The 95,974-nt window shown below is 46.4% G+C and carries 84 protein-coding genes (1 of these 84 cut by a window edge); 32 read left to right on the top strand and 52 right to left on the bottom strand.

The annotated features are described in order from the left end of the window. Positions 1-61: 61 nt before the first annotated feature. Positions 62-250, bottom strand: coding sequence for a hypothetical protein (locus WBG78_RS09880; protein WP_337326245.1), 189 nt, complete (start codon positions 248-250; stop codon positions 62-64). 685 nt (positions 251-935) lie between these two features. Between WBG78_RS09880 and WBG78_RS09875 the strand changes: the two genes are divergently transcribed. Further along, positions 936-1,328: a nuclear transport factor 2 family protein gene (locus WBG78_RS09875; protein WP_337326244.1), complete on the top strand. Its 393-nt coding sequence runs from the start codon at positions 936-938 to the stop codon at positions 1,326-1,328. A 260-nt stretch (positions 1,329-1,588) separates the two neighbouring features. Here the strand turns inward: WBG78_RS09875 and WBG78_RS09870 are convergent, their stop codons facing one another. The 5 genes from WBG78_RS09870 to WBG78_RS09850 all read right to left on the bottom strand — a co-directional run bounded on the left by WBG78_RS09870 (position 1,589) and on the right by WBG78_RS09850 (position 7,823). Continuing rightward, positions 1,589-2,020: a hypothetical protein gene (locus WBG78_RS09870; RefSeq protein WP_337326243.1), complete on the bottom strand. Its 432-nt coding sequence runs from the start codon at positions 2,018-2,020 to the stop codon at positions 1,589-1,591. 32 nt (positions 2,021-2,052) lie between these two features. Next, positions 2,053-2,310: a hypothetical protein gene (locus tag WBG78_RS09865; protein ID WP_337326242.1), complete on the bottom strand. Its 258-nt coding sequence runs from the start codon at positions 2,308-2,310 to the stop codon at positions 2,053-2,055. Beyond that, positions 2,303-3,391 (bottom strand): ABC transporter permease, encoded by a 1,089-nt coding sequence (locus WBG78_RS09860; protein ID WP_337326241.1) that lies wholly within the window; start codon positions 3,389-3,391, stop codon positions 2,303-2,305. The genes WBG78_RS09865 and WBG78_RS09860 overlap by 8 nt, the downstream gene beginning before the upstream one ends. Further along, positions 3,349-4,794: an ABC transporter permease gene (locus WBG78_RS09855; protein ID WP_337326240.1), complete on the bottom strand. Its 1,446-nt coding sequence runs from the start codon at positions 4,792-4,794 to the stop codon at positions 3,349-3,351. Before WBG78_RS09855 ends, WBG78_RS09860 begins: the two co-directional genes overlap by 43 nt. Positions 4,795-5,018: 224 nt before the next feature. Further along, entirely contained in the window at positions 5,019-7,823 is a 2,805-nt protein-coding gene (locus WBG78_RS09850; RefSeq protein ID WP_337326239.1) for a hypothetical protein, read from the bottom strand. Between the two features lie 1,232 nt (positions 7,824-9,055). Here WBG78_RS09850 and WBG78_RS09845 point away from each other — a divergent pair. Next, positions 9,056-9,739 (top strand): SDR family NAD(P)-dependent oxidoreductase, encoded by a 684-nt coding sequence (locus WBG78_RS09845; RefSeq protein ID WP_337326238.1) that lies wholly within the window; start codon positions 9,056-9,058, stop codon positions 9,737-9,739. A 35-nt stretch (positions 9,740-9,774) separates the two neighbouring features. On the opposite strand, the gene WBG78_RS09840 is transcribed toward WBG78_RS09845, so the two are convergent. The 4 genes from WBG78_RS09840 to WBG78_RS09825 form a co-directional block, all read right to left on the bottom strand. After that, complete coding sequence (locus tag WBG78_RS09840) at positions 9,775-9,969, bottom strand: hypothetical protein (RefSeq protein WP_337326237.1); 195 nt, start codon at positions 9,967-9,969, stop codon at positions 9,775-9,777. 123 nt (positions 9,970-10,092) lie between these two features. Beyond that, positions 10,093-10,344, bottom strand: coding sequence for an RNA recognition motif domain-containing protein (locus tag WBG78_RS09835; RefSeq protein ID WP_337326236.1), 252 nt, complete (start codon positions 10,342-10,344; stop codon positions 10,093-10,095). A 38-nt stretch (positions 10,345-10,382) separates the two neighbouring features. Continuing rightward, positions 10,383-10,703, bottom strand: a complete 321-nt coding sequence (locus WBG78_RS09830) for an RNA recognition motif domain-containing protein (protein ID WP_337326235.1) — start codon at positions 10,701-10,703, stop codon at positions 10,383-10,385. A 60-nt stretch (positions 10,704-10,763) separates the two neighbouring features. Continuing rightward, positions 10,764-11,876 (bottom strand): DEAD/DEAH box helicase, encoded by a 1,113-nt coding sequence (locus WBG78_RS09825; protein WP_337326234.1) that lies wholly within the window; start codon positions 11,874-11,876, stop codon positions 10,764-10,766. A gap of 290 nt (positions 11,877-12,166) precedes the next feature. Here WBG78_RS09825 and WBG78_RS09820 point away from each other — a divergent pair, with 290 nt between their 5' ends. Continuing rightward, the gene (locus WBG78_RS09820) at positions 12,167-12,994 is read left to right on the top strand and encodes a putative quinol monooxygenase (protein WP_337326233.1); all 828 of its coding nucleotides are present in this window, start codon (positions 12,167-12,169) and stop codon (positions 12,992-12,994) included. A gap of 159 nt (positions 12,995-13,153) precedes the next feature. Here the strand turns inward: WBG78_RS09820 and WBG78_RS09815 are convergent, their stop codons facing one another. The 3 genes from WBG78_RS09815 to WBG78_RS09805 all read right to left on the bottom strand — a co-directional run bounded on the left by WBG78_RS09815 (position 13,154) and on the right by WBG78_RS09805 (position 15,587). Further along, a complete protein-coding gene (locus tag WBG78_RS09815) occupies positions 13,154-14,146 on the bottom strand; it encodes a DUF6515 family protein (protein WP_337326232.1) in 993 nt (330 codons plus the stop codon). Positions 14,147-14,164: 18 nt separating this feature from the next. Beyond that, positions 14,165-14,896: a DUF2092 domain-containing protein gene (locus WBG78_RS09810; RefSeq protein WP_337326231.1), complete on the bottom strand. Its 732-nt coding sequence runs from the start codon at positions 14,894-14,896 to the stop codon at positions 14,165-14,167. Between the two features lie 148 nt (positions 14,897-15,044). Beyond that, positions 15,045-15,587, bottom strand: coding sequence for a hypothetical protein (locus tag WBG78_RS09805; protein ID WP_337326230.1), 543 nt, complete (start codon positions 15,585-15,587; stop codon positions 15,045-15,047). 376 nt (positions 15,588-15,963) lie between these two features. Between WBG78_RS09805 and WBG78_RS09800 the strand changes: the two genes are divergently transcribed. From WBG78_RS09800 to WBG78_RS09790, 3 genes are all read left to right on the top strand, one after another. After that, positions 15,964-16,569, top strand: coding sequence for a DUF4136 domain-containing protein (locus WBG78_RS09800; protein WP_337326229.1), 606 nt, complete (start codon positions 15,964-15,966; stop codon positions 16,567-16,569). 13 nt (positions 16,570-16,582) lie between these two features. Further along, positions 16,583-17,173: an outer membrane beta-barrel protein gene (locus WBG78_RS09795; RefSeq protein WP_337326228.1), complete on the top strand. Its 591-nt coding sequence runs from the start codon at positions 16,583-16,585 to the stop codon at positions 17,171-17,173. Between the two features lie 157 nt (positions 17,174-17,330). Continuing rightward, positions 17,331-17,651, top strand: coding sequence for a DUF4136 domain-containing protein (locus WBG78_RS09790; RefSeq protein WP_337326227.1), 321 nt, complete (start codon positions 17,331-17,333; stop codon positions 17,649-17,651). A gap of 109 nt (positions 17,652-17,760) precedes the next feature. Here WBG78_RS09790 and WBG78_RS09785 read toward each other — a convergent pair whose 3' ends face one another. Both WBG78_RS09785 and WBG78_RS09780 read right to left on the bottom strand, forming a co-directional pair. Continuing rightward, on the bottom strand, positions 17,761-18,597 hold the full coding sequence (locus WBG78_RS09785) for a hypothetical protein (protein WP_337326226.1): 837 nt from the start codon (positions 18,595-18,597) through the stop codon (positions 17,761-17,763). A 25-nt stretch (positions 18,598-18,622) separates the two neighbouring features. Beyond that, on the bottom strand, positions 18,623-21,049 hold the full coding sequence (locus WBG78_RS09780) for an arylsulfatase (RefSeq protein ID WP_337326225.1): 2,427 nt from the start codon (positions 21,047-21,049) through the stop codon (positions 18,623-18,625). A 396-nt stretch (positions 21,050-21,445) separates the two neighbouring features. Between WBG78_RS09780 and WBG78_RS09775 the strand changes: the two genes are divergently transcribed. Both WBG78_RS09775 and WBG78_RS09770 read left to right on the top strand, forming a co-directional pair. Beyond that, positions 21,446-21,994, top strand: a complete 549-nt coding sequence (locus tag WBG78_RS09775; protein ID WP_337326224.1) for a hypothetical protein — start codon at positions 21,446-21,448, stop codon at positions 21,992-21,994. 53 nt (positions 21,995-22,047) lie between these two features. Continuing rightward, a complete protein-coding gene (locus WBG78_RS09770; RefSeq protein ID WP_337326223.1) occupies positions 22,048-22,809 on the top strand; it encodes a DUF2490 domain-containing protein in 762 nt (253 codons plus the stop codon). Positions 22,810-23,077: 268 nt separating this feature from the next. On the opposite strand, the gene WBG78_RS09765 is transcribed toward WBG78_RS09770, so the two are convergent. Then, the gene (locus WBG78_RS09765) at positions 23,078-23,680 is read right to left on the bottom strand and encodes a dihydrofolate reductase family protein (protein WP_337326222.1); all 603 of its coding nucleotides are present in this window, start codon (positions 23,678-23,680) and stop codon (positions 23,078-23,080) included. 208 nt (positions 23,681-23,888) lie between these two features. Here WBG78_RS09765 and WBG78_RS09760 point away from each other — a divergent pair, with 208 nt between their 5' ends. From WBG78_RS09760 to WBG78_RS09750, 3 genes are all read left to right on the top strand, one after another. Beyond that, positions 23,889-24,044: a hypothetical protein gene (locus WBG78_RS09760; protein WP_337326221.1), complete on the top strand. Its 156-nt coding sequence runs from the start codon at positions 23,889-23,891 to the stop codon at positions 24,042-24,044. A 498-nt stretch (positions 24,045-24,542) separates the two neighbouring features. Further along, the gene (locus WBG78_RS09755; protein WP_337326220.1) at positions 24,543-25,565 is read left to right on the top strand and encodes an alpha/beta hydrolase family protein; all 1,023 of its coding nucleotides are present in this window, start codon (positions 24,543-24,545) and stop codon (positions 25,563-25,565) included. Between the two features lie 148 nt (positions 25,566-25,713). Then, entirely contained in the window at positions 25,714-25,926 is a 213-nt protein-coding gene (locus WBG78_RS09750) for an RNA-binding S4 domain-containing protein (RefSeq protein ID WP_337326219.1), read from the top strand. A gap of 272 nt (positions 25,927-26,198) precedes the next feature. On the opposite strand, the gene WBG78_RS09745 is transcribed toward WBG78_RS09750, so the two are convergent. The 4 genes from WBG78_RS09745 to WBG78_RS09730 all read right to left on the bottom strand — a co-directional run bounded on the left by WBG78_RS09745 (position 26,199) and on the right by WBG78_RS09730 (position 34,439). Then, positions 26,199-29,312, bottom strand: coding sequence for a C1 family peptidase (locus tag WBG78_RS09745; RefSeq protein ID WP_337326218.1), 3,114 nt, complete (start codon positions 29,310-29,312; stop codon positions 26,199-26,201). 330 nt (positions 29,313-29,642) lie between these two features. Next, a complete protein-coding gene (locus WBG78_RS09740) occupies positions 29,643-30,224 on the bottom strand; it encodes a hypothetical protein (RefSeq protein WP_337326217.1) in 582 nt (193 codons plus the stop codon). A gap of 414 nt (positions 30,225-30,638) precedes the next feature. Beyond that, positions 30,639-33,104 (bottom strand): ABC transporter permease, encoded by a 2,466-nt coding sequence (locus WBG78_RS09735; protein ID WP_337326216.1) that lies wholly within the window; start codon positions 33,102-33,104, stop codon positions 30,639-30,641. A gap of 201 nt (positions 33,105-33,305) precedes the next feature. Then, a complete protein-coding gene (locus WBG78_RS09730; protein WP_337326215.1) occupies positions 33,306-34,439 on the bottom strand; it encodes a BamA/TamA family outer membrane protein in 1,134 nt (377 codons plus the stop codon). A gap of 382 nt (positions 34,440-34,821) precedes the next feature. On the opposite strand from WBG78_RS09730, the gene WBG78_RS09725 reads away from it, so the two are divergent. Then, on the top strand, positions 34,822-35,613 hold the full coding sequence (locus WBG78_RS09725; RefSeq protein WP_337326214.1) for a lytic transglycosylase domain-containing protein: 792 nt from the start codon (positions 34,822-34,824) through the stop codon (positions 35,611-35,613). A 207-nt stretch (positions 35,614-35,820) separates the two neighbouring features. Here WBG78_RS09725 and WBG78_RS09720 read toward each other — a convergent pair whose 3' ends face one another. The 3 genes from WBG78_RS09720 to WBG78_RS09710 all read right to left on the bottom strand — a co-directional run bounded on the left by WBG78_RS09720 (position 35,821) and on the right by WBG78_RS09710 (position 41,281). Then, on the bottom strand, positions 35,821-36,891 hold the full coding sequence (locus WBG78_RS09720; RefSeq protein ID WP_337326213.1) for a ScyD/ScyE family protein: 1,071 nt from the start codon (positions 36,889-36,891) through the stop codon (positions 35,821-35,823). Positions 36,892-37,103: 212 nt separating this feature from the next. Continuing rightward, positions 37,104-37,751 carry a response regulator transcription factor gene (locus WBG78_RS09715; protein WP_337326212.1) on the bottom strand — a complete coding sequence of 216 codons (648 nt, stop codon included), beginning with the start codon at positions 37,749-37,751 and terminating at the stop codon, positions 37,104-37,106. A 77-nt stretch (positions 37,752-37,828) separates the two neighbouring features. Next, entirely contained in the window at positions 37,829-41,281 is a 3,453-nt protein-coding gene (locus WBG78_RS09710) for a two-component regulator propeller domain-containing protein (protein WP_337326211.1), read from the bottom strand. A gap of 297 nt (positions 41,282-41,578) precedes the next feature. Here WBG78_RS09710 and WBG78_RS09705 point away from each other — a divergent pair, with 297 nt between their 5' ends. After that, a complete protein-coding gene (locus tag WBG78_RS09705) occupies positions 41,579-42,202 on the top strand; it encodes a hypothetical protein (RefSeq protein ID WP_337326210.1) in 624 nt (207 codons plus the stop codon). Positions 42,203-42,811: 609 nt separating this feature from the next. On the opposite strand, the gene WBG78_RS09700 is transcribed toward WBG78_RS09705, so the two are convergent. After that, a complete protein-coding gene (locus WBG78_RS09700) occupies positions 42,812-43,474 on the bottom strand; it encodes a hypothetical protein (protein ID WP_337326209.1) in 663 nt (220 codons plus the stop codon). Between the two features lie 113 nt (positions 43,475-43,587). Here WBG78_RS09700 and WBG78_RS09695 point away from each other — a divergent pair, with 113 nt between their 5' ends. Further along, on the top strand, positions 43,588-44,490 hold the full coding sequence (locus tag WBG78_RS09695; RefSeq protein ID WP_337326208.1) for a Gfo/Idh/MocA family protein: 903 nt from the start codon (positions 43,588-43,590) through the stop codon (positions 44,488-44,490). Between the two features lie 44 nt (positions 44,491-44,534). Here the strand turns inward: WBG78_RS09695 and WBG78_RS09690 are convergent, their stop codons facing one another. The 5 genes from WBG78_RS09690 to WBG78_RS09670 all read right to left on the bottom strand — a co-directional run bounded on the left by WBG78_RS09690 (position 44,535) and on the right by WBG78_RS09670 (position 51,906). After that, the gene (locus WBG78_RS09690; protein WP_337326207.1) at positions 44,535-46,934 is read right to left on the bottom strand and encodes an ABC transporter permease; all 2,400 of its coding nucleotides are present in this window, start codon (positions 46,932-46,934) and stop codon (positions 44,535-44,537) included. 19 nt (positions 46,935-46,953) lie between these two features. Beyond that, complete coding sequence (locus WBG78_RS09685) at positions 46,954-48,054, bottom strand: amidohydrolase family protein (protein ID WP_337326206.1); 1,101 nt, start codon at positions 48,052-48,054, stop codon at positions 46,954-46,956. 104 nt (positions 48,055-48,158) lie between these two features. Next, positions 48,159-49,253: an FAD:protein FMN transferase gene (locus WBG78_RS09680; RefSeq protein WP_337326205.1), complete on the bottom strand. Its 1,095-nt coding sequence runs from the start codon at positions 49,251-49,253 to the stop codon at positions 48,159-48,161. Then, positions 49,238-50,524 carry a twin-arginine translocation signal domain-containing protein gene (locus WBG78_RS09675; RefSeq protein WP_337326204.1) on the bottom strand — a complete coding sequence of 429 codons (1,287 nt, stop codon included), beginning with the start codon at positions 50,522-50,524 and terminating at the stop codon, positions 49,238-49,240. The genes WBG78_RS09680 and WBG78_RS09675 overlap by 16 nt, the downstream gene beginning before the upstream one ends. 170 nt (positions 50,525-50,694) lie before the next feature. Then, a complete protein-coding gene (locus WBG78_RS09670) occupies positions 50,695-51,906 on the bottom strand; it encodes a Gfo/Idh/MocA family protein (RefSeq protein ID WP_337326203.1) in 1,212 nt (403 codons plus the stop codon). A gap of 244 nt (positions 51,907-52,150) precedes the next feature. Between WBG78_RS09670 and WBG78_RS09665 the strand changes: the two genes are divergently transcribed. Beyond that, positions 52,151-53,506, top strand: a complete 1,356-nt coding sequence (locus tag WBG78_RS09665; protein ID WP_337326202.1) for a hypothetical protein — start codon at positions 52,151-52,153, stop codon at positions 53,504-53,506. A gap of 69 nt (positions 53,507-53,575) precedes the next feature. Next, the gene (locus tag WBG78_RS09660; protein ID WP_337326201.1) at positions 53,576-54,844 is read left to right on the top strand and encodes a dipeptidase; all 1,269 of its coding nucleotides are present in this window, start codon (positions 53,576-53,578) and stop codon (positions 54,842-54,844) included. 4 nt (positions 54,845-54,848) lie between these two features. On the opposite strand, the gene WBG78_RS09655 is transcribed toward WBG78_RS09660, so the two are convergent. Further along, on the bottom strand, positions 54,849-56,243 hold the full coding sequence (locus WBG78_RS09655) for a carbohydrate porin (RefSeq protein WP_337326200.1): 1,395 nt from the start codon (positions 56,241-56,243) through the stop codon (positions 54,849-54,851). A 208-nt stretch (positions 56,244-56,451) separates the two neighbouring features. Between WBG78_RS09655 and WBG78_RS09650 the strand changes: the two genes are divergently transcribed. The 3 genes from WBG78_RS09650 to WBG78_RS09640 all read left to right on the top strand — a co-directional run bounded on the left by WBG78_RS09650 (position 56,452) and on the right by WBG78_RS09640 (position 58,029). Beyond that, on the top strand, positions 56,452-57,291 hold the full coding sequence (locus WBG78_RS09650) for a sigma-70 family RNA polymerase sigma factor (protein ID WP_337326199.1): 840 nt from the start codon (positions 56,452-56,454) through the stop codon (positions 57,289-57,291). A 61-nt stretch (positions 57,292-57,352) separates the two neighbouring features. Next, positions 57,353-57,565 carry a hypothetical protein gene (locus tag WBG78_RS09645; RefSeq protein ID WP_337326198.1) on the top strand — a complete coding sequence of 71 codons (213 nt, stop codon included), beginning with the start codon at positions 57,353-57,355 and terminating at the stop codon, positions 57,563-57,565. Positions 57,566-57,645: 80 nt separating this feature from the next. Further along, positions 57,646-58,029 carry a nuclear transport factor 2 family protein gene (locus WBG78_RS09640; RefSeq protein WP_337326197.1) on the top strand — a complete coding sequence of 128 codons (384 nt, stop codon included), beginning with the start codon at positions 57,646-57,648 and terminating at the stop codon, positions 58,027-58,029. A 234-nt stretch (positions 58,030-58,263) separates the two neighbouring features. Here WBG78_RS09640 and WBG78_RS09635 read toward each other — a convergent pair whose 3' ends face one another. From WBG78_RS09635 to WBG78_RS09595, 9 genes are all read right to left on the bottom strand, one after another. After that, positions 58,264-58,767, bottom strand: a complete 504-nt coding sequence (locus tag WBG78_RS09635) for an SRPBCC family protein (RefSeq protein ID WP_337326196.1) — start codon at positions 58,765-58,767, stop codon at positions 58,264-58,266. Continuing rightward, positions 58,764-59,090 (bottom strand): ArsR/SmtB family transcription factor, encoded by a 327-nt coding sequence (locus WBG78_RS09630; protein ID WP_337326195.1) that lies wholly within the window; start codon positions 59,088-59,090, stop codon positions 58,764-58,766. Before WBG78_RS09630 ends, WBG78_RS09635 begins: the two co-directional genes overlap by 4 nt. Positions 59,091-59,327: 237 nt before the next feature. After that, the gene (locus WBG78_RS09625) at positions 59,328-60,671 is read right to left on the bottom strand and encodes a monooxygenase (RefSeq protein ID WP_337326194.1); all 1,344 of its coding nucleotides are present in this window, start codon (positions 60,669-60,671) and stop codon (positions 59,328-59,330) included. Positions 60,672-60,767: 96 nt separating this feature from the next. After that, positions 60,768-63,305 (bottom strand): TonB-dependent receptor domain-containing protein, encoded by a 2,538-nt coding sequence (locus tag WBG78_RS09620; protein ID WP_337326193.1) that lies wholly within the window; start codon positions 63,303-63,305, stop codon positions 60,768-60,770. Positions 63,306-63,366: 61 nt separating this feature from the next. Continuing rightward, on the bottom strand, positions 63,367-64,314 hold the full coding sequence (locus tag WBG78_RS09615; protein ID WP_337326192.1) for a FecR family protein: 948 nt from the start codon (positions 64,312-64,314) through the stop codon (positions 63,367-63,369). Positions 64,315-64,358: 44 nt separating this feature from the next. Continuing rightward, complete coding sequence (locus tag WBG78_RS09610) at positions 64,359-64,904, bottom strand: RNA polymerase sigma factor (RefSeq protein WP_337326191.1); 546 nt, start codon at positions 64,902-64,904, stop codon at positions 64,359-64,361. 44 nt (positions 64,905-64,948) lie between these two features. Continuing rightward, complete coding sequence (locus tag WBG78_RS09605) at positions 64,949-66,604, bottom strand: glutamine--tRNA ligase/YqeY domain fusion protein (protein WP_337326190.1); 1,656 nt, start codon at positions 66,602-66,604, stop codon at positions 64,949-64,951. Positions 66,605-66,795: 191 nt separating this feature from the next. Then, positions 66,796-67,602 (bottom strand): alpha/beta fold hydrolase, encoded by an 807-nt coding sequence (locus WBG78_RS09600; RefSeq protein WP_337326189.1) that lies wholly within the window; start codon positions 67,600-67,602, stop codon positions 66,796-66,798. Positions 67,603-67,799: 197 nt separating this feature from the next. Further along, a complete protein-coding gene (locus tag WBG78_RS09595) occupies positions 67,800-68,153 on the bottom strand; it encodes a winged helix-turn-helix transcriptional regulator (protein WP_337326188.1) in 354 nt (117 codons plus the stop codon). Between the two features lie 127 nt (positions 68,154-68,280). On the opposite strand from WBG78_RS09595, the gene WBG78_RS09590 reads away from it, so the two are divergent. The 3 genes from WBG78_RS09590 (at position 68,281) to WBG78_RS09580 (ending at position 71,101) form a co-directional block, all read left to right on the top strand. Further along, positions 68,281-69,159 carry an NAD(P)H-binding protein gene (locus tag WBG78_RS09590; RefSeq protein WP_337326187.1) on the top strand — a complete coding sequence of 293 codons (879 nt, stop codon included), beginning with the start codon at positions 68,281-68,283 and terminating at the stop codon, positions 69,157-69,159. Positions 69,160-69,482: 323 nt separating this feature from the next. Continuing rightward, positions 69,483-69,839: a zinc ribbon domain-containing protein YjdM gene (locus WBG78_RS09585; protein ID WP_337326186.1), complete on the top strand. Its 357-nt coding sequence runs from the start codon at positions 69,483-69,485 to the stop codon at positions 69,837-69,839. A gap of 8 nt (positions 69,840-69,847) precedes the next feature. Beyond that, positions 69,848-71,101, top strand: coding sequence for an Hsp70 family protein (locus WBG78_RS09580; RefSeq protein ID WP_337326185.1), 1,254 nt, complete (start codon positions 69,848-69,850; stop codon positions 71,099-71,101). A gap of 80 nt (positions 71,102-71,181) precedes the next feature. Here WBG78_RS09580 and WBG78_RS09575 read toward each other — a convergent pair whose 3' ends face one another. The 8 genes from WBG78_RS09575 to WBG78_RS09540 form a co-directional block, all read right to left on the bottom strand. Next, entirely contained in the window at positions 71,182-73,254 is a 2,073-nt protein-coding gene (locus tag WBG78_RS09575) for a hypothetical protein (RefSeq protein ID WP_337326184.1), read from the bottom strand. 258 nt (positions 73,255-73,512) lie between these two features. Further along, a complete protein-coding gene (locus WBG78_RS09570; RefSeq protein ID WP_337326183.1) occupies positions 73,513-73,941 on the bottom strand; it encodes a cupin domain-containing protein in 429 nt (142 codons plus the stop codon). Between the two features lie 126 nt (positions 73,942-74,067). Beyond that, positions 74,068-74,883 (bottom strand): type 1 glutamine amidotransferase domain-containing protein, encoded by an 816-nt coding sequence (locus tag WBG78_RS09565; RefSeq protein WP_337326182.1) that lies wholly within the window; start codon positions 74,881-74,883, stop codon positions 74,068-74,070. Positions 74,884-74,989: 106 nt separating this feature from the next. Next, a complete protein-coding gene (locus WBG78_RS09560) occupies positions 74,990-75,763 on the bottom strand; it encodes an antibiotic biosynthesis monooxygenase family protein (protein ID WP_337326181.1) in 774 nt (257 codons plus the stop codon). 4 nt (positions 75,764-75,767) lie between these two features. Continuing rightward, positions 75,768-76,598: an alpha/beta fold hydrolase gene (locus WBG78_RS09555; RefSeq protein WP_337326180.1), complete on the bottom strand. Its 831-nt coding sequence runs from the start codon at positions 76,596-76,598 to the stop codon at positions 75,768-75,770. Positions 76,599-76,696: 98 nt separating this feature from the next. Then, positions 76,697-77,263 (bottom strand): carboxymuconolactone decarboxylase family protein, encoded by a 567-nt coding sequence (locus WBG78_RS09550; protein ID WP_337326179.1) that lies wholly within the window; start codon positions 77,261-77,263, stop codon positions 76,697-76,699. A 133-nt stretch (positions 77,264-77,396) separates the two neighbouring features. Next, complete coding sequence (locus WBG78_RS09545) at positions 77,397-77,963, bottom strand: cupin domain-containing protein (protein WP_337326178.1); 567 nt, start codon at positions 77,961-77,963, stop codon at positions 77,397-77,399. Between the two features lie 15 nt (positions 77,964-77,978). Next, the gene (locus WBG78_RS09540) at positions 77,979-78,161 is read right to left on the bottom strand and encodes a 2TM domain-containing protein (RefSeq protein ID WP_337326177.1); all 183 of its coding nucleotides are present in this window, start codon (positions 78,159-78,161) and stop codon (positions 77,979-77,981) included. Between the two features lie 192 nt (positions 78,162-78,353). On the opposite strand from WBG78_RS09540, the gene WBG78_RS09535 reads away from it, so the two are divergent. Then, a complete protein-coding gene (locus WBG78_RS09535; RefSeq protein WP_337326176.1) occupies positions 78,354-80,339 on the top strand; it encodes an amidohydrolase family protein in 1,986 nt (661 codons plus the stop codon). Positions 80,340-80,379: 40 nt separating this feature from the next. Here WBG78_RS09535 and WBG78_RS09530 read toward each other — a convergent pair whose 3' ends face one another. From WBG78_RS09530 to WBG78_RS09515, 4 genes are all read right to left on the bottom strand, one after another. Further along, positions 80,380-81,336 carry a sugar phosphate isomerase/epimerase family protein gene (locus WBG78_RS09530; protein WP_337326175.1) on the bottom strand — a complete coding sequence of 319 codons (957 nt, stop codon included), beginning with the start codon at positions 81,334-81,336 and terminating at the stop codon, positions 80,380-80,382. Positions 81,337-81,444: 108 nt separating this feature from the next. After that, positions 81,445-83,703, bottom strand: a complete 2,259-nt coding sequence (locus tag WBG78_RS09525; RefSeq protein ID WP_337326174.1) for a beta-galactosidase — start codon at positions 83,701-83,703, stop codon at positions 81,445-81,447. 221 nt (positions 83,704-83,924) lie between these two features. Then, positions 83,925-84,479 (bottom strand): dihydrofolate reductase family protein, encoded by a 555-nt coding sequence (locus WBG78_RS09520; protein ID WP_337326173.1) that lies wholly within the window; start codon positions 84,477-84,479, stop codon positions 83,925-83,927. Between the two features lie 156 nt (positions 84,480-84,635). Further along, positions 84,636-85,463, bottom strand: coding sequence for a helix-turn-helix domain-containing protein (locus WBG78_RS09515; protein ID WP_337326172.1), 828 nt, complete (start codon positions 85,461-85,463; stop codon positions 84,636-84,638). A 143-nt stretch (positions 85,464-85,606) separates the two neighbouring features. Between WBG78_RS09515 and WBG78_RS09510 the strand changes: the two genes are divergently transcribed. The 9 genes from WBG78_RS09510 (at position 85,607) to WBG78_RS09470 (ending at position 95,095) form a co-directional block, all read left to right on the top strand. Beyond that, positions 85,607-86,143 carry a cupin domain-containing protein gene (locus WBG78_RS09510; protein ID WP_337326171.1) on the top strand — a complete coding sequence of 179 codons (537 nt, stop codon included), beginning with the start codon at positions 85,607-85,609 and terminating at the stop codon, positions 86,141-86,143. A 136-nt stretch (positions 86,144-86,279) separates the two neighbouring features. After that, the gene (locus WBG78_RS09505; protein ID WP_337326170.1) at positions 86,280-87,557 is read left to right on the top strand and encodes an amidohydrolase family protein; all 1,278 of its coding nucleotides are present in this window, start codon (positions 86,280-86,282) and stop codon (positions 87,555-87,557) included. Between the two features lie 73 nt (positions 87,558-87,630). Then, on the top strand, positions 87,631-88,518 hold the full coding sequence (locus tag WBG78_RS09500) for a bestrophin family protein (protein WP_337326169.1): 888 nt from the start codon (positions 87,631-87,633) through the stop codon (positions 88,516-88,518). Between the two features lie 248 nt (positions 88,519-88,766). Beyond that, positions 88,767-89,498 (top strand): YoaK family protein, encoded by a 732-nt coding sequence (locus WBG78_RS09495; protein ID WP_337326168.1) that lies wholly within the window; start codon positions 88,767-88,769, stop codon positions 89,496-89,498. Between the two features lie 180 nt (positions 89,499-89,678). Further along, on the top strand, positions 89,679-90,692 hold the full coding sequence (locus WBG78_RS09490; RefSeq protein WP_337326167.1) for an NAD-dependent epimerase/dehydratase family protein: 1,014 nt from the start codon (positions 89,679-89,681) through the stop codon (positions 90,690-90,692). A gap of 9 nt (positions 90,693-90,701) precedes the next feature. Then, entirely contained in the window at positions 90,702-91,775 is a 1,074-nt protein-coding gene (locus WBG78_RS09485; protein ID WP_337326166.1) for a dihydrodipicolinate synthase family protein, read from the top strand. Between the two features lie 8 nt (positions 91,776-91,783). After that, complete coding sequence (locus WBG78_RS09480; protein ID WP_337326165.1) at positions 91,784-93,004, top strand: M20 metallopeptidase family protein; 1,221 nt, start codon at positions 91,784-91,786, stop codon at positions 93,002-93,004. Positions 93,005-93,050: 46 nt separating this feature from the next. Next, entirely contained in the window at positions 93,051-94,253 is a 1,203-nt protein-coding gene (locus WBG78_RS09475) for an MFS transporter (protein ID WP_337326164.1), read from the top strand. After that, on the top strand, positions 94,250-95,095 hold the full coding sequence (locus WBG78_RS09470) for a GNAT family N-acetyltransferase (RefSeq protein ID WP_337326163.1): 846 nt from the start codon (positions 94,250-94,252) through the stop codon (positions 95,093-95,095). Before WBG78_RS09475 ends, WBG78_RS09470 begins: the two co-directional genes overlap by 4 nt. Positions 95,096-95,163: 68 nt before the next feature. Here the strand turns inward: WBG78_RS09470 and WBG78_RS09465 are convergent, their stop codons facing one another. Continuing rightward, positions 95,164-95,974 carry the 3' portion of a DUF2252 domain-containing protein gene (locus WBG78_RS09465; RefSeq protein ID WP_337326162.1) on the bottom strand. It continues 590 nt past the right edge of the window, so only the last 811 of its 1,401 coding nucleotides appear in the window; the start codon falls outside the window, past its right edge; it ends in the stop codon at positions 95,164-95,166.

Genomic DNA, 95,974 nt, shown 5'->3' with positions numbered 1-95,974 from the left:
CTTATCAGATGACCAACACGGTACTCTACTACAAAACCAAATGGAAAATTCTGTGCAGATTTTAGGGGGCTAAGACATCGGCTTCGTCATATGCTTTTTGAATTGTAGCATCGGTTGGATAACCTCTGGCAAATTCATATTCAGAGGAACTCGTGGCAGTTGAATCACTTTTTGCAGACGATGGATTTTCTTTTGGCTGACAGGCAGCAAAAAGTAATAACGAAAGAATTGTTATTGAGGTGGTTTTCATAGAGAACTTCAATACTTCACCACGACAGAGTTGAATCCAGTAGTAGCAATGAATACAGTAATAGACTTTTATGCCTGCAAAGAACGTGGCCAGCAAATTGACTAATGCTACTTTACAACAACTGCACTCAGAATTAAAGTGCTCGTGAATTCGGCTTGAGTATATTAATAAAAAATAATCAAAAAAGAAACGAAGAAATAGATGTCTAACTTTCCCGGGGGGTGAGGGGTTAAAACACAATGCTTTGTCTCTATAAACGTTAGAAACAACTAGGTTACAGTAAAGCGCTACGGCATTCTTAGGCGTTCTAAGATTATTTGATGCAAATTGACGAGCTTTCTTGAATTGGCCATGCACCAAAGTAACCATTCCACGTCGTCGTTCGTTGAAATTCGACGTCGATTTTCCTGATCGGTTCTTTTCGCGCTAAAGTCGCCGTCGTCTAACGTACACATCGAGTTCTAAAAGTGCTGGGGTAATTAAGATAAGCCGAGGGCGCATCTGTGCTTTGGAAGCTCGGCCATTGTCTCACTATGCAGACCTAGGTCATTTTTTGCATACAAACTTGTCGCACATTGCCCACTAAATGTCGCATTAGACCCCGCCTCTAAGCATTCGCGGGAAGTATCTTTACTCACCATCAGTCAAAGGCATGAGCAAGATATACACCTTAATCCCGATGCTAATGTTTTTCACAGTTGCATCGAGTCAAAATCAATCCAAGTCCAATGAAGAAATCATTAGGGCCTATTTCGAAGGCTTCGTTAATAAGGATTGGTCGCAGGTTGCGGCGCAGCTAGACAAGGACTTCACTTTTACAAGTCCCGCCCCAGACGATCATATAAATGCCACGCAGTTCAAGGACAAGTGTTGGCCACAATCACAGCATATAAGGAAGTTTGAATACGTTAAGATCGTTGACTTAGCGGATGAGGCGATTGCCATTATGCACGTGGTAACCTCAGAAGGAAAGATTCTTCGTAATGTCGAATACTTCCATTTCAAGAACAGAAAAATATTATCAATCGAAGTTTTTTTTGGAGGAACTGGTGCTGGTTATCCAACAAATGCCAAATGAGACATAGGTCTTTTAAATGAATTGGATATTTCCATCCCTTGCCTGCATTAATGCTTTCTCATCCTTAACAATTTCCCTGAATGCCTTTATGAATTTCTCTGGTTGCTCCGTCATGTCTAAGTTTGAAATGTTTTACGCCAACGAAATTGTCCGTTTGAGTTTTTCATACTTCAAAGAATATTGATGTTGCTACAGAGATTGTATTTCCGTGTTGATCTCATGGGTAGTAACCGAAGACGCTGCTCAGTCCATATTTTTAGTTACTTGTGTATCGGTTTTTCTTTGTTCAAAGTGTTGGGATGAACTAATTTGTACAGCATCGAACATAGTCCACCCGTTAAAAGTGTTGCAACAATGTCCCATGGGTCGATGGGCTTCCCCAATAATGGATGAGCAATTTCATATAGAACCACACTTATTACTATTGTTCTAATTAGGAACATGTGTTGGGTTCTTCCCTGTCCGATGAAACCAATTAAAACAAAAACTGTCGCTATAGTCCCCAGGGAGTTACCAATTGTGTCGGCTATATGAAGGTCATTAATGTTATTTTTATAAATGTAAGGTCGATAGATTGGTCTTGCCAGGAACTCATAAATCAATACCGCAGAAAATCCAACTGTAAGATTAGTGATCCTTTCTCTTGTCAATCTCCATTTACTTATCCCTTCTCTTAAATCTTTAATTGTCATAGGTTAATCTTTAGAGCACAGGATATTTTAAGTCACACACCAAGTTGTCCGCGGGATAGATGGCTTGCCGGCAACGGTTGGGTATAACGCGGCGGCCGCTGGAGAGAAAGCTCATCGTGAGCGGGAAGAGTATCAGCACACTGAGCAACTATATGCGCTGAGTCGCGTACGTTACCCTGCAAGTCAATTGTCTGCCCGCCGAACTTGAGATCGAACAGATCGAAGATTATATGCTTCAACTCAAAAAGAAGAGAGCGTCTGAAGCCGATCAGGATTTTTTTGCTATTCATGGCGAAGCGCACGTGTGGGATTCATCAATGCTGACTGAAGGCAAACAACGCAGATTGTCGCTAACGAAATACAGCCCAATATTAGTGGCGGCAAGATAAATACCTGCCATCCCGGCTTCGCTGTGAATGCAAAGTTCTTCAACCATCCATTTGCAGCCAGATAGATCAGCGGCGCGGCGATCAGATAAGCTATCAACAATATCTGCAATGAAGTCTTCGAGAACAACGCCAGGATAGACACGACAGGCGCACCCAGTATTTTCCGGATGCCGATCTCTTTCACACGGTGGGTGACGTCGAACACCGAAAGACCGAAAAGGCCCAGGCAGGCGATCACGATCGCCACAAGGGTAAAGCTACCGAAGATCGTTCCGAACTTCACGTCGCTGCTGTACTGCGCGTTGAAATGTTCATCGAGGAAAAAATACTCGAAAGCATCATTCGGGAATGTCTTCGTATAGAGTGACTCGATCACTTTCACGGTTTGACGAGCATCGGCCGTATTCATTCGAATGGAAAAATACTTCCAGGCCTCATTTTCTGGATAATAGTACAGGATGGGCGCGTAATCATTATGAAGTGACTCCTGGTGATAGTTTTTAACAACGCCAATCACCTCGCCAGTATATTCGCCACCAAACACACGCGACGTCACCTTTGTGTGCAATGCATCATTAGGATTATTGTACCCGAGCAATTCGGTTGCCTTCTCGTTTAAAATAATGCGGTTCGACTTATTAAACGAGAAGCGATCGGCCTCCGTGAAGGTGCGACCACCCACGAGGTCAACGCCATATGTCTCAAAGAATGTCGGTTGGATCGCCAGGATAGAGGTTGAGTTATCGAAGGAAGGGTCTTGTCCGCCGCGGCGCATATTGTTCCGCGAGTTCATGCTGTGACCGGGTGTATCGTCGGAAGCCGTTACTCCCTTAATTGCAGAAAGCAAACGAAGCCCGTCCAGGAAGGAGGTCGAGCGATTATCAGTATTTACACTGTCGCCATACATGATGGGATTAAAAATAGAAGGGCATCTTACGATCACCATTTGCTCTTTCGCATAGCCCAGGTTTTGGTCTCGCATGAAGGTGAGTTGTCGATAAATAGTAATCGTACCTCCAATGAGGAATGCCGACAAAATATATTGAAAGGAAACCAGTGATCGCCGGAAGAAAGTTGCCGATGACGAACGGTTGAATATTCCTTTGAGCACCTCGCCGGATCAAAGACTGACATGATAAGGGCAGGATACAATCCGGTCAAAAGGGTGCAAGAGACCATGACACCCGCCACTACGAGCCATGTCGTGATGCTTTGCGCGAATCCGGAAACTAATACTGCGCGGAGCATCTCATTACCGGTGAGCGATTCGAATAAGGGAATGGTGAGCGCGAGTATGACTACAGCAAGTATGAGCGCTACGGCGTTCACCATGAATGCATCAAAGAAGAATTGAGTGATCAATTGAGATCTGCTGGCCCCTGCGAGCTTCCTAAGTCCCACTTCTTTGGCACGGCTGATTGAGCGTGCCGTGGAAAGGTTGACATAATTGATCCATGCAATGCTCAGTACAAACACAGCCAACAGGATGAGAAATTTGATGGTACGCTCGTCGCCGTTAACCGATTGTTCGTAACGGTAGTCCGACTTCAGGTGGATGTCAGTTACGGGCTGCAACTCAAACGATACACGAAGCGCGTAATCAGCCATAATGCGTTCCATGTATTTGCGTGCAAACGCCGGTAGCTTGGCGTCAAGTACTTTCGGGTCGGAGCCTGGCTGCAAAAGGATGTATGTATAAAATTCCGGCCACGTCCAGTTGTCGTATTGCCACTTTTCGCCCAGCGTATTCATTGAAATGAGCGCATCGAACTGAAGATGTGAATTGGCTGCCACATCATCGAGTACGGCGGTTACTGTTAGATCTTTCTGACCGTTGATGTGCATCACCTTACCTACTGCGGATTCATCGCCGAAATACTTTGCAGCGAGCTTTTTTGTGAGTACGATGGATTGGGGTTTATTCAATGCGTCGATTGCCGCACCTTCCTTTACAGGGTAGGAGAATATGCCGAGGAACGTGGGATCGGCCAGATAAATATTTTCTTCGTTGAAGGTGACGGCATCCTGCTCTTTCCCGTAATACGAGAGCGTGAGCGTGCTCATTACAAGTGATGTGCGCACCAGGCGCGTGGCGGCTTCCACTTCGGGGAAGTCGGCTTCAAGAGCAGGACCCACGGCGGGATTATTCACGGCCATTGGAGTAATTTCCATTCCCGTTTCTCCTGTGGAAGCGTACGTCACCGACACTCGATACAGTCGGTCCTTGTTAGCATTAAAGCGGTCGTAACTTTTCTCGAAAGAAACATAGAGATAGATCAATCCACCCACGGCAAGGCCAATGGTAAGACCAGCGATATTAATGAAAGAGAACACCCGGTTTCGAAGCAGGCTTCTCCAGGAAGTGACGAGATAATTGCGTAACATAGATTTGGTTTGACAAGATAATCTCATTTTCCGTGCCGGACGTCAGGAAGGTGGGTAGTTGAGAGAATTGAAAGGCACGGCCCCATATTTCCCACCTAGATGCCGACCGGTTTCCCACTTCCATCATGCACGACGTCCACTGACCTTCCATTCCTTTCCGAATTGTGTTTTCTCTTAATGCCAATATTGTCTTTATCCGCATGAACGGCTTTCAAATTGTTCTCTTAGTGCAACACAAGCACCTTTTTCACTGCGTACCTTGTCTTATCTTGATACACCCGAACATAATACAGGCCGTCTGCCAGGGGTTCGATGTTTATTTCCCGGTCTTCTGTTGAGATTAATTCCATCCCAGTCTGACTTACCAAGACGGCGTGATCAAAATCTGCTGCATCTACGTGAAGAACGTGAGATACCGGGATCGGATAAATTGATAAGGCTATATCCGCCGGCAACTCCACAGCCAGACAAATACCTACAGTAAGTTTTGTGATCACGACGCTATCACAACCGCTCAAACTTTTAAATGTGTCCACATAGGTGCCGGATGTAGTTTGCAATTGGCCGCCGGCAAAGTACGATTCACCCACACAGGTGTTTATTTCCACCGTGCTTTCATATTGAGGCAGTACCGTGAGATGCAATGTTACGACACTATCACATCCTGCTTTCGAAGAAAACAGCTCGCGATAGGTGCCACTTGATGAGTACACATTACTGCCGATCACATACGACTTGCCTGCGCAAACTGTCTCGTCCTTCGTAACTTCGATCTGGTCCACAACTTCAAGATGGGTAGTGACTATACTGTCGCAACCATGGATTGTTTTCAGATTGTCGTGATAAGTGCCCGAAACATCTCTTTGAATTCCTCCGGCAAAATACGAATCGCCCCTGCAAATGGAGACTGACTGATTTACTTCTCTGGTCGGGTATACGACAAGTCGCGTCAATATTGTGCTATCACACCCGGTTTTCGTTTTGAATACATCGGTGTAATTGCCCGTTCGATTCTGAAACGACCCGGCCGCGAGATACTGCTCGCCTTCGCATATGCTTATGTTTCGTTCGTATGAATATTCCGGCATGACCTTCAGGTTGATCACCACCATACTATCGCAGCCGAATCGGGTCTTTAATGCATCCGTATAAACGCCCGATGTGGTTCGCGAAGTCCCTCCGACGGTGTAAGATGTACCCGCACAGATATTTACTTCTTTGGTGATGCGATATGCAGGCAAAACATGTAGCCTTGTCGTGATAACACTGTCGCACCCGACCTTAGATTTAAGTCTGTCCACATAAGTGCCCGACGTTGTTTGTAGTTTTCCTCCGGCAAAGAGCGATTGTCCCTGGCAAATGGACACGTCTCTGGTGGAGGCGAATGACTGCAGAACGGTTAGCTCTGTTGTCACGATACTATCACATCCGGCCTTTGATTTAAGCCTATCCACATAAGTACCCGATGTTGTTTGTAGTTTTCCGGCAGCCAAGAAAGTTTCGCCTGTGCAAATTGAGACATTGCGTGATATTGCATAGTGATCGAACACTCTGAGATTGATTACAATTATACTGTCACACGCCGCCCGTGTTTTTAATACATCAGTATATGTCCCAGAGACCGATCGCGGAATTCCACCGACTGAGTACGTTTCACCACTACAGATGCTTACGTCTTTTATTATTTGATAAGCAGGCAAAACGTGCAGCCGCGTCGTGACGGCGCTGTCGCATCCTCCTTTGGATTTAAGGAGATCCAAGTAGGTGCCTGACGCCGTCTGAAGTTTGCCGCCCGCAAGAAACGATTGTCCCTGACAAATAGAAACGTCTCTGCTCATATTGAATTTCGGCAATACTGTAAGTTGCGTGGTTAAGATGCTATCACAACCGCTTTTGGACAAGTAACGGTCGGTGTATGTGCCAGCGGAAGTCTGCATGTTCCCGCCTGCGAAGTAGCTATCCCCCTGGCAAATGGAGATCTGACGTGATGATGTTATTGCATATTCGACGTTGAGCGCACTGCAGTCGACGTTGCAGCCTGCTCCGGTAATCGTAGTAATGAACGGGCTGGTGCGCAGGGTTGCCTTTTCGCCCTCGGAGAAGTACGTGGAAGGATAGTTTACATAACCGGTGTACATCAAAGCATTGTAATCACAAGCGACGGGCTGCCCGTCATCGCAGCCTGCGGGATGAGGCAGGCCAAATGCATGCCCCAACTCGTGACCAAGTCCGCCGACATACCGGCATGGCGAATAGTCAGGAATAATCTCATCACAAATTGGAATCCATGGTTGCCCTGTAAGTCCACGCAAATCGTTAGCTCCCATTGCAGCAACACCATTCAGACCGCCTCCCTGTTGCATCGGACAAAGAGGCAATGCATCAACATAGATCACCCAGAAGTTATCCGGATCCTCAAATCGTCCATCCGATAAGCTGAAAGCATCGTTGACAGCATTGAACCAGAATTTCCATTCTCCAGCCCAGTCAGCGTCAGGATTTGTGGCATACCACGACGATGGATGTGTAGATTGATGGACCTCCACAATCTTATCCGTCATCCGGAAGGATTTATTGCCTCCCAGCTGATCTCGGTACCACTGTTGCAAATGACGAGCGGCATTTTTAATACTTTGGGTATAAGTTGGTTTAACAGCTACATCGGACGGCACGAGATAAACAAACCTTACTGTCTTTTGCCCATTGACAGCTGGCGCCTTCACAATAACGTTTATACTACCCGACAAGTGAGGAAATAAAGATGGCGACGTTGGAACAATCTGCGCCGATCGCTGCCCCAGCGCGAACGTATTGCTAATACAAATAAGAAGAAATGAGAGAAGAAACCTGGCGATGTTTCCCCGGCTTTGGAGGGTTCCCGACAGCTGACGACAATCACACATAATAACAAGCCTAAGGACGCGAAGGCATACTAATTTAGACCACGACAGCTGAGACAGAGCAAAAATTCCATCATCGGCATAATCCGCTTCGGCGTGGCCACAATAGTCGTCAACATAGCGATGCAAGCAAAAAGGGTGATTACGGCAGATCAGCCGTTGTCATTCGCTGCGTAGCGGCTCCGTTGGATTCCTGGTGGCCACTTTCACGCCCTGAATGCGTTTTGAAATGAGGCCTGTCACTGGCTTTTTGCCTGCATCGCTCTGGTATTTTCAACTGACTTACAGCTCGTTACGGATAATGCCGTCAGAAAGACGACCAAAATGAATATGATAGGCTTCATAGCAACAATAGCGCCTTCGCGCATGTTTGATCTATAGTTAATTTAGAAGGTGCCTTGTAAATATTGCATGACGGTTGTGTCGTTTCTGCGAGACTTTTGTTTTGTGTCTTCAATTATTGAATCCAGTCAGCGCCGGGTAAGAACCTTTCAATACAAGACTGTCGCCATTCACACCTTCTTTGAACAATTTGATACTGTCGCGAGTAGGCATGAAAGTAATATCGATGAAAATGGTAAGTCTTTCTATTCGATCTGAACATGAAACCTGATATTACAGGTGCAGCGCGGCCACGTTAAATAAATCATGATAGTCTGGCAACGCTCGCTACTCGAAAAATTGGACGGTGTTTTACAGAATCAATCTTGAAAAGATTTGAATCGTTAAGTCGTTAATGGTTGGATTGGTGTACCAATGATGAAAATGAGAGTGACTGCCAGTACAAAGATCCACCACTCAACATCAATTATGGTAAGCTGAAGTAGTTCCGACTTAATCTGACAGTTGGGCTAACTTAATAGTACAATCCAAAAAAGCTAACCTTCAAACTGTCAGATTAAGTCAAACTAGTTAGAATGAATTCATCTGCACCAGGAATGGTGCATTAGCTTAGATCACCGATACAACACAATCAGCAGAGCATTGTTTATTTTGGAACACCCACGCATATGTTAGGTATTGATTGAGATTATAGGTACCTTTTAGCTCAATTAAGAAAAGCCTTTTTCAACACGCGCTGCAGTTCAGATCTGTTGATTCTCCTTCCTTCTTGATCGATCCCGGATGACATGCTTCATGGAACGAAATTATCATCGGGATACTATTGCCTTTCGCCGAAGAGCCTGAAGCATTATATCAGGTACATTTCGCACGGGAGCCAGCCGTTTGCGTTGACCTGGTGATCTGTTGGTCTATTGTGGTATATATCAACTAAGCACTCGTCAATACTTTGTCTTGATAGCATAATTGACTCTTTGTAACGCACAATCGTATTAGACTTTTAAATCATGAATAGTGCTATGAATACCAAGGAAACTTTTGCCCTTGTCACCGGTGGTGCCACCGGTATAGGCCGGGATATCGCCACCATGCTGGCGGAGGAAGGATATCACCTTATCATTACAGGACAAAGCAGCGAAAGCCTGGCTGCAGTGGCAGCAGCTATTAAATCCAGATTTTCTGTGATCGTCCATACATATGAAACCGATTTAAGTGATTCAGACGATGCATTTATACTTCATCGCGACATCAAAAATCAAGGAATACAGATTGCAGTCGTCGTGCATAGTGTTCATGGCCAAAGCCGCTTCGAGGAATTCGCCAGGGCCGGCATCGACAAGCAGCATGAAGTCATTCACTGCAACGTTATGAACGTAGTTGTCCTCTCGCGGCTGTTTCTTCCGGAAATGATTTCACGAAACCATGGAGTATTAATCAGTGCAATCGCGGACAAACAAATGGATGATGACCTTAATGCGGTATACATCGCTTCAATTGCATTCCTCGATTCGTTTATGTCCAGCCTAAAATCAGAACTGCTCGGATGTGGGGTATCAGTACGGAACATTCGCTCGGGCACGATGAAAGACATATCATTTAGCACCAAGGGCGAGTTTCATACCAAAAGTAAAGTAAAGGCATCCCTTACTCAGATCCATCATGACAGAGACGGTTACGAATCCTTTATGCGGGATGATAAATAGAAACATATCAGCCTGACAACTTAGTCCCGGCATTGCTAACCTGGAACTGCAGGCTCTATTAATTCCCGCTCAAAGTATGCCTTTTGCTTTGCTGTGTCATCTCCGACAACAGAGCAATAATAAATGCGCTGAATGTACGTGGTGATTTTTAACTTTATGGTTGGCGCCTCTTTCGCCGTAATGAAAGTGCCGATCCCATAAATATTATCTTCATTAGTTTGATAGCTCATTTGTTGTGCACACGCTCCTTCGATACAATGTGCTTTAGATAATGGTGGATTTGATATCGCACAGCCATGTGCACAACTTTAAGTTCATTCCCTGATCAGCACTCATCATTCAATATCGCACGATTAAGCAGCGGCTCTGGGCCTGGCTTTGGAAACGACAAGCCTTCTGCCAAAAAACTCGGCGTTTGAAAGCTTCCTGATGGCCTCCAATGCATGGTTGTCATTCGCCATTTCCACAAAGCCAAAACCCTTTGATTCTCCGGTGTATTTGTCCGCCAGGATCTTAACGGACGATACCGGTCCAAATTCAGAGAACAAAGCTTTCAGTGCTTCCTCTTTAACGGCACGGCTAATGTTTGCAACGAATAAATTCATATGAGATGTGTTTTGTCAACTTTCGATGAGTCAGATAACTACCAGCGGTTGCCGAAGCTTTTTCCTCCATATCCACGCTTTGCACCCCCACTACCATTACTCCCGCTATAAGAATCGGTTTTCGGGCGCGCTTCATTAACCACAAGCGACTTGCCCTGGAATTCAGCTCCGTTAAGGTCATTGATTGCTTCCTTGGCAGCATTGCCATCTGTCATTTCCACGAAGCCGAATCCACGGCTCCGATTTGTCATCTTGTCTATAACGATTTTTGCAGATGCAACTTCGCCATGTTGTTCGAATAGTTCCTTCAGCTCTGCGTCCGTCGCTTTGAAAGGAATATTTGCTACATAAATGTTCATTTTATTAACAGTTTGTGAGTGAAAAAGGTATAGTGAAACTGATTCTCCCTTAGAAGCGGTTTATTGATACGGGTGCTCCATGACCGCCAGATTTTTCTTCGATATCCTGTTGATGTTATTGAGATACCCTCTCTCCTCCCGGTCGCAGAAGGAAAGCGCTGAGCCTGCCTTCCCTGCTCGTCCGGTCCTGCCGATTCGATGTGTGTATGTATCGGCTGACTCCGGCATTTCATAGTTTATCACAAAGGGTAAGTCTGCAATGTCAATCCCGCGCGCCGCGATGTCGGTGGCAACTAAGACGCGAGTTGAACTCTTCCTGAAATTTGTCAATGCACGCTGTCGCGCATTCTGGCTTTTATTACCATGAAACGCCTCTGCAGAAATCCCAGCTTTGGCGAGATCTTCTGCAATTTTGTCCGCGCTATACTTCGTTCTCGAGAACACGATTACATGGCTCATCTTTCGCTCCGTGATTACATGTTTCAGCAGTGAACGTTTGTGTTCTCTCGAAACATGGTAAACAGACTGATTGATGGATACCTTTACTGATGATTCAACATTAATTCGCACAGGTGCGGTAGCTATTGAATAAATAAGATCCAGCACCTCCGCAGGCATCGTTGCAGAAAAGAAAATGTTTTGTCTCGATGAAGGCATCAGTTTAACAAGCTTCCTGATGTTACTTATGAAACCCATATCAAGCATACGATCGGCTTCGTCCAGGACAAGAATTTCAAGACTCTTCAGGGAAATGACTCGCTGATCAATCAGATCCTGCAGTCTTCCCGGTGTCGCTACAAGGATGTCCACGCCTTTGCGAATTTCTCTCACCTGGTTAAACTGAGACACACCACCATAAATTGCTGTACTCTTTAAAGGCAGATTTTTACCGTAGAATTTCAAATTATCAAAGACCTGGATGGCGAGCTCTCGTGTGGGTACCATGATGAGCGCACGCACACCAGATTGTGATTTGCGTGTCGAAAGTAAATGAAGTATTGGAATACAAAATGAGCCGGTCTTGCCCGTGCCTGTTGCCGCCGAGGCGACAATGTCTTTTCCGGAAAGTATATGCGGGATAGCTTCTTGTTGGATCGGTGTTGGAGATTGATAGCCCTTTTCGGCCAATGCGTTAATGATTGGACCGCTAAGGTTTAACTCTTTAAAAGTCATTCTTAAGTTATTAATAAAAGATCTGAGGGTGCGATGTTCGCAACCTTAAAATGCAGCAATGAATCTGACTCGAGGTGAGGATAAAAAAGACTAACTGCCTGTAAACTGGGGAGATTTAAGATACCACGGATGGATAAACCAGGAGCAGTGAATTAATTAATTCCGCAATTGATGCATCAAAGGTATTCTAATTACTTCACATTTCCTATTTTCAGTTCCACGGCACTTACTTGCCATTGCATGGGTTGCTTCTTTTTCCGATAATGATCTGCCAAATAAATAAACGTGCAATGGAAATTACCCGTATAGGATCTCAACCCTCCTGTAAAGGTCCCGAAGATTGGTTCACCGGATCGGTTCGTATCGATCCATTATTTCAACCGAATGAACATCGGATGACTTTGTACCGGAAAATATATCGTTTAATTCACGTTTGGGTTTTCAGTTTATCCATTCTTACGGTCGCGAAAGCGCAAAATCCCAAACAAATGGTTCGGCTCGCTATAATCGAGGTTGACACAACTCAGATTAACAATTACAACGAATTCCTAAAAGAAGAAATCGAAGCTTCTATAAAAAAAGAGCCTGGTGTCATAACGTTGTACGCTGTCTCCGAAAAGGAGAATCCTGAACGAATTACACTCTTCGAGACCTACGCAGACTCGGCACAATACAAGTCGCATCTTTCAACACCCCATTTTCAAAAGTACAAGCAGGGTACTCTTCAAATGGTAACGCACCTCGACCTGATTGAAACCAAATCCTTACTCTATCACCGGAAGTCAGAACTTTCAAAACTTAATCCAAAGAATTTCTACATCAGACTTATAAAGATTGAGTTAGACCCAAATTCCATTTCAGATTTCAATAGCCTTGCAAACTACGTAATGATGCCTGGTCTAAAAACTGAATCAGGTGTTCTTGTGATGTACGCCGTTGCCGAAAAGAATAATCCTGCTCACATCAGTATCCTGGAAGTCTATGAGGATTCAGATTCCTACAGTAAGCATATCAAGACACCACATTTTTTGAAATACAAAGATCAGTCAGCAAAGATGGTCAAATCGCTCAAGCTGATTGACGTGAATCCAATTCTGCTTGGATCGAAGCCACAATAACATTACACCGCTTGCGTTAATTGGAAACCTTTTGAAGGGGTGTGCGGTCTGAAAGGTTTAATGACAACGCAATCTTTACCAACTGCAAATCTTATTGAAATTGTTATAATCTACACGGATCCGAGCAGTAAATGGTGCAATCTAATTGTTCCGAAAATCCTACTTCGCATCCTGCTGAACGTCTGCGACCTCATACATGCTTTTCCCATTTTGCTGGATTGGCTGATAATACGTCTCGCCAAATTTGACATAAGTTTGATCGCCGATCTTTACTTCTTCGCCACCTTCAGGCAGATTTTCAACCACGGTGCCCGCTGTCGGTGGAACTACTGAATAAGTATCTCCTTTCTTTTCATAATAAGTTCCACCGTAGTAATAGTTATTAGTCGTTTCGTTGACGACAACCTTCTCTGAACCTTCGGGCAGTACTTTAATGGTTGCACCAACAGGTGCCTGCACCACCGTATAGCCTCCATTGCTCTGAACGTAGTATACACCCTGGTCGTAGTGATATTGTTGATTTTCCACTGTTACAATGATCGCAGTAGCCGCGAGTGTGGCTACGAAGAAGCCCCACGGATGCCACACGGGACCCCAGTAGAACGGCCGGTACGGATGATAGTAATAAGGATGATAACAGTAGTATCGCCGGCCGCCGTAGGCATATGGAGGACGTGGATATACGCGCGTGTTCCTGTTCACCACGGTATTCCGGTTGTTCTGAATGTTGATGTCCCTGCTCCTGTCGACATTGATATTGACGTTCTTTGTGCTGTTGTCAATGTTCACCTTGTTCCCGACGTTGGTCTTGTTACCGATATTACTGGTTTTATTGTTCGAGTTGGTGGTTCTGTTGCTGACCTTGTTTTTTGTGTCACGGTTCCCTACTTCACGATTGCCGCTATTCCTGTCTTGCGCAAGCTGAGGAGCATTTCCGGAAGGTCGCTGCATAGTTCTTTGCGGCGAGCGCTGTGCCCCTCCGTTAATAGAGCGCGCGTTGCCACCGGCGTTGCGCGATACTGGTTGCCGGCTTCGGCCACCGCCGGCACCCCCACGAAAATGCTGAGCATACGACTCTGAAGCTAACATGATGAATACAACCATACATACAATGGAAGTATACGACTGTAATAATCCGGGTCTGAGCTGCATAGGTGGTCTGTTAATGAATTACTGCTGACTTTTGGCAACGATCCGTAATCTGCTGGCACCGGCGGGAGGCAGGAAATCAAACATTGCTTCCGGCAGGTCGGGATTGATCGCCCAGTTGGAATAGGTAAATTCCTGATTAGCGTGGTTGTCGGAACTTTTGACGATCAGCATTTTCGCTGGCAACGTGAAGGCATCGTTGCTGATCCATAGCTGCACCGTTACATCCTTGTTTCTGGCAAAAATCTGGAAACACTCTTTATCCTCAACGAGTACTTTGCCCACGTACCGGATCTCATCAAAGTAGGCAATCAGATCATCAGTGAACGTCGGATAAAAGAAGTCTGCCGCAGGAAAATTGACTCCATATTCGTCATGGATCTTATCGATGGTTTCCATGGTAGTTCCAGGCGCCTCAATCAGTCCATAGTTGTTTTCGGTGAATGAATAGTATGCAATCTGTGATCCGTTGTACAGATACTGACTGTGACCCTTATGGTTCCGGACATTAACGAGCATTTTATCCGGGCCGGCCATAAATGCCTCTTCGGTTCCATAGTACCGTACCAGTCCTTTATCCGGATCGTTTTCATCTTTGGAAACGTGAACTTTAAAAGTGCAGGAAGTGAGGTCGCCAATGACATCACTCATACGGTCTATGATAAATATGGCAGTGGAATCGTACTTCGGTCCCTGCGCCACGACCGACATAGTCGTCAACGCGAAAACTACACAGAGCAGGTTTTTTTTCATAAACTTTATCACTTAGCTGATTAGCGTATTCTTATAGCAACGACATCAAGTAAAGTACCGGATGAAATAACCCAACAACTACTGAAATAAACGAAACCTGTCAATGCGGATCAATTCACGGAGCGGGTCACTGAAAATGACTGGCGTTTCATTTCTCTTTGATCAGGTCTCCTTCCGGCGAGAAATAGAGTTTCTTCTTATCACTACCCTTTTCAACGGAAACTTCGAGATACTCCTTGTCGTTTTTTCTATTTACAACTCTAACAAACTTGTCGGATTTAATGGTATACCCCGAATACTTTCCGGTGGTAGCATTATTTCTGATCGCTGCGGGAAGCGCAAAATTTAAGGCAACGACCTTGACTGATTTAAGCTTGCCATTCTTATCGTACAAGCCATATGCATATCCACCGTTCTTACCCTTCAGCAAAACCGAATAATGGTCGATAGCCTGGTCTGGCTCAATGTTGTCTTCAGTTGTTACCGCCCACTCGGTATTCACCAGGTCGTCATCGTACAGATAGTAATCAATAATTTCATTGCCTGGAAAATCGGTCTTCACGGCCTCTACAACGGTGACTGGAGTTTCAGACTGTGATATTTTTTTCGCGTCGACTGAGAATACATTAGTTTGCTGCGCCAGCAAAGCATAAGGTAACATCAGCACCAGTACTGCGATTTTTCTTTTCATATTCTGATCTTGTTTGTGACTGTTCCCCGGTCCAAATGACATACGTACTAACTTGTGATGCCGGGACTCTAAGTGCAAATTGTCCTCGCGCGATACCAGACATTGTTTGCACGTGCCGCGGCGACAATCGTATGCGGTTCGATATCAGGGTTACATTACGACTATGACTCCTAGTTACGTCTGCGATTCTACTGATTAAAGTTAAACAGAGTGATTCACGGTGAAATGCATCTCAGTCTTCATTTAAAGTTCATTCTTTCGCTTATTGCCGCACTCCATTCTTTGTTCTGCGATGGTGCCGTAATCCGCCATCGAGAATCGGACAGGATTGGTGCGTGGAATCGATTGAGTGATAAAACAATTTCTAACAAGAAACATGAGACAATTTCTTACAGCCTCGCTGGTATTGTTACTGGCAGGGTGCTATCCGCAGGGTCCGGACTATGCAGAAGACACGGACGTAGTCTACACGACTTACGACGAGCGTTATGATTTCAAGAGCAGGGAGACTTACTCCATGCCGGATAAGATTGTAACCGACATAAAGATTGATGACGGAGATACGACCTATGAGTTTATGGCAGACAAATTCGCCGCACCGATTTTCGACAAAATCGAGGAGAACATGACAGCCCTTGGATATGATCGTGTGGATCTCGACGCTTCACCTGATCTGTATCTGACCCCTGCAGCGATAAAATCCACCAATTATTTTTACAGCTACTGGTATGACTGGTGGTATCCTTACTGGGACTGGGGATGGTATTATCCACCTTACTATTCAGTCAGCAGCTATACTACAGGATCGCTGATCATGACCTTGTCCGATCCATCGCAGGCGGAAGACAGTCCGATCAACCGATCGCAAACGGTATGGGTAAGCGCAGCGAACGGTTTGGCGAGCTACTCTTATGATATATCGCGCGTCACCAAATCTATTGATCAGTCTTTCAGGCAATCACCCTATCTGACAACCAAATAAACGGCAAACGATTATGAAACGATTAATTCTGACATTGACCATAGCGGTGGCCGTAGCAACCTTCTGTAAGGCGCAGAACAGTTACGTGGATGTTGCCTATTCGATTGGTTTTGGGACGGGTGACATGGGAGATTTCATCAAAAAGGCAAGTTTTCGTGGCATTTCCTTTGACTACCGATACGCGATACAGCCTAACATTGCACTCGGTTTTAACTTAGGATGGAATACGTTCTATGAGGAGAAAGGTACTGCGACCTATACCATTGACAATTCCTCGCTTACCGGCAAGCAGTATCGGTACAGCAACAACGCTCCCATCTTAGCTACGGGCACTTATCTGTTTAGTCCGGAGGAATTTCTGTGCCCTTACGCAGCCATCGGCATCGGAACGATGTATTCACGTCGTAATACCGATATGAACTTATATACCGTGGAAGAGGAAGGCTGGCCATTCGTTATCCAGCCTGAAGTGGGTCTGCGCATTCAGGCGGCCGACGCAGTTGGTGTGCTGGTAAACGTGAAGTATCTGAATGGCTTCAAAGCAGGTGATTTCGATTCAACGCAATCATACTTCACCCTTAATGTTGGTCTGACTTTTCACTAAGCTCACGATAATGGTCTGAATATTCTGCGCATGGCAATCGGAATATCAAAGACTGATGATCAATATAATTGAAAGCTTTAATCACAGGGCAGTCTTCATGGCTGCCCTGTTGTGTAAATGAAGGAGGGCCTAACATGCCGCACTATATCATGAAGAGATGAGCGCTACAGCGACAAACACAGGAGGCTACGGCCGCTGGGGGTATGGTTACGGCTGGGGTGGCGGTACAACCTATGTGGATTACAACAAGTACACAAAAGGTACGCTGTTCATCAGTCTGGTGGATCGCGGTACGGAGAAGATAGCCTGGCAAGGTCGATGTACCAAGACGCTGGACGAAAATGTAAAGCCAGAACTCAAAGAGGAAAATATCAAGTCAGCCATAACGGCAATTTTTGCCAAGTATTCCAAAGACTGCCAAATAGCCTTATGCAGCTGCCGTCTATTACAGCGTGAACCATTTGATCATCGATCTTGATCGCCCGAGGGCGGGTATCATCACCGTTGAGAACACTACCGGTGTTTATATCGGACTTGAGAGATCTCTTTAAAATGAAGCGACAGATGTCAGCAATTTGCTCCAATGATCACATGGGCAAATACCATCGAAATCCAAAACGGATACCGAAGTTATTGGGATTTCTGGTGTAGCCTTCGGAACGGATCGCCATCACCTCCGGTTCAATGTAGGCGTTGTATTTCAATTTACCTGACCATACATAGCCCACGCGAAAATCTAATGGGAAGGCTACCTTGCCAGTCTTGAAATCGATTTGCCATTCCGGTTCCATTCCGGCATAGATTCCGTTTGACCAGGTGTAGAAGATATTAGGCTGAACAACAGCATAGCCATTTGTACCATATTCATCGTTATGGCTAATCGAAAAGAAGTTCTCCCAGATCCAGTACATCTGCCAGTTGCCCAGGTTGGTGAAGGTTATCGTAAAAGCCGGACCAAGCTGCCACTGCGGAGATCCAAGTTCATCATGCGATGCTGTGGGTATGGTAAGATTCCAACCCGCACCGAATTGCCCCCAATGCTTCTTGGCCAGAATAAAGAACTGATTCAATGTAACATCGCCCAGACCCGTTGGACCACCAGGAGCGGTGTTTAAAAAACCAATAACACGAATAAGCTGGGGCAATGGAACCAGGAATCCTTTTTTTAACGGGATGATTCCACGAACGCGAAAATTCTGAGCGAAACCATCAGCACCCTCCGTGTCGAATATCGTGAACTCTTCCAATTGAAGTTGCCACGCCAGCGACGTTGGATTGATAACTTCCTGCGACAGCTTCACGGAAGTTTTTCCTCCCGTGGCTGTACTGTCGCTGGTTTGGGCTATGGCAGTAGACGCCATGATGACTGCAATCAATATAGTTTCGACCTGAAATACTTTTCTTTTAAATCTCCACATGTTCATCTCCGCGTGTGTTGCTTACAATTTGCTAGTGGGCCATCATGAGTCGTCTCGCTTCGGCCTCCAGGTCGTTGTACGGCGCGCCCTCTACTGTCACGCCGACACCGAAGATCGTGCCACCTGTGAATGTACCTGGCGATTTATATAACCCACTCACAGCATCACCACTATCGAATCCTACGCACAATCCGTCGCCGGACAACGTGAACTTTGCTGGTTGCGTTTTCATCGGCCCCTGAGCGACCAAAGCATCGTTGATATACAATTTAGCAGAGCCTACCGTTTCTCCATTCTTCCCCTGCGATTCCTTTGTGAACTCCATTCCCAATGTGTACTTACCGGGCTTGACAGTCGTCTTAGAAACGAGCACCTGCTCCGGCTTAATGCCAAGGAAGTTGTATACATAATAAAGCTTCTTATCCTTTATGAACAGTGAATGGCCACCAAACCGTGAACCATGAGCGAAGATCACTCCTGACGCGTTTGCATTTTTGATTTCAACATTCGCCAGTATCTTATAACTGCGACCACGGACATTGACCGCCACTCCTTCCGGTACTGCTGATGTATTCGGATAATAGATATAACGGTCGCGAGGCGGCTCCTGCGCCGGCCTTTCTATTCCCAATATCTCTGCAGCAGCTCGGTCATCGAGGGGTAGTACTTTATTCTTCTTTGCCTCATCGTTCCAGGCAGCAATCAAGTCTTTAAGCTTCGCCGGCTCTTTGTCGGCGAGGTTGTTGGTTTGTGAGCGATCCTCACTCAGGTTATACAATTCCCAAACATCCTGATCAAAATGACCTTTACCGGTTAATGGTGCGTGGACGGCTGCCGCAAACCAACCATCTTTATAAATACCGCGGGTTCCAAGCATCGTGTAATATTGGACCTTCTTCTTTGTTGAGTCGGTCGGCTGCGCATTGAAAGTATACACCATCGATACACCCGAAAGTGGCGTTTGCTTTACACCGTTGTACGTGTCGGGCATTTGTATTCCACAGGCTTCGAGTAGCGTAGGCACTATATCAACAGAGTGATGATACTGGTGGCGAAGTTCGCCGCGTGCCTTTATACCCTTGGGCCATGAAATTACGAGCGGGTCACACGTTCCACCTGCATACTGAGAATAACGCTTGAACATTTTGTAGGGAGCAGAGAATGCTGCCGCCCAGCCAGTAGGGTAATGGTTGTATGTTTCCGGACCACCCAGCACCTTGATATACTTCATGTTCTCACTTAACTCATCAGGATAACCATTAAAGAACTTGTTTTCGTTAACGGATCCATTAGGACTTCCTTCACCGGAAGCACCATTGTCGGCAGCATAAAGTACAATCGTATTTTCCAATTGTCCAGTTTCCTGCAGATAGTCGATAATGCGTCCTACCTGCGCGTCGGTGTATTCAGAGAAGCCAGCATATACTTCAGCCATTCTTGAAAAGAGCTTCTTTTCGTCGGCGTTCAATTCATTCCATGGACGCACATAGTCCGCCTTATTCGCCATCGTGTCGGGCAGGAAATTAAGGGGAGAGATATTTGTGTTCTGCGGAAGAATTCCTTTTTCCTTCATTCGCTTCACTACCCAGTCACGATACGCATCATAGCCATCATCGAATTTACCTTTGTACTTGTCTGCGTATTCTTTTGGCGAATGGTGCGGGGCGTGATTTGCTCCGGGATTAAACCACATGTACCACGGCTTTGACGGATTGGTGGCCTGCTGATTTCTCAGCATGGTGATGGCCTTATCGGTAAGGTCCTTAGACAAATGATATCCTTCCTCAGGCTTGTAAGGAGGTTCGATAAATTGATTGTCTTCCACCAGATCCGGATACCAGTTGTTGGTTTCGCCACCGAGGAAACCATAAAATCGATCGAAGCCCATTTGTGTAGGCCATACGTTGCGGCTTCCGCCAGGCGCTACATCCTGTTCGGGAACGTTGTGGTCCTTCCCTATCCAAAATGTGCTCCATCCGTTATCTCTCATGATCTGAGCAAACGGCGCACAGTCGGGCGGTATACGTCCGTTGGCGCCAGGAAAGCCGTCTGCAGTTTCGGTGATGGCCGCCATGCCATTAAGGTGATGATTTCGTCCGGTAAGAATGGTTGAGCGTGTAGGTGAGCACAGCGCAGTTGTATGCCACTGCGTGTAAGTCAATCCGTTCGCAGCAAGCCTTTCCATCGTAGGCATGTTTATGCGCCCTCCGTACGGCGACCACGCAGCCTGCCCGGTATCATCATAAAGAATGAACAGGATATTCGGTGCTCCCGCTGGCGCTTTCTTTGGAGTGAATGGCTTCCAGTCCGGTTTGGAGTCGCGAACATCCAGCGCAATCACGCCGTCAAATTCGGAAGTGGTTGCTTCCTTTTCCGTCTGCGGTTTCTGCTGCTGGCAGGCAACAAAGAGCAGCGCCATCAATAATATTTCCTTTGGAGTCCTTTTTATGTTAAGCATGGTGCATTAATTCGTTACGAGATCCTGATGAGAATTTTATTTGAGTACATGGTGGAAACCGAAGATCGTTTTTTGCAGGCCTTCGACTGAATCCGGTCATTGCTTTTGATTCAACGCGTCCGCCCGTAATTTGATTTTACACGTAGGCACTGCGTTAGCATGTAGTGTCAGGAGTTTACTTCAGTTCGCAGCGGCGCAAATTTTCGTTCCGCTGCGGTCACAATGGTAATAAATAAAAGGCCAAATGCCCCCGGGACTTTGCCTGTAACCGTGAAACACCGCGAAACAAGGGCCGGTCTCTTGACTAAATGCATCTGATGCCAGTATGTTACGTTTCACCATAAATAGTCTCTTGAGTTGAAAATATCCTTCTCTTCACTTCGTCAAAAGATTCGAATGTTACGGCCGCGTCACATTCTGTTATTATTTGTCACGATGCTCGTCGCTGTTGGTGTAGCACTGGGACAAACTGAGCCTGAAAATAAGAACGAAGCGTTTCGGAGAAATAAAATTTCGTTGGCGGTTACACATACCTTTGTCCCAACCACTGTAAACAGTAGTGGCGACAAGACTTATCTGTCGCTCGCCAGCTGGGGCCTCGACTACGATTACCGTATTACCCCTCAGTGGGGTATTGGTCTTCATTCTGACCTGGTGATCCAGGATTTTGAATATGAAGATGACGATGTCGTCAGGAAACGCGTTAAGCCGCTGGCAATGGCCGTTGTGGGAACACGTAAGTTCGGAGAGCACTTAACCGTTGTAGCCGGAGGCGGCGCGGAATTCTCCCGTGACGAAGAAACACTTGCACTCATTCGCCTGGGGGTCGACTACGGCTGGGAACTACCGGCTGGCCTGGAATTATCGTTCAGCATAACGACAGACTTTAAGATCAATGCTTACAATGCCCTGGTGTTTGGCTTTGCTGTAGGAAAAACATTCTGATTGCAGCAGATGCTCCAATTCCGTGCTCAGCAGACAATCCTTAATTCTGAAGGATGAAAGTCAACGTTCGAATGGGATGGAAAAACCTGATGTTAGTCGCCTGGCTGCTGTTGGCGCGCAGCATTCCTATCCAGGCACAATCCAGTCACGGCCAACAGTTGTGGAATGAGTTTTACGTCAATCACTCGTTTGCAAACGTCTACGAACTTCAGAACCGCGTCCGGTACAGGACCAATTTCGGCTCTTCAAAGTGGAGGGCACTGGACCTGATGTCTATTCTTGATCGTTCATTGACGCAGAACATTGATGTTGTCGCCGGCCTCACATTTTCTTATGTCTTTCAGAATGACACGGTCAATACGCTTGAAATTCGGCCGATGCTGGGCGCAAGGGTTCACTTCACACCAAACCGCCGGGTGCAGTCCCGGCTTTACTTACGCTTTGAGCAGAGGAACATGCATGATCAGGGAAGTTCCGACTGGCAGCATAGCACAAGACTACGCCTAAGGCCGGAGCTACTGATACCGCTCAATAAGAAATCCTATTTTGACGACAAGCTGCTGTATGCCATTGTCGATGCGGAATGGTTCATTGTGTTCGACAAAGATGTTGATGAAAGATATGCTAATCGTTTTCGATTCAGAGGGGGCGTTGGATACAGAATGAGTCGTCAATGGCGCTTTGAAGTGATCTACATGCAGCAACTTTCAAAGAATAAGATCGGTACCGACTTTGATTCGAACGATGATATTGTCCGATTGAGAGTGAAATGGTATCCGGCGCGCAAACAACGGCAGGCGGCGCCCACCAAGTGATCCTGATAAATACTATGGACATTGATGGATGGCATCTTCATTTAAACAGCGTAAAATGTTCTTCCCATAACGCCTCAAGTGAGCACGCACCCTTTAACCAAATTTACATTTTTCATTTAGAGTTTTTCATTTTGCAGTTTAATCCGCAACGAGAAGCTAGCCTGACTTCCTGATAACTATCAGTGTCTGCGGATAGGAAACGATTTTTTAACCGCAAAATGTAAAACTCTAAATGTAAAATGTAAAAGTCGGGGTAGTACATTGTGCATCAGGCGCGGTAAGTAAGAATCACTCTTCCCGACTTGCCCGGGTTTGCGTCGACAAACTCAAGTGGGTACTTTCGCATAGTTTTGAAAAGCGGCTTGCCGCTGCCCACGATGATCGGATGAACGATCAATCGCAGTTCGTCGATCAGGCCTGCATCCATGAGTCTCGTGACGAGACCCGGGCCACCCACAACGTAGGTATTCTTCCCCGGAGTGTCCTTCAAAGTCCTTATCTGAGCAATGTCTCTGACGATCCGAGCGTTGGGCCACGAAACATTCCTGAGTGTGTTCGAAAGAACAACATGAGGAGTCAGGGCGGCGAGCTGCGCGTACGCGATCTCATTGGCGGAAGGAAGCCGTTCCTGCTGAGACGGAACTTCCGGACTAGATGGCATGTGCAAGGGATCAGTGTAGATTGATCTCCAATACTCACCGTAGTCTGGATACATATGACCACCGAGAAGAAACGTGTCAACGTCGTCGATTAGCTGAATTGCATCTGCCCACGACTCAACCCACTCCGCTTTACCATCAGAATCTTCAATGAAGCCATCCAATGAGACCTGCATCGCTGAAATCATTTTCCGTGAAGTGTTAGCTGCCATTTTTTTCACTTGTTATGTAATTGTTCAAGTCTTGTTTATGTAACTGTTCAAGTCTTGTTTATCAAACAAATGTACCGACTCGACGTTATGTTATTAAAGTGCCCAATTGGACTTCTTAGCGGGCTGATTTGGACAATGAATTTTATTATTCATAAATGCACTCTTTCACCGGCACTACCATCCAAGCGATGTACCGTTGAGTTACTTGATGGCAAATCAATGGCATTCCGGGTTTGCGTATCGCACTGAGTTGGAGTGGTATTTCTTTGGAGCTGGCATGCTCGTGATGTTCATCGCCTGGATGACGGCAGGTGTACGATTTAGTGTTGTAGTTGAGGAGAAGATAGGGCGCACGTTAACCTGACCAAACTCCCAGAAGGAATTGTTCGACGCGCGTAGCCTAAGCAATCCGGATTTGACTGCAAATGCTTCTTGAAATAATTGATAAAGACCCGCGATCGCGGAAAGCCATGAGTGAAGGCACTTTAAAAACGAATCGCAGCAAATCGCCTTATGAGGTCAGCTTGTTTTTGCCTGCATCAATCTGGCATTTTCAACTGACTTACAACCCGTTACAGATAACGCCGCCAGAAAGACGACCAAAACCAATATGATAAATTTCATAGCACAGTAGCGCTTCGCGCTTGTTGATCTATGATTAATTTAGAACGAGCATTGAAAATATTAGGTGACCATTGAGTCGTTTCTCCGAGACTTTTGTCGTGTGTCTGATGTGATGTCCCTAACATCCCCCGAACAAAATCCTACTAACTGCTAATATTCAATACTTTAAGAAATAAAATTACAAGCCGCATTTAAAACTTTTTTCCCGCTAAGAAACTCCTAAGTCATAGGATTCACTATGAACACTGTTTTAAAAAACGCAGGACGGATGCTGGTTTTGACTGCCACGATTCTTATCTCCTCGTGCAATGATGATGATTATCTTGAAAGCTATAACCGGGAAGAGTTGTTTGCCCGTCCTACGCAAACTGAGTTGGACAACGTGCACTCAAACTGGAACTCACGAAACTTAGATGGCACAGATTATCATGTTGAACAGGAAGTTAACGTAGCCGGTACAAATGCTGTACTGAAGATTATTTCATTCCGCGTAAACGGACTAAAAGAATACGGAGCTTTGCTGATCCCGGAAGAAAAAGATAATCTTCCCGTGCGAGTCTACGTGGGCGGATTCGGGATCGACATTACGGTTAATTCTATCAAGCTCCTTGCGGACAACCTGAGCGAAGATGCTTTCATTTTTGCCTTTCCTGCCTTACGTGGCCAATCGTTAAGCATCACCATCAACAATGACGAATACAATTCGCCCACCTCAGAAGGTGAACATTGTGATGCCTTTGAAGGCGCATCAGACGATGTAATTGCTTTTTTGAATGTGATTGAGCGCACAGAAGCCAGTGCGAATATTAATCGAACTACTGTGCGAGGCGGAAGCCGGGGTGCAACGGTATCCCTCCTGGTAGCTGCCCGCGACAAACGAGTAAAAGGTGCTGTCGCGGTTGCTGGCCCAGTTGATCTTTTGCATTTAACGTCATTAATGGAAAACGACAGAACTTATCAATGCCAGTTTCTGCGAGATCTTGTGAACACCGAAAATTCAATAGAAGAAACAAGATTGAAAATGATCAGCAGCTCTCCGGTCTATTTCGCTGCATCCCTTCCAAAAACACAACTCCACCTCGGCCAGGATGACACTATCGTTCCAGTCTCGCAAGGCGAAGAACTTAAGGCTGCAATGAGTGAGGTTGGGAACAACAATTTGCTTGAACTGTTTGTCTATTCCGGGCGCTCGCATCAGAACATTGCCACAGACAATATTGAACTCAATAACAGGATCAATGAATTCTTAAAACAGTTTTAAGCTTATTCACCTATCATTACGCCAGGGTAACAAATGCCGAAAAATTCATTTAGATTTATTTAGTGTTGGTGAGTCATGGCCAGGTAATTATTATTACTCGGGGCAGTTAACACGCTGACTAATAATGGTGCTCACATATCTGGAAGTAATGGAAAAATTCAAATTGAAAGAAGGCGAAGAGTATATCGCACTTAAAGATCTTATCAAAATACTAGGCTGGGCCGACACTGGTGGTGAAGCTATGTCTCGCATCGACAACCAGGAGATCAAACTGAATGGAGCAATAGAAACTCAACGAAGGAAGAAAGTAAGAAGTGGTGATGTTGTAATGTTTGGCAGTAGTCAGGCTCAAGTGGAATAGCGGAGAACGTCTAATTCATTGAACTAGTGTACAACTTCGGAGTTCCATCATATGCTAATTACACAACCCTTGCAAAAGCTTAACGGATAACCTTGCCCGGTAAGGCAAGGTCACTGACCTTTGATCAGGACAAAAATAACCTGGCAGTAATAGCAAATCATGACAAGGGTACTAGCGACTGCGCCTGATATAAAAGGACATCAACAAACGTCCAAGATTATTCCAGATAATAATCAAACGTTGTTGATGTCCTCACTCATGCCATTCTCAGCTCACGCCAGATAGAATCCATCTCCGTAGCCTGACACTATCGCCGGGCGAAAGCCTTGCGGAGCCAACTCGTCAAAAATCCGCTGATAACCGTTCGCATCCAAACCGTGCCGGCCTTGCCAGCTGATGGCAGGAATTCCACGATGCCAGATAGCGGCATAGTTGGCGATGCCACTATTGGTATAGCCATTCACGCAGACTAGTTGGAAACCACTGGCGAGCGCTTCGTTGAAAGCAACCTGGTACTGGCTGGAAGTCAGGTTGTGCCTGCCTCTGAATTCGATGCCGGGCAGCTTCTGCCATATCGCGGCAAAGCGTAGTCCGAAGTTGACACGATATCCGCAGACCTGGATTGGAACGAAGCCCTGCGAGGCAAGCGCCTCGAAAGTTGCCTGATACTCGTGCGGCAATAGTCCATGGCGGGCTTGCCACTCTGGTGCTGGTCCCTGCTCGAACAGGGCAACATAGCGGTCCTCACCATTCTCTGCGTAGCCAGAAACGATGACTGGTCTGAAACCATCTGCCACCAATTGGTCGAAAACAATCTGGTAGGTCGCGCTGGTAAGTCCGTGTCGAGCTACCCAGGCTGGTCCGCCCCGTTTTACCCACACGGCGTTGAATCGTGCGCCCCGCCCCTCGGAATAAGCACTTAAGAACACCGGGCGAAAGCCTTGGTTGGGCAGGGTATCGAAGAGTTCCTGGTACGCAGCGGCGTCGATACCGTGGCGCGCCTGCCAAGCTTCACCACCGTCCGGGACGAACAACGCCGCGAAGCGCGTGTTGAAACGACTGAGCTCCACCGGCCCGTTCGCCGTGCCGTGTTGTTCGTGCACGTCGGCAAAGTCGAAGTCAGCCTCGAGCTTCAGGCCCGTCTCGGTGCCCGGCATCGTCGGCCCGCTACCCGCCGCGATGAAAGCGGTCAGTCGCCGGCCGTTGTCCGAGAAATGACCATTCACATCGTGCCGGTCACCGTGCCACCCGACCTGGTCATTCCAGAAGGTGCTCCAGACATGGTTGTCGAAGCCGATGAGGAACAAGTCCAGATTGCCATGGGCGCGCGAGACTGCGGCAATATGTTGCTTGTCGCGGTCGAACACTGCCTGTGAGGGTAACGGGAACCAATCGGGGTTCCAGCCACCCTGGTCATTCCAGAAGGTAGTCCAAACATGGTTGTCGAAGCCAATGACGAACAGGTCCAGATTTCCGGGGCCGCGAGAGACCGCCACGATCTTTTGTTTGTCGCGGTCGAACACTGCCTGTCCCGGCAGCGGGAACCAATCGCGGTTCCAGCCGGTCTGGCTACTCCAGAACGTACTCCAAACGTGGTTGTCGAAGCCAATGACGAACAGGTCCAGGTTGCCCGGCGTACGCGAAACCGCCGCGATCTGCTGCTTGTCACGGTCGAAGACTGCCTGCCCCGGCAGCGGGAACCAATCCCTGCTCCAGCCGGTCTGGTCACTCCAGAAGGTGCTCCAGACATGGTTATCGAAGCCGATGACGAACAAGTCCAGGTTGCCGGGTGCGCGGGATACTGCTGCGATTTGTTGTTTGTCACGGTCAAAGACTGCTTGTCCCGGTAACGGGAACCAATGCCTGCTCCAGCCGGTCTGGCTACTCCAGAAGGTACTCCAGACGTGGTTATCGAAGCCGATGACGAACAAATCCAGGTTGCCGGGGGTGCGTGACACTGCGGCGATCTGTTGTTTATCACGATCGAAGACTGCCTGTCCGGGCAGCGGGAACCAATCCCCGTTCCAGCCGGTCTGATCATTCCAGAAGGTGCTCCAGACGTGATTGTCAAAGCCAATGACGAACAAGTCGAGGTTGCCTGGGGCGCGGGAAACTGCCGCGATCTGTTGCTTGTCCCGGTCGAAGACTGCCTGCCCGGGTAGCGGGAACCAGTCCCTGTTCCAGCCCGTCTGGTTATTCCAGAAAGTGCTCCACACGTGGTTGTCGAAGCCAATAACAAACAGGTCGAGGTTGCCGGGGGCGCGGGAGACCGCCGCGATTTGTTGCTTATCCCGATCGAAGACTGCCTGTCCGGGCAGCGGGAACCAACCGTCCGACATGTAAGCGTGCCCCAGCCGCGTGGGCTGCCCTGGCGCAGCAAAGTCCTCCGAGCGGCGCAGCAGAAGTCGGAAGTCACCTGTTCCGGTCTTCACGTGCCAGTTGCCAAGCCAGCAGGCCTGGTTCTGCACGAAGGTCGGATCGACAACGTCGGTAATGTACCAGCCGCTCAGGATCTGCCAGTTCGGATCGTTTTGATAGGCGATTTCGATGAAGGCGTTTTCACCCCAATGGTTCTTGGCGAAGAAAACCTTACGGTCGCTGTCGAAGCCGATAAGTGTCAATACATGGCCTCCCATTGGAGCGGTCAGGTGCTGCACGTCGCAGATAACTTCGTGGTTGGAAAGGATGACGTTCTCAAGAGCCTCTATGCTGGGCGACCCGCCAATGCTGGCGAAGCCCGTCGCGCGATAGCGGCAGTTGACGCGCGCGATCAGTGGGATGTGCTGCTCGCAGAATTCGAGCGCGTCGTAATCTTCCTGTGAGGCCAGCGCCGACACACCAGCGAAACCGAGCGTGGGCAGGATGCCTGTGATCGCAGCCTGGCTGGCTAGATAAGGTGCAAGCGTCTCGTCAGGTACCGCATTCTCGGACAGCTTTTGGGCGATGTCGCCTGCGCCCTGAAAGCCTGTGAGAGAGGAATTGTTTTCCACCGGCTGCACCACGGGACCGCCTACCGCGGTCCGGTTTAGGGCAAAGGCCTTGCCCATATGGAAGACATACTCTTCCGACAAATCCAATGTACGTCCGAAGCGCCGATGATAGGCGGCCTCGAGCGCCGAGGCGCCGGCAAATGCCCAGCAGCTGCCACGGTTTGACTGGTTTTTGAAGGGCGTCTGATCGGCGGCCAGCGACCACGAACGGGGCCTTGGGCCGCGGCGCAACTGGGAAACAGGACCGTTCCGACTCACGAGGCCGGAACGTTCGGCGAATTCTAATGCTGAGTCGATCGCTGCGCGATGCGCAGCGCGATCAAGCATGATCGGCGCGAAGGCCGTTGCTTGCCGCGTCTGGTTGCCAGATACGGTAGCTGTCGTTGTGTCACTCATGATCAATACAGATTTTAGAAGTGTTGATACAATAAGAGGTGCTGCTATAAAGTAACTGTTATCCTTACGAACCCACAATCACCCTTTTCAGGCATTTATGTTTACGTAGAATGGCAACTGTTTATAGAACAGATCATGACTACACGCCAGGAGTTGCGTACGATCTGGTACACGCCAGGAGCATAAGCGACAATCTTCTGCTACCAGTGTAATAGCAAGCATGTGGATTGACTCTTATACTTCCGCTGAGGATACTTAAAGACAACTATTGATGAGTTACTGGCAAGGTGACAATCGTCTCGCCGGCTGAGAAGCGAACGATGTGTTATCTTAGAAGCGGTAGTCCGTCGCCATCTGTCGGTCATACACGAGCAGCATAGTATCGTCGCCGGAGACTGACTTCGAGTTGACTTTAACAACGATCGACTTCCCATCATTGATCAATTTCCAAACCTCTGTCACTTTGAAATCCTCCGTCTGCGCATGGGCATCGAAGGACCTGACGGAGTTCACGATCATAGTCCTGCCATCATCCGACCACGTCGCAGAAGTCATCTCCCGAGGGATTCCGACATAAGTACCTGTGATTGTTTTTTCATTGAACATCATCTTCTCCTGTCTGGTGACCAGCGCTCCATCCACAGCCTCGCTCGCGACGTCGACAGTCAGAAAATCTGAATGCACCGCTATCCTCATGGTCCTGGATCTCAGGCGATCGCCTCCGCCGAAAATACAACGCGGAAAACCACCTATCTGGCTTTTGGATTCATTCAGCTTCCACTCTCCGGCAAAGCTTGTGCGTGCCGTGGATACTCCACTCGCCGCGGTCGGGGTGTTAGTTTTGTTCTGTCCGCTGCAGGACGTTTCAAAGATCAACACAAAGCACAAAGCAAGGACAGATATATACTTCATGGCGGTTATTTTTTAGGATTTCGAGTGTTAATAAAAGTAAGAGTTTTATGCTGGTCAGTTTGTAAACGACTCGTTAAAAGATGTTAATGAGTTGTAAACGCTTGCAAAATGATTAGCATGAAGTCGCTTGAAAAAAAAATGCTGCGCATCACTATGCCCGCCGGCGATAATTGGAACACTAATAACCACGCCGCTGGCGTAGACCTTCGAGCAGAGTGTAAGGAAAGTGTAAGCCAAGTGTACAGGAAGTGTACTGCGAGCTTAATAAAAGTGTGCAGAAAGTGAGAAGCGGGTGTACAGCGGATCTTGAAAGCTTGGGCCGAGAGGCCGCTGTAAACTGCTTTCCGATCGTATGTTGATAAGGCGACATTACATGCCGCTTAACATATAAACAACAGTCCGTCTAACGTTGCTTTATTCCGATCTCAATATCCTGACTGGATTTATAACAGCCGTCTTAATCGCCTGGTAGCTCACAGTCAGCAAAGCAATACCTGTTGCGAGAGTGCCTGCCAATACAAAGATCCACCATTCAACATCAATATGGTAAGCATAGCTTTGAAGCCACCAGTCTGCGCCAAGCCAGGCAATGGGAAATGCAATGCAGCAAGCAATCAAAACCAACTTGACGAAATCTTTGGAGAGCAGCACCATAATGCTCAGGAGACTTGCGCCTAGCACTTTGCGCATACCGATTTCCTTCAGGCGTTGTTCTGCAGAATAGGTTGCCAGCCCGAAAAGACCGAGGCATGCAATAACGACACTGGCAATAGCAACCCAGCCAAGGATCGTCTGGCTGCGTTGGTCTTCTATGTAAAACAGGGCAAGCTGATTGTCAAGAAAATGGTACTCAAAGGGTTCGGTTTCCTCATTGGCGACCATGATCGCTTTAAGCTGGTCTAAGGTAGCCTGAATGTCATGAGGTTGAATCTTCACTGAGTAATAATCAATCGGGAAGATCGGGTTATTATGATACGTGATGATCAATGGTTCGATTTTAGCACGCAGCGATTGAAAATGGAAATCTTTCACAATTCCGACCACACGTGGTGTGAACGCAGCATTGGGGTCATTGTAAATTGGCGTAAAGAATTGATTTAAGGCAACCTGCGGAATAATCACCTCATCGGAAACATCAGTAATGCCCAGAATCTTTGCCGCAGCCTCGTTGATCATCACAGACAAAGTATCCCTATCGTTCTGAAAGTTTCTTCCCTCAAGCAATGCAATCTCATACGTAGCAAGAAAGTCCTTATCAGCCGCAATAGTATAAGCGATCTGCGGTTCTCCAGCGCTTCCCTCCTTTTTAATTTTGATCCTTGGAATTGATTTCCATTCACCAGGTACACGCGATGTCGAAGACACGTGATTGACATTACCCATCTTAGACATTTCGTTCTTTACCCACTCAAAGTTTGAACGCGCCTTCTCGACATTCACATCGATTACAACCATCAAGTCTGTGTTGAAGCCAAGTTCGCTGTTATTGAGGAAGCGAACCTGCATGAACAGCACAATTGTGCCGATGATCATGAATGTTGAAATGGTAAACTGCAGGACAACCAGCGCCTTCCTCAAAAAGAAATCTCCACCCTGCTTTGCCTTCAGGCCTTTCAAAAGCGAGACGGGATTGAAACGCGAAAGCATTATCGCTGCATAGCCACCGGACAACAATCCGATTGAAATGATTAGTAATATGGCAGCACCCCAGAAACGCACGCCAACTGATGTAAAAAGTTCAAACTTCTTTTTGACGAAGTCATTGAATGCTGGCAGTAACATCGCAACAATAAGAACGGCAACGAAAAACGCGATGACTGTTGTGATCAAAGATTCAACAAGGAATTGTTTGATGAGATTACCACCCACCGCACCAATGGCCTTACGCACACCGATCTCTTTGAATCTGCCTGATGCTCTAGCCGTAGTGAGGTTGGTGTAGTTGATGCCAGCAATCAATAAAACAAAAAGGGCCGTAAAAGAGAATACGGTTACATAAACAGGATTACCCTGTGGGATACTTTCAACGTTTGAATAACGCGCGCCATCAGCAATCCCTGCCGATTTGAGATGTATGTCTTTTAATGGCTGCAGCGAATATGAGAGTTGCGTTCCTGGCTCAAGTGTGGCATTCGCATGAACGAGGCGTGTCATCTTGCGGGAAACAGAGTCAGGATCGGCATCATTCCGTAATAAGGCATACACCGTAAAACTTGTCGAGGCCCAATCACTTTCCACTGCGCGTTTGAAGCCCTCAAAGTTCATGTTGGTTGCTATTGACGTCACACTGCTAAAGTTAAAGCTTGAGTTCTGTGGATGGCTCTTTAACACCGCAGTGATCTTCAATGGAGTTTCCATGTAATCGAATTTTACGTTTTTATCGACTACATCTTTCCTGCCGAAGATGCTCATCGCGAGATCTTCCGTAATGATGATCGTATTAGGTTCTTTCAAGGCGGTCCGTCTGTCGCCTTCAAGCAGAGGAAAATCAAATACCTGCAGGAAATACTCATCAGCGATGGTAACAGTTTCCTGCACGTAAACAGGATTTTCAGGATCGAAAATATTACGTCGGCCAGAGCGTTGTATGCGCGTTGTCATTTCCACTTCCGGCAAGGCCTGCGGGGCTTCTGCTGCCAGCATATAACCTGCAGCTGCAACCGTTGTGGCTTCATTGTTGGGATTTTTCTCATGAGTTATCACCCGGTAGATCCTGTCACCTTTGCTATGCTGGGTGTCAAAGTTCAGTTCGTCATAAACGTAAAGACCGATCAATAAAAAGCAAACCATCCCAAACGTCAGGCCCAGTACATTAAGAGATGAATAGAGCTTGCTTTTCCAGAGGCTTCTCCACCCCGTAATAAGATAACTTTTGAACATACTGCTGTTGGTTAGTGGTTGCTACGGTCAGGGTTATTCATGTTTCAATCCGTGAGTAGGATTTCGCAGTGCTGCCTTTAATGTCTGTCCGCCTACAGTCAAACCAGCAAGGAGCTCCCACAAGTTTCAAAACAAAATACAGGGTGTATACTGTTAGGATTTACTATGTGCTGGCTAATAAAAAAAAACAGATAATTGATCTCAAAATGCCTCAGCAAAATTGAAGTAGAATCCGCTTACGCCGCCGGGTCCAAAGCCCATATCCAATCGGAGATTTGTGTTGTGTTCTGAATCCACCCGAATGCGTATACCGCCTCCATAAGAGAGCCAAAACCCGTTAAAATTAAGGTTACTGAATTTATCGGCAACACGGCCAGTAGCTACCCACGTTGTGAGACCGAAGATGTTCCAGACGGGCATCCTGTATTCTACCTGCGCATCCACCAGTACCTTATCTCTTAATGCTCCTTTGTAGTAGCCCCGCATGCGGTCCTCCCCTCCCATCTGGGCAAGATCATAAAATGGAACAGTTCCACTGTTATAACTTGCTGTTGCCTGAACAGCAACTACGTGTTTGAGCCATGGGTTAAAGTATTTCCGACCATCAATATAGAAGGCTGCAAATTCATATCTGCTTCCCAATGCTTTGGGATAAAATGTTAAAGTCGTCAACAACAAGGCGCCTTTGTAGGCGTTGTAGCGGTTGTCTCTGCTGTCAAGCGCTCCGGCGAAACCAATTCCCACGTCGGTGCCACCGTATTGGCCCGGAACGTTGTCCCGAATGATGAAACTGTTCGAATCGAGTTCAACACCGAAGTAGTCTGATACGTCAAAGCTTAGTCCCCCATAATAGTTCTTTGCAATTTTACGCAATATGTTTGTGGAGAATTTAGCACGATCGATCGTAACCAGCTCTACGTTATCCAGGGAAACATCATTGCCAATTCCAAGAATGTATTCTGGCGTCTTTTTATAGTTAAAGTATGAGAGGATCATCCATTTATCTTCATTGAAAATAAGGTCATTGGAAATGGAGATATTGATCCGGCCTTTTGTTGAAAATGACACCACTTCAGAAAGTTTGGACGGGCGGGAAATCGTGTCCTTTTTTGAAAGATTAAAAACGTTGAATTTCGCAAGCCCGAAAGTATTACCTGCCTCACTCGAATAGGTGATTATCGGTGCCGGTGAATACTTAAAGATCTTTTCCATTTTCTTGTTGAACGAGTCAAAACGAGAGAGTGTATCGTTTTTCGCAGCCGTAGTATCGGCTTGTCCAAATGCACTGATTGCCAGGCATAACAGTATAACTGACAGGAGGGGGTTTCGTTTCATTCAAGCAACAATGTTGACCGGAAGATAGCTGATTCATTGGGGGCCGCAAAATTTGAAGTTTGTCAACGGAAGTAAAAGCTAAAATAACCTCCGTTAAAACAGCTAGTCCTTGTTATCCGGCGACAAGCGTTCAAGTCCGCGAAGGCGCGTTTCCAAAATCAAACCTCGAAAGCCCCAGCCTGCCCTACAATACTCTGGACTAACGGTTGCATTGTACCCTGTTGCGTTACTTCATTTTCATCGCCGTTATGCCTAATTTGGAAGATTGAAATTCTATCATCTTAGCAATTAAAGCATGGGCTGTCTAAGTAGGGTATCCAAATATTTATTGTTATTCACAGCCGTTTTATTGGTTCTTTTTACTCAACGTGTAAGCGCACAAATGTCGTTGCCAAAAATCCCGGGTGAATTGACTTTCTGTGGTGAACCGGTGCCGTTGCATGATCCGGACATAAAAGAAAGACTTGAACGAGAACTTATTGTTAATGTGAACAAGCACGCTTCCACAATTCTCATACTAAAAGAAAGCGGACGCTGGAACCGTTACCTTCAAGCAATGCTCGATAGCGCAGCGGTACCCAAAGAATTCTTTTATCTGGCCGTTATAGAGAGTGAATTGGATCCTATGTCCCGTTCAGGCGCGGGAGCAACAGGACTTTGGCACTTTACAGTAAGTACGGCAAAAGAATACGGTCTTGAAATTTCGGAATATGTGGATGAAAGAAGAGACGCTGAAAAGTCTACCCGGGCGGCATCCGAGTTCTTCAAACGGGCATACAAAAAATATGGCTCCTGGACATTGGCAGCTGCTGCTTTTAACCGGGGATCAAAGGGAATTGAAAATGCCGTAAAAGGTCAACAAACCAATAACTACTACGAGCTTTATCTTAATGAAGAAACGGCGCGATATGTATATCGGATTCTCGCCCTGAAACTGATTATTGAAGCACCAGAAAAATACGGCTATAATCTAACCTCTTCTGATTATTATCAGCCGGTTGAGTATAAAACTGTTATTATAAACGACTCCATTCCGGATCTTCCCAAATTTGCAAAATCGTTAGGCGTCAGCTACCTGACATTAAAAGAGCATAACCCCTGGATTCAAAACACCGACTACAAACTTGTATTGCAGCAAGGAAAAAAATACAAAATAAGAATACCAGCGAAGTAGATTAAATGTCAAAGCGCCCAAAATCTGCGATGGGCAATATGATCGATAGCCGTCTCCAATATGTGCATTGAAATGAAAATCCTGGTCATCTCAAGAAACTTGCGCTGAAGCGTACCTTTACCAGTAGGCTTCAGCGCTGTTTTGGGGTGCTATCAGAAGTAAAATGGTTCGTCAAACTGGGCTGCAAAAAAGCCGCATTGATAATTACTATTGCCAGTCTCCACAGGGGTGAACCGTTGACGATTCAATTGTCCAGATCTCGCCGGCCAGGTTGACCACGTAAGCGGTGTTTCCAATTATCTCCAGCGAAGTTGGTTGATTGAGACCGTCCTTAAGTATAGTGAACGTGCCGTCCTTGTTGACTTTCACCAATGCTCCGGTGTTTGGCTTCGCTGGCGCTCCCTCCCATGGGCCATCCCAGAAACCTTGCAAGATGCCGTACATCTCACCTCCGGGTCCAAACTCCAGGTCCACAAGAAGTCCGATCTTCTCCAGACCGACGCCGGACGCCAGTTCCTTGGGCACAAGCGACTGCATGGTGAATGAAACTACTTTGCTGTCTTCCGGAACGTGGGGTATTGGACCGGCCTGGCCGATGTAGACCGTATTGCCTTTCAACGCGAGCCCTACTGGAACAACGTTGTCAAAGGCAACCAGCTCTTTTACCGTGCCATCGAGGCCGATCTGAAGCACGCGATTATGGTGGCCATCAGTGACAATGAACCCGTTCTTATAAGTCTGTATTGCGTACTGGTAGCCAGTTGGGATAAAGATTGGTGTTGCTGGCGGATGGGCTTCTGACCAGGCGCCGATGTCGGCGATCACCGTAAAGGTGTTGGGACTGTCCATCCGGTATACGCCGACGATATCGGTGCCACCCATGTCCTCGGCAACGCCGGTAACCAGCGCGTAGGCAGTACTGCCGAGGAAGGCAACATCTACTACACCGCTGCCCTGGTAGTACGGGTCATTGACCCGGGCCGGCAGGCCGCTGGCGAAGAGACTGGACTTGCCACTCCTGCGGTCAACCCGCCAGATACTTCCGGTGAGCGGCGCGGTGACATACAGATCAGAGCCGGGTCCGACGGCACTGCCCTGGAACTCTTCGAAACCTGTGACCAATTGTGTGGTTTTGATCTTAACTTGCTTTCGGCAACCTGGATCAGCATTATCGCAGCTTCCCAATATACCAATCAAGCCAACTGTTAGGGCAAACAAAGCAGATACACGAAAGACTTTTCCTGTCGTGGTGAACTGTGGGTTAGATTGTTTAAGCATAATATTCTTTTAAAGTTAACGGCGTTACATATCAGAAGACGCGCATGTAAAGGATGCGTCAACGGCGATGCCATCTTGCCAACCGAGCAAAATACATCTGCGAAACTTTTATCTAAGGAAGTCGGGACAACACCAAAAATCAATTACCAAATGTGGTAGTGAAATTGGCTGACGGGCTCGCGGAATTAGTCGTACCAGTATGCGGTACCTGATTATCTGGCGGGAAAGAGTTTTTCGTTAATTGCTTTTGCCACTGCTTCTGTCATGGAAGCAACATGCAGCTTCTCGTAGATCTTTTTCATATGGGCGCGAACGGTGTCATAGGTGATATTCAGCTTGCTACCAATCATCTTATATGAATGGCCCTCTACGAGCAGCGCGAGGACTTCCTTTTCACGCTGACTTAAATGATAATCTTTGTTTGCTTCCGGAAGCATGTTTTGAAACTGCATCAGAACTTTTCGGGCGATACCCGGAGTCATAGGCGCGCCTCCATTATAAACTTCCGAAATGGCCTGAAGCAGGTATTGGGGTTCAGCATTTTTCAGAATGTACCCGGCCGCACCTGCCTTCACAGCAGCAAAAACGTTTTCATCATTATTAAAAACAGTAAGCATCAGAATCTGAACCGTGGGAAACGTCTTGCGAATCACCTTTACGCCTTCTATGCCGTTCATACCAGGCATATCTATATCCATAATCACCACATCGGGCTTCGTATCGATGATGTTATTCATCAAATCAAGACAGTTAGAAAAGGTGCCTGCCAGGGTAAAATCCTCGGATTGCTCCAAAAGCATGGCAACAGAGTCTCTCAGCGAATCATTATCATCATATAGAATTACCTTAATTCCGGCCATCGGCATTCATTTGATCAAAGTTGTACTTGTTAAAAAGAAATGTCTATTACCAAACATGGTAGTGTTTGGCAGAACAACTATAAAGGTAATGTGAGGTAAATGGTCGTTCCGTCATTCTTTTTCGAAAGAATGCGCAGGTTGGCATTCAGATCATTTGCCCTTGCATGCATATTCTTAATTCCTTCTCCGCCTAAAGATTCCACAGCAAATGCCGGGTCCGTATTACTTTGTGATGGGTCGAATCCTTTTCCATCATCCCTGATTACCATTATCAAAACATTGTTGTCTAACGACAAAGTTATCCACGCCGTTTTACAGTCTGAGTACTTGACCATGTTATGAAGAGCCTCTTTGAAAATAAGAAAAACGTTCTTTCGCTGCTCGACCGTGAATTGAATTCTCTTCAATTCCTCGTCGGCAGTAAAATCAAATAGTATATTACGCGACGCGAGAATCATCGCTGCAAAAGTCAACATCCGGTTTTGCAATTTTTCAAAGCTTTCGTTATTGGAATTTAAGCTCCAGACAATGTCGCTCATCTTGTCGATCAATTCCCGAGAAGCATGGCCGATTTTTAAAAGGACCTCATCTGTGTCCTGCTTTTTAGCAGCCCGATTCTTTGCCACTTCACTGTAAATGGAAATGCTCCCAAGCGTACTTCCGATATCATCATGCAACTCCCGGCTTATGCGCGTGCGCTCTTTTAGTAGTGCTTCCTGGCGTTCGACCGTCTCCATCAATTGATACTTTTCACTGAGAGATCGTTCCAGCTCTATCGTCCGTACTTTAATATTCTCCTCCAGCCGATTGTTTTCAGCCTTCAATTGACGCGAACGAAACCAGGTAAACATCCACATCATCACGCCAAAGCTCAGGGCGTAAGACAGGTACGCCCACCATGTCTTCCACCACGGCGGCAGAATAATAAAAGAATATTGCAATTCCTTACTCCAATAACCCTCGCTGTTGACAGCCTTTGCTTTGAATGTGTATTTCCCGTGGGGTAAATTATTGTAAGTGGCTTCCGGCTGATCAGTAATATTACTCCAGTTCTTATCAAGGCCCTCCAGGAAATATTGGTAACGCACTTCTCTGGGTCTGTAAGTGGTAATGCCAATGAATTGAAAACTCAAATAATTGTTGTCGTAATTCAATTGCAGGTTTTCAGGTTGATTGTACCAGGGTGTGAAACCAGTGAAATTAAAGTGCTCCAACCTGGAGCCATTATTCAATATGATCGCGCCGTCTTTTTTCTTTTCGGCTTCATGCCAGTTAATATTTTCATTAAACAGAGCAATGTTCTTCAAGCGAATTACAGGAGGGATTGTATCGGGCAGATCACCTTCCGGGTGATAGTGCGTAACCTTATTCGTAGCACCTATCCAAATATTGCCGCTACTATCCTGTGCTATGGAATTAAATATGGACCCGCCAGTAGAAAATCCTTCAGAAGCAGCATACTTCTTAAATAGTGACAGCTGACTATTTTCTAAAGTATTTGCTGTGGTTGCCTCTATCCTTATCATGTTCAGACCATCGATAGTCACGATCCAGATATTTCCGTTCCTGTCTTTCAGTACATTCGTAGTAGTATTATTGCTCAGTCCTTGTTCGGAAGTATACCAGATAAAGTGTTTCCGGTCGAATTTATTTACTCCTCTGCCAGTGCAAAACCAAATGTTGTTGTTTCCGTCTTCAACAATTCCCGTGATCATTTTATGACTCACGCTGTGCGCCGGGTCGTATTGTGTAAACGAAGTTCCGTCGAACGAATAAACTCCTTTGGCAAATGTGCCTATCCAAATAGTGCCTTGATGATCTTCCAAAAGTGAAAAAACGCCTATGTCTCCTTGATCACTCGCGATTTCATAGTTCGTAAAAACATCCCCATCAAACTTGCTCAGCCCGGTCATTGTGCCAAACCAAAGGTTTCCTTTGGCATCTTCCATCTGGAACAATACATTATCGTCAATCAAACCATTCTTTTTAGAGTAATGGGTAAAATATCGACCATCGTATTTGGTAACACCGCCCGAGGTACCAAACCACATATTGCCATTTCGGTCTTCGATGATATTTTTAATAACATGAGGAGGAAACCCTTCGCGAATGGTATATCGCGAAACAGATTTGCCATCGTATTTGTCTAAGAATTCGCCGTTTGCCGAGCCTATCCATACAGTTCCATTTTTGGCTGCCATGAGGATCCCCACTTCCCTCTCATTAAACGGCACAAAGTGATTGAATAACTTTCCGTCGTACTTACACACTCCCGAGGCTGTAGCCATCCAGATGCTGCCTCGTCTATCTTCCACTATGCTATGGACAAGATCATGGGCCAGGCCCTGTTCAACACTTAAGTGGGTAAATGATTCTCCATCGTACTTGCTCGCGCCATTACCGAATGTACTAATCCAAATATCACCGTGCGTATCCTTCATAATTCCTGATAGCCTGTCTGAGCTTAGCCCGCTTTCCGTTGTGAACTGGGTTATGTATTGGCCATCGTATTTAAAAAGCCCCTTGTCATTGGTAGCAAACCAAATATTCTTTTCGTTGTCTTCGAGCATACTCCGGACTTCGATAGTGTCATTGACACCAATTGCTGAGGTGTAACTATTAAATGAACGTCCATCAAATTTGAATAACCCACCACGGGCACCAGCCCATAAATTTCCATGGCTATCCTCAAACACGCTAAGAATATCCTTATCCGAAAGCCCTTGCGCAGCCGTGTAATGCGTGAAGGACGAACCATCATATCTGTTTAATCCTCTATCAGTGCCAAACCACATGTCGCCATTTTTGTCTTGTATTATGGTCCAGACATTATTGCTCGCTAAACCTTCTCTGGTGGTGTAGTGCGTAATATTTATTCCGTCAAATTTATTCACGCCGCCATCAAGAGTGCCGATCCAGAGGTTACCCTTATCATCTTCAAAGATGCAGCTAACCCTATTTGTACTCATTCCTTGTACTACTGAATAATTGGTCAGGAACTTTCCGTCGAATTTGCTAAGACCACCCCACCAGGCACCGATCCACAGATTGCCAGCCTTGTCCTCGCACAACGAAGAAATGTGATTGCTGTTTAAGCCATGCATTGCTTTGATGGAACTGAAGCTTCCCAAACTATTTTCTTTGACAAAAGCATCTTTCATCAAAATAACCTCAGGAGCAGCTGCTATAAAGGGACTATCGATTGCCGGCACCACTTCCGGTAACTTGAAAACTTCTCCATCCGGGAGAATGAGCTTTGGCGGTCCGGCAGGTACGACGCGGTTTGGTTTGGCAGAGACAACGTTTGATTTGATATGTACGGTCTCTGGTTCACCTGCTAAGATTTTTTTCATTCCCGATGCCGGAACAACCTTTGGGGGAACTGTCTTTTCCGGTGGCAATTTGTAGCTCTTCGCCTCGACAACCTTAGGAGGCTTAAAATAACCTGTAGCCACCTCTTCCCTTTGTATTGTGCATGTAGCATGGAGAATACACACAATGATTGCCGGAAGAATTAGTTGAGGTCTCATGCTGGCGATGTAACGAGGGGGCAGGCCAATTATCTAAATGTAATAAATTATCTCCTTTTAAGTTCGCAGTGCAGCGACCTGGATGCCAGGTTTTTCAAACCTCACATGCCTTTCTGCGTCTTGGATTCAGACTGAATGGTGCGACACGTAACGGATGCAATTGGGCAATTGAATTGCCTGATTACATTCTGCTGGCCGATATACTTTCTCAGTTACTAAAAATAAGTAATTTGTCGGATGACCTGTCAGCAAATAATTGATAAGCTCCTGGTATACCGACAGCAATTAGTTAAGATCATGAGCTTACCGAATCACCACGGACTTGAGATTGATGTAACAAGCGAATATGCATTTATTACCATCAAGGTAATTAATGGCGGCCAGCCTTTTGCCCAGATCCGATTTCAGTTGACAGATGAAGCTGGCAAGCCCGTTTCCATCTTCTGCGATAGCAATGCCGTGCAAAAAGAACTGAGTGACAAAATTGAAGGAGAGAATTGGCCGGGATGGCAATCATCTGCAACAATTAAAACGAAATTTCCGGAACAGGTGCTACAGGCAATGGATTCAGCTGATAGCATAGCGGCACTGGTTACAAATTGCACGCGTGGCGACGAGTATAGCCCGGGGAATTTCAGTAAAATATCTGCGTCCAACAAACGGATTAAACTTGAGCAGATCAATTATATGAATTCAAGATCACTATCTCACAAGGATAACTACAGCCTTCGCCAGCTGGTGTTTACAATTAATTTCGATCCAGGTTCCGTGAACGAATTAAGACGCGGAGAATATCGTATTGGGATAATGAAGGTAGAGTTCTCAGACCGCTCATCTGCCAATAATAGAACATGTGGGGATAAAGTCATCGCTGAACTGGAAAGATTAACTGCTAAGGATGTGAGATCTCAACTCCCATAAGAGAATCAACCCGCAAGTTTAGGAATTAACTACTTCGTTGTTCACTGCCCAATTGCATAGAGATTTAGATTTAGATTTCACAATATCCCTGACCTCATACCCGCCATTTATCAGATCATCCGATGCTGCTTGATACAAACATGCAACTTTTTCCAGAATCACTTTTCCAGTCGTTGCCAATTGTAGCCAAACATTCCAACCTTTTACATTCTCCAATACCGCATGTGATCTTCACTCCAATAGAAATTTCAGCACTCGATCCTGTTAGGGATCGTCGGTCAATAACGGACCGACTTTATGAAATCCGCCGTATACTTTCTTTAAGTCAGTTATAAGTATTCTTTAAGTCCGCTATATATGTTCTTCAGTTCCGCTATATATCTTCATCAGATCCGCCTTAGTTTCTCCGCAATAACTGCTTAAGAGTTTATGCTATGCCCTTGAGAGTAGCTGGATAGTTGGTGCTTGGTAGCAACATAAGCAGACGGATACAATTAGCCAGCGCCACAAGCCAATTCACCGGTGTCTGGCGCAACCGCTTATATGGCGAGCCGGGCTCCAGGGTATAAGACATACAACTATGCGAAAGCGGAAGGTTGTAAAAACGAATTATCCCTTTATCATCGGCTCGACCTTTCCGTCTTTGAAAGTCGCCTTTCTGAGGTCGACTGCCTTGATCTGTCTGTTAATCTCGCCCGAATCTGACCTTACGAGCAGTTTGGCCTGACCTCCCCCTTCAATGACTATTTTATATTTTATCGCTCGTACAGGAATACTATAATCTATTCCGCGGACACCGTAGAGTTCATTCTTGTAGGCAAGGTATTGCCCTGTGAGGATCCATCCACCGCTGGCGACAAAGTCTTCGTCACCCGATGCTCCCGACACGAGGCTTTGCAGTTCGTCCAGCGTTGTTGAGACGTTACCCTCAGCATCATAGAATTTTTGAAACTCCGTTGTCAATTGCAACCCTTCAGGCTCCTGTCGTGCAATTTTCTCATTGCTTTCGTCGGTAAATATGAGCGAGAACTCTCCCTGCTCGTATTCGGCAACATGCATTACCATCGTAAGTACGATCTTTTGCACGCCTCCGTTTTCGTCGAGCTCCGTCGATGTCCGGCCTTCGTTCGCCCAGGGCCGATCGTAAGACATTTCCTGTCCGGCCAGCAGTTTGAAAGCTGCCGCGATCAGCATCTGGAAGCCCTGGCCTGACTCCGGGGGATAGTATCCGTAGAGTTGGAAAAACAAGTCGTCTATTGGCGGTTTTTGCATGATCTGTCGTTAACAATGGGCAAATATGGTAATACAAACGGGATTGCTCACGGCATTCAAAAAGAAGTAGTCAGAAATCTCTTATCCCGTTACATTCTTCTATTTTCGCAGCTATGTTAAAAATCGGCGTGATTGGTCTGGGAGATATTGCCCGGAAGGCATATTTACCTGTGCTCAACAGGAAGGAAGTGGAAGTTCACTTGTTTACTCGTGATCAAGTCAAACTAAGAACGATTGCTTCCCAGTACAGATTCACCCACTTACACGACTCCCTTGCTTCCATGATAGAAGCAGGTATAAAAGCTGCTTTTGTTCATACGACGACAGCCTCACATGAGGAAATTGTGATGCAATTGTTAAACAACAACATTCACGTGTTTGTGGATAAGCCAGTCACATATCATTATGAGTCTGCTGAACTCCTGCTGAATTTTGCGAGAGATAAAGGATTGATCCTTGAGGTTGGCTTTAACAGAAGGTATGCTCCTGCGATTCAAAATTTGAAAAGCCTTCATGATGTGAACATGGTCATCATGCAGAAGAACCGAAAGTCGCTACCAGCAACTACACGCACGTTCATTTTTGATGACTTTATCCATGTTGTGGACACGCTGTTATACTTGCTACCATACCCCATCGATCACTTGATTGTCAACGGAAAGAAAAAAGACGATGTCTTATACCATGTGGTGGTTCAATTTATCTATGGCAATGGTTGCACTGCGATTGGAATTATGAACCGCGACAGTGGGACAAACGAAGAACAATTGGAGGTATTTACCAGCGAAGAGAAGACAATCGTACGCAATGTTACGGACACATCAATTTTAAAGGATAAGAGTAAGACTGAGACAGGCGTGAGCGATTGGGAGCCAACGCTGAATAAACGGGGATTTGAGGGCATGGTGAATGATTTCATCAATGCTGTACAAACCGGAAACCCTGGACACTATGAGCATCACCTGACAACACACAAAGTTTGTGAGGAGATAGTCAACAGGCTGGACGCCCAGTAATAGCGGGCGTACGGCGTGAACCAATATGTCTAAAGCACCTGGCGTTAAGAATTAATATGCCTGATGGGACTAACGTTAGAAGCCTTAATAAGTTGAAAGCATATGACACTAAAGGCGATAGCAAACTCAATACTGAATCCGAGCAGGAACACCTCTGGTTTAATTAATGTTTGATATGCAAAACCTTCCAGCCAGCTCTTTATAAACAGATACGAAAGGGGCATCGCAATCAAATTCGCCACCAACAATAGCAAAGCAAAGTCCTTAGAAAGAAGGAAGAATATATCTGCTGTTTCTGAACCCAAAACCTTACGTATACTTATTTCCTTAGCGCGCTGTTCAGCTGTAAACGTAACTAGCCCAAAAAGACCCAGGCAACAGACAAATATTGCCAGAATACTAAACAGCGTGGCTACCTTTCCCAAGCGCTGATCGGATTTGAATAACGAATCAAGTTTTTGATCTAAGAAGAAATATTCAAAGGGACTATCCTTTGAAAAAGCTTTCCATCGTGTACTGATGTCTTCGACTGTACGCGCCAGGTTCTCCGGAAGTATGCGAACAGAAATAAAATTACCTCCTTCATCCAGGGTTACACCGAGCGGCCTAACGTTGGCATGTAATGATTCAAAATTGAAATCCTTCATTACACCCAGAACTTCAAATTTGTCTTCCATACCAGGAAATACTAAGATTTTGCCCACGGGATCCTTCAAACCCAGTTGCGCAACAGCAGTTTCATTCAATAAAATCCCTTCTGTATCAGATTCGACGTCTCTGGAGAAATTCCGGCCTGCTATGATATCTATCTTGAAAGTCTCAGCAAAATCGTAGTCTGCATAAAGCCAAAAAAGCACGACATCTTCCTCTGAATTCTTTTCCCGCATAGCACGGTTGTTCGCAGGCGTACCTGTGCCTGGAACAGATAATGAATTACACACTTTAACAACTTCAGGTAGCGACAATAGGTCCTGTTTAAAAGCCTGAGTCCTGTCACTGAACTTATCTACGTTATTTGAAATAACCAGAACATTCTCTTTATCAAATCCCAGATTCTTATCTCTCAAAAATTGCAACTGCTGATAAACAAATAAAGTAGAAATGATCAAACACATCGCAACAATCAATTGAAAGACCACGAGCGCATTCCTTAAACGGTTCTCATTTCTTCCATGCCGGGCTCCCCCCTTCAACACGTTAACAGGCTTCAGTGACGAGAAATAAAATGCAGGATAACTTCCCGAGATCACTCCCACCACGAGTGGCAGGATTATTATTCCCAAGGCAAGCCACGTATTATCGAAAAGATTAAAAGCTAATGTTCTTCCAACGATGTCATTGAAAATTGGAAGAAATAACCTGACCAGGACAACGGATAAAAGAGTTGCAAAAAAACTCAGAACTACTGATTCTATCAGGAACTGATTAACCAAAAGTCTTTTCGCGGAACCCAGCACTTTACGAACACCAATTTCTTTTGCCCTGCTTGCTGAATAGGCCGTGGAGAAGATCATATAATTCACGCAGGCAATTAAGAGGATAAAGAGAGCGACAACCGACAGTATATAGACATATAAGCCATTCGCGTTAGGCTCCAACTCCTGGGAAAGTTTGGATTTAAGATGTATGTATATCAAAGGTTGCAGGAAGAATTCCCACACTCTTTGGCTTCTGATCCTTTCATCAGTGTAACCGAGATATTGTTTAAGAACAGGAGAAACATACTTATCAACAAACTTACTCAGCTTACCATCTACTGCAGAAGCAGAAGCATTCTCCCTTAATAAAAAATATGTATAGTAATCATTTATGCCCCACGTGTTGCTGTTTAAACGTGATGGATCGGTAGAAAGTGATACTAACAGATCGAAATGAAAATGAGAACTGGATGGGACATTTTTAATTACGCCAGTAACCTTTGCAGATCCATTGTTTATCGTCATCAATTTGCCCAATGCCTTTTCTTTACCAAAATACTTTTGGGAGGCTTCCTCTGTGAGTACGATAGAAGAAGGTTCTATCAGAGCATTGCCAATATTCCCCTCGACAAATTCGAACGTAAAAATTTTAAAGAAACCAGAATCCGCTAAAAAAATCGTTTCATTAAAGGCTTTATCGTCATACCTGACGACCAAATCTTCGCTGATGGGAAAAATTCTTGTACTTGCTTCTACTTCGGGGATTTCACTGGAAAGGGCATTAGCCAGAGGGCCGGGCGACGTAGCGGCGATGATTTCTTTACCCGATAACCTGGTAATGGTTGCTACCCTATAAATTCTATCCCGATTCTCATGAAACTTGTCGTAGTCCAGTTCGTGATGGATATATAAAGCAATTATCACAAACCCGGCGATTCCAACGGCCAGTCCCAATAAATTTATAACACTATAAAACTTATATTTTATAATGTTTCTGGTGGCAATATCAATGAGGTGCTTTATCATCGTTGCTTTCGTCGGCCATTTAATCCTTCCGGTAGGTTGCCATAATGCGCCGGGCATTTCCATTGTACACTTTCCGCAACGTACGGTCCGACAGATTCAATCCGTGCAAAGGCCAGTGGTGCGAGAAATAGTTGTGGTAATAGAAATGTTCGTCATTGGTTTCCAGGATGCGAAAGGTGATCTGATACATCTCCCCTCTTACGCCCATGTCCGTCCCATATAAGATACGATTTGAATACTTCTCGATAAAATCATGCACAAACCGCGGAATAGCGGCAAATTCGCTATAGCGCGCAGAGACGTCTGCATAAAGGTTTGGATAGGCATCAAACATCCTGCCCAATGTATTTAAGTCAGAGTTGGTATTGGCCAGATGGCACGCGATAAATGTTGTGTTGGGATTATCCTTCACTACATTGTCGAGCGTTTTAATCAGCTGATTGTGGTTCAGGATGCCGGACTTGGTCATATCCACCTTCCAGTCATCCGCATTCATTAGTCCATCGTTGATAGAATCTCCCGGCAGATAGTTCCACGTATCTTCCGCAACGTGAATGTTTACCGGCATCTTTAGCTGCGCGCATTTTTCAAATAAGGGTTTCATTCGCGGATCATCAACATGCATGCCCCAACCCGGAGTAGGTGCTGAATAAAACTCACCCAGTCCTTTATCGCCAAGTTCGCCGACGCCCCGTGCTCCTGCCTTCCAGCATCTCTCCAGCTCTGCAACGGCGTGCTGCTGCCATCCGGCAGTTTGATATCCTGTATAATCGAAACCACACCATAGCTCGAAACGATCTTTGTATCTCGCATATCTGGCCACAACCGAATCGAAGCCAGCGCCAGTTTTATAGGATAAAATGATAGTGCGTTCAATTCCCGCGGCGTCCATTGTCTTTACCCATTCGTCGACACCCTGGTCGGTATCCGGATAGTCATGGGAATGAACATCTATGACCGGATATTTTGCTTTGACCACATGGGATTTCGGGATGTTAAAAGTGGAGACCGGCCGATAATCCTTCAGCCTGATGTCGGATGCATTCTGACCGAATGCGGAAACGGCAATGAACTCAACAATCAGAACAACCGATAAAACATAGATGCACCTGTATATCATGCGTTAGAACATTTTCGATCCCCAAATGTTACTTGCTATTCGAATGTTACCTGCTATGAATGCTGCCAACTATACATGCCTATGCATGCAAACTGAACGATCCACTAATCTTTCGCACTTGTTGCTGTTTCAGCATCTATAAACATTTTGTAAAACCCGGTTGTGGCAGTGTCGGCGACAGCTCCGCTCTGCGTGCGAAAGATAAAGTGTGCCTGCAAATCTTTGTGTTTTTCCAAGAATGAAAAAGCATCCTTCAAGCCCATACCCATCAAGGCATTGTCATAACCATCCGCCGTAATTGCATCGTTCGCGAATACGGTAACACTGATCAGTTCATTGTTCAAGGGATAACCCGTTTTAGGGTTGATCAAGTGAGAAATAATCCTGCCGTCGCTTTCGTAGTATCTCCGATAATTACCAGAGGTTGTCACTGCACCGTTTTTTATCTCCACTACCCTTTTAATAACCGTCTCATCGAAATCACCGGCCGGTGCTTCGATTCCAATTTTGAATGAAGTATTGCCTGGTTGTTTCAATCCCCTTGACCGGATCTCGCCTCCTACTTCTACCAGATAATTTCGAATTCCGTGTTGTTCCAGTATTGAAGAAATCACATCAACAGTATACCCTTGCGCTATACCATTCAAATCAATCTTCACACAGGGCAGCTTCTTGATCAGCCAATCGCCAGCCATCTCAATTTTTTCCGCACCCACACAAGGCAGTATGCTGCGGATGGCAGACGAATCCGGTACGCCCTTCGATCTCTTTGGACCAAAACCCCAGGCCTCCACCAGAGGATAAACAGTTACATCGGATATACCTTTTGTCTCGCGGTAGATGACAGCTGACTTTTCCAAAACCTTCCTGAGATGCGTATCCATTTTAATCTTTTCCGAAGCATCATTGAAACGGCTGATGACCGAGTAAGGCTTGTAAACAGAAAGTGAGCTGTCAATACGGAGAAAGATATCGTTTAAGTCTCCTGCAGTTACAACGCTGTCGGATGCATAATAGGTCACCTGATAAGTTGTTCCCTGTGCGAGCCCTTTAAACTGAAAAGGCAATAGCACCTGATCGCCTCTTCGTGTCGCGCCACAAGACAACAACAGAAACAATAAGAAGAAGGAGAAACATTTTCCTGTTCCCTGCACCATAGTGGAATATTGTATCGCTGATCTTTTTATGCTTTGAGCCATTTATCAAACCAATCGAAAGCATCCTTCTGCATTTCCTTATCGAACTTGTGAGGGCCCGGATAGAACGAGCATTTATAGTGATCAGACGCTCCCGCTTTCTGATAAACCTCACCCAGAATCCTATCCGCACGTTTCATTTCGTCCAGGGTATACAGCTCATCCTCTGAATCATTCATCACGAAGGTTGGCAGCGGTACACGCAATCCCAGAATCTCGGGGAAGTCGATTTCGTTCGGCAACAATGGTACGTATGTCATCCAGGTATGGTTAGGCGCTCTGTTCAGAACAAAATCTTTCCAGGTTGTCATGAAGCCGACACAAACGGCACATTTTATTCTATCGTCTTGTCCTGCCATGAACACCGTTCGCATACCTCCACCGGACAGACCGCCGCACCCAATGCTTCCGGCATCCACATCGGGACGATTGCAAAGAACGTCGAGTGCTATCTTGTCTTCAGCGAAAAACACTCCGGGCCAGGTCGTTCCCGCGCTGAACAATGATTTCGACATGGTATGCTCATGATCGTATGCCCAGTCGTTGTACGCCTTTACATGCTCGACGCTCTCGGGGTCATCGTCGCTCAAACCATTCCTTAAATACGAAGGGGCGACGTCCTTTAACAATACTCTTCTGCTGGCAAAAGGAAATGCGTCGGAAACGAGGACAACATAACCGCGTCTGGCCACCTCGTTGGCCCACGCCAGGTTGCCATAGGCGCGTTCCTGATGTTCTGCTATAACCGGGTGCAGCTGATCGGAGGTCCGCGTGATTTTTCGTGTTCCGAAATACTTCAATCCGCCATGATCATGAAACGCGAGGATGCCGGGTAGCTTGCCTTTGGTACTCAGAGGCTTTAGCAATATAGCATCCGTTGCTGGTCCGTAGGGCAACTGCCAGCTGAGTTCTTCTATATGAAGATTATCATAAACGTATTGTTTTCTCACGGTCACTTTGGGCACGCCACCGAGGTTCGGAGCAGCCAGCCGTTCCGTTAGCCTCTTACGCGCCTCGGCCTTCCAGTTGTTCAGGTTATTAAATTCCTTTTTCCGAAAGGACAGCGACGGTAACTTGTTTTCATTCAGGCCTGCCGCCCATTGTCCATAGCCCCCGATAACGCTGGAACTCCCGTCATTCGGAAGCGCAGAGGCCGGCTGCGCGTAAATACCTGTACTCCCCTGATCCGTGGAGCTGGCGAATGATGTACCACTCGCGACACTAAGTCCTGTTATACCTGCCATTTTAAGGAAATCTCTTCGTTTGGTTTTCATTATCCGATAGGCTCTTCTTTGAACTGTTATTTACGTGAATCAATCTCAAGTCCTTTGATCTTTCGTCGACTCTTCATCGTCTTGAAATAAATATAAATCCGTGTTGCTATAGGTCTTGCATCCATCAATCCGTTAATAAATTCAGATGATGAGATGAATGTACGGGATAATTAAATTGAATACTCAGGCTTCCAGGTTTGAAAGGTTTCCGTGTCCATAGCCATATTTCCCATGTGAATGGCGATCGATGATTCGGCCGCGTTGAAGACGTTCGATATTGGCTTCCTGTTCTCGCGAATGCAGGCAAAAAAATCCGTCAGGGCAAATGTCGTGGGCTCTATCTCTTCAGGAGTATTCTTATACGTCAGTTCAACGGCCTTTCCCTGCGTCGTTGCCTGGATCGTAGCGCCGGCAACACCATCCACAATTCCCCGGGCGTTATCGGTCGACTCGCTGTAGATAAACGCCTTTTCCCGCTGAATCTCCACCGTAGCCTTATCTCCCAAAATGCGTATACCATAACCGTTATAAGCGTTGGACAACACGGAGGTAAATGATGCTTTTATGCCATTGGGATACTCATAAACAGTCCGGACGTTGTCGTATGTGTCCCTTCCATCCTTCCAATAGTTGATACCTCCCATCCCCGTAACTTTTAACGGGTGGCTTGCTAAGAGATAATTGACCATGTCAATTTCATGAGCGCACAATTCCGAAAGCGGCCCGCCACAATATTCGCGGTACATCCGCCAGTTAATTGTTCTTTCCAGTTTGGGATCGCTGACCGGATTTCGCCAATTCGAATTCCGGTTATACTGGCATTCGAAGTGGGTGATCTTTCCCAGCCAGTTCTTGTCGATCACTTCTTTCACTTTGTGATACAGGCCGTAGTAACGGTACTGGTATCCGACCTGAAAAACGAGGTTACTTTGCTTTACCTTTTTTACAAGGTCAAGCGTTTGCGGAATGTCATAAGCCAGGGACTTTTCCAGGTAAACGTGCTTGCCTGCATTTAATGCATCGATGGCCATTTTCGAATGCAGAAATAGCGGCGTCGCGATAATAACGGCATCAACGGCTTTATCATCGAGAAGCTTTCTATAGTCCGTGTATCCTTTTGCGTTTTTCCCCGCTTCGCTGACACCCTGTTGTAAATGCTCAGGTACGATATCGCAGCAGGCGGTCACATCTAATCCCGGCATCGCTTTCAGGAGACTCACCAGTCCGCGGCCGCGGCTCCCTGATCCTATCAAGCCGATCTTTATGTTCTTATTCTCATTCCCGGAAATGGCAAACGAAGGAACACCCGAGGCAGCCATTGCTGATGCGGCGATGGCTGAAGAGTGAAGAAATTTACGACGGGAAACGGCATGCTTTTTCATGAATGATCGTGGATTTAAATTGTAATCGTGTCGTCTGATATTTAACAAATGTAATCAGGCGAAAGTAGTTGGTATTATGATCAGACAATATCTGCGTAATTGATTCCTCACAGACTTTATTTGAATGGAGCTCACAGGACAAAAAAAACACGGATTTTCGCACTCATCAAATGGCTGTGAAACGAGATTGCAGATAAGGGATCCGGGATCTTAACAGTCGACTATTACTCAGTAATTTCAGGACATGGCAAATGAAAACACTAAACGTGCTACCAACGAGTTAACCGCCGAAAGCACGGAAACAAGCTTCTCTATTACACGTCGTGAGATGCTCGGACTGGCAGGCGTGGCTGGATTGGCAGCGCTGACTGGTTTCTCCTCCGAAGCGGCGCCGCTGCCTCAGCACAAGAAGGTTCGTATCGCTTGTGTTACAACCTATTGGGCCGCTACGCGATCACATGCAGACTGGATTATGTGCAAACTGATGGATGGCTATTGGTGGCAAGGGGCCCACACACCTTCGCGTGTAGAAGTGGTTTCGGTGTATATTCATCAGCTTGCCGAAAGCCCGCTGGGTCAGAAAGTATGCAAGGCAAAAAACATCCCGATCTTCAAGACCGTGGGCGAAGCATTAACTCTGGGCGGGAATGAACTGGCTGTGGATGGTGTCGTTATCATTGGAGAGCACGGCGAATATCCCACGAATCTTAAAGGCCAGTGGATGTTGCCACGCTGGTGGTTTTATCAGCAAATGATCAAAGTGTTTGAGCAGAGCAAACGTTCGGTCCCCGTCTTTAACGACAAGCACTTGTCCGTGAGCTGGGACGAGGCGAAGTGGATGTTCGACAAATCCCGCGAGTTGAATTTTCCTCTTACGGGTGGTTCATCGATTCCTGTCTATTTTCGGAAGCCAGAGATTGAACCCGACATCGATACACCGATTAAGAATTCCGTCGTAGTTGGTGGCGCTTCTGATGAAGGCGCTTTGTTTCATTGTGTGGATGTATTGCAGGCCTTTGTTGAGCGACGCAAGGGCGGAGAGACCGGCGTTAAGTCGGTGCAGTGCATCCGCGGACCTGAAACGTGGACGTGGACACAGCAGAATCCATGGGCGGCAAACCTGTTGGAATCAGTGCGGAAAAGCTTCGACCTGAAACCTGGACATTTTCAGGAAAACAACAGGCCAAACGTGTGTATTGTAGAATACAATGACGGTACCAAAGCGGCGGTTTACAACGGTGAGGGTGTGGGCTGGACGTATGCCGGCGAGATCGATGGCCGCAGGGATCCTACCATCATTTCGATGCTCGGTTGGCCCGGACCCTTCTCGCAGTACCACGCTTCCAATTCCCAGCCACATTGGATCACGGAGCTCATGGTGACTAAAAAGGAACCGTTTAATGCCGAGCGTTTGTTGTTGTCGACAGGAATCGTTGCCTACAACATGGATTCGAACTGGGAGAACGGCAAATATTCCGCCGTGGGGCGGCGTATAGAGACCCCGTTTATGAACATGAGTTATCGCTCTGTGCGCGGCGCTCAGTTCAGCCAGGGCGCTCGTCCACCGGATACGCCGTATATACGCGGATTTGCTGACTAGAAGCTATACTTACAAGCCAGGACAAGAAACCATGTGACATACGGCATCAGCCATTGAACCTAAACTGTAATGAAACGACGAGACGCGATAAAGAGTCTGAGCCTCTTACCGGTAACCGCTAATGTCTTACCTGTAAAAGCATGGCTATCTCAACCTGAAAGAAGTCGTCCTTTAACTCCTCAGAACAAGCCAATGCCTGCGTTGCATCGCGACGCCTTTGTCATGGATGGACACACGCACGTGATGACGCGTGAGCTACTAATGAACACGGATATCGGTCAGCGTTATTCGGATGGAAACGTCGATCTTCCGAGGGCAAAGGAAGGCGGAGTCGACGCGATGTTCTTTTCCGTCTATACGCCCGAGCATTATTATCCGGGTAGATTTGAAATCAAAAATACTTTTCGCGTAGTAGAGCTCGCGTTGGATCAGATCAGAAAGAATAATAACACAATCGAACTGGCGCTGAACGCCACGGACATTCAGCGAATTAACAAGAGTGGAAAAATCGCCGCCTTCCTGGACCTGGAAGGAGGATACGACCTGTATGGAGACTTAAATGTTTTACGGGCGTTGTACCGGCTGGGCCTGCGTTCCTTGCAGTTGACCGCACACAACACCACCAACGCCTTTATCGATGCCTGCAATGACGTGTATACCTGGGGTGGTATCAATGACCATGGAAAAGCGGTGATCAAAGAGATGAATGATCTCGGCATGGTAATCAATGTGGCCCATGCATCCAATGATGCCATTCTTCAGTCAGTCGCGGCGAGTCGCCACCCGGTGATCTACAGTCATGGCGGCTTCAACAGAATAGTAGACCATCCCCGCTGTATCACTGACGAGGCGGCTAAGGCGATTGCCGCGAAGGGAGGCGTGATCGGAGTGCACTTCGGCAGCCTCTTCAACAATCCAAAATACTGGGACTGGCAAAGATCGAGTAACCCCATCAGGACGCAGCCGGATCCTCAACCTGCCACGCCGAGGATCTTTAACTCGCAGGATACGTCGAAAACAATTGAAGAAGTAGACAAAGAACTGCTCAAGGAGGTTCCTCTTAATTTTCGTGGAACGATACCTGACGAATACTGGATGCATGTTGATCAGCTGGCAAAGGTGATCGACTACGGTGTGAAACTAGTAGGGGAAGACCACATGGCATTGGGTTCCGATCTGGATGGCGGTCCTGAACTGCCACACGAAATCAAAGACATCAGCGACTATCCTCAGATCACTATAGCTATGCAACGGCTGGGGTACAGTGATGAACGGATTAAAAAGATACTGGGACTGAACTGGCTGCGGGTGATCCGAAAGGTTACAGAGGGCAAATAGTTGTTTACCAAAGCCACCACTCCGTCTTGACGCCAAAGTAGTGTCCCCAACGTTTACTACCCGATTGTGCAAGGTATGGGGAGTAGAGATTGTCGGCCGCAAATGCATTATAACGCGCAACACTATAGACCAATCGAAAGTGGGGACGACTCCACACGTCTCGCTTGCCATTCGGAACAACTGTTGGCGCGATGCTGAATTTTATCATCTGAGCTGGATCCTGGGTGCCATCCCTTCGCGATGCAAAGTTTAACTCATGAAGCAAATGCAACCAGTTTTTTATATACCAGGTGGAACGCGCACCGACAGCAAAATCCGTCTTTCGATTGAACAAGATCCGATCGCCGTAGTCCGGCGTGGTATTAAGACTATCGCTTGCACCTCTGCTTTTTGTGAATATACTATATGCCTGTACAGAATAGTTTCCATTGATATTCCACACCGCGCTTGCTGTAAGAGCAATCGACCACGCGTTTGTGAATTTTTGCGTCGCCAGATCAGGGCCTCCATAAGTAAGAAACGTTCGACTTCCCCCACCATCCCCACCATTTGCAATTCCAGTTCCATAACGAACGCTGGCATCAAAGAAAGAACCCTTCATCGCTTTAAAAATGTTCGCCTGGTATTTCGCGCCCAGAACATACCCATCATCAGCGGGATAATTATAACTGGCAAGGGTATCGCCTGATGTCCCGTTTGCCAGGCGATGATACTCTGCCATTAATTTCAAATATCCACTCTGCGAAGGAATAGTGTGTTCAAGAATGTAAACGGAACGGTTTCTCAATCCCAGGACAGGAGTACCGTTAACGATATTATTGTAAAAATAAGGGGGCAAGCTCGAGGCCGTGTCGACTGCGGCCGGGTACATAACCGAGAACGTGGTGTTCTTGTATTCTATGCCGAATCCCTGAGAACTATGATCGTCAAAGTAGAAATGATCAATGATATGGATGTCGTCTCCACGGTAAAATCTCGCCCCAATCCAAACACTCCATGGTGAGCCCATAATGTTTCTTGCTTCTGCAAACAACTCCGGTAAAGCAGCCGTTATTCCCCCAAACGAGTTACTTGTCACATTTCCAATGATCTGGCCTTGCGTAGTATACAATGCCAAACGCGATTGGATGTTAATGCTTGTGCTGTCATTCGATGAATTGGCAGGCGCAAAATGAAGCGCAGTGGCTAACTCGAAGTAATCTGATTCCTCCATTCTTCCCCCGATCGACCCCATACCGTTAAGGTTCAGTGATCGCGGATATAGAAAATTCTCACCGCGGGCAATTCCAACCCGGCCATAACTTCCGATTGAAAAATGTTTGTTCGAGATGACCGGAGATTGTGCTACACCCGCGGCGCACAGGCACACCGAAAGAAAACTTATCATCAGAACTCTCATATATCTCAGGGTCCATTAATGAGTAAAGCTGCAAGTAAAATTACTGGTTCGTCGCAATAATGAGCCATGCAGCTATTAATTGTCGTAAGAACGCTAATCACCGGTCATAACGGTAGATGCCAACGGAGGAGCACTACCTTCAAAATCCGCGTAACCTTGTCACAATTTGTCGCGTTGATTTGTCTTTATCCATTTATCTTCAGGAAGCATGGAAGCTTTAAGCAATTATCAGAGAAGATTATTCCCGTACGCTTACAATATCCTGGGTTCGGCTGCTGAGGCAAGGGATGCCATACAGGATGTTATCGTAAAACACATTTCCTCGCCCAAAGCGAACCTGGATAATGAAACCGGCTATCTGGTGAGAAGTGTGATTAATCACTCGATTAATCTTAAGAAGAGAAGTCAGAAAATAGTTGGAGATACGACCAGGCTTCCTGAGCCGGTGGCTACTGAAGGGGCAGATGAACACATCAACAGGACGGAAGTTCTGTCTTATTCATTACTTGTGCTTTTGGAACACCTCAATCCAAAAGAAAGGGCCGTGTTTATCCTCAAAGAGGCCTTTGACTATTCCCATGAGGAAATAGCAGAGACGCTGTCTCTTTCTGTTGATAATTCCAGGAAACTATTCAGCAGAGCGAAGAACGAGTTGCGTAAAAGTCAAAACTTCACAACGTCGACGGCTCCTGACCCGCGCATATTACAGGATTACATCAGGAACATACAAAACGGTGATACTCAGGCATTGGCGACGATGCTATCGAAAGAAATAACCGTTAAGACCGATGGCGGGCATATCAAAATTGTCAGCCCGCTGGTTACTGGTAGCCAAGCCGTTACAGACCTGATGCTTTATGTGTACAACAATTATCAACGGTCACTCTCTATCCGGTTCGGAAACATCAATCATCAGCCGGCACTGTTATTTTATGATGGCGACGCACTCGTTAACTGTCAGGTTTTTGAAATAGACCCAAACGGCACCATAAAAGGCATTTTTTCCGTCGTTGACCCGGACAAACTGAAAAACCTCACAGTATTCTAAAAAAGTTGTCACGTTTTCGTTCCTCTGTTTGTCATTAAGGAAGACAATTAAAAACAGAAGAATGAAAAAACATGAACAACACAAAAGAGCCTTTATCATTTGGCTGGCAATCTATCCCCTGATTACCATTTTAATGATATCGCTTGGAGAGCACCTCGCTCCCTTCCCTCTTTACATACGTACACTAGTCACGACTCTCATAGCTGTGCCTGTCATGTTCTATGGACTGATTCCGCTACTGAATAAGGTGTTCTATGCCTGGCTGAACAACTAAACCATTATCAACGTATTATTTACAACGCTATCACTGGATCACCAGCAACAAATCAACAAATCAATAATTCACAAATACCAATGACAAACAAAATAGAACAAGCAATAACAGACTTTGTTAGAGGCGGCGACAACAGAGATGTGGCACTATTGGAAAAAGTGTTGCACAAGGACTTCCGGGTAACAAACAACGGTTTTATGGGGAAACCTGGTATAACCATCATCGACAAGGAAAAATATCTGCAGAATATCCGGGACGGAGTTTTTGGTGGCCTGCCACGAAAAATGGCCATTGAACAAATAGATGCAAGTGGGACCATTGCATTTGTAAAACTGCGCCTGGAGAGTTCAGAAAATCATTTTGTTTCCTACAATTCCCTGGCACTTGATACCGACAACGAATGGCGACTCATCAATAACCTGGCAGTGGTTGAACCGAAAGTCAATCCAATATCTCACACTTAAAACCATAGTTCTCGATGAGTATGATAATACTCAGCGCGTCTTCCATTGGTTCCCCTTCTACTCTTAGCACTCTATCGCAATCTGAAAGGTCAAAGTTCATTTTAAATGATGGAAATGCTTCAGACAAAACAGAGAGCAGCATTTTGCTTTCCGTTTTGTCTGAAACATCAGTTTTAAAGACTTCAACCATTAGGATCAGGTTGCGATTTGAGTTCAATTCCGACTTCGAATCCTTCAGGACTGTCGCACCAGTGTCGCTAACAGGTTTTCCAAATTCTTCAAAGATGCTTTGAAGCCTTCCGTAAAGCCCATTTCAATCAATCTCTCCATGCGTTCCAGCGATTCGTTATAGATCGTAATATTGACTTTTGTTATTCCGTCTTTTTCAATAAACGTGTAGTCCCAATCAGACCCTGGCAATTCCGGATTCTCATCTTTGTCGGCAAAGACGTTAAACATTTTAAAGTTCGTTTTCGGACTGATGGAGGTATATCGCTGAAGTGCCCAACGCTCCTGCCCTTCCGGACTGACCATTGCATAGAATCTTCGTCCTCCAACCTTGAAATCCTGGGCCTTTGTTTTTGCAACGAAGGGCTTAGGTGCTGTCCACTGGTCGAGGATCTCCGCTTTGGTGAAAGCATCCCATACCAGTGACAGGTCAGCATCAAATTCCCGTGTCACAAACACCTTTTTTGCAGCCTTGTCAACTGTAAATTCGAATAGCAAGTCTGTAGTCATTTTTTTTGTTTTTTAAGTGTGAGTAATACTTTATCCAATTGATTGAATTGAGTGTCAAGGATACTCTTGAACTGCGCCATCCATTTGTCAATCTCTTTCATTTTAGCGGCATTGACGTGATAATAAATCTCCCGTCCCCTTTGTTCTTGTTTCACCATTTCACACTCTGTCAGGATTTGAATATGCTTAGAAACAGCCTGCCGGCTTGTGTGAAACTCTTCTGCCATCGCGTTAGGCGTCATGGCCTGTGCGGCGAGTAAAAGCAAAATCGCCCTTCGCGTAGGATCAGCTATCGCCTGAAATACATCTCGTCTGGTTTCCATATAAACTCTTATGCAATTACATGGTTGCAAATATAAATGCAATTATCTGGTTGCACAAGAAGCTCTTAGAAAAACTTTTTGATGTTGTGAATGAAAATGATGTCTAGACTGGAATCGCTAAGGGCTGAGCGGAATCTCAAACCTGTGAAACAATACTAAAGAGCAAACTGTGAAGGAGCATCCCAGGCTAACGCAAATGAAGATAGACAGGGCTGTCTGAATGCTGGTGACATAACTTCAGTAGTAGTATCCAAAGATAATCGCCATTTCGTCATCACTTTTCAGTCCAAAACGGACTGTCCTGCTCGTGGTATTATTGTACGTGATTACCATTCTTAATCCTTCGCCTGCCGCCAGCTCCAATGGAGTATCATAAGTTTTGAGAAGCGGGTGATGCCAGTTGCTGCTGGCATAAATTACTTCGCCGTTACGCGTACCGCCCTTAATCTGTATTTCAAAATATTCACCCAACTTGTGAGTATGAGAGGTGAGCATAAAGACCTTCATAGGTTCCTTCGAGACAAACTCTTTGACCACTATCGTCTTCTGGTTTGCTTCAAGATAAATGTCTTCCGTACTGAAGTAGATTGCTTTTGCCTCGTGAACAACCTGTGACGGGTCTGTCTGGATTACGTTGATGTAACACTCTCCCTCGATGGGCGTAGTGCCTTTGTTAACATAGTGAACATTCACATCCAGTTTTTGATGGGCCGGCATTTTAAGGGCCACTCCTTCCGGAAACTGATAGTTCATTTCAGCAGTCTGACTCGCGATAGCAAAAAGCTGATACTCCATTTGACTTACCGTTTCGCCAATGTAGGATCCGTTTTCATTCCGCAGATCGCGAACCGTACCTACCTGCGGCAACAAGTCAACTGGAGTTTTTTTATCGAACGTATTCACGAGAAAGTGGTGGCTATTCTTCCTCATACGCATCTGTATGCGAGTGATGTAAGCGTCTTCTGCATTGCCAAGCTCCTTGTAAACAAAGATCTCCCGTTCAAAGTTCGGCTTAATTGTAAACGGTTCAATCTTCAACTGATATCCGGTTCCTGGCTCAGGCTTCTCAAGGGGAGTAAACTCTTCAGCACATAAGATCGCATTATCCTCCAGTAACCCGACGTCGGCCAGAATTATTCCCTTCTCTGGTGCCCCCGCCTCAATCCACCTCTTCAAGTATTCCAGCTGACCCGACGAAATGGGATCACGCCCCAATGGCATCTGACTTCCATAACCACCCGGTCTTAATGATGGGTCACAGCTCAACTTAAGGAACAACAAGCTCTTTTCCGGATTCGAGGGCATTACTCTCTTCAAACCATCTGCTCTCGCACCGCGATTGGACGGATCAACATTCACGAGATTAGCATATGCTTCACCATTGCTTAAAATAAGTCCGTGCTCTGCGAAAGCCGCGTCCTGTGAAGATGAATGACAACCAGGAAGCGCGCAGGAGCGACTTAATATCTTTTCCTGGATGTAGCCAAAGCTTGATTCGGCAGTAACTGGCTTGTCTTCATCACAACTATAAAATAAGATAACGCTGACAATGACGGCAGCAATGACCAGTGGCAACTTCATAATTGACCAGTTAGAATAACTAATTCATATACCCCCGACCAGAGACTTCCCCTGATACATCCGTCACTTTTTTTTTCAGATCCATCATTGGTTCCTTCAGAATAATGTAAAGCTTATTCCAGGCGATACGAACGAGGGGATATTTGTTTGCGCTTCGCGGGTAAAAACGATGGACCCATTGGGTTGCTTGTACGAAGACCACCAGTAGCTTCTGATGTTTGACCGGTTAAATACATTGATAAAGTTGATGTAGGCTGTCAGCTGGTTTTTTCCCAGGAACCAGGTCTTCTCAACGCGTATGTCGAGTGATTGGTAATCCGGCAGTCGTTCGCTGTTTTTGATTCCCGTCTCGTAAAAAAGAACTACGCTTTCCGGCTCAGGCCGGTACTGAACGAAATCTACTTTTGTCGGCGTGTAGGGATAACCTGTGTGATAGGTCCAGAAGAGGCTGATGTTCCAGTGATGCGGCAGACGAAAGATATTATTGAGGATAATGGTATGAGGCTGATCAAAATCGCGGAACGTTTCCTCCCCTGCTGCATTTCTGATTCTACTTTTTGCATAGGCATATGAAATACTTAGCATACTCGCCTTTCCATAATTGTAACGAACCATGACTTCAGCTCCCTGCGCATAGCCGCTTGTAGTATGAAAGGGAATATCCAAAATACTGACGGCACCAATCCGGTTGAAGAACTCGTACCGAAAGTCGTCAAACAACTGAGTATATTCTTTGTGATACACATTGAGCATCACGTTGATATTGTGCCGTGAATAGGTTAATGAACCTGTGTAGTGCACAGCTTCGCCATTATAATCATAAGGTTCCTCCTGGAATTGTGCGCTGCGCAGACGATAGTACGCATCCGGTTGATAGTATATCCCATATGCCAACCGCGTAGTCAGTGAAGGTGTAATGTCGTAACTCAACGCTAATCGTGGCGCAACTTTCAACGGTTGAGAAAAGCTTTGGGTAGATATACGCAACCCAGGCTGTATAGAAAGCCTGTCCCAGAATCGTCCATTGTATTGAGCGAACAGAGAAGCAGTATAGCCGTACATTGAATTATTTATATCGAGCGATTCAGTGATAATATTCTCAGGGGTAGAAGTAAACACTGCGTATCGATTCTCCCAATATTGATAATCAGAGTTGTAGTATTTTAACTCGGTCCCAAACTCGATGTCGCTCTTCTTAGTCAGGTGGTAATAGCTATTGTTTGTAAACACCCAGGTATCAGTGCTGTTTTTATCGATGTTATCTGTGGTGATGTTCTCCGGAAATGTGAACAAGGCGTCACGACCTGTGGCCTGAAAACCAAATGTGGAAATTGCATCAAAACGCTCCGATGGGAACCATTTCCAATTAACCCAACCGTTGATGTTGTTTTTTTTGTTTTGGAGACCAAGGGGCTCTTCTTTTAAAAGAAAGTTGTCTCTGCCATAAAGGAAATTAAAGCTTATTGTATTCCTGGAATCTGGTTTGTAAAGCACCTTAGTCCACATATCGGAGAACCTGGGAACAAGAACGTCTGTATCATCGCCGATATTGTCAAGTAAGAAATCCAGGTATCCACGCCTTGCGTTTAAAAAAAAGCTAAGCTTTTCGTTGATGCGTTTTTGCGCAAGGAAGCTTGCATTGAGCAAATCTATCGAGAACTTGTACTGGTCAGACTCAAGCCGGTCAAAAGTTCTTACATCAATTGCGCCTGACAGGCGGTCGGTATATCTTGCGTTGAACCCTCCCGTCAGTACTTTAAGTTCGTCGATGTAGTCGGTATTGAAAATGCTGAAGGACCCGTCAACCTCTTCCAGATGGAAGGCATCGTTGATAAGGAAATTGTCGAGGTACACGGCAGATTCGTCACTATGCCCGCCGCGGATCCGTGCCTTCGCAGAGTAGTCGTTATTCGCAATGCCAGGAAGTGCGCGCAATGTGCGATATATATCCTTCCCCAGGTTGGGAGAATGCAGTATCTCCTCCTTGCCGAGGGTAAGTGGAGTTGCATCTATAGTTGATATCTCAAAAGTAGACGGAGAAATTACTATAGCCTCCAGTTCATGAGCGTTCTCCCTGAGCGTAATGTTTAATGCAAGATCGCTGGTAACATCCACTTTCGTCACGAACGACTCGTAGCCTACGGAAGAACACTTTAGAAGGTATGGCCCTGCTTCCACAAGCTTGATGGTGAAAGATCCGTCCTCATTGGTCATGGAGCCTTTTCCAGGCCCCAGAAGTACCGCACTGGCGAATGCAATTCCTTCACCGTTGGCGTCGGCTATTCTTCCTGAGATAGTAGAGTATTGAATTGTTTTTCGCAGTACTTTATTCTTGCTGGCAAACAAGACAATACCCCCTTCACCGTTTTCCGTATACGATATTGGCTTATCAATAAGGAGAATGTCAAGTGCAGTAAGGATGTCCGTCTTATATCTGAAATCTCCCGTTACCCGGATGTCCTTCACGACATCATTCAAATAATGAAACTTGATCGCGTTGTTCTTCTCAACTTCTGCAAGGAAGTCTACCAGGGAAACATCAACATACTCTCCCTGAACCAAAACTTTATTAACCTGCCCTGAGCCAGAAAGTGCGATCGAAAGAAAGAACATAACGGCAAGGAGGAATTTCATCGGGAGCGTATTTATCAATATACACCGCAGTCGGAAATTCCCCTGAGCACATCATTAAAATTCAGCGTGATTTTATGACAACAGAATCAGAAGATATCGTGAACTCCAGCCCGGCGGACAAACAAACTGTTTTCAATGCACTTTCCAGCGAAGACCCTGCAAGGTTGCCCGTGAAAGAAACGCTGTCGATCTCAGGGGGCATAATGATTTGTTTATTGTGATGATTAGCCAGTGATTCGAATACAATCAGCAAGGGAGCGTGGTGAAAGTTTAAGTCGTCGGCCAGCCTATCTGCCGAAGACACCTTGTAGGGATCAGAAACAGCATCACCCCTGACCGCCGCCCCGAGGCCGGGAGTGAGTATTACAGTTTGGTCAGCCGTTCTGTTTGCAACAGTAACCTTACCCGTAAAGCAGCTCACGACGGTGTACTGCATGGATGAGCTTACACGGAAGGAAGTTCCAAGCACTGCAACGCTGGCATTGTTTAATTCAACAACAAAGGAAGTTCCGGTATGTCTCACGTCAAAGAATGCGTTGCCGGTCAGACGCAGATCCCGCTTTGAACTCCACTCTGATGCGTGATAGGAAAGAACAGCATTGCCCTCAAGCCTTACAATCGATGAATCCGGAAGCGTCACCGCCAGGGACTCGTCAGCGCGCGTGCTGATGGTTACCCAGTCGTCGTTGTTCAAGCGGTAAACAACCGCGAGAACGGCAAACAAAGCGACCGCGGCGGCATACCGAAGCCAGAGCAACTTACGACTTCTGCCTGCTGGTTTGTCATTGGCGATTTTCGACTGCAGCCTCTGCCAACGAGCGTCCTGTCCGATCCCTACCGGGACATTGATACTTCGTGACGCAGTCCAGATTCTTTCAAAAACCTCAAACTCTTGTGCCGCCTCCGTCGATGTTGCTATCGCACCTTGCAGCTCGGCTAATTCTTCCGGCGTAATCGTGCCCTCCAGCTTTCTGGCCATGAGCGTGGGTAAGTCGGGCTTTGTCTCCATGGTTGCGATATCTACACTCAGGCTTCTGAATACCCTGATCTCTTTTATATTTTTTTTGAAAGTTGTCCGCGCATGTGCTTTAAGGCCTTTACCATGTGCGACTCAACTGTTTTTATGCTGATCGAGAGCCTGTCGGCAATCTCCTGGTATGAAAGATCTTCGAGGCGGCTCATGAGAAAAATAATCCTGGGTTTCTCTGGCAATGAAGCAATGGCACCCTCAAGCTTCTCCTTCCATTCCTTCTCTTCCAGGATAAATTCGGGGTTTTCAGTATTCGTGAAAAGGACTTTATCCAAATCCGCCTGATGCCGGGCCACTACCTTGTCGTGACGGATCTCGTTGAGCACAAGATTGTCGGCAATAGCATAAAGATAATTTTTGACCGATTGGTTTTCATTTAGAGAAGTACGCGCATTCCAGAGCTTAAGGAAAGCCTCCTGCAGAAGATCTTCAGCACGTGCAGTGTCCCTTGTCTTATAAAGAAGGAAATTGAAGATAGCCTCCTGCCACATGCAAAAAACTGTTTTGAAAGCGTCAGGGTCAGAAGCCTTCAATCTCTTTACCAGGTCATTCAGATCAGGTTCAAGCATGCAATCGCACAACAGCGGAGGCTAAATATAGCCGAAATCCGATATTACTTCGCCGCCCCTTTCGTCCAGGTATCCCTTAACGTCACCGTACGGTTAAAGATCAGCTTATCTGAAGTAGCATCAGGATCGAGGCAGAAGTATCCCATTCGTAAAAACTGAAAATGCTCCCCTGTTTTTGCTTTGGCAAGCTCGGGTTCGGCATAAACCGTTTTCAAAATCTGCAGCGAAGCAGGATTCAGGTGATTCTTGAAATCATCTTCGATTGCATTCATGTCCTCGGTCACAAAGAGGCGATCATAAAGGCGAATTTCTGCGGGTACTGCGTGTTGTGCGCTCACCCAATGAATAACACCTTTCACATTGATTCCGGATGTATCGGAACCACTGCGGCTTTCGGGGACGTATGAGCAACGCAGCTCAGTTACATTTCCGTTCTCATCTTTGATGAACTCATCGCACTTGATAATAAACGCACTTTTTAAGCGCACCATTTGACCGGGCGCAAGGCGGAAATATTTCTTCGCCGGCACCTCCATGAAGTCTTCGCGCTCGATCCAGAGTTCGCGACCAAAAGGCATCTCCCGTGTCGAATCTCCTTCAGGCAGGTTCTCGCTTTTAAGTAGTTCTGACTTTCCTTCGGGATAATTGGTTATTACCACTTTCAACGGATCGAACACCACCATTCGTCGTCCTGCAATCTTATTCAAATGTTCCCGCAAGCAGAACTCCAGCAATCCGATATCAATAAGGTTGTCGCGCTTAGCCACACCGATGCGATCGCAAAAATCTCGAATAGCCTCCGGCGTATAGCCTCTCCGGCGTGCCGCACTTAACGTCGGCATGCGGGGATCGTCCCAACCACTTACATGCTTCTCATTCACGAGTTGCAAAAGCTTCCTCTTGCTCATCATGGTATAGGTCATGTTGAGTCTGGCAAACTCGTACTGATGCGAAGGATATATTTCGAGCTTGCTTATCAGCCAGTCGTACAATTCGCGGTGAGGAACAAATTCAAGCGTGCAAATGCTGTGTGTAATATGCTCGATAGAATCACTTTGGCCGTGGGCGAAATCGTACATCGGATAGATGCACCACTTATCACCTGTCCGGTGATGATGTGCATGCTTAACGCGGTAGATCACCGGATCGCGCATGAGCATGTTGGTGTGCGTCATGTCTATTTTGGCGCGAAGGACTTTTGACCCATCCGGGTACTTACCATCCTTCATCTCCGTGAAGAGCTTCCTGTTTTCTTCAATCGACCGACTGCGGTAAGGGCTGTCTGTTCCAGGCTGAGTTGGCGTTCCTTTCTGAGTTGCCATCTCTTCGCTTGAACTATCATCTACGTAGGCAAGTCCCTTGTCGATCAACGTATGAGCATAGGCGTACAGTTGGTCGAAGTAATCGGAAGCATAGAGCTCTTCAGACCAGTCAAATCCCAACCACTTAACGTCCCCTTTAATGCTCTCGACATATTCGGTTTCTTCCGTAACTGGGTTAGTATCATCAAAACGCAGGTTTGTTTTTCCGCCGTACTTCAAGGCAAGACCGAAGTTCAGGCAAATGCTTTTGGCGTGACCCAAATGCAGATAGCCGTTAGGTTCGGGAGGAAACCGCGTAGCAATGTTCTTATATTTTCCATTCTTCAAGTCGGACTCTACGATCTCTTCCAGGAAGTTTAAACTCTTTTCTTCGGCCATATTGATTTCTAAAGCGTGCAAAGATAAAATATTGTGTCCTCATTAAACAGGTAGCCCTGCGTAACCTGAGGTTTTTTTATCGGCAGAGCTGTGAATGACACTGAATTTGCATCACGAGCGGGACACCCTTAGTAACTCGTTTTTTGAGTGAGTGAGGCTGAATTTTCCTGGACGACGATGGCCTCTGCCTGTCAATTGCTATGAGCTAGAGACCCTGCAATGGCATTGACGGCATGCATTAATTGTTTGTTTAGCTCCGCCGGACGTTCGATCATTGGAAAATGACTTGTCCCTCTTAGATGCAGAACCTCATATCCATTTTTGCAAAATTCCTTCAACGGTGTCTCGTTGGTCGGCTGATAGTCAACGTTGACCAGATAGAGCTTGAATGGCAACTTCGGAAGCAAATCTTTCTGGACCTGATACATACTGAAAATTTCAGGAGTCACAGCTTGCCCCATTGGCTCGTAGGCGTTTCTGAAATCCTTAATAGCGCGGTTGGCAATTTCAACCGGTGTTTCAGGTGTTAAAAGTGCCATACGACAATAGCTTTCATTAGTACCGGCAAAGTCCCTTTTTAAGTTTGCCTTTATCGCATCAACTTCGTTTTGAGGAACAACCTGCGTTGCTGCGTTTTTGAAATAGTCTATAGCGATAAAACCGATAAAGGGCCGGGGATATTTTATTGCCGCCATCAGGGCCACGTCGGCACCCCAGGAATGCGCAATAAGAATGACATTCTTCAATTCCAGTTCACTGACAACAGTTACAACGTCATCAGCGAAACTATCAGTTGACCAATTCTTTCTTTCCCTTCCCGAAAGCCCATGACCCGGCAGATCCAATGTGACAACGGTAAAGCTTTTAGAAAAAAAGAGAGCCTGCTCCCGCCAGTAGGTTTGGTCAATATAAGAGCCATGCACAAACAATAGTGTAGTCTCACCGTTGCCAATCAATTGGTAGTTAATAACGGCATTGTCTCTTTTGATTTCTTTCATTCAATCAGCGCTTTAACAATTAGTAAATCGTTCCAGATACTAATACCGTCGGGCTTAAGCGTTGAAGGCTCAATTATACCGCGGTGGCACTTGCAAGCAGTACATTAGATTCACGCTGTCCAGGCTGCAACCAGGCACACGAGTGAGCTTCCTTCAATATCTAAACCAATTTTTCGCTGGCGAGGAGATCGAGGCTTCTAACAAACAGGTTGCAGCTGCTGAGGCGAATTCAGGATATGTTCGTTCCCCCATTCTTTCATAGCGTTCAGTACCGAATGCAATGACCTACCCTTATCGGAAAGAAAATATTCAACACGTGGCGGAATCTCAGCATATATTTTTCGCTCAATCAGGCCATCGTTTTCGAGCTCACGCAACTGTGTCGTTAACATCTGTTTGCTGATGCCGCGCAGCATCATCGCCATCTTCCCAAAACGGTTAATGTCATTACTGATAAGGTGAAGAATCAGAATCTTCCACTTCCCGCCGATGAGTTCCATGGTTGCGGTAACAGGACAATTGGCGAGGTTCTGTAAACTAATACTGTTCATAACTATTTGATTTTCAATATTGGTCTGAATTAAATGACTATATCACTTTTTTATAACTACTCACAAAATAAAGACATACACGTTAATGTTGCAAAGCAATTCAAACGAAAGTCAAAAAACAGAAGCTATGAAAAAGTATGTAATCACCGGCTCCATCGGCCATATCAGCAAACCCATTATAGAAGCCCTGGTCAATGCGGGGAAAGAAGTAGTCGTTATTACGAGTTCAAACGATCGCGTTAAAGAAATTGAAGCACTTGGTGCAAACGCTGTTGTAGGACAGGTTCAGGATGCGGCCTTTGTAAAAGATGTATTCAGGGGAGCGGATGTGGTCTATACGATGATCCCTCCGATCTGGCAAACCTCCAATTGGAAATCATCTCAGTTGGAAGTGGCAAAGACTTATGCCGACGCCATAGAGGAAAACGGTATCCGATACGTTGTGAACCTCAGTAGCATTGGTGCCGACATAGGAAGCGGAGTTGGTCCTGTTGACGCGCTTCACGACTTTGAAAAAATGCTAAACGGGATTTCATCGTTAAATGTGAAGCACCTTCGTCCATCGTTCTTTTACTACAATCTTCTTGCTCAGATTGGACTGATCAAACAAGCGGGATTTATGGGCGCAAACTATGGAGCTGATTCTGTTTTCCTCGTGCATCCAAAAGACATAGCTCAAGCTGCGGCCGAAGAACTGCTCAGCCTCAGCTTCGAAGGTAATTCGGTGCGCTATGTCATAGGAGATGAACGTACAGGTCGTGAAATTGCTCAGGTACTTGGAAGAGCAATCGGTAAAGAACTGAACTGGGTCGAATTCACGGATGAGCAACAAAAGCATGGATTGCTCCAGGCAGGATTGTCGGAAACTCATGCTTCGGGCTACACCGATATGGGAATGTCTTTACGCCAGGGTAACATGCAGCGTGATGCAAAGAAAAACAAGCCTGTGTTTGCCGCCACAAAACTCGAGGACTTCGCGAAGGAGTTTGCTGCAGCTTTTAAGTAACTTTTTGAGTTTGTAGTTTACGGTTTCGGGCTGGATGCTAACAATAGCACCGGACCGAAACCGTACTTTTTTACAGAAATTCCGATCGTTTCAAACGGCTCAAACGTCCAAAGATAAATTTTTCATGCGATGCCTTCGAACAGCGATGGCGAAATTGACTTCTTAGACCGAAGAGAGGACAAGGCACAATACTCTTGTCATGATTCAGTATAAAAAACATCTGCTGGAGCGACGACACTAACGCATTCAACGAATTGGGAGAAAAGGCAAAATCAGGCATAGGAAGTAATTTGTTCGGGATATCTTTACGAAAAAAAGTAGTAATGCCTGATTCAGCCGAATGCCCGAAGTGTAAGTCTCCCTATGGTTACCCAACCGGTACATCGATGATGTGCCCGGAGTGCGGTCATGAATGGAGTCCGGAAGAAATCACAGAAGGAGCAGCCGTTTCCAAAGAAGCTGATTCACTATTGGTAAAAGACGCCAACGGCAATGTGCTGCAGGATGGCGACACCGTTGTACTGATCAAAGACTTACCCGTGAAAGGCGCACCGAAACCTATTAAGGCGGGCACCAAAGTTAAGAACATAAAACTGACCGACGGAGATCATAACATTGACTGTAAGATAGACGGCTTTGGTGCAATGGCACTCAAGTCTATTTATGTGCGGAAAGGATAGCTATTATTATGGAAAGAATCTCCTGTGGTATCGACTTCGGTACTTCCAATTCAAGCGTTGCTGTCGCTATGGATCAGAATATCATTCTTGTTCCATTGGAAGAGACCCATGTCACTATTCCCAGCGCTTTGTTTTTCCCTCCTCAGCTCCCACCAGTTTTCGGACGAAAGGCAACACAGTTCTTTTTTGAAAGACGTGAAGGCAGATTCATGCGAAGCCTCAAGCGTGTTCTGGGCAATCCTGCAATGAAACAAGGAACGCTGGTTAACGGCAGGGCGGTAAAGTTCGAGAAAATCATTGGTGACTTCCTGAAGAATCTGCGTGCAACAACAAACGCATTCACCAGGCATGAAGTGGAGAATGTAGTAATGGGTCGTCCGGTACACTTTGTTGACAACAACGCTGCCGCCGATAGCACAGCCCAGGAAGAACTTCGGTCCATCGCCCGGGCCGTCGGCTTTAAAAACGTTGAGTTCCAACTAGAGCCTATTGCAGCAGCATTCGCGCATGAGAAAAACATAAAGAAGGAACAAGTAGCAATCGTAGTAGACCTGGGAGGCGGAACGTCGGACTTTACCATCATAAAGGTCTCACAGGATTACATGGCCAAAGCTGACAGAACTTCAGATGTGCTTGCCAGCACCGGAGTGCGTATCGGCGGAAATGACTTCGACAAAAACCTGTGCCTCTCAATCATCATGCCTGAACTGGGTTACAAGAGTACGTACGGCAAAAAGAATCTTGAGGTCCCGATGATCTACTATCACGACATGGCCGAGTGGAGCAAGGTGAATTTTCTATATACTGCCAAAGTGCGCACAAAAGTGCAGCAGCTCTACAACGAGTCTCATGATCAACGGAGGTTCGGTCGCCTTTTAAAAATTTTAGATCAAGAGAACGGACATTCGGTCCTGGCAGCAACGGAGGAATCAAAAATTGCGCTGACCTCCACTTCAACCATCAAAACCGACATGAGTTTCCTAGAGCCAGATTTCTTCATAACAACTGAGCGTGAAACTTTTGAGAATGCCATTGAAAGTGACATGCAAAAGATATTGGCTTCAGCAAACGAATGTCTCACGCAGGCACAACTTAAATCCGCTGATATTCAACTGGTGATCCTCACCGGCGGATCCACCGAGGTACCGAAAGTGAAAGAAGCATTTCGGCAATTGTTTCCTGTGGCCAAAATTGCTGATGAGAATAAGCTCTCCAGTGTGGGTCTGGGTTTGGCTTATGATAGTGAAAGGAGATTCCGGTAAAAGATTACGCAGCCATCAGCAGTACCGCATTGATTAGCGCCAAATGTTCCGGCAATAATATTATGATTTGGCCGTGGCGATTATTTAATCCACACGGTTTGCGTAAATGCGCCGTTTGCTGCTACATCCCAGGCCTCGAGACGGACCCACTTTCTTCCTGTCAGATCAATAGATTTCCTGAACACCTGGTCGCTGAAAGGCAACGTCTGGTCTAACATGATTTTCTCCCGATAAACTTTAACTCCGTCGCCTGAGATTATTTCAGCATAGTTCATTGGGAAAGTCCATTTGAGTCTGAAGCTGACATTGGCTTTGTTGTCAGTCAATGAAAGCTCCTCTCCTGTCGATTTTCCATTAACAGTAAACTCAGGAATCAATACTTCGCCGGTTGACGAAAAGAACTTCCCTTCCTGCAACGTGTTTAACACCGGTTGCCAGCCGTCTTTGAACTCCGGAACCTTGTCTAACTTCAGATAGTTGACGTTCAGATGCGCGTACATTTCGTTTTCCGGTTCAATGGTAAAAAGATCTGATTCAGCTAATACCTTCTTGTGCTCGCCCCAATTGTTCATATCATCCATCAGCTCCAGAACACGTTTACCCAGGAATGGAAGAGACAGATCCGCCGGCATCGCCTTCCATGCAGCACCCAGGAAATGTTCATCTTTAAAGAATTCGGCCGACTTGTATTTATCAGGATATCCGGTTGAGCCCTTTGTACGGGCATGTGCGGTCCATGCGAGGCCATTTTCTCTTTTCAATAGATCAAGCATCTCACGTTCATTTGCAACGCGGTATACCTTCCCATACTTAGGATCCTCGGTAACGAAAGGCATTCCCTCTTTCCTGGACATCACCCAATACACGGGCCTTGGAAAGAAATTCATCCAGTGTCCGCCAAGGAATTCATTAGGCTCCTCTCCGGGAAGTAGTAGAATATCTTTAGAGGACAGACGCTCACATTGCTCAAACAACGCACGAAGCTCTTTCAGGCGAAGGCTATCCGGACCCGTAGCATGAGCTGTATAGTGAAACTCGCCGAGATGAATAATATCGACGCCGCTGCGTTTCATTACATCAATAAAAGTTGGCTTCTCAGGGATTGGCTTTCCAGCCAGCACAACCCGCATGATAAACTCATTGTGAAAGTGACTCACTAATGTTTTGTATCCGTCCAGCGAATTGAATCGATCGTTATTCGTAAACTTTTTTACTTCATCCAGAACAGTGGATGAGTTTCCTCCGCTCAAAAGCACAAAAAAATTCAATCGTTGCTTTGTGCCTGGTGGAGAGTTAAACCAGGGAACATATCTTTTGTCACCATAAAGATCCTGCCTGATCCCGATTCCATAGCCGTCAACCATCTTGCGATATTGGTTGCCGGCCCAAACGAAGTTCAGATTGAATGCCTCGTCGAGAGGATAAAAATACTGGTGTGGTGCCGGAAAAACAGCGAGACTTCCTTCACGGTTCTCTCCTACTATTGTACGATACTTCACTTTTAAATTCTTCGAGCTGTCACTAAACGTCGGCTTCATTGACTGCATCTGTTCGTTCACGTCGCTCCATCCAATCTTGTCCCACGCCGAAGTCTTCGAAATTAATCCCGCGTCGTACAGAATCGCCGTCGAGTCCTTTTCGGTGGTCATTACAGCGGCGACATTCAACAACGGACTTCCATTGTATAAAATGATTTCGAGGTATCCACTGAAGTCAGTGCATTTCATCGAACCGATCGTAATAACGGTTCTGTTACCAAGGGTACTAACCGATGCCGAATGCTTGACAAAATCGATGTTGTGCGCGCTGAAAGTCTTGTTCGGAACTTTATCAAAGAAAATATTCCATCCATTTTGTGATACCAGATCGCGCTTACCTACGGTGAGTACGAATGCAGGATCCAATCCTGCCGCGATCTGATGATTATTTTTCCCTTCCTGCAGCTCAATACTTCTGAAAACAGGTTTCGCTACCGAAAGATCGAGGATAATCCTTCCCGTCTTGCCTGGTCCCGTCGGCCACGATAACGTCAGGATATCTCCTTTCACTGAAGCAGTGGCGCCATTCTTCCTGCTGAAGTTTGTGAGATCTGTTTTGACCTGTGCCTGAAGGGTGCCAAATGAAAGAAGTGTGATAAGAATGATATATCGCATAACGATTACAAATCAGTGAACAATAAAACTAACGAAAATAATAGATAACAACTGTATGAAGGAACCGGCCTGGGTCTTGGCGCTATGCAAAAAGATTGTTGAGCGTCGCGGTGAAAGTATCTGGGCTACCGGCTTTGTAAATGCCGGCGCCAGATTCTTGATAATGCTACCCACGGGTCGAAGGACCATTTTCACGGTTCCCAAAACCTCACGAGTACTCATGCCACCGAACTCACTACCATACTGCCATTATAAAAGCTACTTTTTAAAATAGTCTGCAGTTCCATTAATCCAATCCTCTCTTCTGGGAGCGAAGAAGTCAAGATCTATTGTTCCGTCAGCAAGGCTCTTGAAGCTATGAGGAACATTTGGCGGAATTACCACAACCTCTCCTGCCCTGATGATCATGACAGTATCGCCAATAGTTGCCTGTACACTCCCTTTGAGGATAAAAGAATACTGTTCATTCTCATGACTGTGCATCGGCACAAATGCATCTTTCTTCATTGTGAACTGGCCAAATGTGCCGTTCACTCCCGACGCCGTGCGAAGCATTATACCCTTGGTCATTTCCTTTGCAGGTATTTTATCAATTACGTAGTGGTTCAGCTGTTGTGCCAGCGCTGACTGTGTGAATGTGAATGTGATTGAGAGAACAAACACCATCGACGGAATATTCTTTTTCATGGTTCTTATTAGTTTAGACAATGTATCAAAGTGAGAACAGAGTGGAGGAACTGAGTGAGAAACAGTGTGAGGAACAGGGTGAGGAACAGGGTGAGAGTGATAACCCGGGATCTCCACATCAACACATTATTTGCTGGCGAGCCAAACCCCCACCGCCCTGGAGAACTCGGAAACATCAATCGGGTGCCTGCTGGTGATCAGGTTTCCATCGACAACCACTGCCTGCTCCAGTACCGTGCCTCCCGCATTCTTCAGATCAACCTGAATGTTCCAGTAGCCCGTCAGTTTTCTTCCCTTTAGAATATCGGCGGAAGCCAATACCACCGGTGCATGACAGATTGCTGCAATGAGTTTCCCCGATTTATTAAAATCCTGAATGAACTTTATCACATCCTTGTCGAAACGAAGGTTGTCGGGATTCCAGGCACCTCCGGGTATAAAGACTGCATCATAGTCACTCACTTTGATCTGGTCTGCGGTGCGGTCGAATTTGATCCAGCCCACGGGTTGTAAGTACTGAATGGCCATGATATGTGTTTTTGACATCTCCGGGTACTGCAGCCCATAGCGCTCAGGAGCAGAAACAAACTTCGGCGCCACGATATCAACCTTTGCTCCGAGCTGTTTGAAGTACCAAACCGGGCCGAGCAACTCGATCTCTTCGAAGCCATCAGCAGCAATGACAGCAATCTTCTTTCCTTTCAGAACAGTTGAATCCTTTATCGGGGTGAAGAAGAATGAACGCAGTGCCTCATTACCGGGAGCGTTCAGTAATTGCGACACAGGCATGTTTACGACGACTGCCGGGGAACCGAGCTGGTTCAGTACAGTCAGCTCGTGGGAGGTCAGGGTTGTGGTTTTCACTTTCACTTGTGCATGGGTTTGGAAGGAAGTAATAAGAAGAAGTGTGAAGAGAGTGGTTAGGTGATATGGTTGTTTCATATTGGTCTTGAGTTTAATTGAAGACTAGTCGTCAGTTAGATGGCGGAGTAACCGCAAAATGTAAAATGCGAAATGTAAAATGCAAAAGGAGTGAGCTGAGTAGACATCAGTTGGCTGACAATGGAACAAGCCGATGCAAGCCAGTCTGAAAGGGTTGCTTTTTGATACTCGTATTCAGATAATCCAACACCGGTTGAATCGGTGGAAAACCCAAATGATACCTGAAAGCATCTTCACTTCTGAACTTCTCATACGTCACGAATTGTGTCTTGTCGTCAAGAGACTGCGCGAGTCCATATGTTATCACGCCAGGCTCACTCCTGAACTGAGGCATCGCCGTATCATACGTCTTCGCGAACGTGCCTTCCGTGCCGGGCTTGCTATCAACAAACAGCATAATCACAACCGGCTTGTCTTCATTGGCAGGAGCCCGTCGCCACTCATCCTTCGACAAAGGTGCCAGGTCCTTCAGGTAGTATGTCTTTACAGGCGTAAACAACGTGCCTCCTGATATTGAGGTAACCTCTTTAGTCCTTGTGCTCTGAAAGAACGCCTGGTATGTACCTTTACTCTTCCATCGTTCCAGCACCCAGAGCACGAAGGGCTGCTCCTCTTCCTGATAAACTTCTGCCATGATATTGTTTCCATCAGCAAGAGCCAGATGCACATAACTACTAAGCACATCACCAATCTGCTCTTTCGCTTTTTCCTGAACTTCATATCTTGTAATGACGACATAGGTATCATGAAGCAGGACTGGCGCATCAACTGATTTCGCGAATGTAACGAACGCATTCACGAAGCACATCGCTATCAGCGTCATAGCAAGTATTAACGGTATGCCTGGACAAGGTATATTCCCGGTTTGTAACTTTTTCATGTTCTTACTTTGCGGTCTTCAATAGGATCTCAGACAGATGATGAGGTTGAGCCAGGAATGGCGAGTGACTCGTATTCACTTCCAGAACCGTCTTGATTCCGGCGGTCGCGATCATTCGACCCTGCAATCCCGGTGAGATCACTACATCCTGTAGAGTCTTGATATACACTTTATCGACTGCTCCGAAGTTCTCCTTCGTTAAGGTGACTTTGTTTGTAAAGGGAATTGCAGGCTCAGCCCGATAGTTGCTGATCACGAGATCTTTCGTGACCTGATTACCATCGTTGATAAACAGACTGGTGAGTTGATCCTTCTTTACGTCAAGCGTTAACTGATCGGCAGAAGGCACGAGATTGGGTCCCAGCTTAGAATCAGGATCCGAGTAAGCCAGGTCGGTAAGCGCCTGACCATTTGCCGGAAGGAACGCTCCTACGTAAACGAGCTTGCTGATCTTGTTGGCCGCCTTCTCTGCAACATGCGTGATCACCATTCCCCCCATACTATGTCCTACGAGAATGACTCTGCCTTCCGCCTTTGACATGCTTTCGATGACCTTGTCGCGGTACACATCGAGGCTCAGTGTATGCGTTGGAGTTTGATCTCCACCGTGGCCTGGCAGTTCAACAATGATCACCTTTTGGCCCTTCCTCTCCAGGTCTGCACGCACAGCGTCCCAGACATAAGGAGCCTGCCATGCGCCATGTACCAATACATACGTACTTGATTTTATGTAAGTATTAGATTTCGCAGTGGTGTCGTCTTTGCTTGTCGATGAAAATACTGACATCGCACAAAGTGCTGACACCAGTGATATGAGTATGTTCTCTGTAATCATGGAAATAGTAATTGATGGTTTGGTTGAAAAGCATTGGTTCTAATAGAATTGAAATAAAAAGCAGAAGCAGCGTGGCTAATGCCGTGGTGGACTTGCAGTCAGATGTTTTGAGGGGCAGGCACATCAAATCCATTAAGGATCATCGCCAGAAGACAATAGCCACCGATGAGGAAGTACAATTCGGCAACTTCATCTTTCCCGAGAACATCGACGGCGTAATTGTACGTGGCGCCGGAAACGATATGCCCGCTCACCAACGTACGAGCTATACGATGTGCGATATCCTCCTGGTCATTCAGCCCCTCAGGACGTCCACCGCCTGCCAGCGTTGCAACACAGGACTGTGATAATCCAAAGGCCGTTCCCATAATTTCGTGCGCATAGAGCACGAAGCGTGAACCGAGAGCAGCGCCTACAGTAAGAATAGCTACTTCACGTACCCTCTTGTCCAGCTTTGCGTTGTTGTCCAGGGAACGTATGAATGTCAGAGCGGGCACACCAAACTGCGGGTAATGAAGCATAGGCGGAAACGGACCGATCAACGCACCGTCCTGATCAGTCATTGTTACCTGTCGCTGGCTCCCGCCAACAAGGGCCGCGATGCCGTCGTGGACGGGACGTAGTTCTTCTGCAAGCCCGTCGGGCCGAATTGGGTTAATGCGCATAAGGAGAAATTGTTAAGTTCGAATTCGATGTTTAACTAAGCGATGGTGTCGCCGGGATTGTGCCACGGAGAGGCTAACCGCAAAATGTAAACTCAGAATTTAAAATGTAAACGGTAATGAGTGATGACTCAAGTTATATTGGCTTTGTGAACTGGCCATCGATCAGCACGAATGCCATTCGGCAGAGTTTGCCTGAGCGGTTAGCCCAGGCGTGGTTAGTGCCATTCTGTATCACGATGTCGCCCTGCGAAATAGTTGTTTCACCTTTATCTAACACAAGTGTGATCTCACCTTCGAGAACGATGCCGTAATCAACCGTCTTTGTCTTGTGCATCAGCGGATGAGGGGCGCCAGCTTTCGATGTCGATGCGTGCTCACCGCCCATGGCCTTGAATTTTTCTGCAGCATCAGCACCACTCAGCTTCCTGATCTCTTCGCCCTCCGGAGGAAAATCAATGACACGAATGCGCGTGCCGCTTTGAGGTGGTGCCAGCACCAGGCCTTTCTCACTATCTTCAAGAGGCTGATCAAAGATCATAGCAGGCGTTTCGGAAGTATGCCATACTTCGATGAATGTAGGCCCGCCAGGTCCACCAACCAGTTGTGTTCTGGTTGGCGGAGCATTTGAAGTTATAATAGCTTGTCCATCGGCATCATGACCCGTCACGATGCGTCTGAAGGGTAACATTAGTGATTCCATAATTGTGTTAGGGTGTTAAACGTTCTTGTTCTTTCTGAAAACAAATACACCCAGGTAATGGAACAGCACACCGATCGCCCATGCCGGCGTGGTCCATAACGGCCATGGATACGCTGTGCTGGTCAGGTACCAGATCAACCAGATTGCCGGGACACCAAGTGCGAAAGCAAGGAGGTGAATCCTGAATCCTTTCTTCATGGATTCGAATGTTTGCGGAGTTAGATTTGTTTGATAATTCATAACTGTGAAATTGGGGTTTAGAAATTTTCTTTTCCGATGTGTAAAGATTGCGTTAACTCGCCCCGGAGAGGGGCGAAAATCATATCAAAAAGGGGGGAAAATCGTCCTGAATGCTGTACAACGGTAGGCTATGTGCACAACAAGTCAATCATGAATCGAGTTGTCGGCCTCCTTCTGTTCCTGTTGTGCGCGTGCGCCCAAACGAATGCTCAGACCAATGATACAACAACCTGGACTGTACTCTCCGGTGGAACTCAAACGGCCGGCTTTATTAAGAGATGGAAGAATGCCGACGGCTCATTTACTGAGTGGCGGCAGTTTAATGATCGTGGTCGCGGGGACAGCACTGTTACAACTTACACCTATGACACGAATGGATATATCGTTTCGCTGTCGGGTGCTGGCGTAGACTACTACAAAAAGCCCGTCGTTGAAAAATTCGAAAACATAAACGGGCAAGTGAGGTGGAGCAATTCATCAGAAAAGGAAGAACGAACCATTGACTACCCGGCAGAGTATCTTACACTCAATGTTGACGCGGGTCAAAGCTTCAGGCACTATCTTAACTCACCCGGGCACACGATACGGCTACTTCCCTCGGGCGAGTCGACTCTTACAATAGTGTCAGAAAAAACCCTGGCGAATGGAAAACACATCCGCATGATATCCCTTTCGGGTTCTGACTTTACGCCTGATGTTACATGGATAGACGAGAACGATGAGTTCTTTGGCTACGGCAGCGACTATATGGCATTCATTCGGAAAGGATACGAGTCCTGCAACCGTGAACTCATCGACACCCAAAATCAATTCGACGACACTTATCTTAAGGATCTCAGCAAGAGGCTTACTCAAACCTATACCGGTCTTGTCATTCAAAATGCGTCCATGTTTGATGCGAGATCGGGTAAGGTGAAGCTGAATACCTCAATCCTGGTTGAGAACGGTATGGTGCGGGAAGTATCCACAAACAAAAAACTCAAGGTACCCAAGGGATATAAAGTTATTGACGCTACCGGGAAATTCGCAATGCCTGGCCTATGGGATAACCACGTCCACTACTCGGGTTCCAATGGAGTAATGCACATGGGATGTGGTGTAACTCACGTACGCGATATGGCCAATAGTTTTGACCTGCTGGACCAAAAGAAAGAAATAGATGAGGGACGTATGATCGGTCCGCGGATTATTACTGCCGGTATAATTGAGGGAACAGGACCATTTTCAGCACCCACCGATAAGCGGATCAATACAGTGGATGAGGGAATAGTAATCGTGCGGAAATATGCAGAGCTCGGATATCCCCAAATTAAGCTCTACAGTTCGCTCAAACCCGAATGGGTCAAGCCACTTGCTGAAGAAGCAAAGCGATTAAATATGCGCGTGAGTGGACACATTCCGGCGCACATGCTTGCGGAGGAAGCCATTCGCGATGGCTTCAATGAGATTCAGCATATCAACATGTTGTTCCTGAATTTTTACGGGAAGGAGCTGGACACACGTTCAACCGTTCGCTTTGTAATGGTTGCGCAGAAGGCTGCGTCCTTTGATTTTGAAGATCCGAAATGGAAGTCATTTCTTAAACTGCTCCGCGACTACAATATTGCGATCGATCCAACCGTCAGCACATTTGAAGATAAGTTTACGGCACGTGCCGGAACGTTCAAACCGACTATCGCCGGTGTAGCCACCCGGTTGCCAGTGACCAGGCAGCGAGATGCCAGGTCGGGTTCTTCTATTGCAATACCCAGCGGCATGGAAGAGACTTACAAGGCATCGTTCGATAGCATGCTTAAAATGATCAGACAACTCCATGACCATGGCATCGCCGTTTTGCCAGGCACGGATTACTATCCAGTTGGATTTATGCTTCACCGTGAACTGGAAAATTACGTACGGGCGGGAATACCAAACAATGAAGTTCTGAAACTTGCCACATGGACATCTGCAGAAGTCAATCGAAGTTCCGACCAGTATGGGAGCATTGAGGCCAACCGGCCGGCTGATATCATTATAATTGATGGTAATCCATCGAAAGACATTCGAGACCTTCAGAGAGTGGAGATCGTTATCAAAGACAAGTCAATGTATGAAACTCGTGAATTATTGAAGTCGTATTCCATCAAAGGATTTTGAAAATCATCATTCGCTGAACGAGCTAATTGACATATGTCAGTTATTTGTAGACCTCACGTATAGCGGCATTCAGACCGGACAGCATTCCTTCTACCCTTTCAAACGGATCATAGGGCTTGTCTCTCTCCGAAAGAGTTTCCACCGGCAGATAGCCCTTATATCCACCCCGTTTAATTATTTGCATAAGCTTTATATAATCTGTCTGAACGTCGCTGCCCAATCCAAAAGGGCTCTGCTTGATTTGCCAGTTGATAGCATAGGGAACAACTGCTTCAATATCCCTGTAAGGATCTTCGGTCTTGAAGCTTCCGGTGTCCACAATCAGCCCAGCCCATTTAGAATTTACTGCTTTCAAAACATAGATACACTGCTCTGCAGTTTGCAGCATATCGCCATGATTTTGAATTCCGATTTTGACTCCAAACTTCTCACCATGAGCTGCACATTCTTTAAAGCATTCAATCATCCATCCGGCCACTTCATTCCACTTATCCTCGTATCCTTTAGGTATTTCTCCCGAGAATACGCGAACTATTGGCGCACCCATTTTAGATGCGGCTTCGATCCATTTCTTTGTTAGCTCTACCCCTTGTGCTCTAACCTGCGGATCTGGCGAAGCAAAGTTGTTCCGCACTCCGGTACCGCTTATAACAATTCCAAGACTGGCCGCCTTGTCTTTGAATGCCCGCAAATATTCGTCAGACGGAACTTCGGGATAGGTTGGGAAGAAGTATGCCGTTGGGTCAAGTGCCCGGATGTTCTTAGAATGACACCAGTCTAACAAGTTGATCAGTGTATAAACTTGTTGCTTCGTCCTATTGTCCTTCGCAGAGAGCAGGTCACTGAAGGAGTAGGCATTCAATGCTGCAATCACCGGCAGCTGCTCATTTGGTTTGGTTTTCTTCTGAGAAAAGGCTGCTATTGCCGAAGAGAAGACGATGAGGACTGCCAGGAAGGTATTGTAGATAAACACTACGTGCTTTTTTTGACGAGCCATATGATAAGTAGCGATTGAAATGTTCGAAGTTATAATACTTGAGAGAACTTAAGAAGTGTACGACTTAGGAGGTATTAACTGCTGAATGTAAAACGCCAAATGCAAAGTTTAAGATAGAACGATGACCTCGTGGTCCGCTATCGCCTGAATCTCAAACTGGCTCCAGCTATCCTTTGTGATAACCGGAATCTTCTGATCAGACACGAGGAGTCTTAAACTCGTTCCTTTTACACCCGCAGGCAATTTAATCTTAACGCGGAGTGGTCCGACGTTGATGAACTCATCCAAAGGCGCCCGCCATGTTGCAGCACTTGTCAGGTTTACAAGATGCACGACAAGTCGTCCAGGCTGCTGATAAACATTGCAATCGATGAGTCCCGGACCCTCCACTTCGAGCAGAATATTCTCTTTTGATGCCCACCGCACGAGATTTGCCAGCAGGTTGCCATGGTCCGGAAGATTAAAGCGCTCAAACTGCCTGTCAATATCAGCAGGCATAAAAACAATGCGCCCTCCTTGTGCGCTGGTATTGAGTATTAGTCCGGGAATATCCGTCCTTGGCACACGCATCCATGCAGTCTCCGGAGGATACACTGGGAATTGTGGAATGTAGGTCATCAATGCTTCTGCTCCGGCATCCAATTTTAGCGGACGCAAAAGTCCGCCGAAGGCAATGATATCTGTTTCTTCAAATCCATTCAGAACCGGATGGCGCTTTCCGGTGATTGCAGGTTCTGTACCATTGCGTGGCCCATCGACTCCATCCCGGATCTCCGGAACCAGTCTTAGATAAGTATGATAGGCCTCTCCTGCCAGCCGATCTTCTGCTGGCGCCGGAGCGGAGGATGTTACGTGCGCACCAAAAATGTCTGCAAGTGCATAATCATTCTGTTGCATACCCCACTCGTTGTAAAGGCTAGTCTCTCCAGTTGCAATAATACTCCCTCCCCTGCTTACGAACTTTTGGATGGCGGCAACCTGCTTCCCGGACATTGCTGCAACGTTGGGAAGAATAAGCAGCGACAACGCTGCAGAGTCGCGTTCAATATCGTCTGCATGAACAGGGACAAAAGGAATGCGCGCACGGATGAGTGCTTGTGTAATACCACGGTATGGCTGCTCGACCAATTGTTCGGCCTGATCCCGTCCATAGAAATCGGCATTCTCCTGTGACCAAACGACACCCACACCTGCTACAGGCTGGCGATTGATCAGAAACTCCTCGTTAGTCTTATGCCAATTGAAGATCTTCTCCGGCGAGTGATACATTCTGCGATCATCATGCGATGCTGCTATCATGTGCCACCAGGGTTGAATACCTCCCGCTATTCCTTCAATTACCCACATGCGTGCCTCGGGCTCCGGTTTACTGGCAACTCTGAACCACGGACGGTGTGCCTGATACATAGCCATACTCTCAGGAACCAACTTTTCCCAACCTAACATCCCATGAATGAGCTTACCCACCTGCGCATTGTGCTGAAACCCCTCATTGTCCCTGCGTGCCTGGTCATCAAGCATAACAATCTCAGCCCGTTTGCAAATTGCTCTGAAGTCACGGAAACTTCTGCTTTGCCCATTGATCGATCCGCTGTTCATGCCGGACCAAATACAATCGTCGCCTCCCGCGGCCTTTGTCGTTTTATTGTTAAGCTCCCAGATCTCAAGCCGGCGGTTATAATTCCATTTGATCCACTCGCGATAAGTTTGATCGTCCCAGTTTTTCTTCCGCGGAATCTCCTTGCCTGAAATCTTCTGAAAATTCCTTTGACAATAAGCACAGTAGCAGATGCTGTCCCGTCCAAGTCCGCTCCAGCTATTGTCAGTAAATCCTTCAGGATGATAACGCTGAGCTATCTCCTTTAAGATCGCAGGAATGTGTTCGTTGTAGTATGGGCTGTTCACGCAAGTGATATACATATCGACCGCCCTATACGGCATTCCATCACCGTCGACAGCAAACCAATCAGGGTGGGCTTTATAGAACTCTTCGCGTGCGCGATTTGAATCCATGCGTGCAAACACAGCAAGTCCGTCCTCGTGAGCTGCGCGGCAGAGATCGCCAAACAGGTCAATGCCATTCAGGTATTGAGCCTGTCGATGAAGAGGAACCTTTGTAGGATAATAGGCGACAATGCCACCAGCATTGATGATCACACCCTGCGTTTGAGTGCGCTTCCAGTAGTTGCGCCACCATGCGATGTCGTACTTCGCAGGATCCTTTTCGGTGATGTTCACCTGCCCCCAGCGAGTGACCCTACGGTACCACGGCACCACTGCTGAATTAGAATTCGCTTCTACGCCAGTCAGCACTGAAGAGGCCGTGGCGAGTACGTTAAACTCCGCAGCAGCAAAGGTGGCCGCCATCGCTGATGTTTTGAGAAAGGAACGTCGACTATTGCTACTGCGTAGGTGTTCACTGTTTTGCATACTTGCCTGATCTCGAAATGAATAATTATAGCAAGTACTTCATGCATCGTTACAAAACAAACGGGATTACTTATTAGGAGAAAGGAATACACGAACCCTAGATTTCCTTACTCCGGCACCTGGAGGCAGTGCCACAGCCCATTACAGCAACTTTAAGCCTAAGCTTTTGAGTAGCGCGCCACAATTGACCCGGACTTCAAAATTTTGGTATCAATCAATCGAAGTCTCTCATCCAACGAATAGTTTTCCAACAGCCGCCTCCCCTGGCCTACGAGGAGCGGCTGTATAACGAAGACGTACTCGTCTACCAATTCGAGGTCTATGAGTTGTGAAGGGACGTCCACCCCGCCAGCAAGTATGCTCTTTCCATCCTGCTGCTTAAGCTTAAGAATTTCATCTTTAAGATCAGCGCGGGCGATCCTTGCATTTTTCTCATCAACACCCGACAACGATCGGGAGAAAACTACAATCTCCTTCATTGACGCAAAGGCGTTAGCAAAGTCGTTCATCGATCGTGTAGGACCCGATTTTTCTCTGGCCATCTCCGGCCAGAACGGTACCATTAGCTGATAAGTCTTCCTGCCGTATACCAACGTGTCTGTATTAAGTAAGAGCTTCGTCCAAAAGTCATGCGACTCTTCATCCGGAACACCTTTGGTGTGATCGCAGCATCCATCTATCGTCAGGTTGATACCAAAAATCAGTTTTCTCATATGATATTTTCTAAATGATAATTCATTAACCAATCATGTAGTTCAAAACAAATATTCGAAGTAGTGCGGCGACTTCAGGGGTAAAAAAACGACTTCTTACGGGGTGGTTTGCGTCAAGACGCAATTAGTGAAGAACGATTCAACGTTCCTTCAGATTCATGTTTCCGCATCACCAATTAACTTCTCTGGTGCATTAGACGGATCAATGAGCTGATGTGGTGTCAAAGTAGTGAAGTATTTGTAATCCTTAGCCAGGTGCTGATAGTCGTGGTAGCCAAACTTAATCGCAATAGACAACCAATCCAACTCAGGAGATCTGTTCTTTGTACGAAAGGTCTGGTCAAACCGTACTACACGAAAATACTCTTTTGGCGTGATACCCGTTCGTTCGATAAATTTCCGATCAAACTGACGGTAGCTCAGGCACGCCTTATCGGCCATTGAATCAATAGATGGAATCTTCAATTTCAGAAAATCATCAAAGACGTGGTCGATCCTGTGAACATCGATTTTTATTTTTTTCGACTCCGCAATGAGATAGTCTTCAACAAGTGTGATCATCAACTTATAGTTGGAGCACGCCAATAATTTCTCATTTAGCTGATTGACTTCTTTCGAGAAAAGACGATCAGCGGGAATTACAACATTGGTCAGGTCATTGGAAGGAAGTCCAAACCATCGGAAGACTGCCCATGGCTGGAAAACTACCTGTACCACCAACATCTCACTGGGTACAACACGATAATGTGTGGCCGTTTGCTGGCCAACAAAGACTGGCTCAACCGACTTAAAAGTATTCTTACTTATTCCGTTATGATAGACCTTAAACTCGCCTCTAAGTGTAAACTGCAGGCAATGCTCTGGTCTGGGTGTATACGCCTTGTCTGGGATAGGAACACCAACGGGAAACTTAAAATGAACCAACCGGTACAAGCGGATATCTTTTGTCAGCTCAGCACAGGGTAAGATTTCATTAATAAGCATTGTCAGGTGTTTAGCCGTCGGGTCAATAGTCTTGCTAATGAGCTCAAGTTAGTCAAACTGCGTCAATGGAAAATGTCATTTTTTTACCACCAACGGCCGCGGTATGGCAACTAGGTTTGATATCATAATCAAATCAATATTGTATGAACCGTAAACAATTCATTGCAACAGGTATTGTCGCATTGCCATTAGTAAAAGGCACTGCTGCCGGCGATCCTAAAAAACCCTTCGTTGTCGCAGCCAATAAGAACAGGAATGATGGAGTATCGTACTTTCATGGACAGAATCTCAACAATCTAAAGATCTCAAAGAAAGATACCGATGGTTCTATTAGCATGTATGAATACGGAGGCATTGAAAAGATCGGTCCTCCGCTTCACGTACATTTTAAACAGGACGAGATTTTCTATATCGTCGAGGGCGAGTACCGGTTTGTTGTGGGAAATGAAACGCACGTGCTGCATGAAGGTGATTCAATTTTCCTTCCGCGGAATATTCCTCACACATGGTTACAACTTTCAGACATTGGTAAAATGATCTACACGTTGAATCCGGCCGGAACGTTCGAAGAATTTTTCGACAAGCTCGATGCGCACAAGGGGCCCGTTAGTCCCGAGGAGTTCGATAAAATAACACTTGCCCATGACATGAAAAATGTAGGCCCACCGCTCACCCTTTAGAAGGACTGGTCGGTGGTTACGACAACAGCCCGTTCTTACGCGACAATGGCTTTGCGTATTTATTGGATTTGGGATATCTATTAGTATTTTGTTGCCGGACATCTCCCATATATATAGCTGGGTCACTGTGTTTGATATGAGACGACTACTTCAACTGAAATGCCTGCCGTTTGCTTCTGTGTTTTACCTGGTGATGATGAGCAGCTTTGCTCAGCAAACATTTATTCGTGCCGGGCGTGTAGTGGATCCGGTATCGGGTACAACGTCCCAGAACCAAATCATTGTTGTCGAAGGCAGGAAGATTATCGACGTCGGGAGGAACATTAACATTCCCGCAAATGCCAGAGTGATCGACCTTTCAAAATCTGTAGTCACGCCAGGTCTTTTTGATGCTCATACCCATGTTTGTGCTACTGTGAGCAAATTCGCGGACTGGCTTGGAGTGGATTACTTTGATATGGTGTTACTCAACCCCAATGGATACCGGGCAATACAAGGAGCAGTACATGCAAAAGAAATGCTGGAAGCCGGCTTTACCACCATTCGCGATGCGGGCAACTCCGGCAAGTATGCTGATGTAGACGTTAAACGGGCAATCAATGAAGGTCTGATTCCGGGGCCAACAATGGTCGTCGCGGGCAAAATTATCGCTCCGTTCGGAGGGCAATTCCGAACCAGGGCAGACAAACAATTTCTGTATAATGATGAATATGCGTTCGCTGATTCGAAAGACGAAATCGTTAAGGCCATACGCGAAAACATTTACTACGGATCGGATGTGATAAAAGTAGTGGTCGACGGCCAGCGCTATTCTTACTCTTACGAAGACCTGAAAACTATTGTAGCTGAAGCCCGGAACGCGGGTCTAAAGGTGATGGCACACTGTCAGACGCCGGCAAGTGAGTACGCAGCTGCAAAGGCGGGGGTGGCATCTATAGAACATGGATGGACAATACCTGATAGCGTTGCACGTGTAATGAAGGAAAAGAATGTAATACTGGTGAGCACTGATTTCACCGAGGAAGTTTTGCTGGAATTTGGTCACCCGGCAGAGCGTGCCAAGGCCATTCATAGCAGAAGAGTTGAAAGGCTGGCGCGGGCGTACAAGGCGGGCGTAATGATAGCCTTTGGGACCGATATAATGATTGATGTTGAGAATAGAACGCGCGGCGAATTTGCCATCGGATATATCACCAGCTTTGTAGAGGCCGGAATTCCAAATGCTCAAATAGTGCGCGCTTTAACTACCACTCCCGCCATTCTGATGGGAATGGAGCAACAGCGTGGCCGCGTCGCCAAAGGAATGTTTGCCGATATTATTGCAACAGAAATCAACCCGTTGGACGACATCAACGCATTGAAGCAGGTGCGTTTCGTAATGAAGGAAGGATCTGTGATTGTCAATAAAAATTAGGCGTCACGGGTGTCCCTGTTGGAAGTATTCGCGTACAGGATTAAATTCAAGCCTGTCCCCGTAAAGCACTGGTATGCTGATCAAAGAAAATGTAAGGTTACAAAGCGTAATCAATGGCACCTGGAAAAGTGCCCTTACCATCTTAGCCGTCTGCCTGCTGAGTTCCGCATTCAATCAGTACTTTCTTATTAAGTACCTTGAGTTTCCGTCAATCTTCCCTTCCCTTTTGGGGACTACACTTGCATTCTTTATCGGATTTAACAACAACCAATCTTACGCACGATGGTGGGAAGCCAGAATCATAGCCGGTGGAATCACTGGTCTGTCCAGGTCATTGGCCAGGCAGTGCATTGGTTACATTGGTCAACGGCAGGAAGCTGAAAAAATGATCTATCGTCAGATTGCCTTTGTATATGCTTTGACCGAGTATTTGAGGAACAAACATGAAGGCTCGTACGAGAAATACTTGAAGGAGGAAGTGCCAGTCACACTGAAGAAGGCAAAAAATAAGTACAGCGCAATTCTGCAAATGCAGGTGCTGCACCTGCAAGAACTCTATTCGAAGGGGCACATCGATGGATTCAAATTTGCTCAGCTTAACGAGACGATCAGTAACATCTCTGGCGAGATGGGAAAGGCAGAGCGAATTAAGAATACGGTATACCCCACAACTTATATTTTCTACACCAAGTTGTTCATTTGGATCTTCATCGTCAGCGTTACGATAGTATTAAATGATACCATTGGAATGTATGCAGTGTTGCTCGGGATGATTATCGGATATGTTTATTTCATCAGTCACAAGGTGGGCGAAACGTTGCTGAATCCTTTTGTCCCAAATCCAGTGGGAGTTCCGCTGGACCATCTGACCCGAAGCGCGGAAATCGATCTCAAGGAGGTACTTGGCGAAGATAATCTGCCGGAACCTCTTTCGGTTATCAACAACGAATATATTCTTTGATTCTTAACCAGGTTGAACAAATAAAGATGTTGAAGGCTTCGACATTTTTGTGAATCCTGGTACTTGTCATTAAGTTTCCTGAAAACCTAACCCCCTCCGCGGACAGGCTTATTGCGATGTGATTTTTTTCGAGAAGAAAGCAGGCTTGATGTAAGAGGCGGCCGTGGGTGGGCAGAAGTTCAAATTCGAAGAATAATCCTCGCCCTGGTCCGACGTATGTCAAGACGTTAAATAACTACCTTTAGCGCATGTTCCGGACCGGAAAACGAAGGGCTTTCATTCACAACCTGCGTCTCGCGGTTATGCTTTCCTTCGTAGCTGGGATTGTGAATATTTCCGGCGTGCTTTCTATTAACATCTTAACGACGAACGTTACTGGCCATTTTGCATTCTTTTCCGAGTTCTTCGTCAAAGGCAACTATCAAATCGCGGTTCACTACATCAGCTATATTATTGCCTTCCTGTTTGGCGCCATCTGCTGCGGACTTATCGTTGAAGTGGCACAAAAAGGGAGCTCTTCGGCGCCTCATAAGATCCCGATCCTCCTGGAGATCATAACACTGATTTCCGTCGTTACGATGTTTAAAACAGTCAGTGCCGAATGGACAGCCAGGATCCTATTGTTTTCAATGGGTTTACAAAATGCCTTGGTGACGAAAATATCAAAGGCGACAGTGCGTACAACCCATCTCACCGGCCTTTTTACCGACCTTGGAATAGAAATATCGCAGCTGTTCTTCCATCGGAATGAGGCGGCAGACATGAGGAAGCTAAAGAAAAGTATATACCTGCGACTAGCCATTATTCTTTTCTTCTTTCTCGGCGGAGTATCCGGCGGCTTCATGTTTCATGAATACCAAATCAAAACACTGTTCCTGGCTATCATCACGCTGCTGATAGCGTTGGCGTATGAGAACGTCCGAATTGTGATGCACTACTACAGGCGAAAATTCAGAAAGAAGGTACCACAGAGCGCTTAGTCGCTGGCACCACGCAACGTATTGAGTAACAGTTTTTCAGAACAATTGTGACAGTTGCTGGTTACACCCTGCGCTGTGAGGAATCAATAGTGAATACTGTGCGATGTGTCAACCGGTCAAAAAAAAACGATTCAGGAAACCGTAATAAAATCGCTAACTTATTATCATATTGAAATAGGTATGAGTATCAAAATATTATATGAGAAACTGCTTGAGCCTACGCAGTCGTTGATTGAAAGTATAGCAAGGCTTGACGGTGATATTGTCATTCTGGGCGTGGGCGGTAAAATGGGACCCTCCCTGGCAAAACTGGCTAAGAGAGCAGTGGACATTGCCGGTGTTCAAAAGAACATAATTGGAGTTGCCCGTTTCTCAGAACCGGGCCTTAAAGACGAACTTGAGCAAGAAGGCATCACCACCTTTACGGCTGACTTGCTCAATGATTCCGATTTACAACGGTTGCCCAATGCGCGGAACGTTTTATACCTGGCCGGAACAAAATTCGGAACGACTGGCAAGGAATCATTTACCTGGGCCATGAACACCTATCTCCCCGGACGCGTAGCCGAAAAATATAAGGAGTCGCGGATCGTTGTTTTCTCGACAGGAAACGTTTATCCACTTGTCTCAACTGAATCCAGCGGAGCGAATGAAGAACAGGCTCCGCTTCCTCTCGGAGAATATGCACAGTCATGCCTCGGTCGCGAAAGGGTCTTTCAATATTTTTCACAACAGCATCAGACTCCAATATTGATTTATAGGCTGAATTATGCCAATGATGTAACCTACGGGGTGCTCTCCGACATTGCGCTTGCAGTGAAGAATCAACATCCCATTGATCTTCGAATGGGATATGTTAACATCATCTGGCAACAGGATGCCAACGAGATTGCACTGCGATCGCTGAATCATTGCAGCGTGCCCTCGAAGATTCTCAATGTCACCGGAACGAAGAAGCTTTCCGTCCGACAGCTTGCAGCTGAATTTGGAAAGATATTTAACAGAGAACCGGTGTTCATTAACAGTGAGCAGGAAACAGCGCTATTGAGTGACGCTTCTGAATCGCGAAGGTTATTCGGAGAGCCGCCAGTTTCTGTTCATCAGATGATTGAAGTGATTGCCGGTTGGATCAATGAGGGTGGCAGGCTTCTCAATAAGCCAACGCACTTTCAGGAAAGAGAAGGAAAATTTTAAGAAGACCAAATGAGTTATCCCAGTCTGCTTCCCTCCCACGCGGAGTTGCTCAAGGAAGGAACCGTTATACCTGCCCATCCGTTGGCGCTTACCAATGAGCGCAAACTGGATGAAAGAAGGCAAAAGTTGCTAACTCAATACTACATCGCATCAGGTGCAGGTGGAGTGGCAGTAGGCGTGCACACCACGCAATTCGAAATCAGAAAGCCCGAGATAAATCTGTTGGGATCAGTTTTACAGCTGGCAGCGGATCAGATTCGTGATTCAAATCCACAAAGGCCATTCCTCAAAGTAGCTGGTATTGTTGGTACGACGACACAGGCTCTCAAAGAAGCGGAACTCGCCTTAAAGCACGGCTATCACCTTGGCCTGGTGAGCATGGGAGGCCTGAATGATCTGTCAGAATCCGATCTGATCAAGCGACTTGAGGCGATCTCAGAAGTAATTCCAGTCTTTGGTTTTTATCTGCAGCCTGCTGTTGGCGGGCGACTACTTTCTTATGACTTCTGGAAAGACGCAGCGGCGTTGCCGAACCTATATGCGATAAAAGTTGCTGCATTCAACCGCTACCAAACACTTGATGTCGTAAGAGCCGTGTGCGCCTCCGACCGGCGGGACGAGATCGCATTATATACGGGAAATGATGACAACATCGTTGCGGACCTGCTTACAACCTATCGCTGTACCGTAAACGGTAAAGTAATTGAGAAGAAATTTGTCGGCGGACTGCTAGGACACTGGGCCACCTGGACAGGCGCTGCCGTAGAGTTATTAAAGCGTATTAAGTCTTCAGCAAATGACGACCGCTCAATCGCAGAACTCCTAACTATTGGGATACAGGTAACGGATATGAACGCGGCCATCTTTGATCCAGCAAATTCTTTTCACGGTTGCATTCCTGGAATTCATGAAGTGCTGCGAAGACAAGGACTATTAGAGGGAACCTGGTGTCTGAATCCGGATGAAAAACTTTCGCAGGGACAGGCTGAAGAAATCGATCGTGTTTGCCGTGATTATCCTGAGCTGGTTGATGACCAAGAGGTAAAATTGTTTCTTGAAAAGACCCTGTCTCATCAGTATTAACTCTGACTATGCTGCTGGACAAGATCAAAGACCTATCTGCCCAAATACTTCCTGAAACAATAAAGGTTCGCAGATATCTGCATCAAAATCCTGAGTTGTCGTTCAAAGAGTACGACACCTGTGCTTTTATTAAGTCGCAGCTGGATGAGATAGGTATAAGGTGGAAGCCCATTGCTAATACGGGCGTATTAGCAGTAATCGAAGGAAGATCACCTGCCATTAACACGGTTGCCCTACGCGCAGATATTGATGCTCTACCCATCAACGAGTTAAACACTGTTGACTACGCGTCGAAAAACCCGGGCGTAATGCACGCCTGTGGACATGACTTTCATACATCGTCGTTATTGGGTACTGCAAAAATACTTAATCTATGCAGGGACGACTTTAAGGGCACGGTGAAGCTCTTGTTTCAACCAGGAGAAGAAGTGTTACCCGGTGGCGCCACGTTCATGATCAAAGAAGGTGCATTGCAGAATCCAGCACCCACAGCCGTTATTGGACAGCATGCCATGCCGCGTATTCCTACTGGGAAGATTGGTATCAGAACGGGCAAGCACATGGCGTCTATGGATGCTATCTATGTCCGCATTTTTGGTAAAGGTGGTCATGGGGCCGAACCTCACAATGTTATTGATCCCGTTCTGATCGCTTCTCATATCATTGTTGCACTCCAACAAATCGTTAGTCGAATGGCGAGTCCAAGGGAACCTTGTGTGCTCTCATTCGGAAAAGTAGTAGCCAACGGCGCTGTGAATGTCATTCCGGATGAAGTTTATATGGAAGGCACCTTTCGTGCGATGAATGAAACTTGGCGTGAAAAGGCGCTGTCCCTTATCACAACGATGGCAGAAAAGGTGGCCTCAAGTATGGGCGCAACGTGCGAGCTGAGGGTAGCACGCGGATATCCATTCCTCATCAATGAAGAACGTCTTACGGCGAGCATCCGGCAGGATGCTATAGAATACCTTGGTGAAGAGAATGTGCTCGAAGAAGAGATCTGGATGGCAGCAGAAGACTTCGCCTATTATTCGCAGGTCACGGATTCCTGTTTCTATCTCTGTGGAGTCGGCAATGCTGAGAAGGGCATCTCTTCCGCCCTGCATACGCCAACGTTCAACATCGACGAAAATGCTCTGGGCATAAGCACCGGCCTGATGGCATACTTTGCATTGAAGCGGCTGGCAGATAGAAAAGATATTGCGTTGCCCTACACTAATGAACCTTGATGTTCAGCTCAAACCCGGGAAATAACTATCTAAACTTCATCGATACGTGTCACAAGAGAAACTAAACCGCGAACAGCTGAAAGTGGCAGCTACCGGATTCTTCAGTTTGTTTTCGCTCATCGGAATTATGTTCTATGGCCTTCCGTTTTTCTATGATTTCTGGGTGAAGGATTTCGGATGGACAAGGGCCACGGTGACATCAGGCATTGCCATGGGCAAAATAATCGTTGGCCCCGTATTTGGGTTTGCCGCAGGATGGATCATCGACCGGTTCGGACCAAAGAGGCTTATGCTTTCAGGAATCATCATGGGCGGTATCGCCCTGATCGGTCTTGGAACCATGACCTCGCTGTGGCAATTCTACCTGTTCTATTTCTTCAATGCGCTCGGATATATGTGCGGCGGGCCGTTGCCCAACCAGGTACTTATTACCCGTTGGTTCAATAAGTCAAGAGGGCGGGCGATGGGAATCGCATATCTGGGTGTTGGTGTTGGGGGCATGCTTGTGCCTCAGATCGCGCGCTGGTTAAACATGGAGTTCGGTTGGCACCAGGCGCTCGTGCTGTTAGGTGTTATCATGATCTCCATCGCGTTTCCGTTTGCATGGTTTGTGAGAGAGAATCCGGATAATGCGGATCAAACACCTTTGAAGACAGACCATTCAAGCGTCTCAATCTCTCACATTCTGAAGAGTTGGCCTTTCTATTTGCTGGTGATTGGAAGCATGTGTTCTATTGGCGCCGTGTCAGGAACAAGCCAGAATCTGAAACTGTTTTTCAGCCTCGATTTGAACTATACCCAAGCCGAAGCGGCCAATGTAATGTCGATCGTCCTGGGTTCAAGCATTATCGGAAGATTGTTTATGGGATGGCTTGCTGACCGCGTACCGAAGAAATATGTAATGATCCTTATCTACGCGCTTGTGGCTGCTGCAATACCACTGCTCTACGCTGCCTCGACTCCGGGCGTGATCTACGTTTTTGCTTTCTTCTTTGGAGTGGCATTGGGTGGAGATTATATGATCATTCCGCTGATGGCGGCTGAGTTGTTCGGCGTTCGCGTGATGGGACGTGTCATGGGACTGGTGATTACAGCGGATGGGCTAGGCGAAGCATTTGGTCCAATGCTGGCAGCATGGCTTCGCGATACGACCAAAAGCTACGCTAATGGATTTGCTGCGCTCATCATACTCGCTGTAATCGGTACAATCGCCATCGCATTCTTACCAAAAAAGGGACAGCATGCATGATCCTTCGCGCAATGGAGTTGAGCGATATTCCCGGCGGTCTTTCACTCTGCCGCAGTGCCGGATGGAACCAACTGGCGCGTGACTGGGAAATATTTCTAACACTTGATTCGAACGCAGGCAAGGTTTGTATCGAAGATGATAAGGTCGCCGGTACCGTCACAACCATTCGGTATGGCAGCAACTTTTCATGGATTGGAATGGTGCTGGTCGACCCGGCTCATCGAAGGAAAGGAATCGGGCTACGACTGCTACAGGAGGCACTCGAGTTATTAAGAGATGAAACCTGTGTGAAACTTGATGCTACGCCGGAAGGCAGGCAAGTGTATACTAAACTCGGTTTCGAAGATGAGTTTGGCCTTAGCAGGATGTTCGCGAATTCAATTGATGTTAAACACCTTCTCTCCTCTCCTGGCGCTACTGTTTTCACATCATCAGACCTTGAACAGGCAAGCAAGATTGATGGCGATACTTTTGGCGCCAACCGGATGTCGCTTCTCTCCTGGATGATGAAGGGTGCACCTGAGCTTGCCTATAAAGTAAAGAAGGGTGATCAACTTGAAGGATATTGTTTCGGGAGGTATGGATATCGCTACACGCATATCGGGCCCGTCGTTGCAGTTAGCGTTGAAGTAGCGAAAGATCTCGTTTCTTCAGCATTGAAGCAATGTGTAAACGGACCTGTTATTCTGGACATTCCGCATCTCAATACAACATGGCGGAACTGGCTTGAGTCGGTTGGATTTTCGGAGCTCCGTCCATTTATAAGAATGCGCAAAGGCGACAATGTTTATCAAGGCATCCCTGAGAAGCAGTTTGCCATTCTCGGACCAGAGTTTGGTTAGAAAAGAATGCTTAAGCTTAAGGTAGCCAAACAGCGCGGCCAAATCACGGATTCAGTATTGAAATAATCCTATTCGTCCGACTCAGTCTTGGCAACTTTGATACGCCCGGATTTAGCTGCATTGACCAATGCCTGATGATCTGTTTCAGTTTGATCAGCGTATGCAAAAGCAAAACGGATCATTGCCTCCTCCAGTTCATCGCTACTGCCGATGTAACCGGAAATCATTGCTGCATCACCGGACCTGGCGTGTGCCAGAGCCATAGCCCAAGCACATAAGGAACAATACTCAGAAAAATTCTCAAGGCTTTTTTTTGCGGGATCAAACTCAACTCCGCCCTTCATATCTCTCAATTGTCTTACATAAAAATGATTGCCATGGTGTTCTCCCCAGCCCAGAAAGATGTCGGGCGCACCTTGAATCAACCGTTGACCAGCAACAACACGTTGTCCATGATTTTTATATTTCGACTCGGCTATGACACTCTCGAGCACTGATGGCTGTGCCTCCTTAACCTGAAGAAATAATGGATCATCGGCATTGTTGCCAACGAAAAAAATAATCCAGCATCGTGTGCCCACGCTGCCAACGCCAACAACCTTCCGGGCCACGTCAACTATTCGATAGTGTCGAAGTAGATTCTTTCGGTCGTCATTCAAGGAATCAAAATACGACTCGAGAAGTTCGCCCAACGCTTGCTCTATTGGCACACCCTTCTCTGAATGAGTCTCACGAACTATAAAGGGAGCATTTTCTTTGAGCCTGTATTTGTCTCCAACCAGGTCGGTAAGCTTTCCGAGGACCTGAAGGTGCGTTCGCTCGCGTGCTTTGCTTGTAATCTTCTTAAAGGCCGCCAGTTGCTTATCCGATAAGGTCTTA

The sequence above is a fragment of the Chryseolinea sp. T2 genome, assembly GCF_037203685.1.
In the GTDB taxonomy this organism is placed as follows: domain Bacteria; phylum Bacteroidota; class Bacteroidia; order Cytophagales; family Cyclobacteriaceae; genus Chryseolinea.
The sequence above is the reverse complement of the archived record's forward strand: the minus strand, read 5'-3'. Positions and strand labels throughout refer to the sequence as shown.

Coding starts and splice junctions, on each gene's coding strand:
- WBG78_RS09880 (WP_337326245.1), bottom strand. CDS start 250: ATGAAAACCACCTCAATAACAATTCTTTCGTTATTACTTTTTGCTGCC.
- WBG78_RS09875 (WP_337326244.1), top strand. CDS start 936: ATGTTTTTCACAGTTGCATCGAGTCAAAATCAATCCAAGTCCAATGAA.
- WBG78_RS09870 (WP_337326243.1), bottom strand. CDS start 2,020: ATGACAATTAAAGATTTAAGAGAAGGGATAAGTAAATGGAGATTGACA.
- WBG78_RS09865 (WP_337326242.1), bottom strand. CDS start 2,310: ATGAATAGCAAAAAAATCCTGATCGGCTTCAGACGCTCTCTTCTTTTT.
- WBG78_RS09860 (WP_337326241.1), bottom strand. CDS start 3,391: ATGCGAGACCAAAACCTGGGCTATGCGAAAGAGCAAATGGTGATCGTA.
- WBG78_RS09855 (WP_337326240.1), bottom strand. CDS start 4,794: ATGTTACGCAATTATCTCGTCACTTCCTGGAGAAGCCTGCTTCGAAAC.
- WBG78_RS09845 (WP_337326238.1), top strand. CDS start 9,056: ATGAATACCAAGGAAACTTTTGCCCTTGTCACCGGTGGTGCCACCGGT.
- WBG78_RS09840 (WP_337326237.1), bottom strand. CDS start 9,969: ATGAGCTATCAAACTAATGAAGATAATATTTATGGGATCGGCACTTTC.
- WBG78_RS09835 (WP_337326236.1), bottom strand. CDS start 10,344: ATGAATTTATTCGTTGCAAACATTAGCCGTGCCGTTAAAGAGGAAGCA.
- WBG78_RS09830 (WP_337326235.1), bottom strand. CDS start 10,703: ATGAACATTTATGTAGCAAATATTCCTTTCAAAGCGACGGACGCAGAG.
- WBG78_RS09825 (WP_337326234.1), bottom strand. CDS start 11,876: ATGACTTTTAAAGAGTTAAACCTTAGCGGTCCAATCATTAACGCATTG.
- WBG78_RS09820 (WP_337326233.1), top strand. CDS start 12,167: ATGGAAATTACCCGTATAGGATCTCAACCCTCCTGTAAAGGTCCCGAA.
- WBG78_RS09815 (WP_337326232.1), bottom strand. CDS start 14,146: ATGCAGCTCAGACCCGGATTATTACAGTCGTATACTTCCATTGTATGT.
- WBG78_RS09810 (WP_337326231.1), bottom strand. CDS start 14,896: ATGAAAAAAAACCTGCTCTGTGTAGTTTTCGCGTTGACGACTATGTCG.
- WBG78_RS09805 (WP_337326230.1), bottom strand. CDS start 15,587: ATGAAAAGAAAAATCGCAGTACTGGTGCTGATGTTACCTTATGCTTTG.
- WBG78_RS09800 (WP_337326229.1), top strand. CDS start 15,964: ATGAGACAATTTCTTACAGCCTCGCTGGTATTGTTACTGGCAGGGTGC.
- WBG78_RS09795 (WP_337326228.1), top strand. CDS start 16,583: ATGAAACGATTAATTCTGACATTGACCATAGCGGTGGCCGTAGCAACC.
- WBG78_RS09790 (WP_337326227.1), top strand. CDS start 17,331: ATGAGCGCTACAGCGACAAACACAGGAGGCTACGGCCGCTGGGGGTAT.
- WBG78_RS09785 (WP_337326226.1), bottom strand. CDS start 18,597: ATGAACATGTGGAGATTTAAAAGAAAAGTATTTCAGGTCGAAACTATA.
- WBG78_RS09780 (WP_337326225.1), bottom strand. CDS start 21,049: ATGCTTAACATAAAAAGGACTCCAAAGGAAATATTATTGATGGCGCTG.
- WBG78_RS09775 (WP_337326224.1), top strand. CDS start 21,446: ATGTTACGGCCGCGTCACATTCTGTTATTATTTGTCACGATGCTCGTC.
- WBG78_RS09770 (WP_337326223.1), top strand. CDS start 22,048: ATGAAAGTCAACGTTCGAATGGGATGGAAAAACCTGATGTTAGTCGCC.
- WBG78_RS09765 (WP_337326222.1), bottom strand. CDS start 23,680: ATGGCAGCTAACACTTCACGGAAAATGATTTCAGCGATGCAGGTCTCA.
- WBG78_RS09760 (WP_337326221.1), top strand. CDS start 23,889: ATGGCAAATCAATGGCATTCCGGGTTTGCGTATCGCACTGAGTTGGAG.
- WBG78_RS09755 (WP_337326220.1), top strand. CDS start 24,543: ATGAACACTGTTTTAAAAAACGCAGGACGGATGCTGGTTTTGACTGCC.
- WBG78_RS09750 (WP_337326219.1), top strand. CDS start 25,714: ATGGAAAAATTCAAATTGAAAGAAGGCGAAGAGTATATCGCACTTAAA.
- WBG78_RS09745 (WP_337326218.1), bottom strand. CDS start 29,312: ATGAGTGACACAACGACAGCTACCGTATCTGGCAACCAGACGCGGCAA.
- WBG78_RS09740 (WP_337326217.1), bottom strand. CDS start 30,224: ATGAAGTATATATCTGTCCTTGCTTTGTGCTTTGTGTTGATCTTTGAA.
- WBG78_RS09735 (WP_337326216.1), bottom strand. CDS start 33,104: ATGTTCAAAAGTTATCTTATTACGGGGTGGAGAAGCCTCTGGAAAAGC.
- WBG78_RS09730 (WP_337326215.1), bottom strand. CDS start 34,439: ATGAAACGAAACCCCCTCCTGTCAGTTATACTGTTATGCCTGGCAATC.
- WBG78_RS09725 (WP_337326214.1), top strand. CDS start 34,822: ATGTCGTTGCCAAAAATCCCGGGTGAATTGACTTTCTGTGGTGAACCG.
- WBG78_RS09720 (WP_337326213.1), bottom strand. CDS start 36,891: ATGCTTAAACAATCTAACCCACAGTTCACCACGACAGGAAAAGTCTTT.
- WBG78_RS09715 (WP_337326212.1), bottom strand. CDS start 37,751: ATGGCCGGAATTAAGGTAATTCTATATGATGATAATGATTCGCTGAGA.
- WBG78_RS09710 (WP_337326211.1), bottom strand. CDS start 41,281: ATGAGACCTCAACTAATTCTTCCGGCAATCATTGTGTGTATTCTCCAT.
- WBG78_RS09705 (WP_337326210.1), top strand. CDS start 41,579: ATGAGCTTACCGAATCACCACGGACTTGAGATTGATGTAACAAGCGAA.
- WBG78_RS09700 (WP_337326209.1), bottom strand. CDS start 43,474: ATGCAAAAACCGCCAATAGACGACTTGTTTTTCCAACTCTACGGATAC.
- WBG78_RS09695 (WP_337326208.1), top strand. CDS start 43,588: ATGTTAAAAATCGGCGTGATTGGTCTGGGAGATATTGCCCGGAAGGCA.
- WBG78_RS09690 (WP_337326207.1), bottom strand. CDS start 46,934: ATGATAAAGCACCTCATTGATATTGCCACCAGAAACATTATAAAATAT.
- WBG78_RS09685 (WP_337326206.1), bottom strand. CDS start 48,054: ATGATATACAGGTGCATCTATGTTTTATCGGTTGTTCTGATTGTTGAG.
- WBG78_RS09680 (WP_337326205.1), bottom strand. CDS start 49,253: ATGGCTCAAAGCATAAAAAGATCAGCGATACAATATTCCACTATGGTG.
- WBG78_RS09675 (WP_337326204.1), bottom strand. CDS start 50,524: ATGAAAACCAAACGAAGAGATTTCCTTAAAATGGCAGGTATAACAGGA.
- WBG78_RS09670 (WP_337326203.1), bottom strand. CDS start 51,906: ATGAAAAAGCATGCCGTTTCCCGTCGTAAATTTCTTCACTCTTCAGCC.
- WBG78_RS09665 (WP_337326202.1), top strand. CDS start 52,151: ATGGCAAATGAAAACACTAAACGTGCTACCAACGAGTTAACCGCCGAA.
- WBG78_RS09660 (WP_337326201.1), top strand. CDS start 53,576: ATGAAACGACGAGACGCGATAAAGAGTCTGAGCCTCTTACCGGTAACC.
- WBG78_RS09655 (WP_337326200.1), bottom strand. CDS start 56,243: ATGAGAGTTCTGATGATAAGTTTTCTTTCGGTGTGCCTGTGCGCCGCG.
- WBG78_RS09650 (WP_337326199.1), top strand. CDS start 56,452: ATGGAAGCTTTAAGCAATTATCAGAGAAGATTATTCCCGTACGCTTAC.
- WBG78_RS09645 (WP_337326198.1), top strand. CDS start 57,353: ATGAAAAAACATGAACAACACAAAAGAGCCTTTATCATTTGGCTGGCA.
- WBG78_RS09640 (WP_337326197.1), top strand. CDS start 57,646: ATGACAAACAAAATAGAACAAGCAATAACAGACTTTGTTAGAGGCGGC.
- WBG78_RS09635 (WP_337326196.1), bottom strand. CDS start 58,767: ATGACTACAGACTTGCTATTCGAATTTACAGTTGACAAGGCTGCAAAA.
- WBG78_RS09630 (WP_337326195.1), bottom strand. CDS start 59,090: ATGGAAACCAGACGAGATGTATTTCAGGCGATAGCTGATCCTACGCGA.
- WBG78_RS09625 (WP_337326194.1), bottom strand. CDS start 60,671: ATGAAGTTGCCACTGGTCATTGCTGCCGTCATTGTCAGCGTTATCTTA.
- WBG78_RS09620 (WP_337326193.1), bottom strand. CDS start 63,305: ATGAAATTCCTCCTTGCCGTTATGTTCTTTCTTTCGATCGCACTTTCT.
- WBG78_RS09615 (WP_337326192.1), bottom strand. CDS start 64,314: ATGGAGACAAAGCCCGACTTACCCACGCTCATGGCCAGAAAGCTGGAG.
- WBG78_RS09610 (WP_337326191.1), bottom strand. CDS start 64,904: ATGCTTGAACCTGATCTGAATGACCTGGTAAAGAGATTGAAGGCTTCT.
- WBG78_RS09605 (WP_337326190.1), bottom strand. CDS start 66,604: ATGGCCGAAGAAAAGAGTTTAAACTTCCTGGAAGAGATCGTAGAGTCC.
- WBG78_RS09600 (WP_337326189.1), bottom strand. CDS start 67,602: ATGAAAGAAATCAAAAGAGACAATGCCGTTATTAACTACCAATTGATT.
- WBG78_RS09595 (WP_337326188.1), bottom strand. CDS start 68,153: ATGAACAGTATTAGTTTACAGAACCTCGCCAATTGTCCTGTTACCGCA.
- WBG78_RS09590 (WP_337326187.1), top strand. CDS start 68,281: ATGAAAAAGTATGTAATCACCGGCTCCATCGGCCATATCAGCAAACCC.
- WBG78_RS09585 (WP_337326186.1), top strand. CDS start 69,483: ATGCCTGATTCAGCCGAATGCCCGAAGTGTAAGTCTCCCTATGGTTAC.
- WBG78_RS09580 (WP_337326185.1), top strand. CDS start 69,848: ATGGAAAGAATCTCCTGTGGTATCGACTTCGGTACTTCCAATTCAAGC.
- WBG78_RS09575 (WP_337326184.1), bottom strand. CDS start 73,254: ATGCGATATATCATTCTTATCACACTTCTTTCATTTGGCACCCTTCAG.
- WBG78_RS09570 (WP_337326183.1), bottom strand. CDS start 73,941: ATGAAAAAGAATATTCCGTCGATGGTGTTTGTTCTCTCAATCACATTC.
- WBG78_RS09565 (WP_337326182.1), bottom strand. CDS start 74,883: ATGAAACAACCATATCACCTAACCACTCTCTTCACACTTCTTCTTATT.
- WBG78_RS09560 (WP_337326181.1), bottom strand. CDS start 75,763: ATGAAAAAGTTACAAACCGGGAATATACCTTGTCCAGGCATACCGTTA.
- WBG78_RS09555 (WP_337326180.1), bottom strand. CDS start 76,598: ATGATTACAGAGAACATACTCATATCACTGGTGTCAGCACTTTGTGCG.
- WBG78_RS09550 (WP_337326179.1), bottom strand. CDS start 77,263: ATGCGCATTAACCCAATTCGGCCCGACGGGCTTGCAGAAGAACTACGT.
- WBG78_RS09545 (WP_337326178.1), bottom strand. CDS start 77,963: ATGGAATCACTAATGTTACCCTTCAGACGCATCGTGACGGGTCATGAT.
- WBG78_RS09540 (WP_337326177.1), bottom strand. CDS start 78,161: ATGAAGAAAGGATTCAGGATTCACCTCCTTGCTTTCGCACTTGGTGTC.
- WBG78_RS09535 (WP_337326176.1), top strand. CDS start 78,354: ATGAATCGAGTTGTCGGCCTCCTTCTGTTCCTGTTGTGCGCGTGCGCC.
- WBG78_RS09530 (WP_337326175.1), bottom strand. CDS start 81,336: ATGGCTCGTCAAAAAAAGCACGTAGTGTTTATCTACAATACCTTCCTG.
- WBG78_RS09525 (WP_337326174.1), bottom strand. CDS start 83,703: ATGGCGGCCACCTTTGCTGCTGCGGAGTTTAACGTACTCGCCACGGCC.
- WBG78_RS09520 (WP_337326173.1), bottom strand. CDS start 84,479: ATGAGAAAACTGATTTTTGGTATCAACCTGACGATAGATGGATGCTGC.
- WBG78_RS09515 (WP_337326172.1), bottom strand. CDS start 85,463: ATGCTTATTAATGAAATCTTACCCTGTGCTGAGCTGACAAAAGATATC.
- WBG78_RS09510 (WP_337326171.1), top strand. CDS start 85,607: ATGAACCGTAAACAATTCATTGCAACAGGTATTGTCGCATTGCCATTA.
- WBG78_RS09505 (WP_337326170.1), top strand. CDS start 86,280: ATGAGACGACTACTTCAACTGAAATGCCTGCCGTTTGCTTCTGTGTTT.
- WBG78_RS09500 (WP_337326169.1), top strand. CDS start 87,631: ATGCTGATCAAAGAAAATGTAAGGTTACAAAGCGTAATCAATGGCACC.
- WBG78_RS09495 (WP_337326168.1), top strand. CDS start 88,767: ATGTTCCGGACCGGAAAACGAAGGGCTTTCATTCACAACCTGCGTCTC.
- WBG78_RS09490 (WP_337326167.1), top strand. CDS start 89,679: ATGAGTATCAAAATATTATATGAGAAACTGCTTGAGCCTACGCAGTCG.
- WBG78_RS09485 (WP_337326166.1), top strand. CDS start 90,702: ATGAGTTATCCCAGTCTGCTTCCCTCCCACGCGGAGTTGCTCAAGGAA.
- WBG78_RS09480 (WP_337326165.1), top strand. CDS start 91,784: ATGCTGCTGGACAAGATCAAAGACCTATCTGCCCAAATACTTCCTGAA.
- WBG78_RS09470 (WP_337326163.1), top strand. CDS start 94,250: ATGATCCTTCGCGCAATGGAGTTGAGCGATATTCCCGGCGGTCTTTCA.